The 115,343-nt window shown below is 33.9% G+C and carries 104 protein-coding genes and 3 tRNA genes (2 of these 107 only partly in view); 59 read left to right on the top strand and 48 right to left on the bottom strand.

The window, feature by feature from the left end:
- The 3 genes from ACWA1F_RS18630 to ACWA1F_RS18620 all read left to right on the top strand — a co-directional run.
- Nucleotides 1-1,562, top strand: the 3' portion of a protein-coding gene (locus ACWA1F_RS18630) for a heavy metal translocating P-type ATPase (protein ID WP_456895834.1). The gene continues 967 nt to the left of window position 1, outside the view; the window shows 1,562 of its 2,529 coding nt (coding positions 968-2,529); the start codon falls outside the window, past its left edge; the stop codon is at nt 1,560-1,562.
- A gap of 200 nt (nt 1,563-1,762) precedes the next feature.
- A complete protein-coding gene (locus ACWA1F_RS18625) occupies nt 1,763-4,003 on the top strand; it encodes a multicopper oxidase family protein (protein ID WP_456895832.1) in 2,241 nt (746 codons plus the stop codon).
- A gap of 141 nt (nt 4,004-4,144) precedes the next feature.
- Entirely contained in the window at nt 4,145-4,303 is a 159-nt protein-coding gene (locus tag ACWA1F_RS18620; RefSeq protein ID WP_164515329.1) for a hypothetical protein, read from the top strand.
- Between the two features lie 161 nt (nt 4,304-4,464).
- On the opposite strand, the gene ACWA1F_RS18615 is transcribed toward ACWA1F_RS18620, so the two are convergent.
- Nucleotides 4,465-4,917 (bottom strand): DUF4442 domain-containing protein, encoded by a 453-nt coding sequence (locus tag ACWA1F_RS18615; RefSeq protein WP_456895830.1) that lies wholly within the window; start codon nt 4,915-4,917, stop codon nt 4,465-4,467.
- 254 nt (nt 4,918-5,171) lie between these two features.
- Between ACWA1F_RS18615 and ACWA1F_RS18610 the strand changes: the two genes are divergently transcribed.
- The 5 genes from ACWA1F_RS18610 (at nt 5,172) to ACWA1F_RS18590 (ending at nt 9,608) form a co-directional block, all read left to right on the top strand.
- Nucleotides 5,172-5,627 carry a DUF4870 domain-containing protein gene (locus tag ACWA1F_RS18610; RefSeq protein ID WP_456895829.1) on the top strand — a complete coding sequence of 152 codons (456 nt, stop codon included), beginning with the start codon at nt 5,172-5,174 and terminating at the stop codon, nt 5,625-5,627.
- A 202-nt stretch (nt 5,628-5,829) separates the two neighbouring features.
- Nucleotides 5,830-6,162 carry a PadR family transcriptional regulator gene (locus ACWA1F_RS18605; RefSeq protein WP_008464689.1) on the top strand — a complete coding sequence of 111 codons (333 nt, stop codon included), beginning with the start codon at nt 5,830-5,832 and terminating at the stop codon, nt 6,160-6,162.
- 3 nt (nt 6,163-6,165) lie between these two features.
- Nucleotides 6,166-7,926: a PspC domain-containing protein gene (locus tag ACWA1F_RS18600; protein ID WP_306159202.1), complete on the top strand. Its 1,761-nt coding sequence runs from the start codon at nt 6,166-6,168 to the stop codon at nt 7,924-7,926.
- Nucleotides 7,927-7,929: 3 nt separating this feature from the next.
- Nucleotides 7,930-8,664, top strand: coding sequence for a head GIN domain-containing protein (locus ACWA1F_RS18595; RefSeq protein ID WP_456895826.1), 735 nt, complete (start codon nt 7,930-7,932; stop codon nt 8,662-8,664).
- Between the two features lie 83 nt (nt 8,665-8,747).
- On the top strand, nt 8,748-9,608 hold the full coding sequence (locus tag ACWA1F_RS18590) for a GIN domain-containing protein (protein WP_306159205.1): 861 nt from the start codon (nt 8,748-8,750) through the stop codon (nt 9,606-9,608).
- 104 nt (nt 9,609-9,712) lie between these two features.
- On the opposite strand, the gene trxB is transcribed toward ACWA1F_RS18590, so the two are convergent.
- Nucleotides 9,713-10,660: a thioredoxin-disulfide reductase gene (gene trxB / locus ACWA1F_RS18585; protein WP_306159207.1), complete on the bottom strand. Its 948-nt coding sequence runs from the start codon at nt 10,658-10,660 to the stop codon at nt 9,713-9,715.
- 268 nt (nt 10,661-10,928) lie between these two features.
- Between trxB and ACWA1F_RS18580 the strand changes: the two genes are divergently transcribed.
- A complete protein-coding gene (locus ACWA1F_RS18580; protein WP_456895824.1) occupies nt 10,929-11,948 on the top strand; it encodes a cytochrome-c peroxidase in 1,020 nt (339 codons plus the stop codon).
- Between the two features lie 207 nt (nt 11,949-12,155).
- Nucleotides 12,156-12,230: transfer RNA gene (locus ACWA1F_RS18575), tRNA-Pro, on the top strand.
- A gap of 611 nt (nt 12,231-12,841) precedes the next feature.
- Here ACWA1F_RS18575 and ACWA1F_RS18570 read toward each other — a convergent pair.
- Nucleotides 12,842-15,013, bottom strand: a complete 2,172-nt coding sequence (locus tag ACWA1F_RS18570) for a hypothetical protein (RefSeq protein WP_456895822.1) — start codon at nt 15,011-15,013, stop codon at nt 12,842-12,844.
- 229 nt (nt 15,014-15,242) lie between these two features.
- Here ACWA1F_RS18570 and ACWA1F_RS18565 point away from each other — a divergent pair, with 229 nt between their 5' ends.
- The 7 genes from ACWA1F_RS18565 to ACWA1F_RS18535 all read left to right on the top strand — a co-directional run bounded on the left by ACWA1F_RS18565 (nt 15,243) and on the right by ACWA1F_RS18535 (nt 21,150).
- Complete coding sequence (locus tag ACWA1F_RS18565) at nt 15,243-15,641, top strand: septal ring lytic transglycosylase RlpA family protein (protein ID WP_456895820.1); 399 nt, start codon at nt 15,243-15,245, stop codon at nt 15,639-15,641.
- Between the two features lie 216 nt (nt 15,642-15,857).
- Entirely contained in the window at nt 15,858-16,625 is a 768-nt protein-coding gene (locus ACWA1F_RS18560) for a ParA family protein (protein ID WP_008464569.1), read from the top strand.
- A gap of 5 nt (nt 16,626-16,630) precedes the next feature.
- The gene (locus tag ACWA1F_RS18555) at nt 16,631-17,533 is read left to right on the top strand and encodes a ParB/RepB/Spo0J family partition protein (protein WP_306159215.1); all 903 of its coding nucleotides are present in this window, start codon (nt 16,631-16,633) and stop codon (nt 17,531-17,533) included.
- Nucleotides 17,533-18,093 carry a DUF5683 domain-containing protein gene (locus ACWA1F_RS18550; RefSeq protein WP_306159217.1) on the top strand — a complete coding sequence of 187 codons (561 nt, stop codon included), beginning with the start codon at nt 17,533-17,535 and terminating at the stop codon, nt 18,091-18,093. Before ACWA1F_RS18555 ends, ACWA1F_RS18550 begins: the two co-directional genes overlap by 1 nt.
- Before the next feature lie 39 nt (nt 18,094-18,132).
- Nucleotides 18,133-18,834, top strand: coding sequence for a 4-hydroxy-tetrahydrodipicolinate reductase (gene dapB / locus ACWA1F_RS18545; RefSeq protein ID WP_456895816.1), 702 nt, complete (start codon nt 18,133-18,135; stop codon nt 18,832-18,834).
- Nucleotides 18,835-18,890: 56 nt separating this feature from the next.
- On the top strand, nt 18,891-20,444 hold the full coding sequence (gene lepB / locus ACWA1F_RS18540) for a signal peptidase I (RefSeq protein ID WP_306159220.1): 1,554 nt from the start codon (nt 18,891-18,893) through the stop codon (nt 20,442-20,444).
- Nucleotides 20,445-20,535: 91 nt separating this feature from the next.
- Nucleotides 20,536-21,150, top strand: coding sequence for a WbqC family protein (locus ACWA1F_RS18535; RefSeq protein WP_456895814.1), 615 nt, complete (start codon nt 20,536-20,538; stop codon nt 21,148-21,150).
- Nucleotides 21,151-21,273: 123 nt separating this feature from the next.
- On the opposite strand, the gene ACWA1F_RS18530 is transcribed toward ACWA1F_RS18535, so the two are convergent.
- The 6 genes from ACWA1F_RS18530 to ACWA1F_RS18505 form a co-directional block, all read right to left on the bottom strand.
- On the bottom strand, nt 21,274-22,320 hold the full coding sequence (locus ACWA1F_RS18530) for an endonuclease/exonuclease/phosphatase family protein (protein WP_456895812.1): 1,047 nt from the start codon (nt 22,318-22,320) through the stop codon (nt 21,274-21,276).
- A gap of 17 nt (nt 22,321-22,337) precedes the next feature.
- Nucleotides 22,338-23,201: a rhomboid family intramembrane serine protease gene (locus tag ACWA1F_RS18525; RefSeq protein ID WP_456895810.1), complete on the bottom strand. Its 864-nt coding sequence runs from the start codon at nt 23,199-23,201 to the stop codon at nt 22,338-22,340.
- Nucleotides 23,202-23,243: 42 nt separating this feature from the next.
- Nucleotides 23,244-24,056: a rhomboid family intramembrane serine protease gene (locus ACWA1F_RS18520; protein ID WP_306159237.1), complete on the bottom strand. Its 813-nt coding sequence runs from the start codon at nt 24,054-24,056 to the stop codon at nt 23,244-23,246.
- Nucleotides 24,053-25,993 carry a DNA mismatch repair endonuclease MutL gene (gene mutL, locus ACWA1F_RS18515; protein ID WP_456895807.1) on the bottom strand — a complete coding sequence of 647 codons (1,941 nt, stop codon included), beginning with the start codon at nt 25,991-25,993 and terminating at the stop codon, nt 24,053-24,055. The genes ACWA1F_RS18520 and mutL overlap by 4 nt, the downstream gene beginning before the upstream one ends.
- A gap of 166 nt (nt 25,994-26,159) precedes the next feature.
- A complete protein-coding gene (gene ribH / locus ACWA1F_RS18510; RefSeq protein WP_456895805.1) occupies nt 26,160-26,732 on the bottom strand; it encodes a 6,7-dimethyl-8-ribityllumazine synthase in 573 nt (190 codons plus the stop codon).
- 81 nt (nt 26,733-26,813) lie between these two features.
- Nucleotides 26,814-27,593: a tetratricopeptide repeat protein gene (locus tag ACWA1F_RS18505; RefSeq protein ID WP_306159243.1), complete on the bottom strand. Its 780-nt coding sequence runs from the start codon at nt 27,591-27,593 to the stop codon at nt 26,814-26,816.
- 306 nt (nt 27,594-27,899) lie between these two features.
- Between ACWA1F_RS18505 and recF the strand changes: the two genes are divergently transcribed.
- The 3 genes from recF to ACWA1F_RS18490 all read left to right on the top strand — a co-directional run bounded on the left by recF (nt 27,900) and on the right by ACWA1F_RS18490 (nt 31,158).
- Complete coding sequence (gene recF, locus ACWA1F_RS18500) at nt 27,900-28,979, top strand: DNA replication/repair protein RecF (RefSeq protein WP_456895803.1); 1,080 nt, start codon at nt 27,900-27,902, stop codon at nt 28,977-28,979.
- Nucleotides 28,980-29,356: 377 nt separating this feature from the next.
- Nucleotides 29,357-30,034 (top strand): DUF2461 domain-containing protein, encoded by a 678-nt coding sequence (locus ACWA1F_RS18495; protein WP_456895801.1) that lies wholly within the window; start codon nt 29,357-29,359, stop codon nt 30,032-30,034.
- A gap of 74 nt (nt 30,035-30,108) precedes the next feature.
- Nucleotides 30,109-31,158 carry a glycosyltransferase gene (locus tag ACWA1F_RS18490; protein WP_456895799.1) on the top strand — a complete coding sequence of 350 codons (1,050 nt, stop codon included), beginning with the start codon at nt 30,109-30,111 and terminating at the stop codon, nt 31,156-31,158.
- Nucleotides 31,159-31,173: 15 nt separating this feature from the next.
- On the opposite strand, the gene ACWA1F_RS18485 is transcribed toward ACWA1F_RS18490, so the two are convergent.
- Nucleotides 31,174-31,596 (bottom strand): hypothetical protein, encoded by a 423-nt coding sequence (locus ACWA1F_RS18485; RefSeq protein ID WP_456895797.1) that lies wholly within the window; start codon nt 31,594-31,596, stop codon nt 31,174-31,176.
- A gap of 224 nt (nt 31,597-31,820) precedes the next feature.
- Here ACWA1F_RS18485 and murB point away from each other — a divergent pair, with 224 nt between their 5' ends.
- The 7 genes from murB to ACWA1F_RS18450 all read left to right on the top strand — a co-directional run bounded on the left by murB (nt 31,821) and on the right by ACWA1F_RS18450 (nt 37,582).
- Nucleotides 31,821-32,834: a UDP-N-acetylmuramate dehydrogenase gene (gene murB, locus ACWA1F_RS18480; RefSeq protein ID WP_456895795.1), complete on the top strand. Its 1,014-nt coding sequence runs from the start codon at nt 31,821-31,823 to the stop codon at nt 32,832-32,834.
- 131 nt (nt 32,835-32,965) lie between these two features.
- Nucleotides 32,966-33,580 (top strand): FMN-binding negative transcriptional regulator, encoded by a 615-nt coding sequence (locus ACWA1F_RS18475; protein ID WP_456895793.1) that lies wholly within the window; start codon nt 32,966-32,968, stop codon nt 33,578-33,580.
- A gap of 84 nt (nt 33,581-33,664) precedes the next feature.
- Nucleotides 33,665-34,771 carry a glycosyltransferase gene (locus tag ACWA1F_RS18470; protein ID WP_456895791.1) on the top strand — a complete coding sequence of 369 codons (1,107 nt, stop codon included), beginning with the start codon at nt 33,665-33,667 and terminating at the stop codon, nt 34,769-34,771.
- Nucleotides 34,762-35,313, top strand: coding sequence for an RNA polymerase sigma factor (locus ACWA1F_RS18465; RefSeq protein WP_177212169.1), 552 nt, complete (start codon nt 34,762-34,764; stop codon nt 35,311-35,313). The genes ACWA1F_RS18470 and ACWA1F_RS18465 overlap by 10 nt, the downstream gene beginning before the upstream one ends.
- A gap of 157 nt (nt 35,314-35,470) precedes the next feature.
- A complete protein-coding gene (locus ACWA1F_RS18460) occupies nt 35,471-36,301 on the top strand; it encodes an energy transducer TonB (protein WP_456895788.1) in 831 nt (276 codons plus the stop codon).
- Between the two features lie 102 nt (nt 36,302-36,403).
- On the top strand, nt 36,404-37,138 hold the full coding sequence (locus tag ACWA1F_RS18455; RefSeq protein ID WP_456895786.1) for a DUF4184 family protein: 735 nt from the start codon (nt 36,404-36,406) through the stop codon (nt 37,136-37,138).
- Nucleotides 37,139-37,201: 63 nt separating this feature from the next.
- Entirely contained in the window at nt 37,202-37,582 is a 381-nt protein-coding gene (locus ACWA1F_RS18450; protein WP_008464535.1) for a PH domain-containing protein, read from the top strand.
- Between the two features lie 59 nt (nt 37,583-37,641).
- Here the strand turns inward: ACWA1F_RS18450 and ACWA1F_RS18445 are convergent, their stop codons facing one another.
- Nucleotides 37,642-38,511, bottom strand: coding sequence for a M48 family metalloprotease (locus ACWA1F_RS18445; RefSeq protein WP_306159258.1), 870 nt, complete (start codon nt 38,509-38,511; stop codon nt 37,642-37,644).
- Nucleotides 38,512-38,838: 327 nt separating this feature from the next.
- On the opposite strand from ACWA1F_RS18445, the gene lipA reads away from it, so the two are divergent.
- The 3 genes from lipA (at nt 38,839) to ACWA1F_RS18430 (ending at nt 42,976) form a co-directional block, all read left to right on the top strand.
- Nucleotides 38,839-39,705 (top strand): lipoyl synthase, encoded by an 867-nt coding sequence (lipA, locus tag ACWA1F_RS18440; RefSeq protein ID WP_456895783.1) that lies wholly within the window; start codon nt 38,839-38,841, stop codon nt 39,703-39,705.
- Nucleotides 39,706-39,779: 74 nt separating this feature from the next.
- Nucleotides 39,780-40,778 carry a type I glyceraldehyde-3-phosphate dehydrogenase gene (gap, locus tag ACWA1F_RS18435; RefSeq protein WP_456895781.1) on the top strand — a complete coding sequence of 333 codons (999 nt, stop codon included), beginning with the start codon at nt 39,780-39,782 and terminating at the stop codon, nt 40,776-40,778.
- Between the two features lie 26 nt (nt 40,779-40,804).
- Entirely contained in the window at nt 40,805-42,976 is a 2,172-nt protein-coding gene (locus ACWA1F_RS18430) for a tetratricopeptide repeat-containing hybrid sensor histidine kinase/response regulator (protein ID WP_456895779.1), read from the top strand.
- Between the two features lie 20 nt (nt 42,977-42,996).
- On the opposite strand, the gene lpxK is transcribed toward ACWA1F_RS18430, so the two are convergent.
- From lpxK to ACWA1F_RS18415, 3 genes are read right to left on the bottom strand one after another with little or no spacing between them, the layout of a single operon-like run.
- On the bottom strand, nt 42,997-44,019 hold the full coding sequence (lpxK, locus tag ACWA1F_RS18425) for a tetraacyldisaccharide 4'-kinase (RefSeq protein ID WP_456895777.1): 1,023 nt from the start codon (nt 44,017-44,019) through the stop codon (nt 42,997-42,999).
- Between the two features lie 4 nt (nt 44,020-44,023).
- Nucleotides 44,024-44,305, bottom strand: a complete 282-nt coding sequence (locus ACWA1F_RS18420) for a Txe/YoeB family addiction module toxin (RefSeq protein WP_456895775.1) — start codon at nt 44,303-44,305, stop codon at nt 44,024-44,026.
- Nucleotides 44,281-44,529 carry a DUF2683 family protein gene (locus ACWA1F_RS18415; protein WP_456895773.1) on the bottom strand — a complete coding sequence of 83 codons (249 nt, stop codon included), beginning with the start codon at nt 44,527-44,529 and terminating at the stop codon, nt 44,281-44,283. Before ACWA1F_RS18415 ends, ACWA1F_RS18420 begins: the two co-directional genes overlap by 25 nt.
- Before the next feature lie 201 nt (nt 44,530-44,730).
- Here ACWA1F_RS18415 and ACWA1F_RS18410 point away from each other — a divergent pair, with 201 nt between their 5' ends.
- The 5 genes from ACWA1F_RS18410 (at nt 44,731) to rluF (ending at nt 48,989) form a co-directional block, all read left to right on the top strand.
- Nucleotides 44,731-45,825, top strand: coding sequence for a Nif3-like dinuclear metal center hexameric protein (locus ACWA1F_RS18410; RefSeq protein WP_456895771.1), 1,095 nt, complete (start codon nt 44,731-44,733; stop codon nt 45,823-45,825).
- 3 nt (nt 45,826-45,828) lie between these two features.
- Nucleotides 45,829-46,608, top strand: coding sequence for a zinc ribbon domain-containing protein (locus ACWA1F_RS18405; protein WP_091496387.1), 780 nt, complete (start codon nt 45,829-45,831; stop codon nt 46,606-46,608).
- 159 nt (nt 46,609-46,767) lie between these two features.
- Nucleotides 46,768-47,628 carry an alpha/beta fold hydrolase gene (locus ACWA1F_RS18400; protein WP_456895768.1) on the top strand — a complete coding sequence of 287 codons (861 nt, stop codon included), beginning with the start codon at nt 46,768-46,770 and terminating at the stop codon, nt 47,626-47,628.
- A gap of 78 nt (nt 47,629-47,706) precedes the next feature.
- The gene (locus ACWA1F_RS18395; RefSeq protein ID WP_456895766.1) at nt 47,707-48,054 is read left to right on the top strand and encodes an antibiotic biosynthesis monooxygenase family protein; all 348 of its coding nucleotides are present in this window, start codon (nt 47,707-47,709) and stop codon (nt 48,052-48,054) included.
- Between the two features lie 101 nt (nt 48,055-48,155).
- Complete coding sequence (gene rluF / locus ACWA1F_RS18390) at nt 48,156-48,989, top strand: 23S rRNA pseudouridine(2604) synthase RluF (RefSeq protein ID WP_456895764.1); 834 nt, start codon at nt 48,156-48,158, stop codon at nt 48,987-48,989.
- Nucleotides 48,990-49,034: 45 nt separating this feature from the next.
- Here rluF and ACWA1F_RS18385 read toward each other — a convergent pair whose 3' ends face one another.
- The 11 genes from ACWA1F_RS18385 to ACWA1F_RS18335 all read right to left on the bottom strand — a co-directional run bounded on the left by ACWA1F_RS18385 (nt 49,035) and on the right by ACWA1F_RS18335 (nt 64,452).
- Nucleotides 49,035-50,435 carry a DUF4153 domain-containing protein gene (locus ACWA1F_RS18385; protein ID WP_456895762.1) on the bottom strand — a complete coding sequence of 467 codons (1,401 nt, stop codon included), beginning with the start codon at nt 50,433-50,435 and terminating at the stop codon, nt 49,035-49,037.
- Between the two features lie 59 nt (nt 50,436-50,494).
- The gene (locus ACWA1F_RS18380) at nt 50,495-50,785 is read right to left on the bottom strand and encodes a winged helix-turn-helix domain-containing protein (protein ID WP_057114812.1); all 291 of its coding nucleotides are present in this window, start codon (nt 50,783-50,785) and stop codon (nt 50,495-50,497) included.
- A gap of 4 nt (nt 50,786-50,789) precedes the next feature.
- Entirely contained in the window at nt 50,790-51,404 is a 615-nt protein-coding gene (locus ACWA1F_RS18375; RefSeq protein ID WP_456895760.1) for a hypothetical protein, read from the bottom strand.
- 370 nt (nt 51,405-51,774) lie between these two features.
- Nucleotides 51,775-52,701 (bottom strand): magnesium transporter CorA family protein, encoded by a 927-nt coding sequence (locus ACWA1F_RS18370; RefSeq protein WP_456895758.1) that lies wholly within the window; start codon nt 52,699-52,701, stop codon nt 51,775-51,777.
- A gap of 402 nt (nt 52,702-53,103) precedes the next feature.
- Nucleotides 53,104-53,991, bottom strand: a complete 888-nt coding sequence (locus tag ACWA1F_RS18365) for a bifunctional 5,10-methylenetetrahydrofolate dehydrogenase/5,10-methenyltetrahydrofolate cyclohydrolase (RefSeq protein WP_456895756.1) — start codon at nt 53,989-53,991, stop codon at nt 53,104-53,106.
- Between the two features lie 142 nt (nt 53,992-54,133).
- Nucleotides 54,134-55,495 carry a signal recognition particle protein gene (ffh, locus tag ACWA1F_RS18360; RefSeq protein ID WP_306159288.1) on the bottom strand — a complete coding sequence of 454 codons (1,362 nt, stop codon included), beginning with the start codon at nt 55,493-55,495 and terminating at the stop codon, nt 54,134-54,136.
- Nucleotides 55,496-55,994: 499 nt separating this feature from the next.
- A complete protein-coding gene (locus tag ACWA1F_RS18355; protein WP_456895753.1) occupies nt 55,995-57,677 on the bottom strand; it encodes an MBOAT family O-acyltransferase in 1,683 nt (560 codons plus the stop codon).
- A gap of 1 nt (nt 57,678) precedes the next feature.
- A complete protein-coding gene (locus tag ACWA1F_RS18350) occupies nt 57,679-59,007 on the bottom strand; it encodes a GDSL-type esterase/lipase family protein (protein ID WP_456895751.1) in 1,329 nt (442 codons plus the stop codon).
- Between the two features lie 89 nt (nt 59,008-59,096).
- Entirely contained in the window at nt 59,097-60,575 is a 1,479-nt protein-coding gene (locus ACWA1F_RS18345; RefSeq protein WP_456895749.1) for an SGNH/GDSL hydrolase family protein, read from the bottom strand.
- 277 nt (nt 60,576-60,852) lie between these two features.
- A complete protein-coding gene (locus tag ACWA1F_RS18340) occupies nt 60,853-62,274 on the bottom strand; it encodes an HmuY family protein (protein ID WP_456895747.1) in 1,422 nt (473 codons plus the stop codon).
- 12 nt (nt 62,275-62,286) lie between these two features.
- Nucleotides 62,287-64,452 carry a TonB-dependent receptor plug domain-containing protein gene (locus ACWA1F_RS18335; RefSeq protein ID WP_456895745.1) on the bottom strand — a complete coding sequence of 722 codons (2,166 nt, stop codon included), beginning with the start codon at nt 64,450-64,452 and terminating at the stop codon, nt 62,287-62,289.
- Between the two features lie 105 nt (nt 64,453-64,557).
- Here ACWA1F_RS18335 and ACWA1F_RS18330 point away from each other — a divergent pair, with 105 nt between their 5' ends.
- The gene (locus ACWA1F_RS18330) at nt 64,558-65,460 is read left to right on the top strand and encodes a DUF6607 family protein (RefSeq protein ID WP_306159300.1); all 903 of its coding nucleotides are present in this window, start codon (nt 64,558-64,560) and stop codon (nt 65,458-65,460) included.
- A gap of 128 nt (nt 65,461-65,588) precedes the next feature.
- On the opposite strand, the gene ACWA1F_RS18325 is transcribed toward ACWA1F_RS18330, so the two are convergent.
- The 3 genes from ACWA1F_RS18325 to argS all read right to left on the bottom strand — a co-directional run bounded on the left by ACWA1F_RS18325 (nt 65,589) and on the right by argS (nt 72,445).
- On the bottom strand, nt 65,589-67,061 hold the full coding sequence (locus ACWA1F_RS18325; RefSeq protein WP_456895742.1) for a RagB/SusD family nutrient uptake outer membrane protein: 1,473 nt from the start codon (nt 67,059-67,061) through the stop codon (nt 65,589-65,591).
- Between the two features lie 4 nt (nt 67,062-67,065).
- Nucleotides 67,066-70,233, bottom strand: a complete 3,168-nt coding sequence (locus tag ACWA1F_RS18320; RefSeq protein ID WP_456895740.1) for a SusC/RagA family TonB-linked outer membrane protein — start codon at nt 70,231-70,233, stop codon at nt 67,066-67,068.
- A gap of 433 nt (nt 70,234-70,666) precedes the next feature.
- On the bottom strand, nt 70,667-72,445 hold the full coding sequence (gene argS, locus ACWA1F_RS18315) for an arginine--tRNA ligase (RefSeq protein ID WP_456895738.1): 1,779 nt from the start codon (nt 72,443-72,445) through the stop codon (nt 70,667-70,669).
- A gap of 333 nt (nt 72,446-72,778) precedes the next feature.
- Here argS and ACWA1F_RS18310 point away from each other — a divergent pair, with 333 nt between their 5' ends.
- Nucleotides 72,779-75,199 (top strand): TonB-dependent receptor, encoded by a 2,421-nt coding sequence (locus ACWA1F_RS18310; RefSeq protein ID WP_456895736.1) that lies wholly within the window; start codon nt 72,779-72,781, stop codon nt 75,197-75,199.
- Between the two features lie 89 nt (nt 75,200-75,288).
- On the opposite strand, the gene ACWA1F_RS18305 is transcribed toward ACWA1F_RS18310, so the two are convergent.
- Nucleotides 75,289-75,960 (bottom strand): copper homeostasis protein CutC, encoded by a 672-nt coding sequence (locus tag ACWA1F_RS18305; RefSeq protein WP_456895734.1) that lies wholly within the window; start codon nt 75,958-75,960, stop codon nt 75,289-75,291.
- Nucleotides 75,961-76,096: 136 nt separating this feature from the next.
- Nucleotides 76,097-77,104: a 3-oxoacyl-ACP synthase III family protein gene (locus tag ACWA1F_RS18300; protein WP_095929390.1), complete on the bottom strand. Its 1,008-nt coding sequence runs from the start codon at nt 77,102-77,104 to the stop codon at nt 76,097-76,099.
- A 264-nt stretch (nt 77,105-77,368) separates the two neighbouring features.
- Between ACWA1F_RS18300 and ACWA1F_RS18295 the strand changes: the two genes are divergently transcribed.
- Nucleotides 77,369-79,780, top strand: a complete 2,412-nt coding sequence (locus ACWA1F_RS18295) for an alpha/beta hydrolase family protein (protein WP_456895732.1) — start codon at nt 77,369-77,371, stop codon at nt 79,778-79,780.
- A 100-nt stretch (nt 79,781-79,880) separates the two neighbouring features.
- Here the strand turns inward: ACWA1F_RS18295 and ACWA1F_RS18290 are convergent, their stop codons facing one another.
- From ACWA1F_RS18290 to ACWA1F_RS18280, 3 genes are all read right to left on the bottom strand, one after another.
- Nucleotides 79,881-80,831 (bottom strand): ABC transporter ATP-binding protein, encoded by a 951-nt coding sequence (locus ACWA1F_RS18290; RefSeq protein ID WP_456895730.1) that lies wholly within the window; start codon nt 80,829-80,831, stop codon nt 79,881-79,883.
- 105 nt (nt 80,832-80,936) lie between these two features.
- Complete coding sequence (locus tag ACWA1F_RS18285; RefSeq protein WP_306159340.1) at nt 80,937-81,632, bottom strand: OmpA family protein; 696 nt, start codon at nt 81,630-81,632, stop codon at nt 80,937-80,939.
- Nucleotides 81,633-81,651: 19 nt separating this feature from the next.
- Nucleotides 81,652-82,158: a lipocalin family protein gene (locus ACWA1F_RS18280; RefSeq protein ID WP_306159342.1), complete on the bottom strand. Its 507-nt coding sequence runs from the start codon at nt 82,156-82,158 to the stop codon at nt 81,652-81,654.
- 202 nt (nt 82,159-82,360) lie between these two features.
- Here ACWA1F_RS18280 and htpG point away from each other — a divergent pair, with 202 nt between their 5' ends.
- The 5 genes from htpG to ACWA1F_RS18255 all read left to right on the top strand — a co-directional run bounded on the left by htpG (nt 82,361) and on the right by ACWA1F_RS18255 (nt 89,159).
- Nucleotides 82,361-84,244, top strand: coding sequence for a molecular chaperone HtpG (gene htpG, locus ACWA1F_RS18275; protein ID WP_306159344.1), 1,884 nt, complete (start codon nt 82,361-82,363; stop codon nt 84,242-84,244).
- A gap of 163 nt (nt 84,245-84,407) precedes the next feature.
- Nucleotides 84,408-85,673 carry a patatin-like phospholipase family protein gene (locus ACWA1F_RS18270; protein ID WP_456895727.1) on the top strand — a complete coding sequence of 422 codons (1,266 nt, stop codon included), beginning with the start codon at nt 84,408-84,410 and terminating at the stop codon, nt 85,671-85,673.
- A gap of 148 nt (nt 85,674-85,821) precedes the next feature.
- Complete coding sequence (locus tag ACWA1F_RS18265) at nt 85,822-86,661, top strand: hypothetical protein (RefSeq protein WP_456895725.1); 840 nt, start codon at nt 85,822-85,824, stop codon at nt 86,659-86,661.
- A 131-nt stretch (nt 86,662-86,792) separates the two neighbouring features.
- Nucleotides 86,793-87,563: a DUF4369 domain-containing protein gene (locus ACWA1F_RS18260; protein WP_306159350.1), complete on the top strand. Its 771-nt coding sequence runs from the start codon at nt 86,793-86,795 to the stop codon at nt 87,561-87,563.
- A 339-nt stretch (nt 87,564-87,902) separates the two neighbouring features.
- A complete protein-coding gene (locus ACWA1F_RS18255; protein ID WP_456895722.1) occupies nt 87,903-89,159 on the top strand; it encodes a hydroxymethylglutaryl-CoA reductase in 1,257 nt (418 codons plus the stop codon).
- Between the two features lie 270 nt (nt 89,160-89,429).
- On the opposite strand, the gene ACWA1F_RS18250 is transcribed toward ACWA1F_RS18255, so the two are convergent.
- The 7 genes from ACWA1F_RS18250 to idi form a co-directional block, all read right to left on the bottom strand.
- Nucleotides 89,430-89,503, bottom strand: a tRNA-Thr gene (locus tag ACWA1F_RS18250).
- A 111-nt stretch (nt 89,504-89,614) separates the two neighbouring features.
- Nucleotides 89,615-89,688, bottom strand: a tRNA-Thr gene (locus ACWA1F_RS18245).
- Nucleotides 89,689-89,764: 76 nt separating this feature from the next.
- On the bottom strand, nt 89,765-90,031 hold the full coding sequence (locus ACWA1F_RS18240; RefSeq protein ID WP_125722399.1) for a hypothetical protein: 267 nt from the start codon (nt 90,029-90,031) through the stop codon (nt 89,765-89,767).
- Between the two features lie 57 nt (nt 90,032-90,088).
- Nucleotides 90,089-91,057 carry a type I phosphomannose isomerase catalytic subunit gene (locus ACWA1F_RS18235; RefSeq protein WP_456895720.1) on the bottom strand — a complete coding sequence of 323 codons (969 nt, stop codon included), beginning with the start codon at nt 91,055-91,057 and terminating at the stop codon, nt 90,089-90,091.
- Nucleotides 91,058-91,113: 56 nt separating this feature from the next.
- Nucleotides 91,114-91,572 carry a peroxiredoxin gene (locus tag ACWA1F_RS18230; RefSeq protein WP_456895718.1) on the bottom strand — a complete coding sequence of 153 codons (459 nt, stop codon included), beginning with the start codon at nt 91,570-91,572 and terminating at the stop codon, nt 91,114-91,116.
- Nucleotides 91,573-91,575: 3 nt separating this feature from the next.
- Nucleotides 91,576-91,986: a 6-carboxytetrahydropterin synthase gene (locus ACWA1F_RS18225; protein ID WP_111285162.1), complete on the bottom strand. Its 411-nt coding sequence runs from the start codon at nt 91,984-91,986 to the stop codon at nt 91,576-91,578.
- 21 nt (nt 91,987-92,007) lie between these two features.
- Nucleotides 92,008-92,535 carry an isopentenyl-diphosphate Delta-isomerase gene (gene idi, locus ACWA1F_RS18220; protein WP_177212124.1) on the bottom strand — a complete coding sequence of 176 codons (528 nt, stop codon included), beginning with the start codon at nt 92,533-92,535 and terminating at the stop codon, nt 92,008-92,010.
- A gap of 296 nt (nt 92,536-92,831) precedes the next feature.
- Between idi and msrB the strand changes: the two genes are divergently transcribed.
- The 5 genes from msrB to ACWA1F_RS18195 all read left to right on the top strand — a co-directional run bounded on the left by msrB (nt 92,832) and on the right by ACWA1F_RS18195 (nt 96,507).
- Nucleotides 92,832-93,386, top strand: coding sequence for a peptide-methionine (R)-S-oxide reductase MsrB (gene msrB, locus ACWA1F_RS18215; RefSeq protein ID WP_456895715.1), 555 nt, complete (start codon nt 92,832-92,834; stop codon nt 93,384-93,386).
- A 165-nt stretch (nt 93,387-93,551) separates the two neighbouring features.
- Nucleotides 93,552-94,157, top strand: a complete 606-nt coding sequence (msrA, locus tag ACWA1F_RS18210; RefSeq protein ID WP_456895713.1) for a peptide-methionine (S)-S-oxide reductase MsrA — start codon at nt 93,552-93,554, stop codon at nt 94,155-94,157.
- Nucleotides 94,158-94,328: 171 nt separating this feature from the next.
- On the top strand, nt 94,329-94,781 hold the full coding sequence (locus ACWA1F_RS18205) for a carboxymuconolactone decarboxylase family protein (protein ID WP_456895711.1): 453 nt from the start codon (nt 94,329-94,331) through the stop codon (nt 94,779-94,781).
- 83 nt (nt 94,782-94,864) lie between these two features.
- Complete coding sequence (locus ACWA1F_RS18200) at nt 94,865-95,200, top strand: YciI family protein (RefSeq protein WP_125722392.1); 336 nt, start codon at nt 94,865-94,867, stop codon at nt 95,198-95,200.
- Between the two features lie 62 nt (nt 95,201-95,262).
- Nucleotides 95,263-96,507 (top strand): RNA polymerase sigma factor, encoded by a 1,245-nt coding sequence (locus ACWA1F_RS18195; protein WP_456895872.1) that lies wholly within the window; start codon nt 95,263-95,265, stop codon nt 96,505-96,507.
- A gap of 52 nt (nt 96,508-96,559) precedes the next feature.
- Here the strand turns inward: ACWA1F_RS18195 and ACWA1F_RS18190 are convergent, their stop codons facing one another.
- Entirely contained in the window at nt 96,560-96,997 is a 438-nt protein-coding gene (locus tag ACWA1F_RS18190; RefSeq protein ID WP_456895709.1) for an META domain-containing protein, read from the bottom strand.
- A 260-nt stretch (nt 96,998-97,257) separates the two neighbouring features.
- Between ACWA1F_RS18190 and ACWA1F_RS18185 the strand changes: the two genes are divergently transcribed.
- The 3 genes from ACWA1F_RS18185 (at nt 97,258) to ACWA1F_RS18175 (ending at nt 100,595) form a co-directional block, all read left to right on the top strand.
- The gene (locus ACWA1F_RS18185; RefSeq protein WP_456895707.1) at nt 97,258-98,670 is read left to right on the top strand and encodes an aminopeptidase P N-terminal domain-containing protein; all 1,413 of its coding nucleotides are present in this window, start codon (nt 97,258-97,260) and stop codon (nt 98,668-98,670) included.
- Between the two features lie 281 nt (nt 98,671-98,951).
- Nucleotides 98,952-99,911: a quinone oxidoreductase family protein gene (locus ACWA1F_RS18180; protein ID WP_456895705.1), complete on the top strand. Its 960-nt coding sequence runs from the start codon at nt 98,952-98,954 to the stop codon at nt 99,909-99,911.
- 30 nt (nt 99,912-99,941) lie between these two features.
- On the top strand, nt 99,942-100,595 hold the full coding sequence (locus tag ACWA1F_RS18175) for a hypothetical protein (RefSeq protein WP_306157954.1): 654 nt from the start codon (nt 99,942-99,944) through the stop codon (nt 100,593-100,595).
- Between the two features lie 36 nt (nt 100,596-100,631).
- On the opposite strand, the gene ACWA1F_RS18170 is transcribed toward ACWA1F_RS18175, so the two are convergent.
- From ACWA1F_RS18170 to ACWA1F_RS18160, 3 genes are all read right to left on the bottom strand, one after another.
- Nucleotides 100,632-101,717 carry a DUF6630 family protein gene (locus ACWA1F_RS18170; protein WP_456895703.1) on the bottom strand — a complete coding sequence of 362 codons (1,086 nt, stop codon included), beginning with the start codon at nt 101,715-101,717 and terminating at the stop codon, nt 100,632-100,634.
- 21 nt (nt 101,718-101,738) lie between these two features.
- Complete coding sequence (locus tag ACWA1F_RS18165) at nt 101,739-102,440, bottom strand: SMI1/KNR4 family protein (RefSeq protein WP_456895701.1); 702 nt, start codon at nt 102,438-102,440, stop codon at nt 101,739-101,741.
- A 74-nt stretch (nt 102,441-102,514) separates the two neighbouring features.
- Nucleotides 102,515-104,074 (bottom strand): NAD(P)/FAD-dependent oxidoreductase, encoded by a 1,560-nt coding sequence (locus ACWA1F_RS18160; RefSeq protein WP_456895699.1) that lies wholly within the window; start codon nt 104,072-104,074, stop codon nt 102,515-102,517.
- Nucleotides 104,075-104,432: 358 nt separating this feature from the next.
- Here ACWA1F_RS18160 and ACWA1F_RS18155 point away from each other — a divergent pair, with 358 nt between their 5' ends.
- On the top strand, nt 104,433-104,675 hold the full coding sequence (locus tag ACWA1F_RS18155; protein ID WP_456895697.1) for a hypothetical protein: 243 nt from the start codon (nt 104,433-104,435) through the stop codon (nt 104,673-104,675).
- 99 nt (nt 104,676-104,774) lie between these two features.
- Here ACWA1F_RS18155 and recQ read toward each other — a convergent pair whose 3' ends face one another.
- On the bottom strand, nt 104,775-106,970 hold the full coding sequence (gene recQ, locus ACWA1F_RS18150) for a DNA helicase RecQ (protein ID WP_456895695.1): 2,196 nt from the start codon (nt 106,968-106,970) through the stop codon (nt 104,775-104,777).
- Nucleotides 106,971-107,056: 86 nt separating this feature from the next.
- On the opposite strand from recQ, the gene ACWA1F_RS18145 reads away from it, so the two are divergent.
- From ACWA1F_RS18145 to ACWA1F_RS18125, 5 genes are all read left to right on the top strand, one after another.
- Nucleotides 107,057-108,022, top strand: a complete 966-nt coding sequence (locus tag ACWA1F_RS18145; RefSeq protein WP_456895693.1) for a KpsF/GutQ family sugar-phosphate isomerase — start codon at nt 107,057-107,059, stop codon at nt 108,020-108,022.
- A complete protein-coding gene (gene tatC / locus ACWA1F_RS18140; protein ID WP_306157970.1) occupies nt 108,022-108,837 on the top strand; it encodes a twin-arginine translocase subunit TatC in 816 nt (271 codons plus the stop codon). Before ACWA1F_RS18145 ends, tatC begins: the two co-directional genes overlap by 1 nt.
- Nucleotides 108,830-109,183, top strand: a complete 354-nt coding sequence (locus ACWA1F_RS18135; RefSeq protein ID WP_306157973.1) for a carboxymuconolactone decarboxylase family protein — start codon at nt 108,830-108,832, stop codon at nt 109,181-109,183. The genes tatC and ACWA1F_RS18135 overlap by 8 nt, the downstream gene beginning before the upstream one ends.
- 138 nt (nt 109,184-109,321) lie before the next feature.
- Entirely contained in the window at nt 109,322-110,062 is a 741-nt protein-coding gene (gene lptB, locus ACWA1F_RS18130) for an LPS export ABC transporter ATP-binding protein (protein ID WP_031455966.1), read from the top strand.
- Between the two features lie 94 nt (nt 110,063-110,156).
- Nucleotides 110,157-110,381: a DUF5808 domain-containing protein gene (locus ACWA1F_RS18125; protein WP_456895690.1), complete on the top strand. Its 225-nt coding sequence runs from the start codon at nt 110,157-110,159 to the stop codon at nt 110,379-110,381.
- Between the two features lie 51 nt (nt 110,382-110,432).
- Here ACWA1F_RS18125 and ACWA1F_RS18120 read toward each other — a convergent pair whose 3' ends face one another.
- Together ACWA1F_RS18120 and ACWA1F_RS18115 are read right to left on the bottom strand one after the other, a co-directional pair.
- Nucleotides 110,433-111,287 (bottom strand): glycoside hydrolase family 25 protein, encoded by an 855-nt coding sequence (locus tag ACWA1F_RS18120; RefSeq protein ID WP_456895688.1) that lies wholly within the window; start codon nt 111,285-111,287, stop codon nt 110,433-110,435.
- A gap of 9 nt (nt 111,288-111,296) precedes the next feature.
- Nucleotides 111,297-112,007 carry a CDP-alcohol phosphatidyltransferase family protein gene (locus tag ACWA1F_RS18115; protein WP_456895686.1) on the bottom strand — a complete coding sequence of 237 codons (711 nt, stop codon included), beginning with the start codon at nt 112,005-112,007 and terminating at the stop codon, nt 111,297-111,299.
- 192 nt (nt 112,008-112,199) lie between these two features.
- Here ACWA1F_RS18115 and ACWA1F_RS18110 point away from each other — a divergent pair, with 192 nt between their 5' ends.
- Both ACWA1F_RS18110 and ACWA1F_RS18105 read left to right on the top strand, forming a co-directional pair.
- Complete coding sequence (locus ACWA1F_RS18110) at nt 112,200-113,267, top strand: putative type IX sorting system protein PorV2 (RefSeq protein WP_456895684.1); 1,068 nt, start codon at nt 112,200-112,202, stop codon at nt 113,265-113,267.
- Between the two features lie 35 nt (nt 113,268-113,302).
- Nucleotides 113,303-114,439 carry a lipoprotein N-acyltransferase Lnb domain-containing protein gene (locus ACWA1F_RS18105; protein ID WP_456895682.1) on the top strand — a complete coding sequence of 379 codons (1,137 nt, stop codon included), beginning with the start codon at nt 113,303-113,305 and terminating at the stop codon, nt 114,437-114,439.
- A gap of 2 nt (nt 114,440-114,441) precedes the next feature.
- On the opposite strand, the gene ACWA1F_RS18100 is transcribed toward ACWA1F_RS18105, so the two are convergent.
- Nucleotides 114,442-115,343, bottom strand: partial view of a sugar transferase gene (locus tag ACWA1F_RS18100; protein WP_456895870.1) — the 3' portion only. Its footprint extends 493 nt past the window's final position; the window shows 902 of its 1,395 coding nt (coding positions 494-1,395); its start codon lies beyond the right edge, outside the window; its stop codon occupies nt 114,442-114,444.

The raw sequence follows: 115,343 nt of genomic DNA, 5'->3' as shown, positions 1-115,343 counted from the left end.
AAGAATTATTGAAACTTGCTCCCACCGAAGCGACTTTGGTAGAAAATGGAATTGACAAGACTATTTCTATTCACAACATTAAAAAAGGAGATTTGCTTCGTGTAAAACCCGGAGAAAAAATTCCGGTTGACGGAAAAATAACTTCTGGAGAAAGCAGTATTAACGAATCTATGATTACCGGAGAACCAATTCCTGCAGACAAAAAAACGGGCGATGCTGTAATTTCTGGAACTATAAACGGAACAAAATCTTTTGTGATGATTGCCGAAAAAGTAGGTTCAGAAACGATGCTTTCGCAGATTATTGAAATGATAAATAATGCCAGCAGATCTCGTGCTCCAATTCAGAAATTAGCCGATCGTGTTTCTAAATATTTTGTTCCGACAGTGGTGCTTATTTCTATTTTGACCTTTTTCCTTTGGTCAAAATTTGGTCCAGAACCAGCTTATGTTTATGGATTAATTAATGCGATTGCAGTTTTGATTATCGCTTGCCCTTGCGCCTTAGGACTAGCAACTCCGATGTCGGTTATGGTTGGAGTTGGAAAAGGTGCTCAACAGGGGATTTTAATCAAAAATGCTGAAGCGCTAGAAAACATGAATAAAATTGATGTTTTAATTACCGATAAAACTGGAACTATTACCGAAGGAAAGCCATCTGTCGAAAAAATATTCGCTTCAAATAATGACGAAGATTTACTGCTTCAAAACATTGCTTCTTTAAACCAGCATAGCGAACACCCTTTGGCGCAGGCGGTTGTTAATTTTTCGAAAGCTAAAAATATTTCTACAAAAGAAGTTCAAGGTTTTGAAACTATTGCCGGAAAAGGTGTTTTAGGAACAATCGAAAACAAAAAAATCGCTTTAGGAAATAAAAAGCTGATGGATGAAATTGGTGCTTCTATTTCTGAAGATTTAGAAACTAAAGTTATTGCCGAGCAAAATCTAGGAAAAACGGTTTCTTATATTTCTATTGAAAAAATGGTTTTAGGTTATGTAACGATTACCGATGCAATTAAAGAAAATAGCGTAAGAGCCATAAAAGAATTGATCGCTCAGGGCGTTGAAGTCATTATGCTAACGGGTGATAACAAAAACACAGCAAAAGCCGTTGCCGATCAGTTGCATTTGAGTTCGTTTAAAGCCGATTGTCTTCCAGAAGATAAACTAAAAGAAATAGAACGTCTTCAAGCTGAAGGGAAAATTGTGGCAATGGCGGGCGACGGAATCAATGATGCGCCGGCTTTGGCGCAATCGAACATCGGAATTGCGATGGGGACGGGAACTGACGTAGCGATCGAAAGTGCCAAAATAACTTTGGTAAAAGGCGATTTACACGGAATTGTAAAAGCTAAAAACTTGAGTCACGCTGTAATGTCAAATATCAAACAAAATTTATTCTTTGCCTTTATTTATAATACGCTGGGCGTACCAATTGCAGCGGGAATTTTATATCCGTTTTTCGGAATTCTGCTTTCGCCAATGTTGGCTTCGGTTGCCATGAGTTTGAGTTCTGTTTCTGTAATTGTTAATGCTTTAAGATTGCGAAATCTAAAATTATAGGTAGGGGCGAAATTATTTAAACACATAGAAACATAGTTTTGTATGGTGTATAAAGGCGTTTCACTTGCATCAATACACATAGCGCTATGTGTGGAAACTAGTTTCTTTCATTCTCTTTTTTAAAAATACAAATCTATGTTTCTATGTGTTAAAATTAAACTACGTTCAATTTCGCGCAAAAAACAAACTAATAATCTGATATGAAAATCAAATATATTCTTCTTTTATTTCTAATCGCTTTTCAGTTAAAGGCACAAAAAGTCGTGCGTTACGATTTGCACGTTCGAGATACAATTGTCAATTTTTCGGGGAAAGAAAAACGTGCCATTGCTGTAAACGGTCAAATTCCGATGCCGACTTTGACTTTTACCGAAGGCGATATTGCAGAAATTTACGTGCACAACGATCTAGAAAACGAAGACACCGCAATGCACTGGCACGGATTATTTCTTCCGAATAAAGAAGACGGCGTTCCGTATTTAACGCAAATGCCAATTAAACCGGGAACGACACACAAATATACTTTTCCGATAATTCAGAATGGAACCTATTGGTATCACAGCCATTCGGGACTTCAGGAGCAGATCGGTTTGTACGGACTTTTCATTATTAATAAAAAGAAAGACGATTCGACAATTCGAAAAGGAATTGACGATTTGCCGACAATTCCAGTTATTCTGAGCGAATGGTCCGATTTGAAACCTGAGAATATTCAGCGAATGCTGCATAATGCCAACGATTGGTTTGCGATCAAAAAAGGAACAACGCAAAGTTATGCCGAAGCTATTAAACAAGGAGCTTTTTCTACAAAAGTGACTAACGAATGGAAGCGAATGAACGCTATGGATGTGAGCGATGTTTATTATGAAAAGTTCCTGATAAATGGCAAAAACGAGTTGCAGTTTTCTGATTTAAAACCAGGTTCAAAAGTCCGTTTGCGAATTGCCAACGGAGGTGCTTCGAGTTATTTCTGGCTTACGTATGGCGGAGGAAAAATTACCGTTGTAGCCAGCGATGGAAATGATGTCGAACCCGTAGAAGTTGATCGTTTGATTATTGCCGTTTCTGAAACGTATGATGTTGTAGTCACGATTCCAGAAGATAATAAAGCTTTTGCTTTTTTGGCTACAGCCGAAGACAGAACAGGATCTGCTTCTTTATTTTTAGGAAATGGCGAAAAACAACCTGTTCATCATCTTTCGAAATTAAAATATTTTGAAGGCATGAAAATGATGAACGACATGATGAAAATGAATGGCGAAATGAACGATATGGGCATGAATATGTCTTTGAATAAAATGGACATGAACGCTGTAATGTATCCTGAAATTTCAGGTGAAGATGAAGATTCAAAACCTGCAATAGATCATTCTAATCATAATATGGAAGGAATGAAAATGGAAAGTGACAGTACGGAAACTGCGGAAATTGTGACTTTGAATTATGATATGCTGAAATCACCTTTTAAAACCAATCTTCCAAAAGATGCTCCCGTAAAAGAATTGCGTTTCGAATTGTCTGGAAATATGAACCGTTATGTTTGGAGTCTGGACAATAAAGTAGTTTCTGAAACCGATAAAATCTTAATTAAAAAAGGAGAAATTGTTCGCATTACCTTATATAATGGTTCTATGATGCGCCATCCAATGCATTTGCACGGACATGATTTTAGGGTTTTAAACGAACATGGAGATTATTCTCCTCTAAAAAATGTTCTGGATATTATGCCAATGGAAACCGACACCATTGAATTTGAAGCCAATGCAGATGGCGACTGGTTTTTTCATTGCCATATCCTGTATCACATGATGGCAGGAATGGGAAGGATTTTTAGTTACGAAAATTCAGCTCCAAATCCGTTGATTCATCATCCCGAAATGGCTTTTAAAATGCTGAAAATGGACGATCGAATGTTTCATTTTATGGCCGAGAATGATTTTGCAACCAACGGAAATGATGGTGAAGCCATGTTCAGCAACACACGCTGGAGCATCGGCACGGAATGGCGTTTGGGTTACAACGACAAACATGGTTATGAAACGGAAACGCATATTGGACGTTACATTGGAAAAAATCAATGGCTGATGCCTTTCATCGGTTTTGACTGGCGTTATCGAAAAATGGGAATGGACGAACAGGAACAGAATATTTTCGGACAGAAAAACACCAAAGACAATCGTTCTGTTTTTAGTGCCGGACTTGAATATACTTTGCCAATGTTGATAAAAGCACAGGTCGAAGTGTATACAGATGGAAATGTACGCCTACAATTTGAACGAAAAGATATTCCGCTTTCCAGACGTTTAAGAATGAATTTAATGTGGAATACGGATAAAGAATATATGGCGGGATTGAAATATGTAGTTGGCAGAAACTTCGGAATCACGACGCATTATGACAGCGACATGGGAATTGGATTTGGAGTGAACTTAAATTATTGATTTTTTTTTTTGAACCATATAAGTTATTTAAGTTCATCTTAAAGTTTACAAAAACATTAACAATTTGTAAGAATCAGCTATAAGAATTCCTGCTATATTTGATTCATCAAAAATAAAATCTAAACCATCAAAAAACGAACAATGACAAAAGTAATTACAGCTTTAACTGTCGCTCTATTTTCAATTGGAGTAACAGCGCAAGAAACGAAACCTGCAACAAAAGAAAAAGCAAAAAAAGAATCTTGCTGCAAAAAGACAACTGAAAAAAAAGATAAAAAATCTTGTTGTACTAAGAAATAAACGAAATTCAATTTCAACAGAAAGACCTCGCAAAAAACGAGGTCTTTTTTATTTCAGCCACAACTCGAGCGATAGCGAACTGGCGAAGCAATTAACGAATTATTCTATTAAAGGTAAAGTTTAAGAAAATAAAATTCGTGAATTCGTGGCTATCAAAAAATCTATTTCACGCGAATACTCCATTCAAAATCCATTTCAGAAACTTGAACTCCTTCTTCATTTGTTCCTATAGATTTCATCCAGAACGTCTGCCCTTCTCCAGTTTCTATGGTTTTCTTAATAGCATCGGCAATTAAATGTCCGTCTTTGCAGACAAATGTAATTCTTCCTGTTGCTTTTTTAGTAAAGTTTCCTTTGTTGTTGGCTACTAACATAGAGATTTTTTTGCCACTTTGCTGAATCTGCGAAATCACCAATGCTCCAGTTGTCAGCTCTGCCGCCAATGCCTGAACTGCAAAATACATCGAGTTAAACGGATTCTGATTGATCCATCTGTGTTTTACTGTTACTGTACAGCTGCTATCGTTTATATCTTTTACACGAACTCCGCAAAAGTATGCTGAAGGCAATTTGAATAAGACGAATTTATTAAGTTTTGATACCGAAAGTGCCATAGAATATATTTTTTATGTAAAAATACAAAAAAACTATGCATGCACAATAAATTCTTTTAACAGGAATGGAAAGCCTTTAAAAACGGCACTTCCGAATGATTTTCAGCAATTTAAAAGATAATTCACAATCTTATATTTGTTAAATTTTTGTTAATAATTAGTACTATGCAAAACAAGATACTGTTTTTTAGACATATATTTGCATAAGAAATTACTATATACTTTTAATCATGGAACAATCAACACCACTCATCATGGAAAAAACATCAGAAAAGAATACAGCAGCCTTTACTCATTTGAGTACTTTAAGCCAATATATAATTCCGTTTGGGAACTATATTTTTCCGCTAATCATTTGGACGAACTATAAAGACAAATCTGAATTTGCAGATCATCACGGAAAACAGGCTTTAAATTTTCAGTTAAGCATTTTGCTTTACTCTTTGATTTTAGCACTTATTGCTATTCCGATTTTCATAACTGTCTTTTTACAGAATCTTCCAATAGAAGCTGTTTTTAATGACGACGATTATGTAATTAGAAACTTTAACTTTCAGGCAAACATTGGAATGTTAAGTGTAGGAATTACAGCTGTTATCCTTTTCGGATTATTAAAATTTGTTGAATTCTTTTTAGTGATTTATGCTTCTATAAAAGCTTCAAACGGAGAATTATACAAATATCCGCTTACGATTCCTTTTATAAAGTAATTAGACGGTAAAGATTAAAAGTTCTTATACATACGGGAGTTTAGCCCTGATAGAAGTGGAAATCCTTTTGTGTCTCGTTTCTTTAACGAGACACAAAAGATTGAAACGGATAGCAGGAAATAGCTCCAAAAAATCAATCATCAATCAAATCATCATCAATCAAAAAACGAATTGTTCAATCAAAAAAAAACAAAATGAAATTATGAACATTGAAAACACAAAAGCACAGATGCGCAAAGGTGTTCTTGAGTTTTGCATCTTATCAGTTCTAAAAGAAAAAGATGCTTATACCTCTGAAATATTAGACACTTTAAAAAACGCAAAATTACTAGTTGTAGAAGGAACCGTTTACCCGTTGTTAACGAGACTGAAAAATGACGGTTTGCTAAATTACCGCTGGGAAGAATCGACCTCTGGGCCACCTCGAAAATATTATGGATTAACCGAGATAGGACAAACATTTTTAAACGAACTTAGCGGCACTTGGACAGAATTATCCGACGCCGTAAATCTAATCACCAATCAAAATCAATAAGTCATGAACAAAACAGTAAATATTAACTTAGGCGGGATGTTTTTTCACATCGATGAAGATGCATACTTAAAATTGACACGCTACTTTGACGCTATAAAACGATCACTTAACAACTCATCTGGTCAGGATGAAATTATTAAAGACATCGAAATGCGTGTTTCTGAATTGTTGACAGAAAAACAAAAAAGCGAAAAACATGTTGTTGGACTGAAAGATGTTGACGAAGTGATTGCGGTAATGGGACAGCCAGAAGATTACCGAATTGAAGATGAGGAAACGGCTCAATCTTTTAATAATTATGCAAGAAAACACAAAAAATTATACCGCGATAAAGAAAAAGGTATGATTGGCGGTGTGGCGACAGGTTTAGGACATTATTTTGGAATTGACGCTGTTTGGATCAAAATCGTATTCTTAATATTCGTTTTTGCAGGTTTTGGAACTGGAATTTTAGCTTACTTCGTTCTTTGGATTGTAACTCCTGAAGCAGTTACGACTTCAGAAAAATTAGAAATGACTGGAGAGCCTGTAACAATTTCAAACATCGAAAAAAAAGTTCGCGAAGAAATTGACTCACTTTCTGATAAATTTAAAAATGCAGATTATGACAAAATGGGAAACCAGGTAAAGTCGGGAGCTGGGAGAATAAGTAGTTCATTTGGAGACTTTGTGATGACGGTTTTTAAAATCTTTGCTAAATTTTTAGGAGTGATTCTAATTATATCTGGGATTTCAACTTTAATCATGCTTTTGATTGGAGTGTTTACTTTAGGAACTAACATTTTTATTGATTTCCCTTGGCAAAATTTTATTGAAGCTGGAAACTTTACAGAATATCCGCTTTGGTCGTTTGGATTATTAATGTTCTTTGCCGTTGGAATTCCGTTTTTCTTCCTGACACTTTTAGGATTTAAATTGTTATCTCCAAACTTAAAATCAATCGGAAATATTACAAAATATACGCTTTTGGCTCTTTGGATTATTTCTATCGCGATTCTTACAAGTATCGGAATTAAACAGGCAACTGAAATTTCATACGACAATAAGATAGTAGAGAAAAAAGTTTTTGCCATCAAACCGGCTGATACTTTGTACATCAAGTTTAAGTACAATGATTATTACACAAAAAGTTTGAACCATTACAGAGAATTTGAATTTGTACAGGACTCTGCAAACAACGAATTGATTTATTCTAATGACGTGCGTTTACACGTATTGCGCACAGATGAATCGGCTCCATTTATCCAGATCGAAAAAAGTGCAAGAGGCAACTCTTTTACAAATGCAAAGAAAAGAGCAGAAAAAATTAATTATAAGTTTCAAATTAACGGAAATCATTTAATTTTGGATAACTATTTTCTGACAGATGTAAAAAATAAATTCAGAGGTCAAGAAGTTGATGTTTATCTTTATGTACCAGAAGGGCAATTGATTAAACCAGATTCTTCTGTTAGAGATTACTATAATTCAGACGATAATTTCTTTGAATTAAATTATAATGGAGATTACAATTATAAAGTTATCGGGTCTAAAGTAAGATGTTTGAACTGCCCTGCTGATGAGGACAATGACAACAATTACGAGAATAACTATGAAAATGATTACGAGAATATTAATGAAGACGTTAATGAAGCTGCCGTTGAAGCTGCAGACACGATAAAAGAAGTTTCGGTTAAAATTAACGGAAAAGAAGTTATAAACGGTAAAAAAACTAAAGGAAGACTAACTACAGATAAAAACGGAGTGATAATCAAAACTAACTAAACCATGATAAAAATAATCATCCATATTACGAAATTTATAATTATAACTATTACTGCTTTATTGTTTGCTTCATGTAATTTTAACATGAATGCAATTGAAGGAAGCGGAAATGTTACAACTGAAAAAAGAACCGTTGACGGAGAGTTTAAAAATATCTCTGTAAGCAATGCCATCGATTTGGTCATTGAGCAGTCTGACGCAACAGAAATTACTGTTGAGGCCGATGATAATCTTCAAAAAGAAATCGTTACTAGAGTAGAAAATGGAACGCTTATTATTGAATGCAAATACAGCTCTTTCCGCAACATTACATCAAAAACAGTAACGGTAAAAATGCCTGCTGTTCATAAAATAGAAGCTTCGAGTGCGTCAACTGTTGAAACTAATGGTACAATTCAAAGTGAAGATATTACTTTGGACGTTTCAAGCGCAGCATCGATGGATGTTAATATCGAATCTGACAGAATTGCAATTGATGCCGGAAGCGGAAGTTCTGTAGATATTATAGGTAAAGCGCTAAGTCTTAGTACTTCAGCGTCAAGCGGAGGAAGTATAGATGCCGAAAAACTTATGGCAAATGAAGTTCATGCTGATGCTTCTAGCGGAGGAACTGTTTCTGTACGTCCAATCTTAAGCTTAAAAGCAGATGCTTCTAGCGGAGGAAATATCAACTACAGCGGTAATCCAAAAACGGTTGAAAAATCGGCAACTTCTGGAGGAAGCGTAAGCAAAAGCTAAAAGTGCAACTGTTAAATATAAAAGAAATCATTCACCGAAAGTGGATGATTTTTTTATATTTGTCAAAATCAAATCTAGAATTAATGAAAAAAAGTACAGCGCTGCTCTTATTATTATTTGTTACAACTTTCACTTTTGCACAAAAAAGAGAAAAAATTAAAGGTTCAAAAATTGTAACGACCTCGATAAAAGAAGTTGGAAGTTTTGACGCTCTTGAAGTCGATGATAATCTGGAAGTTTATTTGGAGCAAGGAGAAAAAAACGAAATTAAAATTGAAGCCGATGATAATCTTCATGACATTATCGGAATGGATTTAAGAGAAAAAACGCTTCGTTTATACACTAATAAAGAATCTACTATTTTCAAGAAGTTAGCTGTAAAAGTAACGTATACTAAATCTTTAAATAAGGTCATTACAAAAAATGAAGCTATAGTTTATGCCATTCAAGAATTGCAATTGGATGATATCACAATGAATTGTCTTGATTTTTCTAAATTATTTTTAAACGTAAATTCAAAGAGATTCTCCCTAATTGCCGATGATAAAACTAAAACAGAATTAAACTTAAAAGCTGAAGATGGAAATTTGCAATTGAGCAAAAATGCTTCAGTTAAAACATTAGTTTCTGCTATAAAATTCAAATGCGATTTATACCAGAGATCAACTGCTGCAATTGAAGGTATTGCTGAAAAAGCTACAATTAGGCTAGACAATAATTCTATTTTCACCGGAGTAAAATTTACTTTGAAAGATGCGAATATTACTGCTGAAGGTTCTTCTGTTGCGAGCATTTTAGCAGAAAACACTATCACAATTGCAGCTGGAGACAAGTCTGAAATTTCACTATCTGGTGATCCAAAAATAGAACTTACACGTTTTAGCGAAGAGGCAAAACTGATAAAAAAACCAGGCGCGCCAAAACCAAAAACATCAACATTGTAAACTTATAAATTGTTTAGAGTTTAAAAATATAACAAAAAAGTCCCTTCCGAAAGAAAGGGACTTTTATATTTATAGCAAGTTCAGATTAGCTTGAAACAAAAAATTTATTCCTTTGAAGCTAAATATCTTTCAGCATCTAGTGCAGCCATACATCCTGTACCTGCAGCAGTAATTGCTTGACGGTAAACATGATCTGCAGCATCACCCGCAACAAAAACACCTTCTACATTAGTTTTAGATGTCCCTGGAGTATTTACGATGTAACCTGTTTCGTCTAGTGTAATATAATCTTTAAAGATATCTGTGTTTGGTTTGTGTCCAATTGCTACGAAGAAACCAGTTGCTGGAATTTCTATAACTTCTCCAGTAGTTTTGTTTAATGCTTTAATAGCATGAACTACATTATTATCTCCAAGAACTTCCACAGTATCGTGATTCATTAAGATTTCGATATTTTCTGTTTTACGAACACGCTCTTCCATAATTTTAGAAGCTCTAAATTTCTCGCTTCTAACTAGCATGGTTACTTTTTTGCAAAGTTTAGACAAGTAATGTGCTTCTTCGCAAGCAGAATCTCCTGCACCAACAATTACAACATCTTGATTTCTGTAGAAGAATCCGTCGCAAACCGCACAAGCAGAAACTCCACCACCCATATTTAGGTAATGTTGTTCTGATGGCAATCCTAAATATTTAGCCGAAGCACCTGTAGAAATAATTACAGTTTCGCAGTGCAATTCGATAGAATCGTTAATCCAAACTTTATGAACACCTCCAGAAAAATCAACTTTTGTTGCCCATCCGTCACGAATATCTGCACCAAAACGTTTTGCTTGTTCTTGTAACTGAATCATCATTTCCGGTCCTGTTACTCCATCAACATAACCTGGAAAATTTTCAACCTCATTAGTAGTCGTCAATTGACCGCCAGGCTGCATTCCTTGATATAATACTGGATTCATATTAGCTCTGGCTGCATAAATAGCCGCAGTATATCCGGCAGGACCAGAACCTATAATAAGGCATTTAATTTTTTCGATTGTATTTGACATAGTTATGTTTTCATTAATAATTGATGGTGCAAAAGTAAGTTTTTATTGTTGGAAAAAAGAACTCGGCTAATCAGTTTTTGTTATTCTCAAATAACAAATAATGAATATGTCAAGCTTATGTCTGCGCATTATTGCTTTCGCAAATTAAAAATTTAAACAATTGTAATCGTTATTCGCCAGAAACAAGGAATACATGATAAAAATCATTTCCTAAAAATAGGTTTTACCCTACATTGTTCCGATAAAAAAAAACTTAACTAAAATCGAAATGAAAAAAGTAATTTTACTGCTTGCAGGTTTGTCATTGACTTCGTGCAAGAAAGAATCGGGTGAATTCGATGTCGTAAAAACTCCAGAAACTCCTAAATCAGAATTGTTAGCGAAAGCTTCTACTTTCTTTAAATCTGTTTCAGCATTATCTGAAGAAAACATATCGCAGGAAAAATTTGATTTGGGAAAAAAACTTTATTACGATAAAGCATTGTCAAAAAATGGAACAATCAGCTGTAATTCCTGTCACAATCTTGCCACTTATGGAGTTGACAACAAATCTTTGTCTGAAGGAGACACAAAACAATTGGGAGACCGTAACTCGCCTACCGTAATTTATGCTTCGCTGCATTCTATGCAATTTTGGGATGGCCGTGCCAAAAATGTAGAAGAACAAGCCAAAGGACCTTTACTAAACCCTGTAGAACACAGTATTCCAGACGCTGCATTTTTAGAGAAAAAACTAAGAGCAATGCCAGAATATCAAGCTCTGTTTAAAAAGGTATATCCAAAAGATAAGGAACCTATTACTTTTGATAATCTAGCCAATGCAATTGGTGCTTTTGAACGCAAACTTAATCCGAAAAGTAAATTTGACGATTATTTGGATGGAAATGAATCGGCTATAAATGATCAGGAAAAAAAGGGATTGAAATCTTTTATCGATAACAATTGCATTACTTGTCACAGCGGTGTTGCACTTGGCGGACAGATGTTTCAGAAATTTGGAGTTTACGGAGATTATGCAAAACTTACCGGCAGCAAAAAAGTCGACAACGGTCTTTTTGACCTTACGAAAAAAGAAAGTGATAAGTTTCTTTTTAAAGTTCCTGGCTTGCGAAATGTAGAAAAAACGGCACCTTATTTTCATGATGGTTCCGTTTCATCATTGAATGAAGCCATAAAAATGATGGGGAAATTACAGCTTAACAAAGATATTTCTGATGAGGATGCTAAAAACATGGCTGCTTTCTTAAAAACATTGACTGCCGATGTTGATGCAAAGTACAAAGAGTAAAATGATATTTTTATTGCCTTCTTATTCTAAATGAAGAGTTTAAAAATATTCACAGTAAAAACCTTTCTGTGTTTTCAGAAAGGTTTTTTTTTGTATTAAAAAACTATTTTAAAATAAGTTCCATTTATTTTCATTTTTCCCTTTTTCAAATCAAATTTATTTATATCTTTGCATCCGCTTTCGGGCACTACAACAAATATACATCTTCGGGGTGTAGCGTAGCCCGGTTATCGCGCCTGCTTTGGGAGCAGGAGGCCGCAGGTTCGAATCCTGCCACCCCGACAAAAGCCGAACAGAAATGTTCGGCTTTTTTGTTTCATACATGCGCTCTAATGATTGAAACAGAATAAATAGCATTAGCCACGAATTCACGAATTTTACTTTTAAAATACTTTAGCTAATATTATTCGAATTAATTCGAATAAATAATCGTAAAGATTTGAAAAAAATAATTCGTGAATTCGTGGCAAAAAAACCCTGAAAACGCGGCGTAAAAAGGGATCTTCAAGATCTGAATTTTGAATATCAATTGTAGCGTAACCCGATTGTCGCGTCCCGCCTTAAAGCGGGAAGGCCGCAGGTTCTCCCGAAAGCTTTCGGGACTGCCACCCCGACAAAAGCCGAACAGAAATTTTCGGCTTTTTTGTCTTTCATACATTGCGTTTAAATCGTGAAACCATTGGCTACATTCTAAACAAAGCCGAAACAAAATAAATAGCGTTAGCCACGAATTCACGAATTTTACTTTTAAATACTTTAGCTAATATTATTCGAATTAATTCGAATAAATAATCGTAAAGATTTGAAAAAAAATAATTCGTGAATTCGTGGCGAAAAAAAACTCCGAAAACTAACCGCTTTCAGAGTTTTATTTTTTTATATAATCTGTATAATTATTCTATACTTTTAATATAAGAAGGATAAGATTCCTTACTTGGCAACACAAATTCTTCATCAAAAGGCTGAATGCCATCTCCATTATTATACAATGCTACTCGTTTGGCACCAGTTGCCGTACTCCCGCCTGTTCCATTTATAACATTTTGAATATTTCCAGGACCTGCAAAACGAGTAATGCACATTTTCTCCAACTTCACATTTGGACTGTTTGGCACTTCAAAACCGTTTTTCTTATTTACATTTCCATCTGTCCCTGTAAAAACAGCATAAGATCCCATTCCTATTGTATGATGTTCTTTTACCGAATTCGCTACTTTAAATGCCGCGTAACCATCAACTCTTCCGCCCTGACTACTCCAGCTCGCCTGATTCGGAGCATCGTAAGGCGGTTCGTTTTGAAAGAAAAAAGTTCTGCCTCGCTCTCCAAGCCATACTACTTCATATTCCTGAAAGTGTTCTACAAACAAAGCGTAAAGTGTAACATCATTTCCTGTAACGATAAGTCCGTTTTTGCATCTGTCTCTCAACCAGCGCGCATCTCCGCCTTTTTGCGAACCATGATCAGCACGCCACAGCCAGAAATGATCTCCTACCACATTATTACTATTGATCTGCATCGAGGCCTGTATCTGAATATTTTTTGACTGCACTCCGCCTACTCGACACGTAATATCACTTAGTAAAATAGGATCTTTAGCATGATCGGCATTCGCACCTTCGTTACCAATTCTAACCTGATACGTTGTACTATTAAAAGAATCCATCAAAAGTCCAGCAATGATAATACCGTCTTTATCATCAGCATAAATACATCCCCACGTATTTTTCTCCGTCGGTTCTAGCGTCACCGAAGCAATGCCTGCTCCTAGAAGAATTGCATCTTTTCTGTTTACCTGAATCGGAGCATTTAAGGCATAATGTCCCGGAGTGAAAAATATATTTTTACCCGCTTTCAACGCGGCGTTTATTTCTACATCGGTATCTCCTTCTTTAGTAACATACCAACTCGTAATCAAATCTTGAATTTTTCCTTGCCCCATATCTTTTGCAGACCAAGAAACTCCAACTCTGTCCTTTTGCCAAGCCGGAACAAATACTTTATATTCTCCATCTTTATCAATAAAAAGAAAAGGTTTTTCTCTAATAATAGGTGTAGTCGAAATTGGAGAATTACTATCATCTGCTTGCGGCGGATTTACACAACCCTGCCAAACCATATTATACGAGCCTCCCATCGCTCCAGAGCCTGAAGGAAAAACGGTATTTCTGGTATACCATTGCTGCTGTCCGCCCCAATTTGGCCTTGATGTAGTGTAGTGCGAATCGGCAATAAAACCACCACTACCCCAAAAATTCGTGTTTCCTATATCCGAAATATATTTCGAAGTGCTTTCAATAAGCAATCTTCTCGCACTTGTTGACTGAGAAACCGTCCACGAAAAATCGCGCATTATTTCTACATTTTCTACCGAACGCCAAAAAGTACAAGTTGCATTTGCTCCGCCAGAAAGGTGAGGTCTAGTAAATATCGCTCCCAATTTAACATCAGACGGCACTTTTCCTAAACCTCCAATATGAGAATAAAATCCTAATTCTATTGCATTTGCTTCTGCTGACGATGCAGAACCAGAGCCACCGACATCATACGTTTCGCCATTAACATTTGGTTTAAAATAATAAGCCTGACGTTTTGTTGTCCATTCACCATTTGCACCGCCTAAACCAATACTGCTAAATTGAGAATTAATTTCATTTCGTGCTGTTTCGACCTTTTCATGTTTTCTGTCATAGAAATACATATTGTCTCCAAAAATCTGATTTTCGAGCGAAATGACTATAGTTATGTCGTTACGAGTAATTTTATAATAGTTCTCATATTTATCTGTATTGGGCTTATTGTCTGTAAATGTCAATTTAGAAGTTGACCCAACCGATACAAAATTTGATGCCAATCGACTTCCTCCTCTTGTAATGACATAATTTCCTGTAGAGCCAAAAGCCGACCATGATAATGTTATAGAATGTTTCTTTTTGCTGTAAACAATTTTACGTTCTATTTTTTTATTTCCCTCTATTTTTTCATCTGTAGAATAAGGCGAAACAAAACTGCATAAAAACAGCATAGACGCAAATAGTGTAAATAATGAGATTGTTTTTTTACTCATAAGAATGTTGCTTTTTGTGGTTTGATAGTTTGTAATTATTGTAGTTTTTAGGGATCACAAAATAGCAATAATCTGTAAGCTGAAAGTCCGTTTTTGCTCTCAATTTTCTCATCAAAAACACTACAAAATCTAGAAATTTTGCCTTTTTATACCATAAATAAACCTTATTGCACCTATCTGTTTTTCGTTAATCACTTTTTTTTGTCCATAAATAGAAAGAGAAAATGAAATGAAAAAAATTACACTATTTATAATCTTGGCGTTTTCTGTCCTTGCTATCGCACAGCAAAAAAATATCATTTTTATTAACTCCATTGCCAGAGAAATTGTGCTGCATAAGAAAAATGTCCACGCGTCTTATTATCATGATAAATTTAACGGAAGGAAAACAGCGAGCGGCAGAAAATTTAACAACAACGATCTCACCGCAGCGCATAAGAAATTTCCTTTTGGCACCTTATTAAGAGTAACAAACGAAGCCAACAAAAAATTTGCAATTGTAGAAGTTACAGACCGGGGTCCATTTATTAAAGGAAGAGAAATTGATCTTAGCAAGAGAGCCTTTATGAAAATTGCTTCCAATAAAAAAAGCGGTTTGGTTTATGTCACTATTGAGATTTTGAAATAATTCTTTTTCTGGCTAAATTTTGATTCCTGCATTTTTAAGTAAGAACAAAGACTAAATTATCTTCAAATTTTATTGACAATTCTATTCATATCTAAAATAATTTTCTGCCAAACACCCATGAAACCCCGATTAATCAAACTTTCACAAATGTTAACAAAATAGATTTTCAGAAACCATAAATAATTGTATTTTTACGGTTCAAAATTCAGAAAATAAATGGGCAAAATCATTGCTATTGCTAATCAAAAAGGAGGCGTTGGAAAGACTACTACATCTGTAAATCTTGCTGCCTCATTAGGTGTTTTAGAAAAAAAAGTATTGTTGATCGACGCTGATCCACAGGCCAATGCTACATCTGGTCTTGGAATTGATGTAGAAACAGTTGAAACTGGAACCTACCAAATACTTGAGCATACTGTAACACCAAAAGAAGCCGTTTTAAAATGTACAGCTCCAAACGTAGATGTGATCCCAGCTCACATTGACCTTGTTGCTATCGAAATTGAATTGGTTGACAAAGAAAACCGCGAATACATGCTTAAAAAAGCATTGGAAGAGGCAAAAGAAGAATATGATTATATCATTATCGACTGCGCGCCTTCTCTAGGTTTGTTAACCTTGAATGCTTTAACAGCTGCAGATTCTGTAGTTATTCCTATTCAATGTGAATATTTTGCACTTGAAGGATTAGGAAAATTATTGAACACTATTAAGAGTATTCAAAAAATACACAACCCAGATCTTGACATTGAAGGTTTATTATTAACAATGTACGATTCAAGATTACGTTTATCAAATCAGGTTGTAGAAGAGGTTCAAAAACACTTTAACGATATGGTTTTTGACACTGTAATTCAGCGAAATGTAAAATTAAGTGAGGCTCCGAGTTTTGGAGAAAGTATCATTAATTATGATGCAACAAGCAAAGGTGCCGTAAACTATATTCATTTAGCACAAGAAATTATAAAGAAAAACAGTAAATAGTTTTTATGACAAAAGTAATTAAAAAACAAGCCTTAGGAAGAGGATTATCTGCCTTATTAAAAGATCCTGAAAACGACATTAAATCAGTAGAAGATAAAAATGCTGACAAGGTTGTTGGAAACATCATTGAGCTTGAAATAAGTGCGATTGAAATAAATCCGTTTCAGCCTAGAAGCAATTTTAATGAAGAATCATTACGCGAATTAGCCACTTCTATTAAAGAACTTGGTGTAATTCAACCTATTACTGTTCGTAAATTAGATTTTAATAAATACCAGTTAATCTCTGGAGAGCGTCGTCTTCGTGCATCTAAATTAGTAGGTCTGACTCATGTTCCTGCTTATATTCGTATTGCAAACGACAACGAATCTTTGGTTATGGCTTTGGTTGAAAACATCCAGCGTCATGACTTAGATCCAATTGAGATTGCCTTATCATACCAACGTTTAATCGACGAAATTCAATTAACTCAAGAACAAATGAGTGAAAGAGTGGGTAAAAAACGTTCGACAATTGCCAACTATTTACGTCTTTTAAAATTAGATCCGATTATCCAGACTGGTATTCGTGATGGTTTTATTAGCATGGGACACGGTAGAGCAATTATCAACATTGAAGATTTAGACGTTCAGACTGATATTTATCAAAAAATTGTAAGCCAAAATTTATCTGTTCGCGAAACAGAAGCTTTGGTTAAAAATTATCACGAAGGTTTACAGCCAAAAGCAGACGGAAAACCGAAAGCAGAGTCTGCGTTTGTGGTAAGAGAAACACAGAAAAATACTTTCAACGATTATTTTGGTTCGAAAGTTGATATAAAAGTCGCTGGTAACGGAAAAGGAAAAATTACAATTCCATTTAATTCTGAAGCCGACTTTAACAGAATTATAAAATTAATAAACGGATAGTGAATAAGATTGTCCCCATTGGTCTGTTGTTCTTTCTAACAGGAACCGTTTCTCTTTTTGCCCAGGTAAAAAAAGACACGGTTTTGGTCGTAAAAGACACTACTGCATTACAAGAAATAGACCCGCTTACACCAGCAAAAGCCGCTTTTTATTCGGCTATTTTACCTGGTTTAGGTCAAGCATACAACAAAAAGTACTGGAAAATTCCATTGGTCTACGGAGCAATCGGAACCAGTTTATATTTCTACATAGACAATAACAAAAAATACCACGATTATCGTGACGCCTACAAACGAAGATTGGAAGGCTACAACGATGACAACTACCAATTTTTGGACGACGACCGACTTATTGCGGGACAGAAATTCTACCAGAGAAATAGAGATTTATCTGCTTTATTTGTTGTCGGATTTTATGTCTTGAATATAATCGATGCCAATGTTGACGCCGCTTTGATACAGTTTAACGTTAACGAAAGGCTTTCAATGCGTCCAGAAATTTATCCAGCCGATGTAACATTTAAACCAAATGTCGGACTAACTTTTAACTATAAGTTTTAATAGATTAATTTCTATTTAAAAAATCAAAAACAAATCATAATGAAAATTGCGCTTTTAGGATACGGAAAAATGGGTAAAGTAATCGAAAGAATTGCTTTAGAAAGAGGTCACGAAATAGTTTTAAAGAAAGATGAATTTAACACCTATGACGGACTTGCAACAGCCGATGTTGCGATCGATTTCAGCGTTCCATCAGCAGCCGTTAGCAATATTTCTGCATCTTTTAATGCTAATGTACCTGTAGTATCAGGAACAACTGGATGGCTAGAACATTATGACGAGATGATTGCGCTTTGCAATGAGAAAAAAGGAGGATTCATTTCCAGTTCAAATTTCAGCTTAGGAGTAAATATTTTCTTCGGACTAAATGAATATTTAGCTAAAATCATGAAGCAATTCGATTCTTATAAAGTTTCGATGGAAGAAATTCACCACATTCACAAATTGGACGCTCCAAGCGGAACAGCAATTTCTTTGGCTCAGGGTGTAATTGAAAACAGCAATTACAAAAACTGGACTTTAGATGACGCTAAAGCAAACGAGATTCGTATTGAAGCAAAAAGAATTGGAGAAGTACCTGGAACTCACACTGTAAATTACGATTCTGCAATTGACAGCATCGAAATCAAACATACTGCTCATAACCGCGAAGGATTTGCTCTTGGTGCCGTTATTGCAGCAGAATGGCTAGCAGGAAAGCAGGGAATTTTCTCTATGAAAGACGTTTTAAACTTACAATAAATCGACTAAAATTCTGGATGTCTAAATCTTGAATTTAAAACTTAAAATACAATATTATGTCACTATACTCTTGGTTCGTATTTTTCTTAGCAGTACAAATTATCCATTTCTTAGGAACTTGGAAATTATATCAAGCAGCTGGAAGAAAAAGCTGGGAAGCTGCTGTTCCGGTTTACAATTCTATCGTATTAATGAAAATTATTGGCCGTCCGACGTGGTGGACCATTTTGCTTTTTATTCCGATTATCAACTTGATCATGTTTCCTGTTGTTTGGGTAGAAACCTTAAGAACATTTGGCAAAAGATCTACTTTAGACACTATTCTTGGTCTTTTTACTTTAGGATTTTACATTTACTATGTAAACTACACCCAAAAGTTAGAGTATCGTAAAGATCGCAGCTTAACTCCTGAAAATAAAACAGCAGACACTATCAGCTCTTTATTGTTTGCTATTATTGTTGCTACTTTAGTGCATACTTATGTAGTACAGCCTTATACCATTCCAACATCATCTTTAGAAAAATCTTTATTGATTGGTGATTTCTTATTTGTGAGCAAATTAAACTACGGTCCTAGAGTTCCAATGACAACAGTTGCATTGCCAATGGTTCATGACTCTATTCCATTAACAAAAAGCAAATCATATTTAAGCTGGCCACAATTACCTTATTTGAGACTTCCAGCTATCCAGAAAATAAAACGTTGCGATATTGTCGTCTTTAACTGGCCTGTCGATACGGTTCATTATTTCTTCGAACCTAAAGGAAGACCGGGCGTTATTAAACCAATAGACAAAAAATCAAATTACGTAAAAAGATGTGTGGGTATTCCTGGAGACAGTTTAGCTATTAAAGATGGCTTTGTTTTCATTAACGGAAAAAAATTAGTTTTACCAGAAAGAGCTAAACCGCAATATTCTTACGCTGTAGCATTAGACGGAAAAACACCGATTGACTTTGAAACTATTTTCAAAGAATTAGATATTACAGATCCTGCAGGTTTCAGAACCGAAAAAAGAGATACACTTTACTTAGGCGCTTTAACAGAAGCTGGAGCTGAAAGATTTAAAAACACTCCTGGAGTTACTGCAGTAATACGTAAAATTGATACACAGGATGACGATAGAATTTTCCCGCATATCAATAAATGGAGCCAAGACAATATGGGGCCTATTTACATTCCAGAAGCTGGAAAAACAGTTGCATTAACAAACGAATCACTTCCTTTTTATAAAGAAATCATCACAAATTATGAAGGAAATACGTTAGAGTTACAAGGTTCTAAATTCTTGATTAACGGAAAACCAACCACTACATACACTTTCAAACAAAACTATTACTGGATGATGGGAGACAACCGTCATAACTCAGAAGATAGCCGTTACTGGGGTTATGTTCCAGAAAATCATATCGTAGGGAAACCAGTATTCATTTGGATGAGCTGGGACACTAACGGAAAAGGCATCAATAAAATTCGCTGGAACCGAGTATTTACAACTGTAGATGGCGAAGGTCAGCCTCACTCTTACTTTAAATATTTCTTAATACTTCTTGCTATTTATTTCGTAGGAGATTTTATCTGGAAAAAAAGAAGAGAGAATAAAGCATAAAAAATAATGTTATTTTTGTTTCAGGTTTCACGTTTCAAGTTCGCATAGAACCTGAAATCTGAAACCTGAAACTTTTTAAACACAAATACTCATGAATTCCTTAATACTGCCAACTTATTTCCCATCTATCAGTCATTTTGCTGTAATAGCGCAATCTGAAAGTATTACTTTTGAAATGGAAGATAATTTTCAGAAACAGACCAATAGAAACAGAACGTATATCTATAGTCCAAACGGAATTCAATTATTAAATATTCCCGTTAAGCATTCTAAAGAAGCGCATCAAAAGACTAAAGACATTTTGATCGAAAATGAATTTGATTGGCAGAAACAGCATTTTAAATCGCTTGAGGCAGCTTATAGAAGTTCTCCATTCTTCGAGTACTTTGAAGATGATATTGCTCCTATTTTCGAAAAAAAACACCAATTTTTAATGGATTTAAATTTCGAAGTTTTGGATGTTGTTACTAAATGCCTTCGAATGAAATTTGATTTTGGAAAAACGACTGAATATTTTCACGAAGTGGCTGATTTTACCGATTTCAGATATTTAGCAAATGGTAAAAAAGACGCCAATTCTTTTGAGAAATACACTCAAGTCTTTGATGACAAACATGGCTTTATCAACAATTTAAGTGTTTTAGATTTACTTTTTAACGAAGGTAAATTTGCAATGGATTATTTAAAAACGCAAAAAATAGTATAATCCAATCTTCATTTTTAGGAATTTAAAGATTGGTATTTGGAATTTGGAATTTGGAATTTGCGATTTGGAATTTGCGATTTGGAATTTGCGATTTGGAATTTTAAAATTTAGATTTTTAGCTTTTTATTCCATCGAAAGCCTTGTCATAATCGGATAGTGATCTGAATTTTCAAAATCAGAAAAGCTTTCAAATTGTTTTACTTTCATTTTACTGTCTGTAAAAATGAAGTCAATTCTTGCTGGATAATATTTGAATTTATAAGTAGCTCCAAAACCTTCTCCCGCTTCTTCAAAAGCATCTTTTTGCTTTCCTTTAATACTTCGGTATACATACGAAAACGGACTGTTATTCATATCTCCGCATATAATAAACGGAGTTTTACACTGCTTAATATTTTCTTTAAAAATTTCAGCCTGTTCTTGCTGCTGCTTGAATCCTTTACTTATTCTAGCATAGATACGTTGCGATTTCTTTTGGTTTACATTATCAATATCATCAGAAATCTCACTCACATCGGGAGATATTTTAATAGACTGCAAGTGCATATTATAAACACGAATAACATCTTTTCCGCGCTTTATATCAGCATATACTACATTATTATCCGACTTTGGAAAAATAATTTTACCCTCATTTATTATAGGAAATTTTGAAAAAATAGCCTGCCCTGTTTTAATCTTTTTACCGTCAATAAAAATATAACGATGCGGATATACTTTTAAATCTAAATGTGCAGAATTAGAATATTCTTGAATACATAAAATATCCGGATCTTTTTCGTCAATAAATCCTTTAATATTTTCTGGAATATCATCACGGTCCAGCCATTTAAAAACATTAAAAAGTCGGACATTATAACTCATTACAGAAAAGTCTTTTTCGTCTTTGACATATTCTTTAGCAGAAAATTTATAAAATTTACTGATGAATGTAATTCCTGTCAGCAAAACCAAACCAGACAAAATGAGGCGTTTTTTAAACTGAATTCCCCAATAGACAAAAAACAATACGTTTGCCACAAAAAATGCTGGCATAAACAGCGTAAGCACCGATAAAAGCGGAAAACTTTTAGGTGCTAAGAAAGGTAAAACATAAACGCTAAATGTAAGCACAGTCAGCACTATGTTCAAAAAGAACATTATTTTATTAAACCAAGAAAGGTTTTTCATATTTATTTCCTACAAGTTTATTTTCCAGCTTTAAATAAAAACTCTTTTTCTTCTTTTGTCAGACAATCGTATCCCGACTGGCTTATTTTGTCTAAAATTTCATCAATCTGCTGTTGCGTTTTATCTTTCGTAACAATTCTTGATGTCGTTTTTTCTGTAGGTTTTTTGTAATTTTTATGAACTTTTGTGAATGGGGTCTTAGGAGATTTTCTAAAAAGATTTACAAAGAAATCTAATGTTTTAGAAACAATGATACTTAAATCAGTACCGTTTTGAAGCAGTTTTATATAAATAAATCCAAAAAATGCTCCCGCTAAATGCGAAATATGTCCGCCCATATTTCCGAGACGAAACTGCATTAAATCTAAAATTATAATAACCGCTGTGATATGCCAAAGCTTTACATTTCCGAACAGAAACAAACGAACGTTCATCAAAGGAGAATAGGTCGTTGCTGCCACCAAAATAGCCATTATAGCAGCAGATGCGCCAACAATTGAACCGCTTATATTAGAAAAATAAAAACTCAGAGCAAAAGCTACTCCAGCAAAAAGAGCACTTAAAAGATATAATCCTAAATATTGCTTTTGGGTGAAATAGGTTAAAAATAAAGTGCTGGCAAAATTAAGCACCATCATATTGAACAACAGATGAAAAAATCCGTCGTGAAAAAAAGCGTACGTTAAAAAAGTCCAAGGCTTAAACATAAAAACCTGAGGATCTGATGACAATGCCAGCCAACTTGGAAAAGCAAACTGACCATTTGAATAATTATAGAAGAAAATAAGCGAGACAATAAAACAGGCAATATTCCAGTACATCACTCGCATGGCAATACCGCCCAATCTATACTGCAATTTTAAATCATCAAGAATATTCATAGAAACTCTTTTGTTTTAGAATTTGTACTTTAAAGTTAAAAATTAATTCCAACGGTTGTTATTAAACTGATTTTTTTTCCAGTATAACATCATTAAAAAACCTGCAATTGCACCACCAACGTGTGCAAAATGCGCAATTCCAGTTCCTCCGCTTCCAAATAAAGAACTTCCTTTAAAACCTAAAAATAAGTCAATAGCTAAAATTCCAGGAACAAAATATTTTGCCTTAATTGGAACAGGAATAAACAACAATGCCAATCCTGCGTTTGGAAACATAAATGCAAAAGCGGTTAACAAACCATATATTGCACCAGAAGCCCCTAAAACAGGCGATTGCATAATAGAACTCGCTTGCGCTAATGAATTGAATTGCTCTTGCGTGCAATGTGCTTTGTTTAAAATAGTCGCTATTTCTCCTTGAATCATTTTTCCGTTGGCATCAAATAACGCTGAATAGTCTGCATTCAAGATCATATGCATTTCAGCTTTTGACAAATTCAAATCAGATACCGAACTTAATAGCGACTGAATCTGAAAATAATTTACTCCCGTATGAAGCAATGCTGCTCCAAGTCCGCAAGAAATATAAAAAAACAAGAATTTTTTTCCACCCCAGAAATGTTCCAATGCCGAACCAAAACTGTACAAAGCAAACATATTAAACAAAATATGCGCAAAGTTTGGCAGTGGCGCGTGCATAAACATATGCGTAATAATCTGCCAGATTCTGAAATGATCACTTTCAGGATAATACAGCATCAAATAGTCATATGAAATTGGAACTATCTGAGATCCAATAAAGAATATTATATTTATAATTAGCAGTTGTTTAACTACTGGAGTCATATTCATCATAAAGCAAACTTTTTATCTATATCTTCAACACGCATCGTGATGAAGGTAGGTTTTTGAAAAGGTGAAATATTCGGATCTTTACAAGCAAACAAACCGTTTACTAAGTTATCTTGCTCTTTTTCGGTTAAATAAGATCCTGTTTTAACCGCTAAACTTTTGGCCATTGATTTGGCAATTGTATCATTCTGACTGTAACTGTTTGCCGGAATTCCGTCCTGCAAATCGCTCAGCAATTGTTCTATAACTTGAGAGACTTCACTTTCTGTAATATTTACTGGAATCCCAGAAATGACAACATGATCTGTTTTACTTTCATCAAAAACAAATCCGGTTGTTGCTAATGAAGGTTTTAATTCTTCAATCAATTTCATTTCGCTTGACGAATAAAACAAATCTAATGGAAACAGCAATTGCTGGCTAGAAGCTTGATTTACGGTCATATTCAGCAAAAATTGTTCGTACAAAATACGCTGATGTGCACGCTGCTGATCAACAATTATCATTCCTGATTTAATAGGCGAAACAATATATTTCTTATGAATCTGATACGTTTTCTGAGTTGCTTGTTCTACTTCTTCATCATCAAATAAAGAAGAGGTTACTTCCTCGTTTTCGAATGTAAATGGAGAACTTTCTATGCTTTCTGGATTTTCGACATCTAGACCAACATATAAACTTTCCCAGCTTGCAGTTGGTTCTACTCTTTTAGAATAACCCGAATAAGATGATCCAGAAGAGGAAGATCCTGATGAAGACGAAAATGATGAACCCGAACTATATCCCGATGATCCAGAACCAGCTTTACTATAATGCTGATTCGTTTTATCATCTGTAAAAGGATTAAAAGTTCCGTCTACCTGAATAGTTGGCACTTCTGCTTCAACATCTTTGTAATGATAGGGCGTATCTAAATTGGCATCTCTATCAAAATCTAAAACTGGAGCTACATTAAATTGCCCTAAACTATGCTTGATAGAGGCTCTTAAAATAGCATATAAAGCCTGTTCGTCATCAAATTTAATTTCTGTTTTGGTTGGATGTATGTTGATATCAATTGTATTTGGCGGAACTTGCAGATACAAGAAATAACTTGGCTGAGAACCATCTTTCAGCAATCCGTCGTAAGCAGACATTACCGCATGATGAAGAAAACTGCTTTTTATAAATCGATCGTTTACAAAAAAGAATTGTTCTCCCCTATTTTTCTTAGCAAATTCAGGCTTGCATACAAAACCTTGAACATTTATAATTTCTGTGTCCTCGTTTACCGGAACTAATTTTTCATTTGTTTTTCCAGACATAATACCAACAATTCTCTGGCGGTATCCTGCTGACGGAAGATTATACATCTCGCTGCCGTTATGGTAAAAACTAAAATGAATGTTAGGATGCGCCAACGCTACACGCTGAAACTCATCCATAACATGTCGAAATTCAACCGTATCTGACTTTAAGAAATTACGGCGAGCGGGAATATTAAAAAATAAGTTTTTAACCGCAAATGAAGTTCCTTTTGGTAAAACCGCCACTTCTTGCGAAACAAATTTACTTCCTTCAATTACAATATGCGTACCTAACTCATCCTGATCCTGTTTGGTTTTCATTTCCATGTGAGCAATTGCCGCAATAGAAGCCAAAGCCTCTCCGCGGAATCCTTTTGTTCCCAACGAAAACAAATCTTCTGCCTGACGGATTTTGGAAGTAGCATGACGGGCAAAACACAAACGCGCATCGGTAACGGTCATTCCAACACCATTATCGATAACTTGAACTAGCGATTTACCAGCATCTTTTATAATTAATTTAATATCAGTTGCTTTGGCATCAACAGCATTTTCTAACAATTCTTTTACGACTGAAGCTGGTCTTTGAACCACCTCTCCAGCAGCAATTTGGTTAGCAACGTGATCAGGAAGCAATTGAATAATACTCGACATTAAGCAAAAATAATTTTAAAGTTTAGATTCGGTTTTTATAAACCAAGAAGTACAAATTTAGTGAATTTTGGTTGGCTTTTAGAATAAGAATAATCATAAAAAAAACAAAAAAACCTATACCGTTATTACACAGTATAGGTTTTAATCTTATTAAAACAAATGTGTCTTATTCGTTTTCTATTTTTCTTGGAGAATCTTCAATTTGAAGCGCTCCTGAAGACAATAATGGCTGATTAAAAACATGTGCTATTGAAGCCTGCTGGCGAATGTACGCCATTTTGATTGCTGCAATTGCTGCTTCTGTTCCTTTGTTTCCATGAACTCCCCCGCTTCTGTCAATTGACTGCTGCATATTATTATCTGTTAAAACACAGAAAATAACTGGGATATCAGTTTGCACATTTAGATCTTTAATTCCTTGTGTCACACCTTCACAAACAAAGTCGAAGTGTTTTGTTTCTCCTTGAATTACGCATCCAATTACGATAACGGCATCAACATTTTGTGTCTGAAGCATTTTTTTAGCTCCGTAAATCAGCTCAAAACTTCCTGGAACATTCCAACGGATAATTTGCTGAGCAGGAACATCACAATCAACTAAAGCATCAAAAGCGCCATTATAAAGTCCTTCTGTTATAGTATCATTCCATTCAGAAACAACAATCCCAAACCGAAAGTCTTTCGCGTTTGGGATTGTGTTTTTATCGTATTCTGATAGATTTTTATTTTCAGTAGCCATCTGTTATATTTTAGATTTTTGATTTTTGATTCTAGATTATTAATTACAAATCTACAATCTTAAATCTAAAGTCTAAAATTTTTATTGCGCTAATCCGATCAAAGCATCAACTTGTGCTGCTTCTGGAGTACTGTCGTAATTATCTTTAATGTCATTGAAATATTTCAATGCATCTTCTTTTTGTCCTAAAGCTAAAGCAGTTTTTCCTGCTTTTAACAAGAAACGAGGCGTTGTAAAATCGTTTTTGTTAGACTCAGCAGCTTTTACATAAAAATCTAAAGCTTCTTTTTGCTGATTTTTTTGAGAGTAAGCATCTCCTGTAGCACCTTTTGCTAAAGCAGTTAAAACTACATCTTCAGATTTGAATTCACCTAAATATTTAATTGCCTCATCAAATTTACCAGTATTTAAGTAAGCAATACCAGCATAGTAATTTGCTAAGTTTCCAGCATCTGTTCCAGAATATTCGTCAGCGATTTTGATAAATCCGAATTTACCTTCAGAACCATTTAATGATAATTTGAATAATGAATCGCTAGAAACACCGTTTACTGCTTTTTCGAAGTTTTGCTGAGCAACAAACATTTCACTTGCAGCTTCTTCTTGTTTAGGAGTAGCAATAAATTTTTGGTAAGCCAAATATCCAATTGTAGCAACTGCAATACCAGCAACTAAACCAATAATGATTTTTTGATTTTTAGCCACCCAATCCTCAGTTTTTGAAGCCGTTTCATCTAATTTTGAGAAAACTCCAGCTGTTGTGCTATCTTTTTCATCAATAACTACTTGTTGCTCTTCAGTAACCTCTTTAACTTCCTTTTCTTTTGGTGTCTTATATCCTCTTTTATTGTAAGTTGCCATTTAAAATTTATTTAGTGAACGGCAAAAATAAAATTTTTATTGAAATTGACGTAAAAAATTTCAATTTTATCACTATTTTAAAAGAAATATTTTGCAATTGCTTTTTTGCTTCCGCGAAAGCGTAAAAAACAAATCAACTCAAAACCACGGCATACCCATTTACAACAGCACTTTTGGGATAATTGTAGCACTAAATTACAATCCTCTTTTTGTATGTAAGAAACGGAAGATTTTGAATTGAATTTCTAAAACTATTAAACTTCTTTAAGAATCTTCCTTTTTGTACCTTTGTGCTTTCTTTCAAAAATGCATTTAAACAAAATCTCTTTATTTAATTACAAAAACTTTTCTGAAGCAAATTTTGATTTCGACATCAAAATCAACTGTTTTGTGGGTAAAAATGGCATTGGAAAAACCAATGTGCTTGATGCCATTTACCATTTGGCTTATGGAAAAAGTTATTTTAATCCTCTTGCTGTTCAAAACATCAAACACGGCGAAGAATTTTTTGTGATTGATGCCGAACTAGAAAAAAATGAGAGAACCGAACAGATTGTTTGCAGTTTAAAAAAAGGCCAGAAAAAAGTTTTAAAACGAAACGGAAAACCTTACGATAAATTCTCAGATCATATCGGATTTATTCCGCTAGTTATTATTTCGCCGGCAGATCGCGATTTGATTATTGAAGGAAGCGAAACACGCCGTAAATTTATGGACAGTGTGATTTCGCAGTTAGACTCCACTTATCTGCACGAATTAATACAATATCAAAAGGTAATTACACAGCGAAATGCGCTTTTAAAATATTTTGCTCTGAATCATGTTTTTGACAACGACACCTTATCTATATATAATGAGCAGCTGCAAGGTTACGGAAAATCGATTTTTGAAAAGCGAAAAGATTTTCTTGAGCAGTTTATACCTATATTTAATAAACATCATCACGAAATAACAGGTTCTGAAGAAAGTGTGCAGCTGGTTTACGAAAGTCATTTGTTCGAAAAAGATCTTCTGACGCTTTTACAGGAAAATATCAATAAAGATCGAGCGCTTCACTACACAACTGTTGGAACTCATAAAGATGATTTGTCTTTTGAAATTGATTCGCATCCGATAAAAAAATTCGGATCTCAGGGGCAGCAGAAATCTTTTCTGATTGCTTTAAAACTGGCTCAATTTGAATTCCTCAAAAAACAAAGCGGTGTAAAACCAATTCTTTTGTTTGATGATATTTTTGACAAACTGGACGAAACACGTGTTGCCAAAATCATAGAAATGGTAAACAGCGAAACGTTTGGACAGCTTTTTATTTCTGACACTCATCCAGAAAGAACCGAAGCAATTGTAAAATCGACGCATCAGAGTTATAAGATATTTAATCTATAAAGCTTTTGTTTGCCACGAATTACACGAATTTACGCTAATTAACTTTACGCATTTTATTTTAGCCACAGATTGAGAGGTTTTACCACAAATTACACAGATTTTCACAAATTATTTTTTGGCTCAGAATAGAGGATTGTAATGATTAAAAATCTGTGCGCATCTATGAATCTGTAGATACACTGGTTAGAAATTAATTTGCGAAAATCTGTGTAATTTGCGGTTAAAATCTTTGCGACAACATTTTAGCCACAGATTGAAAGGGATAAAATTTGTGTTAATTTGTGAAATTCGTGGCAAAAAACAATTCGTGGCAAACTTTCTTTTAAGAAATCAGTAAATTAGCAAAAAACATTAACTGCAATAAACAATCAAGAAATATGCTAACGAAAGAATCATTGCAATTTTTAGACGATTTAAAAAAGAACAATAATCGTGAATGGTTTCAAGAAAATAAAAAGAGATACGAGGTTTTTAAGAAAGACTACCATCAATTGGTAAGTGATTTTTTAGATGCCATGAAACCGCTTGATCCTTCATTGGAATTGCTTGAAGTTAAAAACTGTACTTTCAGAATTAATCGCGATATCCGTTTTTCTAAAGACAAATCACCTTACAAGGCGCATTTGGGCGTTTGGATGTCAGCGGGTGCAAAAGGCGCAAATCGTTCTGGTTATTACGTTCACATCGAAAAAGGCGCGAGTTTTATTGCTGGAGGATTTTATTCGCCTGAAGCGGAAGATTTAAAGAAAGTCCGTAAAGAAATTGCTTTTTTCTACGATGATTTACAAGAAATTCTAAATGATAAAAATTTCAAAAAGGAATTCGGAAATTTAGACATAAACGAAAACAATTCGCTTAAAAGCATGCCACGCGGTTACGAAAAAGACCATCCGGCAATTGAGTTTTTAAAACTAAAAAGCTTTACAGCAACTCAAAAATATGATATTTCTGAAGTTACACAGAAAGACTTCGTTTCCAAAATGAGTAAAAAGCTAATCGCTTTGAAACCATTAAACGAATTCATCAACCGCGCTTTGGAAACTGACGAATTTTAGAGATAAAAAAAATCGCCACAAATTCACGAATTATTCAAAATTAATTCGTGAATTCGCAGCGAAAAACTTTTATAATGAAAAGGAAAATACTTTTTCTTGGAGAATCTTATCGCGCCGATGCTATAACCTGGATGAAAGGTTTAAAGGAATTTGGCGATTTTGAAATCATAACTTGGGAACTTCAAACTTCAAATAATCATAGATTCAAGCGTATTTTAGAGTACTTCTCTGCTCCTCTTTCTATTCGAAAAATCATTAAAAAAGAAAAACCAGATATGGTAATTGCAGAAAGAACGACCAGTTACGGTTTTCTTGCAGCATTATCAGGATCCAAAACCATTGCAATTGCACAGCAAGGCCGAACCGATTTATGGCCTGAAAATTCTGTTTTATATCCTTTTAAAAAATTCATTCAGAAATATGCTTTCAAAAAAGCACATTTAATTCACGCTTGGGGTCCAGTAATGGCAATTCATATGAAAGCAACTGGCGTAGATATGAACAAAGTTTTAGTTCTCCCTAAAGGAATTGATCTATCTCTTTTTAGTCCTTCGACTAATAATTCAAATAAAATTGAAGCAATTGTAACGCGTTCGCTTCAACCAGAATACCGACACGATTCTATTTTAAAATCTTTCGGAATTTTAAATCAGAAAGGAATTGACTTCTCACTGACAATTGTCGGCGATGGAAATAGATTGCAGTTTTTGAAAAATTTAGCAACAGAACTTCAAATCGAAAATAAAGTGATTTTTACAGGAAGGATTCCGAATACTGAACTTCCAAAATTATTGCAACAATCTAATATTTACATCAGCATGCCGATTACAGAAGGCGTTTCTGCTTCTTTGTTCGAGGCTATGGCTTGCAATTGTTTTCCCATAGTTTCTGATATTCCAGGAAATCAAAGCTGGATTACACATCGTGAAAACGGACAGTTGATTGAAATTGATAATATCGAAATGTTAGCTGAAGAATTGATTTGGTCTTTCGAAAATCCTGAATTACGAAATGAAGCCATTATTCAAAATAGAAAATTTGTGGAGGAAAATGCTAATTATGATATTAATATGAAGGTTATCTCAGAGAAATATCATGGATTATTGAACTCTCGAAACCATTAAAAAACTTTAGTTTTATTATTCTGAATCAACCAAAGAAACTTTTTTGTCATCATCCAAAACTCCGTTACTCGGAATTAATCGAATTGTTTCCTCTTCTTTATGAATGTAAAAGACACCTAAATCTTTAATAACATCTTCTTTACTCAAATTTTTCATCTTGCAAGTTAATCCAACAAAATGAGCATCTTTTACAATTAAATGTACATGATTAGTATCAACTTGCACATACGTTCCAGAAGTAAAAACGAAACAATCATTAAGACATTTTACTGGCGCACCACAAAAAAATGTACCATCTGACTTAAATGTTAAACTACGACCGTAATTAGCTTCTTTCTCTTTTGTCAAAGAATATTCTGCAACATCTGTATACCCAATTATATCTTTTGTTTTCCATTCTCCTACTATATTACTTTGCGCAAAAGAAGATATTGACAAAAATATATTTAGAATAAGAAAAAATACTAGTCTGTTTCTACTAATTGATTTTGACATAATTACACTATTACATTTAATTCAAACTTACAAAAAATGGTTACTCAATTTATAAAAAAACAAGCAAAGTTTCTGTCCTAAAAAAAGCTTTACAAACTTTACATCTTCGAGGTCAAACCAAAAATTATAATTCATACTTTTGAACTATATTAAAAAGCCTTTTATTTATGGAAATCCAATCCAATTTTTCTTTAAAAAAATATAATACTTTCGGCATTGAAGCCAGTGCAAAACAATTCGTTGCCGTTCATTCTATTGCTGAACTAAAGACAATTTTACAAGAAAACAAAAACGAGAAAAAATTTATTTTGGGTGGCGGAAGCAATATGCTTTTAACGAAAGACATTGACGCTCTCGTTATTCATATTGATTTAAAAGGTAAAAAAATCATAAAAGAAGACGACAATTTTGTTTGGGTCGAAAGTCAGGCTGGAGAAACTTGGCATGATTTCGTTCTTTGGACCATCGACAATAATTTTGGAGGATTAGAAAATATGTCTCTAATTCCTGGAAATGTTGGCACAACTCCAGTGCAGAATATTGGCGCTTACGGAACTGAAATAAAAGACACTTTTGTTTCTTGCGAAGCCATGAATATTGCAACCCAGGAAATGAAAACTTTCGATAATGCAGCATGTAATTTTGGCTATCGCGAAAGTATTTTCAAACATGAAGTAAAAGACCAATATATTATTACTTCGGTTATATTTAAACTGACCAAACGCAATCATAAAATCAATACTTCTTACGGAGATATTTTGGCAGAATTGGCCAAAAACAATATTACAGAACCAACTTTAAAAGATGTCAGCAATGCTGTAATTGCTATTAGACAAAGTAAATTACCAGATCCGAAAGAGTTAGGAAACAGCGGAAGTTTCTTCAAAAATCCGATTTTGTTAAAATCTGATTTTGAAAAAATCCATCAGAAATTCCCAGAAATGAAGTTTTATGAAGTTTCTGAAACTGAAGTTAAAGTTCCTGCAGGCTGGCTGATTGAACAAGCTGGTTTTAAAGGAAAACGTTTTGGCGATGCTGGAGTTCATAAAAACCAAGCTTTGGTTTTAGTGAATTACGGGAACGCAACGGGACAGGAAATTTTAGCTGTTTCGAAAGAAGTTCAGAAAACCGTTTTTGAAAAATTTGGAATCCAAATTGAAGCGGAAGTGAATGTAATTTAAAACACGAATTTCACTAATTTTCACGAATTAACTTTTTTGTCAGGCTGAGCGGAGTCGAAGCCCTTATGAAAAACATTTTTCCCGAAGACTTGGAATCGCTCAATGTGACAAATTGCATAAACAACAAGAATATGTACACTCCAGACTTATACAAAAACGAAAATCAAGAAGAAATTAGAGCTTTTTTAAAAGAAAATAGTTTTGGAATCTTGATAAATCAGACAAACGGGAAATTGACCGCTACACATATTCCGATAGAATTGGAATTGAATGCTGATGGAAAAGAAGTTTTGCAAGGACATATTTCAAAACTGAATCCGCAAGCTGAAGGTTTTAAGGAAAATGATCAAGTTTTGGCTGTTTTTACTGGTCCGCATAGTTATATTTCTTCTTCTTGGTACGATCATGAAAATGTTCCAACGTGGAATTATATAGCCGTACATGTTTACGGAAAAATCAAGATCGTAGATTACGAAACTTCTGTAGAGCAACTGAAAAAGCTTGTAGATAAATACGAAGTAAATTCTGCAAACCCAGTTCGTGTTGAAGATTTATCTCAAAAAACAATGCGTGAAGCGCGAGGAATCTTTGGCTTTGAAATCGAAATTGAAGAAATTCAGGCAACCAAAAAACTATCGCAAAACCGCGACGATCATAATTATACAAACATAATTTCGGAACTAGAAAAAACCGAAAACCCTCAGTCTATTGCTGTTGCAAAAGAAATGTCAAAATGCCGAAAGTAAATCGGTTTTGGCTATTGAATTTAGCGAATTGATAAGTACATTTGCAGTCGCAGAACGTGAAATTAATAGAACCTAATAAATCAGATGCTTATATACATATTTTACTTTTTTATTGCTATTGTTGTAGTTCAACTTTTTTATTATCTCGGAATTTTTGGAAAATTTGCTTTTGCCAAACCGCAGCATGTAAAACCTAAAAATCTTCCAGTTTCTGTAATTGTATGCGCAAAAAATGAAGAAGAGAATGTTAAAAAATTCATTCCGCTTTTGGCACAGCAAGATTACCCTGATTTTGAAATTGTTTTAATTGACGACGCTTCTAGCGATGAAACTCTTGAAGTTTTTGAAGAATTTGAAAAAGAATTTTCTAATATCCGTTTGGTGAAAGTGGAGAATAATGAAGCTTTTTGGGGAAATAAAAAATACGCTTTAACGCTTGGAATAAAAGCCGCAAAGAAAGATTATTTATTATTTACAGATGCAGACTGTTTTCCAAATTCGAAAGACTGGATCACATCCATGACTTCGCAATTTACTATGAACAAAACAATCGTTTTGGGCTATGGGGGTTACGAAAAAGTAGAGCGTTCATTCCTAAACAAAGTTATTCGCTTTGAAACTGTCCTTACTGCAATGCAATATTTTTCATGGGCAAAAATCGGACTTCCGTATATGGGAGTCGGCAGAAATCTTGCCTATAAAAAAGAAGAGTTTTTTAATGTAAATGGTTTTATAGATCATATTCAGATTCGCTCTGGCGATGACGATTTGTTTATTAATCAGGCTGCGAATAAAGAAAATACTACCATCTCTTATACACCTGAAAGTTTTACGTATTCAAAACCTAAAACAACTTACAAAGAATGGTTTACTCAGAAAAGAAGACACATTTCGACTGCAGAGCATTACAAGTTTTTTGACAAAATGCAGTTAGGATTATTCTTCATGTCACAATTATTTTTCTTTTTATTAGTTATTATTCTATTAGCATTCCAATTTCAATGGATTGCAGTATTAGCCATTTTAGCAACACGCTATACTGTTGTATGGACAGTAATTGGATGTTCGGCAGGAAAATTAAAAGAAAAAGATATTAAAATTTGGTTTCCAGTTGTTGAGATAGCGCTTATATTAACGCAAATTAATATCTTTATAACTAATATCTTTTCAAAACCGGTATATTGGAAATAAATTCTAAAATAGAAAAAGCAAAAAAAGGCGATCAGATCGCCTTTACTTTTTTATTAGATCATTATTGGAATGAGGTGTATGCTTTTATGCTCAAACGTACCGAAAATGAAACCACTGCAGAAGATATTACTATTGAAACTTTCTCTAAGGCTTTTGACAAAATAGCCTCTTATAATCCAGAATTTCAGTTTAATACCTGGCTCATAGCGATTGCAAAAAATGTCTATATTGATTTACTTCGAAAAAAGAAAACCAATCTTTTTATAGAAATCACAGACAACGAAGACCAGCAGGCATACAACATCGCCGACCCTACTCCCTCTGCAGAAGATGCTTTAATTAAAGAACAGAATCTTTCTCGTCTGCTCTTATGCATCAAAGAACTTAAACCCCACTACCAAGAAGTAATTCAGCTTCGTTATTTTCAAGAAATGTCTTATCAGGAAATTGCGGCTAAGATTGATGAGCCTTTAAGCAGCGTTAAAGTCAAGCTTTTACGTGCTAAAAAATTATTGGCAGAAATTATCGAACGTAACAGATAATTTATTATCTTTAAATAAAGAATAAATTATTATCACTTTTATTCTTAAAATAAACAGATTTCCACAACACTAAAACTACAACTTTTACGTTGTTAGCTCAAACCTAAACCTTTTCTGCGTATGATTTAAAGTTACTTAACCTTAAAACCCAAAAATTATGTCTAAATTAAGTATTTATGAAAACAAGTGGACCGATCTTGTTTTCGAGAACAAAAACAAAGAGTACGGCGCATATCAATTACGTCAAGAGAATTCTAAAAATTCTGTAACAGCTCTCTTTATGGGTTTATTGTTATTAACGGCTATCGGAAGTGCATCTGCACTCATTAGCAAATTTAATTCGTCAGTAATTGAACCTGAGCCAGAGCCAATGATTTACGAACCGCCAACGATTGTAAACATTGACCCTACTGTTGTGCCACCGCCACCAGCGCCACCTGCACCAGTAGTAGAACAAACTGCCGCAAGTCAAACAGATGCGACTCAGTTGATTAATCCTGTGGTAACAAAACCAGAAGAAGCTGTCGACAAAATAGCGCCTAATACAGAAAATGTGCCTGCTGTAGACAATGCTTCTGGAACAGGAACAGCAACTAATGCAATGCCTACAACTGGAGGCGGAGGAGGAAATGGAGACGCAGCTTCGGTTGCACCACCAACTAACGATCCTGTTTCTGTTGCAGTTTTGGATAAACTTCCAGAATTTCCAGGCGGAATTGCTCAGTTTTACAAATATGTGGGAAACAATTTCCGCAGACCAGAGCTTGATGCAGAAAAAACATTAAGAGTGTATGTTTCGTTTGTAGTTGAAAAAGATGGATCGCTTACTGACATTATGGTTAAAAATGATCCTGGTTTCGGAATGGGAAAAGAAGCTGTTAGAGTTTTAAAATCATTAAAAACAAAATGGACTCCTGGAATTCTTAACGGACAAGCTGTAAGAACAGCATACAATCTTCCGATTACAATTAAAACAGAGGTTGAATAAAAAATAGATATTTTGAAAAGTGAAAAAGCAGAACTTTAGGTTCTGCTTTTTTGTTTATTTTTAATTCCGAATAAAACATAACAACTCAAAAAATTAGCTTTAATGCCTTTTACTTTTTCGCATCCTGCCATAATTCTTCCGTTGAGATATTTACCAAAATCATGGTTTTCTCTTACAGCATTAATAATTGGAAGCTTAACTCCGGATTTTGAATATTTTCTGCGAATGAAAGTTAAAAGCGATTATAGCCATACCCTAAGCGGGATTTTTTGGTTTGATTTGCCTCTTGCGCTTCTATTGACTTTTCTTTTTCATAATTTAACTCGAAATCTCCTGTTTCAAAATCTTCCGTCTTTTATAAAAAACAGAATTCTGATTTATACAGATTTTGACTGGAATGCTTATTTTAAGAAAAACTGGATTGTCGTTTTAATTTCTCTGCTAATCGGAATATCTTCTCATATTTTCTGGGATGGTTTTACCCATAAACATGGTTATTTTGTAGATCAAATTGATGGTTTGAAAAATACCGTTTCGGTTTTTGGAACAGAAATCCCATTCTGGAAAATAGCCCAGCATTTAAGCACTTTAATTGGAAGCATCATTTTATTGATAGCATTCTTTAAACTTCCAATAAAATCCAATTCTGCAACTTCCAATAAAATATATTGGAGTGCTGTAATTTTATTTGCCACTGCAATTCTATTTATGAGATTTATAATAAATCCGAAAGCTTTAAACATTGGCAATCTAGTTGTCTCTTTTATAGCATCTTTTTTAATTGCAATAACTATAATTCCGCTAATAATTAAATTCAAATCGGCTCAAAAAAATTAACAAAATCAACTACATTTACTGCTTCAAAAACGGATTTTATTTTAACGAATTAAAAACAAAATAATGGGAATATTTTCAGCTATTCTTGGCAATGCAGGTTCTGTAAGTCAGGAAGATTTAATTAAAAAATATGGACAGCTTTTGACAGCAAATGAAGAAATCGAAATGGGTTTTAAACTTATTCGTGACACTTTCATTTTCACAAACAAAAGATTGATTTTGGTTGATGTGCAAGGAATTACTGGAAGCAAAACAGAATACAAATCTATTGCTTACAAAAACATTACAAGATTCAGTGTAGAAACTGCTGGAACTTTTGATCTAGATGCTGAATTAAAAATCTGGATTTCGAGCGAACAGCAACCAAGCATCGTAAAACAATTCAACAAATCGGTTAATGTTTATGAAGTGCAAAAGATTCTTGCTTTTCATGTATTAGGATAAAAAAATAACCCCGTCAAATCATAAAATCTGACGGGGTTTATAATTTTAAGAAACAACTTTTATTTCTTTTTTGTTGTTGTTTTCTTTGTAGTTGTAGCTTTTTTAGTTGTAGTTACAGGAACAGTATTTACAATTTTCTGCTGCACATACGGTTTATACAAACCATCTTTTTCTGCTCTTTTTTTCGCGTCATCTGCCCTTTTCTTAGAATCAGGGTGAGAACTCATCATTTGGTCAATAAATGAAGCTTCAGATCCTTCGCTCATTTTGGCTAAAATTCTAAAAGCAGATTCTTCAGCATTCACATCATAGCCGTTTTTCTTCATGAAATTATAAGCAAATAAATCGGCTTCCGATTCTTGTTTACGGCTGTATTTACTATCAATAATAGCGCTTCCGATTTTTCCAAGCTGGCTGTCTGTAACTGTTGCCACAGTCGCCGATTGAGAAGCTACTCCGTCCATTAAAGCTTCTTTCTGGTAAGCCGCGCGAATAGCGTCTCTGGAATCGTTATTGGCTACGTGTCCAATCTCGTGACCGATTACAGCAATTAATTCGTTATCATCCATAATATCCATTAATCCAGAATATACTCGAACGCTTCCGTCTGCCGTTGCAAAAGCATTTACTTCTTTCAATTTATAAACTTTATAATTTAAAGTAAATCCATCTCCAGATGCATGTTTCCCAAAAACACGGTTTAATCGTATCGCATAACCATCTGTTGGGCCAGCAATTTCGTGCTCTGCATCCAATTTATCTACCGCTTCTTTAGACAGTTTTGCTGCATCGGCATTACTAAAAGTAAAACCGCTAACCCCTTTCTGAACTGCCCCAATTGCTTTATCTCCAAAATTAATTTGTGCATTTGTTTTTGTAGAACCAAAAACTGCCAATAAAACTCCTAATACAATAAATTTCTTTTTCATTTTTACTTTTATTAATTTAATAACAAATATACTACAAAAACATCTTCCTATTTCTATGAGAAATCTAGTTTTTTTAACATTTAAAGGTAGAAATTTTAAAGTACTAAAACACAACTCATTGCTATAATTATGCTCAAAATAAATATTCATAAAAAGAAAACACTTATACAGCAACAAATAATGTTTTTAACACAAACATTTAACTATTTTATTACACATAATTAAAGCGCACATCTACTCATTTTTAGCACCTAATTGCTAAATTAAACCTTAAACAAATCTTCAAATAAACAACATTCCGTATCTTTGTACTTTGAACATTGATATATGGAAACAGTCGCTGAAAATATACCTACCACAAAACCAAAGTGGTTAAAAGTAAAATTACCTATCGGACAAAAATATACTGAACTTAGAGGTTTAGTTGATAAATATAGTTTAAATACCATTTGTACCTCTGGAAGCTGCCCAAATATGGGAGAATGCTGGGGTGAAGGAACAGCGACTTTTATGATTTTAGGAAACGTTTGTACCCGTTCGTGCGGTTTCTGCGGTGTAAAAACTGGAAGACCAGAAACGGTGGATTGGGACGAACCTGAAAAAGTAGCTCGTTCTATTAAAATCATGAATATCAAACATGCTGTTATTACAAGTGTTGACAGAGACGATATTAAAGACGGCGGTTCTATTATTTGGATGGAAACCGTGAGAGCTATTAGAAGAATGAATCCTCAAACTACTCTAGAAACTTTGATTCCAGACTTTCAAGGAATTGAAAGAAATTTAGATCGTATTGTAGAAGCAAATCCTGAAGTGGTTTCTCACAATATGGAAACCGTACGACGTTTGACTCGTGAAGTTCGTATCCAAGCTAAATATGACAGAAGTTTAGAAGTGCTTCGTTATCTAAAAGAAAAAGGAATTAACAGAACAAAATCTGGAATTATGCTTGGGCTTGGAGAAACTGAAGAAGAAGTTTTCCAGACTATGACCGATTTAAGAAATGCAAATGTTGACGTGGTTACAATTGGGCAATATTTGCAACCAAGTAAAAAACATCTTCCTGTAAAAGAATTTATCACACCTGAACAATTTGCCAGATATGAAAAATTTGGTCTTGAATTAGGTTTTAGACACGTAGAAAGCGGGCCTCTTGTTCGTTCATCTTACAAAGCACAAAAACATATTTTATAAAAAAGTTTAATTGTTTGATCGTTTAATTGTAAAACCGATTAAACGATTAAACAGTTCAACGAATAAAGAAAAAATTGAAAACAAGAATTGCTATTAATGGATTTGGAAGAATTGGACGAAATTTATTCCGATTGCTTTTAAATCACCCTGAAATTGAAGTCGTTGCTATAAATGACATTGCAGATAACAAAACCATGTCTCATTTAATAAAATATGACAGTATTCACGGTGTTTTGCCTGCGCAAGTAAGTCATGACGAAAATAGTATTATTGTAGACGGAAAGCATTTTTTCTTTTTTCACGAAAAAAACATTTCAAACATAGATTGGAAATCGCATTCGATTGATATCGTAATCGAATCGACTGGCAAGTACAAAACGCATGAAGAATTAAATGCGCATTTAGAAGCTGGAGCAAAAAAAGTTATCCTTTCAGCCCCATCTGAAGTTGACACTATAAAAACAGTCGTTCTTGGTGTAAACGAACATATTTTGGAAGGTACCGAAGACATCGTTTCGAATGCAAGCTGTACGACAAATAACGCCGCTCCGATGATTAAAATTATTGAAGAATTGTGCGGAATTGAACAGGCTTACATTACAACTATACATTCTTTCACGACAGACCAAAGTCTTCATGACCAGCCACATAAGGATTTACGCCGTGCGAGAGGTGCCAGCCAGTCAATTGTTCCAACAACTACTGGTGCAGCTAAGGCATTAACAAAAATTTTTCCTAAATTGCACAATAAAATGGGTGGTTGTGGCATAAGAGTCCCAGTTCCAGACGGTTCATTAACAGACATAACCTTCAATGTAAAACGTGCTGTAAGCATTGAAGAAATAAATAAAGCATTCGAACAAGCCTCAAAAACAAATTTAAAAGGAATATTAGATTATACCGAAGATCCGATTGTTTCGGTTGATGTAATTGGCAACACACATTCTTGTTTATTTGATGCTCAGCTAACTTCAGTTATCGATAAAATGGTAAAAGTAGTAGGCTGGTACGATAACGAAATTGGCTATTCATCAAGATTGATCGATTTAATTTTACTAATAAGAGAAAAATAAGGTTCATTGTAAATGCATTGCCATACATGAAATACTATCTTTTTATTGTTGTTTGTTTTTTTAACTCGTTTTTGTATTCTCAAGCTAAAAAGAATACGGATAGCGTGAGCTATTATAACAAGCTTGCCAATTTAAACCTTAACAATAAAAAGTTCAATCAGGCGGTATATTACACTGAAAAGTCGATTAATTTTTGCGAAGAAAATGGCAAGAAAGAAAATCTAGCCAATCAGACTTTTAAGCTTGGTAAAATTTATTACAATCAAGGAAAATTTGAAGATGCTTTAAAAAACTTCCACAAAACAGTTTCTTTATTCGACACCATAAAACCCAGCTGTACAAAAGCTTTAGCCTTGCATTATATTGGCGTGACCAATACTGCCAAAGGCGATTACAAAACAGCAACCGTTTACTACACCAAAGCGAAGGATTTATTAAAGGAGCTGAATATCAATGATAATGCGGAAGTTTTAGATTACCAAAAAGCTTTGGCTTTTATGTCTAATAAAGATCTCAAATTAGCAGCAAAAACCTTCAAAGCAATAACAAAAAAACCTGATAATCCTACAATCACAAAAACCAAAGTAGATGCCTATTATCAGCTTGGCTTGATTGAAGGACAGCTTAAAAGAAATGATTCTGCTATAATATATTTTGACAAAGCTTTAGAATACAATTCTAAAATCAATGACTTGCCAAAGAAATCTAAAATCGTTTTAGCGATAAGCCAATACTACAAACAAAACAAAAATTATGATCTAGCGTATTCTTATTTAGACGAACATTATCAGCTGGAAAACTATCTTTTAAAATTAAAAAACGCTAAAGTTGATTTGGACGAATTCGAAAAATTCAAAAAAAATCAATCTTTAAATAATACTATTAAAAAAGAAAACGAAGAGAAATTTCAGCTCAAAACCTATCGGTATTCTAAGTTAGTGAGTATACTGGCAATTGCTTTAATTTCGATTTTATCACTGTTGAGTTTGGCTTTATACAAAAACAACATTATTAGAAACCAGAATAATTTACTGCTCCGGGAAAAAAATAAAGAATTGATTCTGGCTAAAAATAAAGCAGAAAAAGCATCAAAAGCGCGATCTGAATTTTTGTCGACTGTGAGCCATGAACTCCGGACGCCGTTGAATGCCATTAACGGAATTACACACATCCTTCTCGAAGATAAGCCGAAGAAAAAGCAATTAAAATATTTAGAGTCTCTGAAATTCTCCGGTAACTATTTAACTACTTTTATCAATGAAATTTTAGAAATTAATAAAATAGATTCGACTAAAGTTGAAGTTGAAAATATCAGTTTCAATTTGAAAGAACTGCTTTTTAATATTCAAAGTTCATTAAAAGAATTGGCAACCGCCAACAAAAACTACTTCAATTTAGAAATAGACAAAGCGATTCCTGATAATTTAATTGGAGATCCTACTAAATTGTCTCAGATTATACTGAACTTAATCAACAATGCTTTAAAATTTACGCAAAACGGACACGTAAATGTTATTGCAAAATTGTATTCGCAAGAAGGTGAAGAAGCAACTGTATATTTTGAAATCGTAGATACTGGAATTGGAATACCAGAAGACAAACTTCAATCAGTTTTCGAAAGCTTTTCTCAAGGTTCTATCGAAGTAAATAGAAAATACGGTGGAACTGGCCTTGGTTTGACTATTGTAAAAAAATTGATAGAGCTTTTAGGAGGCGAAATAAAATTAAAAAGTGAAGTAGGCAAAGGTTCTACCTTTACCTTCAAATTAAATTTTAAAATCAACAACGAACCATTGGAAGTAATCGAAGAAGTAAAACCATATAACGACAACCAATTGAAAAACAAATCTATTTTATTGATTGAGGACAACAAAATCAATCAAATGATTACTCGTAAAATGTTGGAAAACAAAAACATTACGTGCGAGATTGTTGATAATGGAGAAGATGCTGTCGAACTTTTGAAAATCAAGCGATTCGACATGATTTTAATGGACGTTCATCTTCCTGGAATTAACGGAACAACGGCTACTAAATTGATTCGCGAATTTGATAAAGCGACTCCTATTATTGCTTTGACAGCTATTTCACTTGATGAAAACCGAGATATGCTTTTATCTTTCGGAATGGATGATGTGATTACAAAACCATTTGTTCCAGACGATTTCTACACTACTATTGCTAAGTTTTTCAACTAAGCTTCTAAGATGCTAAGATACTAAGGCTCTAAGTTTTTCTTTACGTATTCTAAAATCGTTGCGTCAAAATCTAGCTGATGGTTGATAAAAGAGCTTTTTATTGGCAGATAATACAATTGATCCACCAACTCAGAATCTTTTAAGCGCACATAATCTTTTTCTGTAGTAATTATTTTTCTTCCGTTTGCTTTATTTCTAATGGCATCCAAATCTGCATCAGAAAAATGATGATGGTCTGGAAAAGTAAGACATTCATCGCTTTCATTTTTTAAATAATCAAAAAATGGTTTCGGTTTTGCAATTCCAGCTAAAAGGAGTTTTGATTCTGATTTGATTTCGCTCACTGCAATTTTTTCGTTTTTGCCGAAAACAACCAAATCATAATCTATAAAAGTAAAAAAGACTTGTTGTCTGGCATTTAACTTCAATTTTGATTTAATTTCAGCCTGTTCTTCTTCTGTTAAAATTTTAGGGCATTTGGTAACAACCACAATATTGGCTCTTTCTGCTCCACTCCTACTTTCACGTAAATTTCCTGTTGGCAGCATAAAATCATCTGCATATAAATCCCCATAAGAAGTCAATAAGATATAAAAACCCGCTTTTACTTTTCTGTGCTGGTAGGCATCGTCCAACAGAATAATTTCAGGCTTTTCATTTTGCGAAAGCAATTGCTGAATTCCGTTTGTACGATTGGCATCAACTGCCACCATTACATTTGGGAATTTTTGATAAAACTGAAAAGGTTCATCACCAAGAATTTCGGCATTAGCATTTTCATCAGCCAAAACAAAACCCTCAGATTTTCTTTTGTAACCTCGGCTTAAGGTGGCGATTTTATATTTATCAGATAATAATCGAATAAGATATTCAATTTGCGGCGTTTTCCCAGTTCCTCCAACGCTTAGATTTCCAACCGCAATAACTGGAAAATCAAATGAAGTTGATTTTAAAATTCCTTTATCAAAAAGAATATTACGAATTGTAGTAATGAATCCGTATAAAACGGCGAATGGGAAAAGTATGTAGCGGAGTAATTTCATAAAATTATTTATCTGAATAATGACCCATTGCAGAGATTACAAATACAGTTACAACTTCATCATCTACACGATAAATTAGTCGATCCTTTTGATTAATTCGTCTCGACCATAATCCTGAATATTCATGTTTTAAAGGCTCTGGATTCCCAAAACCTTCATACGGGTTTTCTGTAAGATCTATTAAAATTTTAGCAATATTTTTAATCGAGATTTTATTTCCTGATTTTTTATGCTTCTCGATGTCTTGGTTGGCCATTTTAGTTACTTCAACCCTAAACTTCCCCATATATCATCTGGATTAAGTGTTGTAGTTTCGCCATTTTTAATATTTTCTTCTGCTTTTCTTACTTTCTCAACAAATTCAGCGCTATATACGACTTCTTCCTCATTAACCTGATTATAATTGTCTTCGACAATTTCAATACCTTCAACTCCTTTAAAAAAAGCTTCAAACATAGCCATAAAAGCTTTGCCTGTTTTTGTACGCTCATTTATTTTTATTGTAGCCATGACTTTTAATTTAGAACTACAAATATACGAAAAGTAACACGAGTAACATTGTGTTACCAATGTTACTCGTGTTATTCTATAAAAACGCCATCTAGGATTTTAAATTGACCTGATTATTCGTTATTTTGTTAAACTTATCAAGGTTTCTAAATTTTCTAATAAAGACTTGAAACGTTAAACCTTAAACTTGAAACAAAAAAAATGAAAATAAAAGAAATTATCTCGGTTCTTGAAGAAATGGCTCCTTTGGCTTATGCCGAAGATTTTGATAATGTCGGACTCTTAGTAGGAAATTCTGAAACCGAAAGTACGGGCGTTTTAGTCTGCCACGACGCTTTGGAAAATGTAATTGACGAAGCTGTTTCTAAAAACTGCAATTTGGTGGTTTGCTTCCATCCTATTTTATTTTCCGGAATTAAAAAAATCACAGGTAAAAATTATGTGGAACGTACTATTTTAAAAGCCATAAAAAATGACATTGCTATTTATGCCGTTCATACCGCGCTTGACAATCATTCGCAAGGCGTAAATAAAATTTTCTGCGATGCTTTAGGATTAATCAATACTAAAGTTTTGGTTCCGAAAAATAATTTCATTCAAAAATTAGTCACTTTTACCGTTCCAGATAATGCAGATAAAGTTCGAAATGCAATGTTTGAAGCTGGAGCCGGTACAATCGGAAATTACGATAACTGCAGTTTTAATACGAAAGGATTTTTTACTTTTCAGGGAAATGAAGACAGCAATCCGGTAATTGGCGAAAAAGGGAAACTGCATACGGGAGAAGAAATTAAGATTGAAGTGGTGTTTGAAAAACATCTTCAATCTCGAATTTTAAAAGCTCTTTTTGCGAATCATATTTACGAAGAAGTAGCTTATGAAATCTACGATTTGAAAAATGCGCATCAGAATATTGGTTTAGGAATGATTGGAGAATTTGAAAATGAAATGGATGAAAAAGAATTTCTTCATTTTGTTAAAGAAAAAATGATTTCTGACGGAATTCGTCATTCTGAATTTTTAGGCAAAAAAATCAAGAAAGTTGCCGTTTTGGGCGGTTCAGGAAGTTTTGCTATAAAAAATGCAATTCAGGCTGGAGCCGACGCTTTTTTGACTGCCGATTTGAAGTACCACCAGTTTTATGAAGCTGAAAATAAGCTACTTTTGGCCGATATTGGTCATTTTGAGAGTGAACGCTATACAAAAAATTATATTGTTGATTATCTTCGAAAAAAAATTCTTAATTTTGCAATCATTTTATCGGAAGAAAATACAAATCCAGTTAAGTACTTATAGAATATGACGAATACGAAAGAATTAAGTGTTGAGGACAAGTTAAGAGCAATATACGATTTACAGCTTATTGACTCTAGAATTGACGAAATCAGAAACGTTAGAGGAGAACTTCCTTTAGAGGTTGAAGATTTGGAAGATGAAGTTGCAGGTTTGAGCACTCGTTCAGAGAAACTGAAAGGTGAACTTGAAGTGATTGAAGAGCAAATCAAAGCAAAGAAAATTGCTATTGAGGAGCATAAAGAGGTTATCAAGAAGTACACAAAACAACAAGAATCTGTTCGTAACAACAGAGAATTTAATTCTTTGACAAAAGAAGTTGAATTTCAAGAATTAGAAATTCAATTGGCTGAAAAGCAAATCAAAGAAATGAAAGCTTCTATCGAGCACAAAAAAGAAGTTATTTCTAACTTAAAAGAAAAACTTGATGCTAAGAGCTCTCATTTAAAACATAAAAAATCTGAATTGGATGCTATTATGGCTGAAACTCAGAAAGAAGAAACTTTCTTAACAGAGAAATCTGCTGAGTATGCTGCACAAATCGAAGACAGATTATTAGCTGCTTACAACAGAATCAGAAGCAGTGTTCGTAATGGTTTAGCTGTAGTTTCTATCGAAAGAGGAGCTTCTGCTGGATCTTTCTTTACAATTCCACCACAAACTCAGGTTGAAATTGCTTCAAGAAAGAAAATCATCACTGATGAGCACTCTGGAAGAATCTTAGTTGACACTCAGTTAGCTGAAGAAGAAAAAGAAAAAATGGAACAATTGTTCGCAAAATTCTAAATATCAAGTCCCGATTTAATCGGGACTTTTTTTTTGCCACAAATTGCACAAATTTTCACTAATTATATTTTTTTTCGATTAGAATGCGAATAAAAAATTCGTGTTAATTTGTGCAATTCGTGGCAGACCTTTTTTTACCTTTAGAAAAAAAATTACGTTTTGGGAATTAAAAAAGGAATCCGTTTCATTACATTAAAATCTGTTGGAACTTATATTAACTTTCTGAGTTATGTGCGTCCGCAAAAAGCTGTTGAACTTTCGTATGCCCTTTTCAGCCAGCCTCGAATTGGCCGATTACAAAAAGAAAAGCTTCCTAAAGTTTTAAAAAATACCGAAACAGAAATTTTCCACCATAATGAACATCATTTTCAAACCTATATCTGGAAAGGAAATGAAACCAAAATTCTTTTAGTTCACGGTTGGGAAAGTAATTCGTCACGCTGGAAAAAAACTTTACCGCATCTTCAAAAATCAGGAAGCACAATCATAGCGCTAGACGCACCTGCACACGGACAAAGCAGCGGAAAAGAATTTAATGTTCCTCTTTATGCAGAATTCATCAATAAAGCAGTAGAAAAATATCAGCCTGAAATTATTATCGGACATTCAATTGGCGGTGCAGCCTGCGTTTATCATCAATATTTATTTCCGAATACGAGCATCAATAAAATGGTGATTTTAGGCGCTCCATCTGAACTAAAAACTCTGATTGATAATTATATTTCCATGTTGAGTCTGAACACCAAAATGTTTTCGCTTTTAGAAAGCAAATTCATGGACCGATTCAATTTTAAACTGGAAGATTTTTCGGGACAGAAATTTGCTTCTCAATTTAATGTATCTGGATTTATCGCTCACGATACTTCTGATAAAATTGTGGCTTTCGCCGAAGGGCAAAAAATCGCCAGCAATTGGAAAAACAGCCAGTTTGTAGAAACAAGCGGCTTGGGTCACGGAATGCATGATGACGAATTGTATGGCAAAGTGATTGAGTTTCTTTTTTCTGAAGGGACAAAGTAACAGAGTGACAAAGACACAAAGTTTTTCTGCATTTAATTCAACTTATAACTCATAATTTATAATTCATAATTCCAAAAGATGATCGCCGTAATTTTTGAAGTCATTCCGAACGAAGGGAAAAAAGAAGAATATCTGGATATTGCAGCCAGTCTAAAACCGGAGTTGAGTCATATCGACGGATTTATTTCCATAGAAAGATTCCAAAGTTTGGCTGATCCTGGAAAGATTCTTTCTTTGTCGTTTTGGCGAGATGAAGAAAGCATTCAGCAATGGAGAAATCTTGAAATGCATCGCCATGCACAGGCAAAAGGCAGAAATGAAATTTTTAAAGATTACCATTTGCGAATTGCAACCGTAGTTCGCGATTACGGAATGTTTGAAAGAAAAGAAACTCCCGAGGACAGTTCTAAATATCATACTTCTTAAAGACACTAAGATTCTGAGCTGCTAAGGCTCTAAGTTTTTCAAAAAAAATCTAAAATCGAAAATCTGAAGTCTAAAATTTAAATTTTGTCTATTTTTGCAGTATGGAAGAAAATTTAAAACGTCTTAATAAATTTATCGGAGAAACGGGTTACTGCTCGCGTCGTGAAGCCGATAAATTGATTGAAGAAGGACGAGTGACAATAAATGGTGCTGTGGCCGAAATGGGAACTAAAGTTTCGCCAGATGATGAAGTACGTATAAATGGTAAATTGATCATTGAAAAAAACGAAAAAATGATTTATCTAGCATTCAATAAACCTGTCGGAATTGAATGTACTACCAATCTTGAAGTCAAAAACAATATTGTTGATTATATCAATTATCCTAAACGTATTTTCCCGATCGGAAGGTTGGACAAAGCCAGTGAAGGATTGATTTTTATGACGAATGACGGCGATATTGTCAACAAAATTCTTCGCGCGAGAAACAATCATGAAAAAGAATATACGGTTACGGTAAACAAACCGATTACAGAACGTTTTATTCAGCGAATGGGAAATGGAGTTCCGATTCTGGATACGGTTACTAAAAAGTGTAAAGTAGAACAGATTAGCAAATTCACTTTTAAAATTATTCTAACGCAGGGATTAAACCGCCAAATTAGAAGAATGTCTGAATATTTGGGTTACGAAGTTACAGCGCTTAAACGTATCCGAATTATTAATATTTCTTTGGATGTTCCTGTTGGCCGTTACAGAGAATTAACAGACGATGAAATCAAAGAACTGAACCAGCTGATTGAGCCTTCTAGTAAAACGGAAGAAGCAAGTTTTCCTAAAGTTGAAGCTCCAACTTCTACTTCCACTCCTACCCGAAGAAAAGCATTTATTTCAAAACATGATCCTCGATTTAAAAAAAGAGGCGATAATAAATAAGTAGAAATCCCATTCAAATAAATGAATGGGATTCTTGTTTTAAGACTATTTCTGTTTATCCAAAAACTCATAATACAAAGCTTTAGATAAAAACTTTTCGTTCTGATAATTTGAAATTAATTTTTCTCTCATTTCTTCATTATATCCTCCACTCAAATTATTCTTTAGAAAATATGCTCTTCGAGCATCATCATTAAAGTTCAAGTCGCTTAAAAAAGTTGGCTCCAGACCTTTGTTTACAGAAATATTATAATTAGTCACTAAATTTCCCCAATTTACATAACTGCACAAAAGAACTGTTCCGTAGAAATACCAAACCATTTGATTGACTAAATACGCATTTGTTTTTTGCTTTTTTATTTTTAAAAAAGTATAAACCAGTCCGATAAGCGAAAGAATTAGAAATGCGTAAACACCCAAACGTTTATAGGTTAAACCAAAAGAAGAAATATATTCTGAGTTTTTTACGAATGTACTTACTATCAAAATTCCGTTTAGAAAGATCCAGATTTTAGCCAGCGTTTTAAGAAGATTTGCTTTCGCATCGAAATTAAACCCTCCTTTGAAATAAAATAAGATTACCCCCACTGCCATCAAAATTGAAAAAATAACTGAATTTACTCTTTCGTGTGTTGCAGCGCTCAATTCAGACATTTTTACGGCTGTGTCTTTTATTTCAAAAAACTGCTCGTAATTATACGTTCCGATGAAAACTAAAAGCATAATATTTAAAAGAACCAAGGTGATCTCGCCACTTTTTCGTTCGAAGTCAAGATCTAAAAATGAAAAGGTATTTTGATTTTTGACTTCTGAAATATTAGTGAATTCATTATTCAATTTTGGATTGTATTGATAACAGACATCTGGAACCCAATAATTCCAAAAACTGAACGAAATATAAAAGCCTAAAATGCACATTGCGATTAGCTGCGGCATATTGATATCCAATTCATAATCGGTAAACAATGAAGAGAAATGGTCGCTTCCGAAAGAATAGACAATAAAGAACAATCCGAGAAAAATTACTGGAATAAGGACAAAGGCTACGAGTTTTTTAGCAAAATCATTATGGATTTTTCGCTCTGGAAGCCATTGGCTAAACATGAAAATTCTCCCTATAGAAGTAAATCCATTTAAGATTATTAATGGAAATACCTGAATTGTTTTGAGTTCGCCATCTTGCGTTTTGAATTGTAAAAACAGTATTGATAACGCTAAAGCAAAAAATGAAGCTGCGTCTCCATACCACGCAAAGGCGAAACAAGACAATATAGAGGTCATTACAAGCACAAGATGTGATCGTTCTACAAACTTTTCCTGAAAGAAATAACTAATTAATAGCGTCAGTAAAACGCCAAAAATAGAAAGATTGATTCCAACAGATTCGTTGTAAAAAAGCAGGATAAAAACTGCTGTACAAGCAAAGATAATTTGATGTTTTTTCATGATTACTATTTTTAAAAGTACTTTGTAATTCAAAGTTTTTGGGTAAAAAATTTTAGTTTTTAAGATTTCATTAATTTTTCTAGATATGATAAATGCTCTTTAAAAGCAGCGCGCCCTAAATCGGTAACCTGGTAAGATGTTTTTGGCTTTTTGCCCACAAACTCTTTTTTTACTTCTATATAACCTGCTTTTTCAAGCGCTGAGGAATGACTCGCTAAATTACCATCGGTGATATTCAAAAGCGTTTTCATCTCGGTAAAATCTACCCAGTCGTTAACCATCAGAACGGACATTATACCCAGTCTGACACGGCTTTCAAAATCTTTATTTAGTTTATCAATAATTCCCATTGGGTTATTTGTATTTTTTGAACATCACTAATCCGTACACGATATGCAGGATTCCGAATCCTAAAATCCAGAAAATCAATCCATATCCTATATAAAAAAGTGCAATACATCCTAAAATCAGTTCCGAAAAACCAAGATATTTAATGTCTGAAAATGTATATTTTTCTGCGTTTAAAACAGCTAGTCCGTAAAATATTAAAGTTGATGGCGCGACTAAACCAAAATAGCCGTGGTGCATCATTGCCAAGCAGAATATTCCGCCAGCAAAAAGCGGCACTGCTAGATTGAACAGCATTTTTTTTGTTGCTGATGTCCAGATTGGCAAATTGTATTTTCGGCTTTTTCTAATGGTGAAAAAGATTCCAAATGCAAATGCAAATACTAAAATTGTGATTCCGATCCAGAATAATTCTGAAACTAAATTGGTTGTGTACAATCTATGTTCATCATTTAGATAATCCATGCCGTTTGCTTTGAACAGCTGGTAAACATAGATTCCGCCAATTAAAGCCGAAAGACCAGCGAAAACTCCTGAAAGTCCGCTTAATGATATAAATCTTGAAGAGCGCTCCATCATGGAACGAATATGTGCTAAATCTTCTTGGTGCTTTTGATTCATAATTAAAGTACTTTGCAGTACAAAGTTATTATTTATTTTGAATTGGCAAATAAAAAAGTGAAAATATTTTTAATTCCTGCAAGGTTTCCAAAACCTTGTAGGTCTAAAAGTTTAGCAAACTATTTTTTCATTATAGTCTTTACTTATACCTACAAGGTTTTGGAAACCTTGCAGGAATGCTACGTCTGACCGCGTGAGGGATAGGAGCTAGCTACCGAAGTAGCGCGGATAGCCCGACCCCGATGTGTTGAGAGGGCGTATACAGACAAAGTATGTTTGCCCTCTCGACGCATCGGGGTCACGCCCAAATAATAAAAACGAAAAAGTCCATTCATCAAGAACGGACTTTTAAATTATTTTTAGTTTGTATTCAAAACCATTTTCTGCGTTTGAACAGCATAACGCCACCAACAGAAAGAATAATGGAAACGAAAAGCAGAATCCAGATTCCGTATTTGCTTTCTTCCAAGCCGTTTGGGACGTTCATTCCGTATAAACTGGCGATTAGTGTTGGAATCATTAAAATGATGGAAATCGAGGTCATTTGCTTCATAATATTATTCATATTATTGGAGATTACAGAGGCGTACGCGTCCATCATTCCGGTTAAGATGTTGCTGTAAATATTGGCGGTATCTTGTGCCTGATTCAATTCGATTTCTACGTCTTCTAGCAATTCTGGATCATAACTGGCTTTGTGTGCTTTTAGATTCTTGATTCTTTGGAATAAAACGTCGTTGGCTTTTAATGAAGTGATGAAGAATACGAAACATTTTTCGATTTGAAGCAAGGCTTGCAATTCTTCATTTTTGATTGATTTTTCTAAATTATCTTCGGCCAATTTAATTTTTTGGTTGATCTGTTTTAGGTATTTCAAATACCAAACGCTTGAAGACAAAAGAAGTCTTAGAACTAAATTGAAATTGTCTTCGATTTCGATGTTTTTGCGTCTTGAATATTGCACAAAATCGGCTATGATTTCTGTTTTGTAAAAACTGATGGTGACGCAGATATCGTCTTTAAAAATTACTCCGAGCGGTGCGGTTTGAAAAGGGAGTTTGACATCGCTACTTTTTATTGGGATGCGCATGATGATAAGCGTCCAGCCGTGTTCGATTTCGATACGTGGTCTTTCGTCAATATCTTCGATGTCGTTGTAAAATGCTTCGGGAATCTGAAGTTCTTCTAATAGATATTTTTTTTCTGTTTCTGTAGGTGATTCGATGTGAATCCAGCAATTTGAAATCCATTTTTGAATTTCTACCAATCCGTTGTTGTTTGTGTAAAAGGCTTTCATTTCTAGTAACTACGTGTTTATTGCAGCACCTTGAAATTTCAATTGCTGCTTTTAATTAAATACTAACGAATAATAATCGTCCATTGTGGAGAAGTGTTTTTTAAAGTGTTGCAAAAGTATCCTTTATTTTTAGAAGGAAAAAGTTTAAAGTATTAATAATATATTAAAACCATGCGTTTAAAATTTCTAACACATAGAATCATAGATAAATTAGATCCGTAAAGGCGTTTCACTTGCATTAATTCACATAGCTATGTGTGAGGAAACTAGTTTCCTTTTTAATCTCTTTTTTTTTCACAAATAAAATCTATGTTTCTATGTGTTAAAATACTATTCGGCTTCTAAAACAAAAAAGCCTGTTCAACTGAACAGGCTCCCTAAATATATCTTAACGCAAACAAATTATTTGTTTCTTGCGCTTCTCATTTTTCTTGCTAAAAGAGTATTTTTCAAAAGCATGGCAATGGTCATTGGCCCTACTCCACCTGGAACTGGCGTAATGAATGCTGCTTTCTTGCTTACACCGTCAAAATCAACGTCACCTTTGATCACATATCCTTTTGGGTTTGATGCGTCATCTACACGAGTGATTCCAACGTCGATAACCGTTACTCCGTCTTTTACCATATCTGCTTTTAAGAATTCCGGAACTCCTAAAGCAGTGATAATGATATCGGCATTTTTAGTAAATTCTGCTAAGTTTTTAGTACGGCTGTGAGTCAAAGTTACCGTTGAATCTCCAGGATTTCCTTTACGGCTCATTAAAATACTCATCGGACGGCCTACGATATGGCTTCTTCCGATAACAACGGTATGTTTTCCTGCAGTTTCTACTTTGTAACGCTCTAACAACTCCATAATTCCGAATGGTGTTGCCGGAATAAAACTTTCCATTTCAAGAGCCATTCTACCAAAGTTCGTTGGGTGGAAACCATCAACGTCTTTATCTGGATCGATTGCTAATAAAATTTTCTGCTCGTCGATGTGTTTTGGCAAAGGCAACTGAACGATGTATCCATCAAGATTATCATCTTCATTTAATTCTTTAATTTTTGCCAAAAGTTCCTCTTCTGTAATTGTTTCTGGTAAAGAAACCAAAGTTGAATCAAATCCGATTTCTTGGCATGATTTTACTTTACTTCCTACATAAGTTAAACTTGCTCCATTATTTCCAACTAAAACCGCTGCTAAATGAGGTACTTTTCCTCCTGCATCTTTTATAGATTGAACTTCTACTGCAATTTCGTTTTTAATGTCGTTAGATGTTTTTTTACCGTCTAGTAACTGCATGTTGTTTTGTTTGTTGTTTGTTGTTTGCTGTCCTTTTTATTTTCAGGTTTTGTTTTAAAAACATTCCCTTTTTATTATTGAAAAAAGTTTCAAATTTCTGTCTCATAACTTGAAACCCGAAACTTGAAACTTTTATTATTTTTTATTTTGGCATTCCCGGCATTCCACCTGGCATTCCTTTCATACCGCCCATCATTTTCATCAGATTTTTTCCGCCTGGCCCCTGCATCATCTTCATCATCTTGCTCATTTGGTCAAACTGCTTCATCAGTTGGTTTACCTGCTCGACTTTAGTTCCCGAACCTTTTGCGATTCTGGCTTTTCTTTTTACGTCGATTAAGGCTGGTTTACTTCTTTCTGCGGGTGTCATCGAGTAGATAATGGCTTCGATATGTTTGAAAGCATCATCTTCGATCTCTACATCTTTCATGGCTTTAGAAGCACCTGGTATCATTCCAACCAAGTCTTTCATATTACCCATTTTTTTCACTTGCTGAATCTGCGTTAAGAAATCATCAAAACCAAATTCGTTTTTAGCGATTTTCTTTTGAAGTTTTCTTGCTTCTTCTTCGTCAAATTGTTCTTGAGCTCTTTCAACAAGAGACACAACGTCTCCCATTCCTAAGATACGCTCTGCCATACGTTCTGGATAGAAAACATCAATTGCTTCCATTTTTTCTCCAGTACCAACAAATTTAATTGGTTTGTTTACAATCGTTTTGATCGAAAGAGCAGCTCCACCACGAGTATCACCATCTAACTTCGTTAAGATAACTCCATCAAAGTTTAAGATATCGTTGAAAGCTTTTGCTGTGTTTACAGCGTCTTGTCCTGTCATAGAGTCGACAACGAACAATGTTTCTTGTGGCTCAATTGCTTTGTGTACACGTGCAATTTCGTCCATCATTTCCTGATCTACCGCTAAACGTCCTGCTGTATCGACGATCACAACATTGAATCCGTTTGCTTTGGCGTGTTTAATTGCGTTTTGTGCAATTTCTACAGGATTTTTATTTTCTGGCTCTGAGTAAACCTCAACACCTATTTGATCTCCAACAACATGTAACTGATTGATCGCCGCTGGACGGTAGATATCACACGCTACAAGAAGTGGTTTTTTATTTTTCTTTGTTTTTAAGAAGTTCGCTAGTTTTCCTGAGAAAGTCGTTTTACCAGAACCTTGAAGTCCAGACATCAAGATTACTGTCGGATTTCCTGAAAGGTTTACTCCAGCAACATCTCCACCCATTAATTCGGTAAGTTCGTCTTTTACTAACTTCACCAATAATTGTCCTGGCTGAAGTGTAGTTAATACATCCTGACCAATTGCTTTTTCTTTTACTTTGGCTGTAAAATCTTTGGCAATTTTAAAGTTAACGTCGGCGTCTAATAAGGCACGACGAACTTCTTTTAAGGTATCGGCTACGTTTACTTCTGTAATTTTACCGTGTCCTTTTAATATATGGAACGCTTTATCTAACTTATCACTTAAATTATCAAACATATCATTTTCTTTATATGAAGTGCAAAGATAATCTAATTAGATATTTCAGGCAATTTTTATTTTAAGGTTCAAAGTCACAAAGTGACAGAGTTACAAAGGCTCAAGGTGCAAAGTTTTTTAGCCACGAATTACACTGATTTCTCGAATTTTTTCTCCCGCAGATTAAGCTGATTTATTTTTTAATATAAAAATTGAAAATCTACAAAATAGATATTACGAGACAAATCTGCATTATCTGCGTGAAACAAAAAACTTCTCTAAAATAAAAATCGCGCAAAGGCGCAGAGGCGCAAAGTTTATTTCACGCAGATTTAAAATGATCAAAACAGATGATGTAAATTTCTATTTTAAAAATCAAAATTAAATCTGCTAAAATCTGTGAAATCTGCGTGAAACAAAAAAAGCTTCGCGTCTTAGCGCCTTCGTGGCATACCCCAAAAAAAAGGCGCAAAAGAAAAAACCTTTGCGCCTTTGTAACTATGTCACTTTGTAACTCTGACTAAAATTGGAAGTAAATAAACGGTTGTGAACCAGCAACTGCTGTTGCGTAAACTATCCAGTAAACGAATCCTAAGATTATTGCTTTTACTAATAATGGTGTTTTGTCGAAAACAGATTTCATTCCGTTTGTGAAAGTTTCTGGTAAGAAATGCCAAACGTAACCGAAAAGCATTAATCCGAAAACATTTTTATAACCTAATACAATTGTTTTCCAAAGTTCTGGTTCGAATGTTAACTGGCCAATATTGTTAATTACTTGCAATGCTGTTTCGAAATCTCTAGCGCGGAAAAAGATCCAACAGAAAACCACAAAATGGAATGTGATTACGATAGAGAAAAATCTCCATAGGAAATTCGGACTTTTATCTTTTTTAGACGGAAAGAATTCCATAAAAATTTTGTGAACCGCCAAAGCTAATCCGTGCAATGCTCCCCAAACTATAAACTGCGCTCCTGCTCCATGCCACAAACCGCCCAAAAGCATTGTCGTAAACAAGTTGAAGTTGGTCACTAATGTTTGTTTGATTTTGCTTGAAAGTAAAAATGACAAGCAGAAAATCAAAATACTGCTTCCTGCAATGATAAGCGGAATTATACTTTCATTGTAACAAGACATTCCCCAAAGCAATAATCCGAAGAAAAATAAACTTGGGAATAAATATCCTGCGAAAGAACCTGTTCTATTTCCTCCTATCGAAATGTATAAGAAGTCTTTTAACCAAGTCGAAAGTGAAATATGCCATCTTCTCCAGAAATCGGTAATCGAAGTCGATTTGTATGGAGTTCTAAAGTTGGCTGGCAATTTAAATCCTAATAATAATGCAATACCAATTGCCATATCTGAATATCCAGAGAAATCGCAATAGATTTGAATCGCATATCCGTAAGAAGCCATTAGGTTTTCAAATGATGTATAACTCAGCGGCGTATCAAAAACACGATCTACAAAGTTTACTGATATGTAATTTGAAATTACCGTCTTTTTAATTAAACCTCCAATAATCAAAAATAAAGCATTGTTTACATCTTGTTTCGTTAGGTTTAATTTCTGATAAATCTGCGGAAGAAAATCTTTTGCACGTACAATTGGCCCAGCGACTAACTGCGGGAAAAATGACACGAAAAATAAATATTCGATATAATTTTTGGTCGGTTTGATTTCTTCACGATAAATCTCAATAATATAACTCATCGATTGAAAAGTGTAAAATGAAATTCCAACAGGCAAGAAAACATTATGAAGGGCGAAATTTCCACTAAACATATCATTGTATGTCACAATCAGGAAATTCATGTATTTGAAATAACCTAAAAGCGCTAAATTCAAAATCACACTTATAACCAAATATAATTTCTTTACGCCGTCTCTACTTTCTTTATAAATAATCTGGCTCAAGCCGTAATCTACTACCGATGAAAGCAATAACAGTAAAAAGTAAATTCCGCTTGACTTATAATAAAAGAAAAGCGAGAAGAGAATAACATACGTTAATCTCAAATAAAATGTTTTGCGTAAAAAACCATACACAAAATAGAAAACCAGAAATAAACCTAAGAATAAACCGGTATTGAATAAAAGTTTTTCGTCGGGATCGTAAACAAACCAACTCTTAACTTGTTCTATTGTAATTGCACCAAAGTTTTGAATAAACCAATTATTAATGCTCTCTATTGTTGTCAATTTACTTCTTTAATTTAAAATTATCGTATGATCTTAAAAATGCCTGAGCAAACAAATTTCCTTGTTTCTCATATCCTTTTTTGGAATAATGAACCCAGTCTGGGCCAATTAATCCCTGTACCTTTAATTGTTTGATTCCGCTCATTCCGCCAAACTCATTGTATAAATCCCAAACAGCAAGATCATCTTTTTGGGCTATATCAATAATTTGTCTTGCATAATTATCAACATAGGTATTTGGTTTTCTTCTTAGCAAAGATGGCGGCGGCGTCATTACAATTATCGGTGCCTCTATTTTCTGTGCTCTTATCTTACTAATAAATTCTCGCAATTCACTAATATACTTTTCTGTATCTAAATGATCGTAGCTCTCATTTGTTCCTAACGAAAAAACCAGTAAATCTGGATGCAGGGATTTCAATTGTTCAAAAAATAATGGGTATTTATTATAGTCTGAATATTTCGCTCCGTTTACTCCAATTCCGCTGTAAATAACGCCTGGAGCATCTTTTTCTAAAACAATTCCGTTAAGCTCGTAATCTTTTGCTTCTTTATTCGGAATCAAGAAAATTCGGCTCAAAGCATTCTCCGAATTATAATAATGCGAATAGGAATCTGACTCTATCTCCAACGGAACAAATTCAGACATTGAAACAGTTTTCGCTCTTGTTTCGTTTGTTGCTATTTTTAACGTTCTTCCCGCTCGGATATTATTCGATTTTAAGCGGTTGTCTCTTTTAATTTCAGCAATCGAAACATTGTATTTATCTGCTATTGTACCCAGAACTTCACCTTTTTTAATTTTGTGTGTTATAACCCTTCGTTCTGTAGTCTGAATAGAATTGATTTTTGATGAAACCGCCAAATCAAACATATTCTGGTTCTGAGGCGTAATAATTTTTATGGTATTGAATTTATACGAAGGATCTTTTACATTCATCTCTACTACAAATCCGCCTGTATCTCTCCAAAGTCCAATTCCGCTTAACCCCACCGGACTATTTTTAACTGGGTAAATATTTCTATAACTTTCCCAAGATCTGTTGGATTTAAAACGCTCGTTGTACGATCCGTTTGTTCTGGCCAATTGATACGGAAATACTAAACCGCGTCCTGCATTACCAAATTTCTGCTGAAGCTTCTTTCTGATTTCATTGGTCATTAAATCACCCTGAATATGCGAATCTCCAATATGTACAATATTGATTTTTTGATTTTTTTGGTCTTCGTTTTTTTCCAGTTTCTTAAAAAAATCACTTAACGCTTTTACATTATAAATCTGTCCGTCAGAAGGCGCATCAATTACTGCAGAATCTGTTTTTTGAATCATACTTTTTTGTATTGGATGTACGGCTGTTTTTGGAGGCTTTTCATTTGTTGTAAAAAAGAGACAACAAAAGAAAAAAATAAGTTTATTTATCATACGCTATCTTTTGTTACCGAAACGGAATCGGGTCTGGCTTTCCTTACTGGTTTTGGCTTAGTCCCTTCAGCATCTCTTTTTTGTCTGAGTGCTTTATATTCTTCGTAACCTTTATTTAATTGTCCGTAAAGCAAATTACCAATTGCTTTTGCACCGCGCTGGTTAAAGTGCGTGTAATCTTTATTTGCTTTTGCAGGAGCTTCATCGACCCACTTAATCATAGAGCCATCTCCTCCCATCAAAGTATATAAATTTACAAAACCTGCCTGCGTTTCAAGCGCGTAATGTTTTTGTGCTTTCATTAATGGTACAACAGCAGAATCGGTTTTCATTTCTAAATCATATTTTGTCGATTTATCAGCTGTAGAAACAATCAAAATTGAAACTCCAGGGAAAGATTCTTTGATTTTATTTACGGTCTTCGTCATTCCTTTTTCATACCAAGAATAATTTTTTGTTCCGTAATTTAAAACGTTTGTTCCGTAGTGCAGAATAATCAAATCGTATTTTAAATTGTTATTAAAAGCTCTCATGACATCGGCATCGAACATCGAAATTGGAAGTCCTGAATTTCCTCTCTGCGAGAAATTATCGACGTGAACTCCTGATCCGTTATCAAAATTAAATCCGTAAATCGGAATAGAATCTGCTTGTACGAAATTTGCTTTAAAGGCTTTTAAACTTCCAGATGAAACTTTCAGCGTGTTTACTAGATTATTTGGAGAGAGACTTTTCTTTAGAGTATCTTTTCCTATAATGAAATTTACTTTTCCAGCTTTAGACGAACGTCCATAAAATAAAGTGGCATTGTCTAAAGAAGTAGAATATTTGTTACGCCCAGCTTCATACTGTACCCAAGTTAAATTGGATTTGTCATTTGCAAAAAACACGTGTCCGTTAACTCCAAACGGGCTAGTTGGTCTTTTTACATTTAAATAAGACTGCGTTTTCCAGTTTTTAGAATAAGTTGATTTTACAGAACCTCTCGAAGCAGCAGATTCTGAAGTAATAGGAACGAAACCAACGCCATTTCCACCAAAACGTTCCTGATAATTCGTACGAACGTCTTGCACGATTAAATCTCCATCGGTCATAGAATCTCCATAATAGGCAATTCTAACTTTGCTCTGAGGATTTTTTTCTAGCTGATACAATTTCTCATAGAAAGAAATCAGGTATTGATATCCTTTGTAGTTTTCGAATGTTTCGGCAGGAAACTCGATTCCTTCCGTTTCGTCAAAAACAATTTTCTGCTGATTCAGTTCTCGTTCGCTTTTGGCAATACTGTCTTCGTCCAAAGAAAGAGAATCTTCGGCAACCGACTCCAAAAGCAGACTGTCTATTAATATATTTTTAGAATCTAACTTACTCTCAGAAAATATTTTGTCTGGAAGGATTTGTTTAAACCCAATAAAAGCAACCAGCGCTAAAGCAACGATCGCAAAAGACTGAAAAAAATAAGATTTTGTATTCACTTAATAATTATAAAAATATGAGGGACTGCATTCAAAAATTAAACCAATTAAATAATTGTTAACTTATTGCAGAAAATTTTGTGCAAAGATAGAATAACATTTTGTTTCTATTTCATTTTAACAGGAAAGTAAAACAAAAAAAAGAGGTTAGAAAATCTAACCTCTTAAATCAAAAAAAAATAAAAAAAACAAAGCTAATGATTAACTAAATTTTGAATGCAAAGCATTTATTTTAGAATGAAATAATCTTTATATTTTTTAGATTTTTCATTTTAGATTATTTTAAGATAGCGTATTGGAAAGTTGGGTAACCTCTTTCACCAGCTGCATTTACACCAGCAGTAAATCTCACTTTATAAACATTTCCTGCAGGATCTTTAACCACAAAGAAACGATCTGTTCTTGCATTAAAGCTAGAAATTGGATTACCATTTGCATCTGTTACTCCTGTTGCTACAGTTCCTCTCCAGTTAGAACCAATATTTCTTTGATCGTCTGTAAATTTAGTATTGTCTACATTTGCTAAAGTGAAAGCATCGTAAGTAAAAGCAGTTGTAAGAACTTGATAAGCTTTTGCTCCACCTTTAACATTATTCAAAATAAAGTCTGCAAAATTATAAGGAACTAAACCTCCTCCAAAATTAGTTGTATTAGTAAAACTTGTAAAACTGATATCCCATTGTGCTTTCTGAGGCTCAACATTTACTGTTTTCTTATCTAATAAACTTAAGAATGTAAAGTTATATGCTGTGTTTTTAGCAACAGTAATTTCATTATGAGTAGTAGCGCCGATTTCTGCGTATTGCACTTTATAATCATTTCCGCTTCTTAAAATTCTAACTTTTCTCCATCCTCGAGAAGTCCCATTTGCAGTACCTTCATTTCCTGTGTCTGGTTTAGTCGTAGCTGGATTACTTCCCATATTTATCAAATAAACTTTATTTTCACTGTCTGTTGCCGAAATCGCGGCAATAGTAGTTTTAGTAATATCTCCAGCTGGATCATCTACTTGAGTTATACTACCAGATCCTTGATTGAAAATCATAGATGCATCTTCCACCTGAACTTCATCAATATTTGTACTAGTGGTTTGTTTAGCAGACATTTTTACAGTATGGTTTATTATAACTCTAAAATCTGTTCCAGAATAGAATCCTAAATCCCAAGAAACTCTAGGAACAGCAGTCATTTTTCCGCTACTTAAGTCAACAAAAACTTGATTTGGCTGTGTTGGTCCTCCAACTTCTGGAGCCAAAGCATTTCCTAAAGAAGCAGTTTCGTTAAAGTTTACTTGGATTGATTTATTTTCAGCAATTACAGCATTAATACTTGCGCTACTGATAGTGAAAACTACATTTTTCACTTCACCTTCTATCGCTTCTTTTAATTTCTTAAAAGTAAAAGTTACAGAAGAAACACCTTTTTCGAAAGGAACAATTACTTTACCTGCAGCAATTCCAGGTGTTGTACTGTAATCTGTACCAGCCACAACTGCCGTTTCAGTATATGCTAAAGTTACAGATCCTGCTGATGCAGTTGGAGATGCAAATTTAATTTCGATCGGAGTTGTTTCCGCTGATAAGTTTAACGATGTAGATGCAAAAGCCACAACGTTTGCCTGAGCTACTTCATCATCGCTGCTACAAGCCGCAATAGCAAGTAGAACAAAAGATAGTATTAGAATAAAGTTCTTTTTCATGGTATTGATTTATTAATTAAAATTTAGATTATACGAAAGTTTTAAAAAGTATGATCGGCCGTAACCCAACATCATATCGGAGCTTGTACCTCCACCGTGAGCACCTCCAGATGCATCGCCTCCACCTCCATTTTGTACAGATTGCAGATTAGTAACATCAAAAATGTTTCTGGCTCCAACGGTAACTTCAAATTGATTTTTAAAGAATGATTTACGGATAGAAGCATCCATCCAGCTGTAAGGTTCTAGCGTACTCAAAAAGAATCCTGCGTTTCCATCAGTTCCAGTTCCTGCAACGTATTGCTGCTGCTGTCCATTGTATTTATAAAAAACTGCCAATAAAGTATTCCATTTAGGAATGTTATACGAGATACTCGAATTCAATCTTAGCGAATAGAAAAACTTATCATCAGACACTAGATTTTGCGCAGCCAAATCAAGCTTTCTAGAAATTCCAACTACTGCAGCACCCAACATTACATTCCAATTTTTATAGGTGTACTGCTCCACTGTCGAAATATTCCACATTTTGTATTTGTTAATATTAACATACTTATAATTCCAAGAAGGTACTACTTGAGTTACAACCATATCAATTCTATCATCAACATCTAAATAAGTAACCGCTAAGTTATTTGCAATCTGAGCTCCAGAATCAAAAGTGCAAGCTCTTTTAAAACTTACTTCATAAGAAGTACTGTTTTCAGGAATTAAATCTGGATTTCCTTGCATATTATGATTAGAATCAACAAAATAAGTATACAGTTCATCAAAATTTGGAGTACGGTAAGACTTGCCTAAAGAAGCTCTTGCTTCTAGTCCTTTATCAAAAAGATATCTTAAACCCAGTGAACTTGCATACTGATTTTCGAAAGCAGTCTGAAATGAAAATCGAAGTCCTGGACGAATAGAAAATTTATCACTTACGCCTATTTCAGCAACCGAATAAATATCATAATTCTCTAATCTTTTTCTAATATCTTGCCCTACTTGATTGTCGTCTCTAAAAGCTCCAACCGATGAATCATAAAATCCATTTTCATTGGTAATTTCGTATCCAAGCTGAAAATCGACTTTTTTATTATCGAAGAAATTGCTAAGCGTTCCTGTAGAATAAAACACTTCTTTTGATTGGTAAGTCTTTCTATTGTTATCAACTTCCTGCTTAGTATCCAAATGATAAACGAAATTTTCTAAATCACGCTCCTGTTTTTGCTGAGAAACTGATACATTATATTTAAGTTTTGAGAAAAGATTTCCATTAGCATTTAAATGGTGATAGTAACGATTCGTAATGTATCTTTTATCTCTAGAATAATAAGTGTCTGCAAATGGATAATTATCTTGAATATTTATCAATGGATTGTAATAATGTACATCTTCTCCATAATAATCGAATTTGTAAAAAATTCTAAAAGCGTCCTTTTGATAACCAAGAATTGCATTTCCTACCAATTGCTCTTTCGGAAGCTGTGTATATCCTCTTAATCCATCATTAACAGCATAATCTTTTCCTTGTCTATTGTCATAGTAGCCAGACATTGCGTTACGATTTCCTCCTATGTTGACAAACCAGTTTTCGTTAAAATTATAGCCAATTTTAGCCGATTGTATATGGCGACCTTTATCAAAAAAAGCAAATTCTTTTCCAACTGTTTCTTCCTGCAAAGTTGCACCAATCTGCCATTTGTAACTACCTGCTTTTTTGGTAATAATATTTAAGACACCTGTTACTGCATTTGCTCCATGAGTTACTCCCATTGATCCTTCAATAATTTCGATTCTTTCCACATCATCCAGATTTACCTGCGTTAAATCAACATTGGTTCCCATTCCTGTATCACTTACTAAAGGTATATTATCAACCAAAATCTTAAAATACTGAGAATCTAATCCAAACATCGAAACTTTTGAACGTCCGTCATCACCGTTTGATGTAACAGTAATATTTAAATACTGATTTAAAACATCTGCTAAATTATTTGCTGCTAATTGCTTTATGTTTTCTTTTGAAATCACACGAACATTAAAAACTGATTTCTTAATCGATTGTGGCTCTAATTGCCCTGTTACAACGACTTCAGACAATTTTTCCTTTGATGTAATACTATCTTTCTGTTGAGCAATAGAATAGTTACAAAAAAGCAATATAGCAAAAAGGGTAATTTTAATTTTCATTATTTTTATTCAATCTTAATAATCGGTGCAAATATATGATTATTTTTAATTGTTCTAAATTAAATTTATATATTTGCGAAAAATTTAAAAACAAAACAATAAGTTATGATTTCAAAAAGCCTTTTTATGTCAGCCGCTTTGGCTTTAACATGTAGTCTTGGATTCAGTCAGGACAAGAAACAACAAGACATTAAGTCAATTAAATCGATGTGTGGTTGTTACGAGGTAAAGTTTAATTTCACAGAAACTTTCTCTTATCCAAAAGATACTCTTACTTACAAACCTTCTGAAACTAAACACGAATCTGCTTTAGAATGGGTAGAATTATTAGAAGATACTCCAAACAAAATTGTAATGCAGCACTTATTGATTGTAAGTGATGATATGATTATCAAACACTGGAGACAAGATTGGCTATACGAAAACACAGACTTATATTCTTTTGACAAAGGAACTTCTTGGAAATACAAAAAATTAGATAAAAAAGCCGTTAAAGGTCAATGGACTCAAAAAGTATATCAGGTAGATGACAGTCCTCGTTACGAAGGTTCTTCTACATGGGTACATGTTGACGGAAAAGATTATTGGGAAAATGTTGCAGATGCACCGCTTCCAAGAAGAGAGCAGACAAAACGTAACGATTACAATGTTTTGAAAAGAAGAAACATTCACGAAATCACTGCTACAGGATGGAACCACGAACAAGACAACGACAAATTAGTTCGTGACGATGCTGGAAAAGATGTATTGTTAGCTCAAGAAAAAGGATTTGACGTTTACACTAAAGTTCCAGACATTAAATGTCAGGCTGCTCAAAAATGGTGGGTTGCAAACAATGCTTTATGGAAAAATGTTCGTGACAAATGGCAAACTTTATTTGACAGACATAAAGACTTAAACTTAGAGGCTAAAGTAGATAGAAAAGCACTTTACTCTTTATTATTTGATTTAAAACCAGATACTGCAAAAGCAGAAACAGATAAAATCATTGACAAATTTGTTAAGTAATTAGAATTAGTTGTTATAAAAAAGCCGGAAGTTTTGAGACTTCCGGCTTTTTTTTTGGCATTTTAGCAACGTTTATTTTATATGTGTTAGATTTAAACTTCTTATTCTTTTAGGCTTATTATAAAAGTTTACAATTCATTTTGAATAACCAAAGGATTTGCATCAATTTCAACTTTTGGAATCAACCATTGCCATCTTTTATCTGAAGGCGCTACAGCAACCACTCCATTTGTAATTCCTAAATCATGATTTGAATTAGTTCTATCCAATGGGGAATTAGTTCTTTTTAAATCATAAAATCTAAAGCCTTCTCCCCACAATTCAATTCTTCTTTGAAGTAAAATTTCATCAACTAGAGCCTGCCCTGAATTTGTAGATAAGGTGTAAGAAGGGTTTCTTGTTTTTTCAAATTCAAAAAGCACAGTAGCTGCATCTGCATTTCCTAATCTTGCTTTTGATTCTGCTTCTATTAAATACATTTCAGCAACACGCATATATGGCACATCGCATCTGCTGTCTCCTGCACTTACGGCTAAAAATTTCTGGCTGGTATAAGGAAACTTAGCAAAATTTGAAGGCAATCCCAACGCTGTATGCTTTCCTGTTTTGTCAAATATTGTAGAACGAACATCAGTAGAAGGAATCAAATCATACAATTTGCTATTGATTGCCTTTGGACAAGAGCGAATAACCGTTGAACTGAAATTTCTAGACATATAAGCACCAAAATTTGCAAAATATGCTGTTTGAACTTCATTAATATGACTTCCCCACATCCATTCTCTATTATTATAATCATTAAAACCTAGGCCATATTCTGCCACTGGCATTAGAGTCTTTCCTGTTCTAGCTTTATTGGCATAATCAGCCGCAATTGACCAATTTCCTTGAGTCAAAGCTACTCTAGCTTTTAAACCTTGTGCTACTGCCAAATCCAAATGCGAATTATTTGGTTTTGTATAACCCGCTAATAAAACATTTGCTTCGTCCAAATCTTTGTTAATTTGAGCATATACTTCTTCAACAGTTGAACGCGGAAATTTATCATTCCCTACAGTTAAGATAATTGGCACACCAAGTTGAGAATTTACACTACCACTTTCATATCTTTTACCAAACAACTGCACCAATTGATAATTGCAAAATGCTCTGTAAAGTAAAGCTTGTCCTTTTACAACTTTCTTATCATCATCAGACCCAATTGCTGAATCAGTCGCATTTATTATTGTATTGGCATTTCTAATGATTCTATAATAGGTTCTATAAGCAAAACGAATTTCTGCAGAATTCTCATTGTTCATTGCGCTCCAATTATATATTGTCAAAAACCATCCATTTGTAATTGGAAAAACAACATCATCACCAGCAATATCGGTTTGTTCCATAAGACCTCCCAAGCCTCCCTGACTCTGATCTTCATAACTAATATATAAAGATCGATGAATCCCATTCAAAAGAGTCATTAAATCAGTAGTTGTATTTGTTGCTCCCTCATAGTCCACAAATTCGGTTGGCTTTTTATCTAAAAAATCGTCAGAACAAGAGCCTAAAAAAGTTAAGACTATAAATGCGAATAGTAATTTTATATAATTTGATTTCATAATATTAAAAATTTAAATTCAGTCCTAATGAAATTACTCTCGATGGTATATATCTATTTTGAGTCGTTCCATTGAAAGTTTGAGTTGGATCCATTCCTTGACGTTTTGTAAACAGCATTAAATTTTCACCGTTGATATATATTGAAGCATTATCAATTTCGAATTTTGATATAAACTCCGAAGGCATTTTATAAGATAAATTAACTTGTCTTAACGATAAATAATCAGAACCTATTAACCATCTGTCAGAAGCCGCGCTTGATGGTGTATTTCTATTAACATCCAATCGAGGAACATCAGTTATATCGCCAGGATTTTGCCATCTTCTAAAGATATCCGTACTTAAAGCAGATCCATAATTATTTCCCGTATGCATTAAAACTGAATAATTAGTATCGTACATTTTGCCTCCTATTTGATACGCGCATACAACATCCAATTGAAGTCCTTTATATTTAAATGTATTTCCAAAACTTCCAAATAAATCTGGAATAGCCGAACCTGCATAATGGTACAATGCTTTATTTTGATCTGTAGTAACATTTACACCATTTACAACTCTCATTGAAACATCGCTTGCATTTACAAATTTTGGATCCGCTACAAATAGCGCATATCCGTCTGAAGGATCTACACCATACCAGTCTCTTAACCAATAATCATATATTGAATGATCTACTGACAGTTTTTTAGTCCCATCAATAATTTCTCCTTGAGGAAGTTTTGTAATTTTATTATTAATTGTTGACGCATTAATATTCAGGCTCCAAGAAAAATCATTTGTTTTAACGATGACACCATCTAATGAAATTTCAAATCCTTTATTGACCATAGAACCAATATTTTCCACTCTATTATCTAAACCAGATGACAATGGATTAGGCACAGAAAAAATCAACCCGTCAGTATTTCTATTATAATACTCGACACTCCCTTTTAATCTGTTTTTGAACAAACCAAACTCTATTGCAAGATCCTTTTGAGTATTTACCTCCCATTTTAAATCGGTTGCAGCCGCCGCATAAGTTATAATACCGCCCTCACTTCCATTATCATTACCTAAACTATAAGTAGGCTGGCTGACATAATAATTTAAGCCATTAATTTTTGAACCAGCATCATTCGTATTGCCAATTATATGAGAGTCATTTCCAACTTGCCCAATTGAGGCTCTTACTTTTAAATCACTAATCCAAGAATAATCTTTTAAAAAATTTTCTTTAGAAAGTACCCACGCTCCACCTAAAGACCAGAAATTACCCCAACGATTATCTTTAGCAAATTTTGAAGATCCATCTCTTCTTAATGATGCTGAAAAAATATACTTACTCATATAATCATAACCTGCTCTTGAAAAGTATGATTCTGTTGCATAATTTCTTGTAAAAGAAGTTAAACCAGTAGTTGTTGCATAATTGACAAACTCTATGATATCTGGAGCCACTTGACCTGTTTTACTACTGCTGGTCCAGTTTGTTTCATAATCGAAACTTTCATGTCCTAATAATATATTGAATGAATGTTCTCCAATTTTCTTCGAATAATTCAATAATTGATTGTATGTAATTCCTGTTAGGATTTTATCTTCTTTTGCCATCAATCCAGTTGGTGCTCCGTCTCCAATTTCAGTATTATAGGAATAGGTTCTATTTCTATATGTTTTGTCGATAGATGCATTTGTTGTAAATTTTAAATCCTTAGTAAATGAAATTTCAAAAAAAGTTCTAGCCGAAAGAGCTAATCCTTTTACGACATCGGTATCATTTAAAGTTTCGTAAACAACATTACGTCCATTTGACGCTCCTGATCCACGAACAGTAGAATAAACGCGATTACCATTAACATCTAAAACATAATCGCCATTTGATGTATGATCGAAAACAGGATAAATTGGCCCCATTGTTCTTATTGTTCTAAATGGATTCTTAAATGAGCTTGTATTTTCGACTCCATCAGTTCCTAATTTTGAATTGGTTAAAGTTCCCGATATGTTTACGCCTGTTTTAAACCATTCTTTTAAACTTGTATTTAGGTTTAATCTTCCCGTTGTTCTTTCGAAGCCAGATTTTTGTATGTATCCTTCTTCATCCAAATAGCCTAATGATGCAAAATAGTTGGATCTTTCAGATTTTCCTTGATAAGAAAAATCTACGTTCTTACGAACTCCCGCTCTTTCCAATTGTTTAGCCCAATCAAGATCTTGAGGATATAACAACTTTGCGTCAGGATTTAATTTTCCGTCTGTTCCAACGATACTCCCGCTTGGAACATTAAATGGGTTTGTAACTAAAACGATTGGAACTCTAGAAGATGCATATGCATTTGCTGCATCAATTTCTGTTTGATTACCCATCGGACGACTATTTCTAATAGCTTCCCATTCTAATGGATAATAATCTAGGGCATTTACTCTTTTATAATCTTTAATAGATCGGGAGGTCATTCCTGTACTTAAATTAAGTGAGAATTTATCCTTTTGTGATTTCCCTGATTTTGTAGTAATAATAATTACTCCATTTGCTGCTTTTGAGCCATATAAAGATGTAGAAGAAGCATCTTTTAAAACGCTTAAACTTTCAATATCGCTTGAATTTAAATTACTGATGTCGCCAGCATAAGGAACACCATCTACAATGTATAAAGGAGTATTTGATCCATTAATCGAGCTAAAACCTCTAATTCTAATTTCGGGAGCAGCACCTGGTTGTCCCGCAGAACTTTGAATTTGAACTCCTGATGTTGAACCTTCCAAAACAGACAATGCATTTGTCAAAGGTCTATTTTCAAGTTGTTCAGATTTTATCTGAGTAGCTGATCCGACATAAGAAGTCTTTTTTGCCGTCCCATATGCGACAACCACAACCTCATCTAATTCTTTTCCGTCTTCTTGCATTTTAGCATTTAGAACAGAACCAGAGCCAACAGTTAAACTAACATCTTTGAATCCCATGTAAGAAAAGGTTAAAACATCACCAGTTTTTGCTGTTATGATATATTTACCATCCAAATCCGATTGAACTCCATTTTTGGTGCCTTTAATAATTACGTTTACACCCGGAATTGGTCCGTTTGCATCTGAAACCACTCCCGTAACTTTTTTCTCCTGAGCAATGCTAGACTGCAAAATCAGAATAAAAAAAAGCATCATAAATCCTTTTAATTTTTGTTTCATTATTTTTTGTTTTTTAATTACGGGGCGAACTTAAAAAATTAAAATAATTTTAACAAGTATTAATTTACTTTTAACTAAATAAAATATACAATTAATATTACAAATAAAATTTAGAAGACTTAAAAGAGAAGGCACTGCGTTTAAAAATGAAACCAGTAAACCGTGAGGTTTAAGAATAAAAACCATCTATAATAGACGGTTTTTCTTTTATTCTGTATCATTTTTCAACTAAGAGATTACTAATTCAAAATAGTTAAAAATGAACAGTAGAACTGACTTAAAAATCTATCACCTATTATCGTAATTCTTACAAAAGCCGGTGCAAAATTACTTTCAAATTATAGTGTAAAAAGGGTCTTCGAGCCAAAAAAACAATAAAAAAAGCCAATAGTCATTAAACTATTGGCTTTACTTTCTCTGATATTTTAAACTCTTACATTCTCTCAGGAACTTCAATTCCTAACAATTGCAATGCAGATTTAATTACTTCGGCAACTTTTTGAGAAAGTTGCACTCTGAATATTTTTTTAGTTAAATCAACTTCACCTAAAATATGTACTGACTGATAAAAAGAGTTATATTCTTTTACTAGATCATAAGTATAATTTGCAATTAATGCCGGACTATGATTTTGAGCTGCATTTTGAATTATTTCTGGGAAAAGCTCGGTTTGTTTTAGCAATTCTTTTTCTTTTTCGTGCAATTCATCAATTTCAATTTTAGTATCAAAATCAAAATCTGCTTTACGAATTATCGATCTAATTCTAGCATATGTATATTGAATAAATGGCCCCGTATTTCCTGCAAAATCCACAGACTCTTCTGGATTGAACAAAATACGTTTTTTAGGATCGACTTTTAAAATGTAATATTTCAAAGCTCCTAAACCAATCGTTTTGTACAGTTTTGCTTTTTCTTCATCAGAATAGCTATCCAATTTCCCTAAATCTTCAGAAATTTTTTGCGCTGTATCGGTCATGTCTTGCATCAAATCGTCGGCATCTACAACTGTTCCTTCACGGCTTTTCATTTTTCCAGAAGGTAAGTCCACCATTCCGTATGATAAATGATATAGACTTGAAGCCCAGTCAAAACCTAATTTTTTCAAGATTAAGAATAATACTTTAAAGTGATAATCTTGTTCATTCCCAACCGTGTAAACCATTCCTCCAACATCTGGCATATCTTTTACACGCTGAATTGCTGTTCCGATATCTTGTGTCATATAAACTGCAGTACCGTCAGAACGCAAAACAATTTTACGGTCTAAACCTTCGTCAGTCAAATCAATCCAAACAGAACCGTCTGGATCTTTTTCAAAAACGCCTTTATCTAAACCTACTTGCACAACATCTTTACCTAATAAATAAGTGTTGCTTTCGTAGTAATATTTATCAAAATTGACTCCAAGATTAGTATAAGTTGTAGCAAAACCTTCATAAACCCATTCGTTCATTTTTTTCCAAAGGGCAATTACTTTTTCGTCGCCAGCTTCCCATTTCTTAAGCATATCTTGTGCTTCGATAATGATTGGCGCTTGCTTTTTTGCTTCTTCTTCTGTTTTGCCAGTTTCGATTAAACCATTAATTTCACTCTTGTAAGCTTTATCAAACTCTACATAATATTTACCAACCAGTTTATCTCCTTTTAAACCAGAAGTTTCAGGAGTTTCTCCGTGTCCGAATTTCTCCCAAGCCAGCATCGATTTACAGATATGTATTCCTCTATCGTTGATAATTTGAGTTTTGTATACTTTTTTACCAGAAGCTTTTAAAATCTCTGCAACAGAATATCCTAACAAATTGTTACGAACGTGCCCTAAGTGCAAAGGTTTATTGGTGTTTGGAGAAGAATATTCTACCATTACCGCTTTTTCAGCAGGGTTTGGTTCAACAAATCCAAACGGTATTTGGTCTTTTATTCCGTTAAAGAAATTCACATAGTAGCTATCTGAAATTACAATATTCAAGAAACCAGAAACTACATTAAAGCGAGCTACTTCAGAAACATTTTCAACGAGATAGTTTCCAATTTTATTTCCCAGTTCGGCCGGATTACTTTTAATCACTTTCAATAAAGGAAAAATTACCATTGTAATATCGCCTTCAAACTCTTTTCTAGTAGTTTGAAACTCGATTTTATCAACAGTAACATCAAATAATGCTTGTATTGCTTTTTGTATAGAAGGTGTAAGAATTTGTTGTAATGACATGTAAACTTATTTTAAAGTGAGCAAAGATACTGCTTATTCATCAATTAGAGAAAATCAAAAACATATTAAATTCAAGAAAAGAGTTTCAATTTGATAAAAAAGGGTATTTTTTAATTGTTAAAATTATCAAAAAATCAAAAGCCTAATCTCTTACAAAACAGCCAATGAGAAAAAATTTATTCTTTTTTCTAGAATTTCTTGTAACATATCAAATACAATCGAGTCTTACTTAGTGACTTCAATTTTTATTGAGGTCAAGAAAAAACAAAAAAAAGAAAAACTAACAAAACAAAATCATCATCAATCAAATCAAAAATAATCAGTAAAAAAATCATGAAATTAAAATTCTTTCTGTTTGCGTTATTGGGGATAATCGCAACTGCACAGGCCCAGAATACGGGAAGTATTTCTGGAAAAATTACAGAAAAGTCAAACAATGCGCCGATTTCTTATGCTACTGTTTCACTTAAAGAAAATGGAAAAGTAATTACCGGAGTAAATACAGACGATAATGGAGACTTTTCTTTTAAAAATGTTGCTTTAAAAAGTTATACGATCGAAATTCAATATATTGGATTTAGAAAATATATTGGATCTGTTCTTTTAAGCGAAAACAAAAAAACTGCAACTGTAAATGTTTCTCTAGAAGAAGAAGCAACGCAGTTAAAAGGGGTAAACGTTATTGCAGAACGTTCGACAATTGAACAAAAAATTGATAGAAAGGTAGTAAACGTTGGAAAAGATTTAACAACCGCAGGAGCTTCAGCATCGGATATTATGAATAATATTCCTTCTGTGAATGTGGATCAGGATGGAAAACTTTCGCTTCGCGGAAATGACAATGTTCGTGTTCTTATTGACGGTCGCCCTTCTAATATTGATCCTGCTCAATTGTTGAAACAGATTCCGTCAACTTCTATCAAAAAAATTGAGCTGATTACCAATCCAAGTGCGAAGTATAATCCAGAAGGAATGTCTGGAATTATCAACATCATTTTGCATAAAAATGCTAATACTGGTTTTAACGGAACGTATAGCGGCGGTATTACTTTTGGTAAAACAGCAAAATACAATCAGTCTTTAGATTTAAACTATAAAACTGGTAAAGTAAATTTCTTTGGAAACGTAGGACAGAATTTTGGAAAGTATCAGAATGATGGATTTATCCAAAGATTCGATCAAGATATCACTCAAAATATTGATGTTTTGAATGACAACGAATCGTATTTATACAAAATTGGTATGGATTATTTAATTGACGACCATAACACTTTATCTATTTATACGAACCAAAACAGATCTGACGGTGAAGGTTTTGTAGATACTGACATTGACTATAATAATGTAGCAAATTCTGATATTTCTAATATTTTCCAAAAATCAAAATATTGGGGACCAGATCGAGTTGGAACTTATAATTTGGCATACAAACACATTTTCAAAAAAGAAGGACATACTTTAGATTTTGAAGCCAATTATAGTGATAACAAAGAAACGCAACATGCTTCTTTTGATACTCAAACGACCAATACTGACAACACCTCTTCAGATGTTGCATACAATGATTTCTTAGAAGGAACTAGAAAATTAAGCACTATAAACGTTGATTATGTTAATCCGTTAAACGAAAAAACGACTCTTGAAGCTGGAGCAGAAGCAAGAATCACGAGAACAGGCAACGATTACACAACAGGAAACCCATTACTTCCTGTTGCAGACCAAACTTCTCATTATACGTACGACACCGATATTTATTCTGCTTATGTAACATTTGGACAAAAATTCAAAAAGTTCAGCTATCAATTAGGTGCGCGTTTTGAAAGCTATAAAGTTCAAGCCAACTTAAATTATGGCCAGACTAAATTTGATGATGATTATATTACCTTATATCCATCTGCTTATTTAACGTATAATTTGAATGAGAAAAACACTTTACAATTCAGTTACAGCCGTCGTGTAGACCGTCCGAGTTTAGAGCAGACAAAACCTATTCGTGAATTTGCCACTCCGTTGGTTACTTCTTTAGGAAATCCAGAATTAAGACCTCAGTTTACAAACTCTGTTGAAGTAAATTATACTAAAACTCTTGAAAAAGGAAGTTTTACAGCTGGTGTTTTTGTGAGAAGCATCAACGATCAAATCAGCAGAATTTTATATCCTGATCCAGCAGATCCTAATAAAGAAAAACAGATTATGACGTTTACCAACTACGATCATAATACTGCTTACGGATTTGAACTTTCATTCAATTATAAAATTACAAAATGGTGGGATATCCAGCCGTCTATTGATTTCTCAAGTATTAATCAGCAAGGTATTGTGTTCTTATACGATCCTGCAACTAATACAAGTAATCCGATCGATCGCAAAATTACTGTTGCTGCTTTCAACGGACGTATGAACTCTAACTTTAAAGTAAATAAACGTTTAAGTTTCTTAGCTTTCGGATTCTATAGAGGGGCTACAGACGGACTTCAGAACAATAGCCACGAAATGTATAAAATGGATATAGGTACACGTTATACATTGCTAGACAATAAAATGAATTTAAGTGTTCGTTTTAATGATGTCTTCAACACTATGAAATATGCTTTTGATACTATGTATCCTTATCCGCAAGCGGGTCAGTTTAAATGGGAAAGCCAAACGGTATATGTTGGTTTGACTTACAACTTTGGAGGCGGAAAAATCAAAAATTTACAGCGTAAACAAAGAGACGATAACACTAATAAAGGTGGCGGCGGAATGTTTTAATACCGCTTTTATTAGCAGATTTTAATAGTTCTTGTAGAAAAGAAAAATCCTGAAGTATGCCAACTTCAGGATTTTTTATTTTTATGCGATTATAAAAAATTACGTAATTCTTTTATTTCTTCTGGGTTTGCCGTTTCCGAATCGTCTGTAATTGCTGATGAATGGTAAAACGTCAAATCTAATTTTTCTTGAAGTAATTTGATATTCGAAGATCGCAGACCTCCGCCCGGCATAATTTCTATTCGATCTCCCGCTAATTCCTGAAGTCTTGCTAAAGCTGAAATTCCTTCTTCGACATTTACTCCTTGCCCTGAAGTTAGAATCGTTTTGAAGCCGCAATCGATGATTGACTCAAGCGATTTTTCCGGATTTTTAACTACATCAAAAGCGCGATGAAATGTACAAGAAAGCGGATGCGCTAAATGCACTAATTCTTTATTCTGCTTTTTATTTATTTTTCCATCATCTTTTAAGATTCCGAAAACAAAACCGTCAACACCTAATTTTTTATATTGCTTGATATCTTGTTTCATTTCTGTAAGCTCTTCGTCAGAATAAACAAAATCTCCACCTCGAGGTCTAATAATGACATGCATTTTTATGTTTAGGCTTTCACGAACTTTTACTACCAAAATTGAGTTTGGTGTTGTTCCTCCCAATTTCATATTTTCACAAAGTTCAATTCTGTCCGCGCCATTTGCTTGAGCAATTAATGCCGATTCATAATTAAAACAAGCGATTTCTAATTGATTTTTTTTCATTTTTATTGAAATAAGTTTATTCTCAGAGACCTGACAGGTTTTAGAAACCTGTCAGGTCTACACCGCAATTTATAAAAAAAAACCTGCTCCAAATAAGAAGCAGGTTAAAAAAAACATATAATGTAAGATGATTATTTTACCATTTAATAATAGCACTTGCCCAAGTGAATCCGCTACCGAAAGCTGCTAAAACAACTGTATCTCCAGATTTGATTTTCCCTTGTTCCCAAGCTTCAGTTAAAGCAATCGGAATAGACGCTGCTGTCGTGTTTCCGTATTTCTGAATATTGTTATGAACTTGGTCGTCTGTTAATTTGAATTTATTTTGAATGAATTGCGAAATTCTCAAATTCGCTTGATGCGGAATTAGCATGTCGATATCTGAAACCTGAAGACCATTTGCTTCCAAGCCTTCATTGATTACTTCAGCAAAACGAACTACAGCATTTTTAAACACAAATTGTCCGTTCATATAAGGATAGTAACTTTCATCATTCGGATCATTATCAGCAATAATATCTGTCACCCAACGAGCTCCCATTCCTGGCGCTTGTAAAGCCAATTCTTCTGCGTGTTCTCCTTCTGAATGCAAATGTGTAGATAAAATTCCTTTCGTCAAATCTTCTTCACGGCTTAAAACTGCAGCCCCTGCTCCATCTCCGAAAATTACAGAAACTCCACGTCCGCGAGTTGTCATGTCCAATCCAGTAGAATGAACCTCAGAACCAATAACCAAAATATTTTTATACATTCCAGTTTTAATATATTGGTCTGCAACAGAAATTGCGTAAACAAAACCAGAACATTGGTTTCTAACATCTAATGCTCCAACTGTTCTTAAACCTAAATCTCTTTGAACCAAAACACCTGGTCCTGGAAAATAATAATCTGGACTTAATGTAGCAAAAACTACAAAATCAATATCTTCTTTGGCAACGCCAGAGCGCTCGATTGCAATTTTAGCTGCTTTTACTCCCATTGAAGTAGTAGTGTCTTCTCCACGGATAATGTGTCTTCTTTCCTGAATTCCTGTTCTTTCCTGAATCCATTCATCATTAGTATCCATTATCTTAGACAAATCATCGTTAGTCACCACATTTGAAGGCACATAATATCCTAAACCAGCTATTTTTGAATGATACATAATCTATTATTATTTATTAAAAAATTGGATTGCAAATTTACGCATACTTTAAAATATACGTACACAAAATACTATTTTTTTCGTTATTAGCAATTTAATATATTTTAATTCTACGGTGACTTATCATCATTTACTTCTCGAAAAGGCAATTTTAAGACGCAAACATTGAAAAAAATTAAAAATCAGGCTCAAGATGTAACAAGACAAAACTATCTTAGACAAACATTTTGAATACCAATTTTACAAACCCATAAAATTCAAACTATGAAATTAAAGGTTACACTGTTTTTATTTTTAAATATAAGCTTTTTCTCTTTCGCACAAGAGAATCTAACTTATCAAAAACCTTCAAAATCTATTTTAGATTTGGCAGATTACCAAAGAGCTCCTTCCGTATCTATGGATACAAAAAAAGAAAATATGCTCTTAATGTATCGCAATACTTACAAAACGTTAGACGATTTAAATCAAGACGAGGTTCGTTTGGCAGGTTTAAGAATTAATCCCGTTACTAATATTTCGAGTACAGTAACGTATCTGACAAATCTTAAACTGAGAAAAATAAGCGGTAAAGAAGAAATCCAAGTTAAAGGATTGCCTGATAATCCGAAAATATCAAACATTCTTTGGTCGCCAAATGACAAAAAAATACTATTCTCAAATACTACCAATTCTGGTGTTGAACTTTGGGTTTTAGATGTGGCTACAGCACAAGCTACAAAACTTACAGAGGCCAGAGTAAATGCCAATCTTGGAAATCCGTTTAGCTGGTTTTTAGATAGCGAAACCATCTTAGTAAAAATGCTTCCTAAAGACAGACAGCCTCTTCTAGATTCTAAAAAAGATCTGCCTAGTGGTCCAATTATTTCAAACACTTCGGGAGAAAAATCTCAAAACAGAACCTATCCTGATATGCTGAAAAACAAAAATGACGAAGTTAATTTTGAAAACTGCATCACTTCTGAATTATACAAAGTAAAATTAAACGGCGATGCTTCATTATATAAAGCAGCTGCTATGTATTTTGGAGAAAAAATCTCACCAGACGGCAATTACATTATGCTGACTACAATTCAAAAACCGTTTTCTTATGTAGTGCCTTTATATAGATTTCCGTCTAAAACTATTGTTTACGATTTAAGCGGAAGAGAAATTAAAACAGTAAACGATGTTCCTCTAAACGAAATTATGCCAAAAGGTTTTATGGCTGTTCGCAAAGGAAAAAGAGAAATGGCTTGGAGAAATGACAAACCTGCAACATTGTCTTATGTTGTAGCTTTAGATGAAGGAGATCCTGCAAATAAAGTTGATTTTAGAGATGAGATTTTTCTTTGGGATGCACCTTTTGACAAAGAAGCGACATCTTTAGCAAAAACACCACAGCGTTTTAGTGATATTATTTGGGGGAATGACGATTTAGCTATTCTTTCAGAAGAATGGTACGACACTAGAAACACTAAAACATTTTTAATAAATCCTTCAAATCCAAGTCAGCAGCCGAAACTGATTACAGATAGAAATTCGCAAGATGTTTATTCAGATCCTGGAGTTTTCGAAACCAAAAAAAATGCTTACAATAAATATGTTTTAGCAATCGAAAAAAACAATCTTTACAGAATTGGCGAAGGTTATACTAAAACTGGGCAATTCCCTTTTGTGGATGAATTCAATCTGGAAACTTTAAAATCTAAACGCATTTATACGTCTTCTTATAAAGACAAAAAAGAAGATATTTTAGAAATTGAAGATTTTAAAACCGGAAAAGTCTTGGTTCAGATACAATCTAAAACAGAATATCCGAATTACTATTTCAGAAATATCAAAAAACAAAACAGCTTAACACAAGTCACTGATTTCAAAAATCCATTTGAGAGCATTAAAAATGTAAGCAAAGAAGTTATCAAGTACAAACGTAAAGACGGATTGGAACTTTCAGGAACTTTATACCTTCCTGCTGGTTATGATAAAACGAAAAAAGAAAAATTGCCACTATTGATCTGGGCTTATCCCGCAGAATACAAAGACAGAAACAGTGCTTCGCAATCGACTCAAAATTCCAACGAATTTACATTTCCTTATTATGGCTCATTTGTGTACTGGGTTACAAAAGGATATGTGGTTTTAGACGATGCCGCATTTCCAATTATTGGAGAAGGAACTACAGAACCAAACGACAACTTTGTTTCGCAATTAGTTGATAATGCAGCAGCGGCGATTGATGCTGTTGACGCTTTAGGCTATATTAATCGCAAAAAAGTGGCTGTTGGAGGACATTCGTATGGAGCATTTATGACGGCTAACTTATTAACGCATTCCAATCTTTTTGCCTGTGGAATTGCAAGAAGTGGCGCTTACAACAGAACTTTAACCCCATTCGGATTCCAATCTGAACAAAGAAATTACTGGGAAGCTCCAGAAGTCTACAATACCATGTCGCCTTTTATGAATGCAGAGAAAATGAAAACTCCAATATTACTAGTTCACGGAGAAGCAGATAACAATCCTGGAACTTTTACTTTGCAGACAGAGCGTTATTTTCAAGCATTAAAAGGTTTAGGAGCGCCAGCAAGAATGGTTATTCTGCCAAAAGAATCGCATAGTTATGTTGCCAAAGAAAACATTCTTCATTTGCTTTGGGAACAAGATCAATTTTTAGAAAAATATCTGAAAAATTAATTTTATTTTCAAAAGCAAACCCGACAAGTTTCAAAAACCTGTCGGGTTTATTATTTAATGCCAGCAATTATCTTAATTATCTAATTGGCACATTTTCTAATTATAGATAATTCAAAGCCAGAAATACTTCTTGCTCAAGCGGTAAATCTATTTCACTTTCAAAGAAAATTAATTGCCTTTTATAAACGGTTTCAATTAAATAATGGCTTCCTCTAAAATAAGTTCTTCTAATTTTAACCATTAATCGGGATTCTGAAACCATTTTAAATTGATGAGGATAAACCAAAGTTTTATGGGTTTCGTCTTGATAGTCTAATAATAAATGCGTCGGAATTTCATTTACCTCTCCAAACAAAGAAGCCACATATTTTATTTTTGGATCTTCATATATTTTATTCGGATCATCTTTTACCAATACTTCCCCATTTCTCATTACAATAGCTTGGTCTGCAAAAGATAATGCATCTGTGCTGTCATGGGTTGCAATAATACACGTAATCCCTTTTTGTTTTAAGTAACGGAACAAATTACGACGCAGTGCATTTTTTCTGAAAGCATCAATTTGACTGAATGGCTCGTCTAATAAAATCACTTCTGGTTCTAAAGCCAAAACTCTTACCAAAGCCACTCTCTGCTGCTGTCCTCCACTCAAGAATTTGGTCTTAACATTAGAAAACTGGTCCATTTCTACCATTTCTAGCAGTTCCTGAACACGAAGTTTTTTCATGTTGGCAAAACCATTCGATAGAAACTTACCAACATTTTCAGCAACCGTTTCATAAGGAGACAAATCAAAATCCTGCGCCAAATATTTCATATAAGGCATTCCTGGAATCAAATTAAATTTTGGTCCCAAAACTGGTTTGTTCTCATAAAAAATCTTTCCCTCGTCCAGATCGTAAAGTCCATATATAAGCTTCAGTAGCGTACTTTTTCCGCAGCCACTCTCACCAATAATGGCAATATTCTGGCCTTTTTCAATAGAAAAAGAGATGTTTTTTATAACTGGGGTTTCGGTGTACGTAAAAGATATATTTTGTATGTCGAGCATGAGTTGTAATATGAAACGTCAAATTTACGATGTTTAATTTCTAAAGTCAAAAAAAAGCTGCTTCAATTATGAAACAGCTTTTTTTATATTTTATTTTATCTGAAATTATTTTCCAGCTTCTGCTTTTGCGTCATTTACCATTTTGTCGTTTGCAGTAATTGAGAATTCTACACGACGGTTTTGCGCTCTACCTTCTGGCGTATCATTTGTTGCAATTGGATCTGCAATTCCTAAACCTGAAGTTTTGAAACGGCTAGATTTTAATCCTTTTGAAACTAAATAAGCTTGCACAGAAGCAGCTCTTTGTCCTGAAAGTGTTAAGTTATATTCTGGCTTTCCAGTATTATCTGTGTAACCAAAAATTTGAATATCAGTATCTCCATACTCATTAAATACAGGAACTAATTTATCTAAATTAGCTTTTGCTTGAGAAGTCAAAGTTGACTTATTAGTATCAAAACGCACTGCATTTTCATTTAATGTCAAGTGAATTCCTTCTCCAACTCTTTCTACAGACGCACCTGGTAAAGCCTGATCAATTTCACGAGCTTGTTTATCCATTTTGTTTCCGATCAAAGCTCCTGTACCACCACCAACAGCAGCTCCAATTGCAGCTCCTAAAGCAGCGTTTCCGCCTCGTCCGATATTGTTTCCTAAAACTGCACCAATCACACCACCTGCAACAGCACCAATTCCGGCTCCTTTTTGCGTATTATTTGCGTTTTTTACTGAATCACAGCTAGTAAAAAAACTAGCTATAACCATTAAACTGCTTAAACCTAAAACCGTTATCTTTCTCATTTTTTATCTCTTTAAAATATTAATTAGCTCTTTGAAATTGGTAAACCACATCTTTTACCTGACCTCCAACATTGATATTATCAATTAATTGAAATGAAGATTCTGTAACACTGCCTACTTTAAGCAAATAACCATCTCTTACTTTCTTAGCTTTTTCTCCAGCATCCAAAATTTTAAGTATAAACATCCCTTGATCATTTATACTCCATACAATTGGAGAAGAGAAAGAGGTACAGCTTGGCGATGTTAAAGCCATTGTTCCTTTGTTATTGTTTGAAATAAAGCTCCAAGTACTACCAATAAAGCATTTTGAATCAGCTAAATCAAAAGAATTTACTTTGATATAATCAGAACCTGGGTAAGAAACATTAGTAAGGACCCAGTTTCCTTTAAAAGCTACTTGAGTTTTTCTATCAAGCTTATTTGATAGTGTCGTTGCTTCTGAAGACGAAGCTGCTGTTGACGAAGCTGATTTACACGCAAAAAACATAGCGGCAATCAAGCATATAAAAATACTCTTCTTCATTTTGTACAATTTTTTTAGATTAATACTTGCCTTTTTAACAATTATTGTACCACAAATATACGATTCGTCGGGATATTATCAGTTTTAGAATCTATTTATTTTCTTTCAAAATTAACATTTCCGCCATTTTGTCACCCAAAAAACAATTGGTATTCTATTTGAATAAGTGAAAATCATCAAATTAAATCAAAAATTAAAAAATATGGCAACAGGTAAAATTAATGTTTCAGTAGAAAACATTTTTCCCTTAATTAAAAAGTTCTTATACAGCGACCACGAAATTTTCTTGCGCGAGCTTGTTTCTAATGGTACTGATGCTACTTTAAAATTAAAACATCTTATCAGTATTGGCGAGGCTAAAGTAGAATACGGAAACCCAATTATTGAGGTGAAAGTGGACAAAGAAGGCAAAAAAATCCACATCATCGATCAAGGTTTGGGTATGACTGCTGATGAAGTTGAAAAATACATCAACCAAGTAGCATTTTCTGGTGCTGAGGAATTTTTGGACAAATACAAAGATTCTGCGAAAGATTCTGGTATTATCGGACATTTTGGTCTTGGTTTCTACTCTGCTTTTATGGTAGCTGAGAAAGTTGAAATCATAACAAAATCATACAAAGATGAGCCAGCTGCACATTGGACATGCGACGGAAGTCCAGAATTCACTTTGGAGCCTGCTGACAAAACTTCACGCGGAACTGAAATTATCCTTCACATTGCAGAAGATTCTCTTGAGTTCTTAGACGATTCTAAAATCAGCGGTTTATTGAATAAGTATAATAAGTTTATGCCTATTCCGATTAAATTTGGAACAAGAACAGAAACGCTTCCAAAACCAGAAGACGCTCCAGAAGATTACGTTAATGAAACTGTTGAAACTGACAACATCATCAACAACCCTAATCCAGCTTGGACTAAACAGCCTTCTGAATTATCTGATGAAGATTACAAAAACTTCTACAGAGAATTGTATCCAATGCAATTTGAAGAGCCGTTATTCAACATTCATTTAAATGTAGATTATCCGTTTAACTTAACTGGTATTTTGTATTTCCCAAAATTGGGTTCAGACATGCAGATCCAAAAAGATAAAATTCAGTTGTACCAAAACCAAGTTTACGTTACCGATAACGTAGAAGGAATCGTACCTGAATTCTTGACAATGTTAAAAGGTGTAATCGATTCTCCAGATATTCCGTTAAACGTTTCTCGTTCTGGTTTACAGGCAGATGGAGCAGTTAAAAAAATCTCAAACTACATTACTCGTAAAGTAGCAGATAAATTAAAAGCTTTATTTAACGAAAACCGTGCAGATTTTGAAGCAAAATGGAACGATATTAAAATCGTTTTAGAGTACGGAATGCTTTCTGAAGATAAATTCTACGAAAAAGCGGGCGCATTTGTTTTATACCCAACTGTAGATGACAAATACTACACTTTAGAAGAATTAAAAGAAAACTTAAAAGAAAACCAAACTGACAAAGACGGTAAATTAGTTGTTCTTTATGCTGGAAACAAAGACGCACAGCACTCTTATATTGAATCAGCAAAAGAGAAAGGTTACGAAGTATTGCTTTTAGATTCTCCGATTATCTCGCATTTAATTCAGAAAATCGAAAATGATAACAGCGACCTAACTTTTGTACGTGTTGACTCTGATCATATTGACAACTTAATCAAAAAAGAAGAAAATGCTATTTCTAAATTATCTGAAGACGAAAAAGCAGCTTTAAAAACTTCTTTGGAAGCTTATATTCCAAAAGCATACTCTGTTCAATTGGAAGCTATGGATTCTCAGGCAGCTCCATTCATTATTACGCAACCAGAATTTATGCGTAGAATGAAAGAAATGAGCCAGACTGGCGGCGGCGGAATGTTCGGAATGGGCAATATGCCAGAAATGTACAACTTAGTTGTTAATACTAATTCTGATTTGGCTTCAAGCATTTTAAATACTGAAGACAAAACACACCAAGAGCATTTAGTAAAACAAGCTTTAGATTTAGCTAAATTATCTCAAAACCTATTGAAAGGTGAAGCACTTACTGCTTTCGTAAAAAGAAGTTTTGAAATGATTAAATAAGCATTCTAAAATAAATTTTTAAAATCCTGCAAATTAAGTTTTGCAGGATTTTTTTTGCCCTAAAATTACCCGTTAAAAAAGGGTCATTCTCCCCTTTTCTCAAAAAAATCATTTCTATAATTTTGACTACCAACAGATTAAATCAACCTAAATTCTAGAAATCATGGATAAAAGAAAGTTTACAGAAAATGGAGAAATTCTAGCAATTATAAAGGATTTAAAAACCCAGATTAAAAACAAAAAATTCTCTGATATCATAGACAACAATAATTGCCAATATGTCGATCTTGTACAAGAAGGCGGCGGCGTTCTCGGAATTGCCTTGGTTGGCTATGTTTATGTTCTGGAAAAAATGGGAATTCGTTTTTTAAGCCTTGCCGGAACCTCAGCCGGAAGTATTAACACCATGCTGATGGCGGCCGCGGGAACTTGCGATATCGAAAAATCGGAATGGATATTAGATTGTCTTTGCAATAAAAATTTATACGATTTTGTGGATGGCGATCACGATGCCCGCGAATTTATTGATGCCTTGCTGAGTGATGCGGGAAATCTGAAATTAATAATGAAAGGCTGTCAGGTAGTCGATAATTTCAAAGATGATTTAGGATTAAATCCTGGAAATAATTTCCATCAATGGATGACCAATCTACTTTCGCAAAAAGGAATAAAAAATTATGCCGATTTAAAAGCTTTAAGAGAAAAAGGAATTTCAGATAAAAACAAATTATATCGAATAAATCGCTTAAATCAAGGTGATAAAGAAGAATATACCCGTGTAGATCATTGGAGTCAAATGGCCATAATTACCGCAGACATCACTACCGAAAGCAAAATTATTTTCCCACAAATGATTGATTTGTTTTACTCCAATCCAGATGTTCAGAATCCAGCCGATTTTGTTCGCGCTTCGATGTCGATTCCGTTGTTTTTTACACCTTTTAAAATTAAAAATATTCCAACCGGAGTCGATTCTTGGAACAAATGGAATGATGCAACTTGCCTTAGAACATCTGTTCCGTCAGAAGTGATGTTTATGGACGGCGGAATAATCTCAAATTTCCCGATAGACATTTTTCATGAAAACATGAATGTTCCCGCTTCTCCAACTTTCGGAATTAAATTGGGCTACGATAAAAACGAAATCAATAAAAATGAAAAATTTTCCAATTTAATAAGTTCGCTGTTTGACACTGCGCGCTATGGATACGATTCTGAATTTCTCCAAAAAAATCCAGATTTTAAAAATTTAATCGGGTACATCGACACTGGAAGCCACAATTGGCTGAACTTCAATCTGACAGACGATGCAAAAATTGATCTTTTTATAAGAGGCGCCCAAAATGCAGCCGATTTCTTAAACAGGTTTAATTGGGAAGAATATAAAAAAATCAGAAAAGCAAAAAGCAATTACTACAAATCAGTTTAAAGTCATTTCTTAACAGTTTTGCACATAATTTTTACTTCAAAAATTCGTTATAATATCCTGTAAATACCACTACAGGATTTTTTAATTGTAATTCGTTTTTTTATTACATTTGACTGCCTTATTAATCTAATCCAAAACAAATACCACTATGAAAAAAACGGCCTTTTTACTGACAACTATTTGTGCTACAGCACTTTTATACGTTTCGTGTTCGAGCGACAATAACGAACCGACAGTTACAACAGACCTAACAACTATTGGAGCTTCAGTTGCGGTTGACACTTCTAACGAAATGGATCTTAACACCAGTCTTTTGATTAGCACAGCTACCTCAACTACTGGAAAAACCACAGAAACGTCACCACCTCCCGGCATTTGCGCAACAATTACAATTACTACTCCAAATGGAAGCGAATATCCGAAAGTATTTTTAGCAGATTTCGGAACAGCGGGATGCAAAGACGCAAACAACCTTACAAGAAAAGGACAATTGAAAGTAACGCTTTCTGGAGCAATTACTGCAACAGGAAGCAAAATGACCATTGAAAGAATTAACTACTCTATAAACGGTATCAAATTAGAAGGAACTATTGAATACACCAATACGACAACTACTGAAACTATACCGCAGTGGACTAGAAAAGTAACCAACGGTAAATTAACCGATTTACAAGGAGGCGTTTATACTAATTCTGGAACGTATACTACTAAACAAACTGCAGGTGTAGATACTCCTTTTGTTTTATCTGATAATGTTTATGAGATAACAGAAGGCACGCATACGGTAACAGCAACAGCTGGCGGAACACTTACTTTGACAGTAAAAGAGCCGTTAATTAAAAAATATTCTTGCCTTTTTATTTCTAAAGGACAGCTGAAAGTTCAAGGCGGTATTTTAAACGGCGTAATAGATTATGGAAATAACGACTGCGATGCACTTTACACTTATACCCACGAAAATGGCACTTCATTCAATTTGACAATGTAAGACCTTTTCCTGCAATGATTTCAAATCCCAATTTAGAAATAGATTGGGATTTATTTTTTTATAAAAATAAAACATCCACCTCTTTACATTTAAACTATTTTCTTTATTTTGCACCAAAATCTCAAAAACCAATGAAAAAAACATTAATTGCTTTTGTTACTCTTGCAGTCTTAGCATCTTGCAGCAAAAAAGAAACTGCTGCTGATAATTTACACATTACAGGAAACATTAAAGGTTTAAAAACCGGAACATTATATATCCAACGTTTTGTTGACACTTCTCTTGTTGCAATCGACAGTATTAAAATTGATGGAAATGCAGCTTTTGAAAGAGACATCAAATTAGAATCTCCAGAAATGCTTTACTTATTTCTAGACCGAGGCGTAAGTAATTCTTTAGACAATAACATTTTGTTTTTTGCTGAACCAGGAAACATCAATATCGAAACCAACTTAGATAATTTCATTTCGAGCGCAAAAATTACAGGCTCAAAAAATCAGGAATTATACGAGCAGTATCAAAAAGTAAATTCTCGTTTTATTGACGAAAACCTGTCAATGGTTGAAGCAAGATTTAAAGCTTTAAAAAGACAAGATCAAAAAGCGATTGACAGCATTGAAGCCAAACAGCAATCAAACATCAAAAGAAAATATTTATACGCTACAAACTTTGCTATAAACAATAAAGATCATGAAGTAGCGCCTTATATTGCTTTAGCTGAGATTTACGATATCAATATCAAATTTTTGGATACAATTCAAAAATCGATGACTCCAAAAGTAGCAAAATCACTTTACGGAAAGAAACTAACAAAATATGTTGCTGAAATTAAGAAAGAAGAACAAAAGGCTCCTGTAGCTAAAACTGAAACTGAAGCCGCAACAACTGAAACAGAAAAATAATTTACTTCATTATAGCAAAAAATGCCCTGAAAAATTCAGGGCATTTTTTTTATCGAAGAAACTAACAAAATATGCTACCTAAATTAGCAAAGAAAAGCGACAAAATAAACATAAAACAATAAAAATCAACAAGTTAAATTTTAAAATTTACACTTTTTGACCTTTTGATCAATCCTGTTTTTTAAAAGAACAGGATTTTTTTTATGTCTTTTTTTCAGCATTGTTTTTAATTATCATAAATAACTGACAATTAAATAATTAACTGTTAAATTGTCAGAATTTACATAAATACAATTTCAATTTGTAATACCTTAGCTTCAAATTTCAAAAACTATATTTATGGAAAATTTAACCAGCAACATCAGTCGACCTAAGTATGATTACATAGATTCGTCAGTTTTTCACAAATTAGAATCTTATAATCCAAAACATTCTCAAGCAGAAAAAATTCCCGACCAAGACCCCTACACTTCAAATGGTCAGAAATTGCGTCTGAATTTTATTCGCAGCCAATTAAATTTAGACCTCGATTTTCTCTCTGGAGAAAAAGTTTTTACAAATAACGAAAGCTTAAAAGGCAATATCGAAAATTACATCGGCATGAGCCAGATTCCTACCGGAATTATTGGTCCGCTTGTAATAAACGGAAGCGTTGCCCAAGGCCCTTTTTACGTCCCTCTCGCCACAACCGAAGGCGCATTGCTTGCATCTTATAACAGAGGTGCGAAAGCCTGCAGGGAATCTGGACCAATAACAGTTGTTACGCTTCAAGAAGGCGTACAAAGAACTCCTACTTTCAAATTTAAAACTGTAATTGAATTGGGCAAATTTGTTTCTTGGGTATTAGACCACACCGAAACATTTTCAGCATTAACCAGAGAAACTAGCAATTATGCCATTTTAAATGACGTAGGCATCAATATCGAAGGAAATATTCTGATTTTAAAATTTGAATTTACTTCTGGTGATGCTTCTGGCCAAAATATGGTAACAATCTGCTCAGATAGAATATGCAAGTATATTCTCGAACACTGTCCAATAAAACCTGTATTCTGGACTATTGAAGGCAATTTTTCTGGAGATAAAAAAATCAGCCCTTTAAACACAAGAGTTCGCGGAAGAAAAGTTACTGCCGAAATAGTAATAAAAAATGAGGTCGTTAAATCGGTTTTAAAGACCACTCCGGCCTTATTATACGAACAATGGAAAATATGCGTTTCTGGAGCCAAAAAAGCGGGCGTAGTCGGCGGCGGCATGCATCCTTCTAATGGACTTGCAGCTTTATTTATTGCCTGCGGACAAGATGTTGCCTGTACAGGTGAAGCTTCTGTCGCAGTTACCAGAATGGAAATCACCGAAAACAATGATATTTATTTTGCTATCACCATGTCTAACATGATTGTTGGAACAGTTGGCGGCGGAACATCATTTCCTACGCAAAGAGAGTGTCTCGAACTATTAGGTTGTTATGGCGCTGGAAAAAGTGGCAAACTTGCCGAAATTGCAATTGCATTATGTTTAACAGGTGAACTTTCTATTTTTGCCGCAATGTCTTCGGGACAATTTACTGCGGCACATCAGAAATTGGGGAGATAAATATTTAAAATTCCAATTTTTAAATTGCTTCGCCTGTTCGCTGTCGCTCGAGTCCAAATCCCATTCTTAAACACATTAAATTTAAAATCTCAAATTCCAAATTCCAATTTACGACATGAATTGGAGTTTGGAATTTTTATTTTAGCACATAATCTTATCAGATTTAAGTTTACGGATTCCAATAATCATTTGGAATTTGGAATTTCCTAAAATTTGAAGTTTATTTTTTTGACCAAAAAAAAAACCACCACATTTCTGTGATGGTTTTTGAGCCGATAGAGGGACTCGAACCCACGACCTGCTGATTACAAATCAGCTGCTCTAGCCAGCTGAGCTACATCGGCCTATTTTGCGAGTGCAAAGATAGAAATGTTTTTTAATATTCCAAAAAAAATTTCGCACCACTCTCTATTTAAACAAAAAAACCATTCGCCGATGCGAATGGTTTCCGTTTGAGCCGATAGAGGGACTCGAACCCACGACCTGCTGATTACAAATCAGCTGCTCTAGCCAGCTGAGCTACATCGGCCTCATTACGGGTGCAAATATAAAGCGGATTTTCAATTCTCCAAAATAAAATTGCACTTTTTTACACTTTTTTTCGCTTATAGTGCGTTGATTTTTTCAATCAATTGATTAGCAGTTTGTTCTAATTCAACATTGATTTGTTTGAAGTGTGCTTTTTTATTTTCAACGTTTTTAGCGTTCACTTTTGTAATCAAAGTATCGAATGCAGCAATAGCTTCATCGACTAAAGCATTCGTTTCTGGAGTTGGATTTCCTGTTGTTGACATCTCAAACAAATAAACTGCTTCAATAATATCTCCTAATACGAAGTTGATGTCTTTCTTTAAATTCTTAACGTTTGCCATTTTTCTTATTATTTTAATTTGCGTCTGCAAAAGTACATATTATCTTTAAATTTAATGCTAAGAAATGTAAATTTCTAAAATTGAAGCGTTTCCGATCAAATTAAATGCATTTATTGCAGCTGGAACCAAAATGGTATCTCCTTTTTTGTAAGCTTGCTTGAATCCGTCGTATTCAATTTCGAAATTGCCTTCAATACACATATATACTGTAAACGTTTCTCCTGTTTTAGCCACTTCTAATTTATTTTCTAACGGAAGGAAATTAGTTGTAAAATAAGGACAATCTACTATTGTATTTGATGTATTAGTTTTTGTCTCGTATTTTTTCTGCGTATCTACTTTATTGTAGTTAATCGCATCCAATGCAAGATCTACGTGCAATTCTCTTTTATTTCCTTGCGCGTCTACACGGTCAAAATCGTATAATCTATACGTAATATCAGAAGTCTGCTGAATTTCGGCAACAACCAAACCTGCACCAATAGCATGAACTGTTCCTGTTTCTAAAAAGAAAACATCTCCAGGTTTCGCTTTTACATCGTCTAAAATTGAAACTAAAGTATTGTCATGTAAGTGTTTTAAATATTCTTCTTTATTTGAATCTTCTTTAAAACCCACAATAATTCTAGCGTCTGCATCGGCTTGGGTTACGTACCACATTTCGGTTTTCCCGAATGAATTATGACGCTCTTTTGCTAATTTATCATTTGGGTGAACTTGAATAGAAAGATCTTCTCTTGCATCAAGATATTTAAAAAGAAGCGGAAATTGTTTTCCAAATCTTTCATAAACTTTAGTCCCTAAAATAGCATCTGGTGTTTCCTCAATCAAATCCATTAAAGATTTTCCTTTAAGAACTCCATTTGCCACCACACTTACATCTCCTTGTACAGTAGATAATTCCCAGCTTTCGCCAGTTATATTAGAAACGATTGGTTTGTTCAGAATTGTTTTTAGTTTTTCTCCTCCCCAGATTCTTTCTTTCAAAATCGGTTCAAATTGCAAAGGGTATAAATTTTGGCTCATGTTTTTAGGCTAATATATTTGTTTAATTAATTCTTTTCTAATCCTATTTTGGTAATTTATGATACTAATTCTTGAACAATTTCTAAGGCTTTCGGAATATGTTTTGCCGCGTTTGCACTGTCAAATATCGAAATCACCAAACCATTTTTATCAATTATATAAGTAACGCGTCCAGGCAAAAGTCCTAGCAGACTATTGCGGACACCAAAAAGTTTTCTCAATCTTTTATCTTGATCAGAAAGCAAAATAAAAGGTAATTTATGTTTAGCAGCAAATTTATGATGTGACTTTACACTATCGCTGCTAATACCAATTACCTCAGCTCCCAAATCCTTAAAATCTTCGTATTGGTCCCGAAAACTGCAAGCTTCAGTAGTACAGCCAGGCGTATTATCTTTTGGATAAAAATAAATCACCAAGGGCTTTCTTCCTAAAACGCTTTGGCTTTCAAAAAGTTCTCCGTTGTTGTCTTTCGCAGTAAAATTCGGAACTATATCTCCTATTTTTAATGACATTTTTTATTCTCCTTTATAAGTTACAAAATTTCGGTCCGTTTCGTTCAGCACAACTTCAAGATCAAAGTCAGTGTGAATGCGTTGTCTAATTTTATTCCATATCACAACCGCAATATTTTCTGCAGTCGGATTCAAATCTGCAAATTCTGGAACATCCAGATTCAGATTTTTGTGATCAAACGGAATTTCTACTTCTTCACGTATAATATCCGCTAATACTTTCACATCTAAAACAAAACCAGTTTCGGGGTCAATCTTTCCTGTAACACTTACTGTTAAACCATAATTATGACCATGAAAGTTAGGATTGTTGCATTTTCCAAAAACGGCATCGTTTTTCTCAAATGACCAATCCTTTCGATGTAGTCGATGTGCAGCATTAAAATGTGCTTTTCTTGATATGGTTACTCTCATTTATGCTTCTGGTTAGTTTGGCTATAATTTATGGTCTTCAAGATAATGATCAAATTCATCAAAAATTATCTTAAACCATACGGTATAAATTTCGGGCTGTTTTTCAATATCTGCTTTAACATCTTCAATACTCATCCATTTCCAGTCTTCTACTTCATCTGGATTTATATTGGGTTCATCATTATAATAACCAATCATCACATGATCCAATTCATGCTCTGTCAAGCCGTTATCAAAAGGAGCTTTATAAATAAAATGAAACAGCTCTTTCAATTCTGCTTTAAAACCCATTTCTTCAAACAAACGTCGGCTTCCAGCTTCAATATTGGTTTCACCTTCACGCTGATGACTGCAGCAAGTGTTTGTCCAAAGCAGCGGAGAATGATATTTATGATGAGCACGCTGCTGCAGCATAATTTCGTTTTTACTATTTAAAATAAAAACCGAAAAGGCACGGTGCAAAAGCGCTTTTTCATGTGCTTCTAATTTTGGCATCAAGCCAATCTGTTCATCGTTTTGATTAACTAGTATTACGTTTTCTTCTGTCATAAGGCTTCTTAAGCAAACAAAAATACGAAAAAAGAAATGGCTTAAAAACGCTAATTACGATTGTCAAAAGCCAAGCTCAAGACCCAATTTCTATTTTGCTGATTTACAACATTCTAATTTTATGCTAAAAATTAAAAGCTGTTAAAATTAAGACATAAAAACTACATTGTACTCTTTTACGTAACTAATAAAAAGTTAAAACACACTTAAAAAAATCTCAATAATAACTCAGACTGTAATTTGAAGGTAAATCTCGACGTATCTTTGAAATTCAGACTAATAGCACCCAAAAATTTATGAAATCTAAAAATCTAATTTTCAGCCTTTGTTTTTTGATTCCGCTTTTTATTTTTCAAGCTTGCGGACAAAATACCAAAAAGCAATCTGCAAAAACTGTCGTTATGGAAAACAAAATAAGCAAACCCGGAAATCCTTATTACTCTAATACCGATACCACAAAATTGAATGTCAGCGACGCTGAATGGAAAAAGGTTTTACCAGCAGATGTTTATGCCGTAATGCGTGAGGCCGACACCGAAAGGCCTTTTACCGGAAAATATTGGAATACTGACGAAAAAGGGACTTACTACTGCGCTTCATGCGGAAACTTACTTTTTAGATCGACAGCTAAATTCTCTAGCAGCTGCGGATGGCCAAGTTTTTTTGAACAGGAAAACAAAAAAAGTATTGTTTTTAAAGAAGATAATTCGATTGGAATGGAAAGAATCGAAACACTTTGCGGTCGTTGCGGCGGACATTTAGGACACATTTTTGACGATGGCCCAGAACCAACGGGAAAACGTTACTGCATGAACTCGATTGCTCTTGATTTTATTCCTGATTCTAAATAAATATTTAAACACATAGAAACATAAATTTTCAAGCTTCAAAAAGAAATTAGAGAAAGAAACTAGTTTTTCACACATAGATAAACTATGTGAATTTAGTCAAGTGAAACGCCTTTATCAAGATTCCAAAAAGCATATTTCTATGTGTTAAAACAAAAAAATCCCATTATGAAAAATATACTTCTAATATTCTTTTTTGCGCTTTCGCTGAATGGATTTTCGCAAAGCAAAAAATCAAACCTAGAAAGCATTACCCTTGGCGGAGGCTGCTATTGGTGCGTTGAAGCTGTTTACGAACAACTTGACGGCGTAAAATCTGTGGTTTCTGGGTTTTCGGGCGGTAAAGTTGCCAATCCGACTTACGAAGAAGTTTGCACGGGAACAACCGGTCATGCCGAAGTGGTTCAGATTACGTATGACAAAACTGTGACAGATATTAACGAAATCTTTAAAGTGTTTTTTACCGTTCACGATCCGACAACTTTAAACCGTCAGGGCGCAGATGTTGGAACACAATATCGTTCGGTAATTTTCTACAAAAACGAAGAACAAAAAAAGGCCGCGCAAAGCATTATTGCCGAACTCAATAAAGCAAAAGTTTACAACAGCCCAATTGTGACAAAAGTGGAACCTTTTAAAGCTTTTTATAAAGCCGAAGATTACCACCAGAATTATTATTCGAATAATAAAAATCAGCCGTATTGTAAAATGGTGATTCAGCCGAAACTCGAAAAATTCGAAAAGGTTTTTAAAGACAAACTGAAAAAGAAATAACAAATACTAAAGCATTATTGTAAACCGTCCACAAAAAATGGACGGTTTTTTTATTTGCTAAAGGCTTATAAACATTGAGATTTTAAAAATATTTTATTTTTTTTCAGATTTTTTGTCCAATCCTGAAAATTCGATTGTTATTAGGGTATAAACAATTAAAAATTATACATCATGGAAGCTAGATTAAATTTATTCGAACAAGGTCAAAAAGCAGTTAGTACATTATTTGGAATCTCTGGTTATTTGAAAAAAGCAACAATCGAAAAATCTTTAATGGAATTGGTCGATTTTAGAATTTCACAAATTAACAATTGTGCATACTGCTTAGACATGCATTCAAAAGAAGCTTTAGCAGCTGGAGAAACTACACAACGTTTATTAGGATTAAGCGCTTGGAGAGAAACGCCTTATTTTACGCAAAGAGAAAGAGTCGCTCTTGCGTACACAGAGGCAGTAAATGCTTGCGACGTTCCAGACGAAATCTATAATATCGCAAAAGCTGAATTTACAGAACAAGAATTAATAGATCTTACTCTTGCTGTTGCGGCAATCAATGCTTGGAATCGTCTTAATATTGCTTTTGCTAATACTCCTGGAACTTACAGAGTGGGTCAGTTTGGATAATGATAATTAGTTTTTATTTTCTAAAAACAATTAACTTTATACAACTTAAAAAGAAAATTAATCTTTTATAAAAACATATCGAAATGAATGAATTTTTATTGATTTTCAGAAGAGATTTTATAACAAAAGAAGAACAGCCCTCTCCAGAAGAACTGCAGCAGCACTTACAGCAATGGCAAAACTGGTTCGGAAGTCTTGCGGCTCAGGATAAACTGGCGAGACCTTTACAACGCTGGGACGGCCAAGGAAAACTCGTAAACTCGAAAGGAGTTACAAACGGACCTTTTGTTGAAATTAAAGAATCTATAGGGGGACTAATTATAATTAAAGCCAAAGATTATGACGAAGCTGCCGAAATTGCGCAAGGATGTCCAGTTCTGAATTTTGGCGGAAATGTCGAAATCAGAATGGCCGTTTAACTTTGAAGAATTAAATATCAAAAATGCCTTTGTATCTTTACTTAGGCATTTTGCTTTATAATATGGAGAACAAAGAACTTATCCCTAATTTATTTAGAACAGAATATCAAAAAATAGTTTCGGTACTCTGCAGCTTATTTGGCATTCAGCATATCGAAATTGCCGAAGATATTGTTAGCGATACTTTTCTTTCCGCTGCTGAAACTTGGTCGATAAAAGGAACTCCCGAAAATCCGACCGCTTGGCTGTATACGGTTGCCAAAAACAAAACTAAAAATTACCTAAAAAGAAATACGGTTTTTGAAACCAAAATAGCTGGTGAAATCAAACACAATGCCTCGCTCCAAAATCCCGAAATTGACATCGATTTATCGGATCAAAATATTGCCGACAGTCAGCTCGCGATGATTTTTACGGTTTGTAATCCCAGTAATTCAGAAGAAGCTCAAATTGCTTTGGCTCTAAATTTATTGTGCGGTTTTGGAATTAGCGAAATCGCCGATGCTTTTTTATCTAATAAAGAAGTAATCTACAAAAGAATCAACCGCGCCAAAGAAAAGCTGAAAGAAGAAAATATCAAGATTAAAAATCCGAATCTTTCTGAAATACAAGATCGAATGCCTGCGGTTTTAAAAACGATTTATCTGCTGTTTTCTGAAGGCTATTATTCTACTTCTCAAAATACAACTTTACGAAAAGATTTCTGTACCGAAGCCATGCGCCTTACCTATTTGCTAATTCAAAATCAAAATACAAATCTCCCGCAAACCAATGCTTTAATGGCCTTAATGTGTTTTCATTCTTCAAGATTTGAGGCAAGAACTGGCTTAAACGGAGAAATTATTTTGTACGAAGACCAAAACGAAACACTTTGGAATCAAGAATTGATAGACAAAGGAACTTATTTTTTAAGTAAATCATCAACTGGAAATACGCTTTCAAAATATCATTTGGAAGCCGGAATTGCTTACTGGCACACGAACAAAAATGATACCGCTGAAAAATGGCAGAACATTCTCGAATTGTACAACAATCTAATTATTTTAGAATATTCTCCAATTGTGGCTTTAAACAGAACGTATGCTTTATCTAAAGTAGAAGGCAATGAAGAAGCCATTCGCGAAGCCGAAAAATTAAACCTTACCGATAATCATTTTTACTATTCTTTACTCGGAAATCTTTATTTTTCAATTGACTCCAAAAAAGCATTAAAACATTTTGAAAATGCTTTAAATCTTGCCAAAACCATTTCAGACAAAGCTATCATTAGCAAAAACATTGAAAAATTAAATAATCTTACCGCATAAAAAAAGCAGATGAAAAGAATCATCTGCTTTTGTTTTTATATCTATTTTCAAACTATTGTTTAGCCACTTTTTTGAATCTCATCATTGGCACATCGCCTTGAATTAAATTAAGTTTTCCGTCTTTATCAATAGAATAGCTTGTAATTTTTGACATTTGTTTTACAAACTGCTGTTCTCCTCCACCTTCACAAAACATCATTGTAGTTGGACCTGGTTCTCCAAAAGTTAGAGATTTACCGCTCAAAGTGTATGGCGCACTGTAACCGTTGCATCCGTTATTGCCATAAACTTTTGTTTCTTTCTGATCAAAAGTAATTTGCGGCTTTTTATTCGGATATAATCCTTCAAAAGCAATTCTTGGTCCCGAAATGTATTCTAACTCCCAAGTTGTGTCAAATAAATTGCCTGCGTTTCCAGCAGTTTTTGACGATTTACATGAAGCAAAAAATATTGCTAAAATTGAAAGAACTGCAAGTGTGTACTTTTTCATAAAAATATATTTTTTAAAGATTTATAATTTGTTTTTTGAAGATTAAAATAATTTTATAAAAATTCTTTACTCAATATTCATGCCTAGTTAGAGATTTTTAACAATTTAAATTCTATATAAAACTGTTATTTCTGTCTCTAAATTACTATATTTTCTTTAAACTTTTATAAATCAAAGATTTAATTTCAATTAGATGATTTCTTTTTTTTTGTAATTTGCATCAATCAAAAAACCAAAATCATCAATAAAAAACCCAAAAAATGAAACAATTCCTATTTTTGCTTTTATTTGCATTGACCGCGCCGTTTGTTCATTCGCAAGAAAACCTTCCAACAGATTATCTCACAAAAGAATTTCATCAAGGACGCCGTGAAGCATTTAGAGCTTTAATGCCTGCAAATTCTGTTGCTGTTGTTTTTTCCTATCCAGAAAGAGTATTTTCTAGAGACATGGATTACATTTATCATGCAAATCCAGATATGTATTATTTATCAGGATACAAAGAACCAGATGCGGTATTACTGATTTTTAAAGAAGCACAAGGAACTGAAAAATACAACGAAGTTCTTTTTGTAAGAGAAAGAAATGCTAACCGCGAAATGTGGACAGGAAGACGTTTGGGAATTGAAGGCGCAAAAGCTAAACTTGGTTTTACAACGGTTTACAACGGAAAAGATTTTAATGCGTTTGGCATTGACTTTTCAAAATTCAGTACAATTATTTATGACAGAATTCCAACAGATGTTGCAGAAAATAATAGTCCAGACAATTTATTTGCATTGATAAAATCATTTAAAGCCAAAGCTGGAATTACTCAAGCAAACGAAGCTTCAACAGATTTATTTGACAAAATAACCAGTTCGCTTCGTGAAATAAAAACTCCCGAAGAACTTGTTTTGATGCGCAAAACAGTAAAACTTTCTTGTGTGGCTCACAACGAAGTGATGAAAGCGGTTGGCCCAGACATGAGCGAAAATGAAGCTGACGGAATTCACACTTACATTCACAAACATTATGGTGCAGAAGCCGAAGGTTACGCTCCAATTGTAGGCGTTGGTGCAAACGGATGCATATTGCATTATTGGGAAAACAACGCCACAAAAATGGACAATCAATTATTATTAATGGATGTTGGATCTGAGTATCACGGCTATTCTGCCGACGTTACCAGAACAATTCCAGCAAACGGAAAATTTACCGAGGAGCAAAAAGCCATTTATCAAATTGTTTATGATGCGCAGGAAGCTGTTTTTAAAATCTGTAAAGCAGGAACTCCTCTTGTCGCTCTAAATGAAGTTGCGAAAGATGTTATTGCAAAAGGTTTGATTAAATTAGGAATTATTACAGATCCAAAAGATGTAAAGTTATATTATCCGCACACCTGCTCCCATTTTCTTGGACTCGATGTTCATGACAAAGGAACTTATAATGGCCCGAACACTCTTATAAAAGAAAACATGATTCTTACAGTGGAGCCCGGAATTTATATTCCGGCAAACAGTAAATGCGATAAAAAATGGTGGAATATCGGGGTTCGTATTGAAGATGATATTTTAATGCTTAAAGATTCTTATGAAAACCTTTCTATAGATTCTCCTAGAAAATGGCAGGATATTGAAGCTTTAGCTAAACAAAAAAGCACTTTTAATGATATGAAGTTTCCTAAAATATAGTTTTTTTTTTGCCACGACTCGAGCGACAGCGAATAGGCGAAGCAATTTCACGAATTCCCGCTAATTTTTTCTCAAATAGTCTACAAAAATAATTCGTGAGAATTAGTGAAATTGCTTCGCCTATTCGCTGTCGCTCGAGTCGTGGCAAACTTTATTTTTACAGATTTTAAAAATCATTTTAATCCTTTTAATCTGTGGCATATAATTTTAATCAAGCCTCAATATTTTGAGGCTTTTTCTTTTGATTTTTTACCGAACTTTACATTCTAAAATTATTTAAAATGAAAGCACTTACTTTTTCCACTTTTGGAAATTCTGATGTTTTAGAATATATAGAAATCCCAAATCCCGTTTTAAAAAGCGACGAAATTTTAATCGAGATGAAAGCCATAGGACTGAATTTTGCTGATGTTTACAGACGTAAGGGAAATTATCATTTAAAAGGAAATCCGCCTTTTATTGCAGGTTATGAAGGCGCAGGAATTGTTGTTGATGCAAATAATCACTCCGAATATAAAGTCGGAGATCGTGTGGCTTTTGCCGATGCTCCGTTTGCCAATGCAGAATTGGTAGCGGTTAATGTAAACCACATTATTCGATTGTCTGAAAGCATTTCTTTTGAAACCGCAGCTTCTGTTTTACTTCAAGGTTTAACGGCACATTATTTAGCTACAGACAGTCACAAAACTGCAAAAGGAGAAACTGTTTTAATACACGCAGTTGCTGGAGGAGTTGGACAAATACTTACTCAGATTAGCAAGCTTTTGGGTGCAACTGTTATTGGATTAACCTCATCACCCGAAAAAGCGAAAATCGGATTCGAACAAGGTACTGATCATGTTTTTCTTTATAATGACGATTGGAAATCGGAAGTTTTTAAAGTTGTTCCTAATGGTGTTGATGCAGTTTACGACAGTATCGGAAGCACTTTAAAAGACAGCTTTGAAGTGACTAAAGAATGCGGACAAGTGGTTTTCTTCGGAATGGCGGGCGGCGATCCTGAACCTGTAGACCCAAGAATGCTAATGGACGGTTCTAAAACTTTAACTGGAGGCGATTTGTGGAGTTATTTGAATTCTAAAGAAGAAAGAATTAAAAGAGCAACGCAATTATTCAGTTGGATCACAGAAGGAAAAATCAAACTTTCAGAACCGACTTCTTTCAAATTATCAGAAGGAAAACTGGCACACGACTTTTTAGAAAGCAGAAAAAGCACAGGAAAAATTATTTTAATTCCTTAGATTTGAAACCAAAAATTAATCTTTTCTCTAATGATGAATAAACCAAAAAACTATTTTTTATTACTTATTTTTTGCCTAATCTTTTGTTCTGCTCAATCACAAAAACTGACCTGTACAATTTATTTTGACGATAATACTTCTGTTACTGGTCTGGGAAAAATAAAAAGTGACAATTTTATTAAATTCAAATTAAACGAAGATGCAAAAAGTACCGATTATGATCCGATGATAATTGATAAAATAGTTATCGAAAAAGATGGTGTTTCTCAAGTTTTCAAATACAAAAAAGAGATCGATGGGTTTCATAAATGGCTAAAAGTTCTCATTGAAGGGAATGTTTCTTTATACAAATATGATAATTCAGGTCTTATCTTCGTTCCTTCGATGACTCCCACTGGCTTCGGAACTAATGGTTTTGGAGGAACTAATATGTATTCAAGCTCAATTGAAGAATATTATGTTGCACACGGAGAAGAATTTGAAGTCATTTCTATTAGCACTATCGGTGGCTTTGGCAAAAACTTTAAAAAAGTAGCTTCTAAATTCTTTGAAGATTGTCCGATTCTTGTAGAAAAGATCAATAATAAAGAATATAAAAAAGATAAAGTTTACGATGTTGTAAAATTTTATAATACAAATTGCAATACTGAAAATGCTGCTACAACAAGTGAAATCAAAAACTAAAAAAGAAACCCATTATGTTTAATAATGGGTTTCTTTTTATAACTGATTTACTTCTATTTTCGTCAATTCTGATAATTCTAAGATTCTTTCTACTTCATCTTTGTTGGCGACAAAAAACAAATAATTATCTCCGTACGTGTCGTATGTCATTAATTCAAGATCGTGTTTTTCTAATGCCGATTGAATGTATGGAAACAAATCATGACTATACGTTTCTTCGGGATAATCGAAAGTAAAATCTTCTCCAATTAATTCCGAAATAAAGTATACTGCATCTTCAGGATCAAATTTCCAGTCGCTGTTCCAAGCATCGATACTTTCAAAAAAAGCAAAATGACCTTCAACAATATTGTGATACTCTTTGGCTTCTTTCTGGTAGTTTTTAAAAAGCTTTTTAGCTTCTTTTTTCAGTTCTTTATCTTCAATATTTCCTCTTGAAACCAATTTTATAAATTCCTGAAAAGTTTTTTCTGTCGCTTCTTCACTCGTTAATAAATCTTCATTTGAAGGAAGTTCAACCGTTTTAGGAATTTCAATATTTAAATATTGGCAGATTCCTTGCAAAACCAATTTAAAATCTCGAACTCCGATTGCTTCACTTTCATTCTTCGGATTATTTACATCTATAACCTCACTTTCCAGTAATCCTTGGGTATAATCAAAGAAATGTCTTCCGGAATACAACATTTTAAAATCGTTTATTTCTAAACTATTCGTACAGCAAAAAAAGATTACAAAGTTTTTTATAGAACGTTTAAAGAACTTTTTTTCTTCTGGAGTTGGCTCACAATAAAACTGAATATGTATAAAATCATACTCCAAACCTTCTTGCATCATTTCATCAGAAAGAGTCGCAATATTCATTTTTTTATAAAGTTCATTCAAAACTTCATAAGCATTATTAAAGCCTGCTTTTTTAATTTCTGCATTTCCTTCTTCATGATCCAACGAACCCGGAAAGTAATATAAATTCACCATGACATCTTCTTGAATTCCTTTCATTTTAAATTCAAGACTCGACTGCTCATTATATAAATAAGAGTAAATAGGATCAATAACATCAAAAGAAATTATCGATTTCGGGTCGTTGTTTCTATTAAATAAATTGGAGAAAAAGCTCATGAGAAATATTTTATATTAAAACTAATCGATAGAATATTTAAAACTTTGATTCATTTTATCAAAGGGAATTACCTCATTGACAATCGATTCCAGTTCGTGATCTGTCAATAATCCTCTCGCCGATTCTACTATTTTTGGTGAAACATTGATTTCATAATCGACAATATCTCGTTTTAGAATAGCTGATAAAATTTGATTTTGCCGATCAGTAAGATATTTTTTATGTGATTTAAATACCGATTCGATATCACTTCTAAATTCTTCATCTGTCAGTTGATTGTACACGTCTTGTTTAGACATATCGATCAACAAAACTTTAAAGATAAAATCTTGAAGATTTTTTGCCAGATAATTCACTTCATTCATGTCGTGCCAAACAAACACGATTGGCACGTCCCCATTATTTTCTTCGTTTAAGAAAAAACAATAATGGTCGCCACCTCCACTTTTAGCAAACGGAATAAATTTAAATTCTGGATTAATATTTCGATAATCTTCGGGATCTTGAAGCTCTTCGATTTCTTCTGCAACAGATTTTAAATTCAGCGATTCAAAATCATACGAATGCAAAAGCAAAGGCGGATTGTCTTTTAAAGTAGGATAGACATCTGTATACCAATTTGGGCCATATTCTCCAACATCTAGCATACCATCGGCATCTAATTGCTTGTATAGAAAAGGGTATTCAAATTTGTATTTTTTTTCGATTTCTTGTATGGTCATCTTTGGGGGAATATTCTATTAAAATCAGAATACTAAGATAACAATCTTTACCAGACCAAAAAACCCGAAGCCAATTATTTCAAGGATTCCGCGATCATTAAGGCACATTTTTCACCATCAATTGCAGCAGAAATAATTCCGCCCGCATAACCTGCACCCTCTCCGCAAGGATATAAACCTTTGATTTGCAAATGCTCTAAAGTCATCGGATCTCTCGGAATTCTTACTGGCGACGATGTTCTGCTTTCTGGCGCATGCAGAATTGCTTCATTTGTTAAATAACCGCGCATTGATTTTCCAAAATCCTGAAATCCCTGACGCATAATCTGAGTTAAAAACCCTGGAAAAACCTGCCCTAATTCAACCGAAGTCGTTCCCGGAACATAAGAAGTTTTTGGAATATCTGCTGAAACTTTGCTTTTTGTAAAATCGATCATTCGCTGAGCTGGAACTTTTTGAGTCTCTCCCGCCAAATGCCAAGCTTTTTGTTCGATGCTTTTTTGAAATTCCATTCCAGCCAAAGCGCCGAATTTAGCAAAAGGTTTAAAATCTTCCAGTTTCAATTCGACCACAATTCCAGAATTTGCTGTTGACTGATCTCGCTTTGAAGGCGACCAACCGTTGGTAACCACTTCTCCCGGACTTGTAGCACAAGGCGCAATTACACCTCCCGGGCACATACAGAATGAGTACATTCCACGGCCGTTAACTTGTTTTACGATTGAATAGGGTGCTGGTGGCAAATGCTCTCCACGGAAATCACAGCTATATTGAATGCTGTCAATTAATTCCTGAGCATGTTCTGCACGAACTCCCAAAGCAAAAGGTTTTGCTTCTATTAAAATTTTCTTTTTATCTAATAATTCAAAAATATCACGCGCCGAATGTCCAGTTGCCAAGATCAATTTGTTGGCGTGAATTTTATCTCCGTTCTGCGTTACGATTCCCTCAACTTCGTTATTCTTAACTAAAATATCATCGACACGAGTTTCGAATAAAACTTGACCGCCAAACTCTCTAATCTTATTTCTGATGTCTTCAATAATTTTAGGAAGTTTGTTTGTCCCGATATGCGGATGCGCTTCTACCAAAATATCTTCTGAGGCTCCAAAAGCCACTAAAAGCTCTAAAATTCTCGTAACGTCTCCACGTTTTTTAGAACGCGTATATAACTTTCCGTCAGAGTACGTTCCTGCCCCTCCTTCGCCAAAACAATAATTCGAATCTTCGTTTACAATATGCTCACGATTGATTGCTTTTAAATCACGTCGGCGGCCGCGAACGTCTTTTCCACGTTCTAAAACAATCGGTTTTAAACCTAATTCAATTAATTGCAAAGCGGCAAAAAGTCCGGCTGGACCTGCTCCAACTACAATTACTTCTTGCGCATTGGAAACATCCTTATATATAGGCAGATCAATTTTAGTTTCTTGGAAAGGTTCGCCTTTTACATAAATAAGAACTTTCAAATTGATTTTAATCGCTTTCTGACGTGCGTCGATAGAGCGTTTTAAAATCGAAACATGCTGAATTTCTTGTACCGAAACTTTGATTTGCTTAGACAAATGGTCTTTTAGCAATGATTCGTTTGCAGCAATTTCTGGTGTAACTTGAAGTAAAAGTTCTTTAGGCATTTTTGTGTTTTTATTCTATTAGCTTTTCTTTCTATGAAAAGAACATGCAAAAGTACTATTTTGAAATGAGATTTTATATTTAGTGTAAAATTTGCACGCAGATTTTATCGTTTTAAAATCATTGCTGTTTATTTTTTAGCCACAGATTATTTGGATTAAAAAGATTTCTTTTAGACAAAGCATATCGTAGAGACGCACCACAGTGCGTCTACACAACGGACATCCACAATACGTTAGACGCACTACAGTGCTTCTCTACAGAAAAAACCTTAGAACCTTAGCATCTCAGAACCTTAGAACCTTTAAAAAAAAATACTTTGTACCTTTGTCTCTTTGAACCTTTGCACCTTTAAAAAAAATGTCTAGAAAAATAAAATTAATCTGGGATTTCCGCGGACCTGCTTCTGCTAAAACTGCCGAACATCATGAAATTCATTTGAAAGAATATATAGCTATTGAAAAACTGCCTTTAAATATAACTGGCTTTTCAATTGTAAACGATATGCACGCAACAGCCTTTATGGTTGTCGAAGAACAAAATATGATTCAGGTAAGAGATGCTTTGAAACCGCATCGAGGGGAAGTTTATAGTGGTCAGTAATCAGTTTTTTAGTGTTCAGTAAAACTCACAAATAAAATAGTCAGTTTTTTAGTTTGCAGAGAATACTGAACACTAAAAAACTGACCACTGAATACTTTATTAATTTGCGACCTCGCTAATAAACTTAATACGCATTAAACGCAATTCGTCAATATCGTAATCGCCATCAAATTCTTTAAGAGCATCTTCTATTTTATCCGATTCTGATTCCATGAAGTAATCGTGAATTTCTTCCTGTTGATCGTCATCCAAAATATCGTCTAGCCAATATTTGATGTTTAATTTTGTTCCAGAATATACGATCTGTTCCATTTCTTTGATCAGCGCATCCATCGTTAGTCCTTTCGCGGAAGCGATATCACTTAACGGAAGTTTTCTATCAATATTCTGAATAATATATAATTTGTTGGCAGAATTTACTCCCGTAGATTTTACTACTAAATCGTCTGGGCGAATAATATCGTTGTCCTCAACATAACGGCTGATTAAAGCCACAAATTCACTTCCGTATTTTTTAGCCTTTCCTTCACCAACACCATGAATGTTATATAATTCTTGTATGGTTATCGGATATTTTAAAGCCATATCTTCAATAGAAGGATCTTGGAAAACTACGAATGGTGGAACTCCTAATTTCTTCGCTACCTTTTTACGAAGTTCGCGTAGCATTCCTGTTAAGACTTCGTCTGCAGTTCCAGAAGATTTTCCTCCAGTTACAATTGTTTCGTCGTCTGCTTCTGTGTATTCATGATCTTCAGACATCATAAACGACACTGGATTTTTGATAAAATCTAAACCTTCCTGTGTAATTTTAATCACACCGTAAGTTTCAATATCTTTTGACAATAGTCCAGTTACTAAAACCTGTCTTAACAATGCCATCCAATATTTCTCGTCGTGATCAGATCCTGAACCAAAATAAGGCTGCGTATCGGTTTTATGCGCTTTAATAACCGCATTGATACGGCCAATTAAAGTAAAAACAATTTCTTTTGATTTGTAGATATGTTTAGTATCGCGAACAATTTCAAGTAGTTTGACCACTTGTTCTTTCGCTTCCACTTTATGTTTCGGATTACGAACGTTATCGTCCATATCGGCACCTTCTCCATTTTCGCTGTCAAATTCTTCACCAAAATAATGCAGCAAGAATTTTCTACGCGACATCGAGGTTTCGGCGTAAGCCACAACTTCCTGTAAAAGCGCGAAACCAATTTCTTGTTCAGCAACTGGTTTTCCAGACATAAATTTCTCCAGCTTTTCTACATCCTTATAAGAGTAGTAAGCCAAGCAATGTCCTTCTCCACCATCACGTCCTGCGCGACCCGTTTCCTGGTAATAACTTTCTAGTGATTTTGGAATATCATGGTGAATTACAAATCGAACGTCTGGTTTATCAATTCCCATTCCGAATGCGATGGTTGCCACCACCACATCTACGTCTTCCATCAAGAACATATCCTGATGTTTGGCGCGAGTTTTAGCATCTAAACCTGCATGATACGGAACAGCACTGATTCCGTTTACTTGTAAAACTTCGGCAATCGATTCTACTTTTTTCCGGCTTAAGCAGTAAATAATTCCAGATTTGCCTTTATGCTGTTTGATAAATCGAATAATATCCGACTCAATGTTTTTTGTTTTTGTTCGAACTTCATAATATAAGTTCGGTCTGTTGAATGAGGCCTTAAAAGTATTGGCATCAGCCATGTCAAGGTTTTTCAGGATGTCTTCCTGAACTTTTGGGGTTGCTGTCGCGGTAAGACCAATAATTGGCACTTTCCCAAGCTGCTTAATTATGTTTCTCAGATTTCTGTACTCTGGCCTAAAGTCATGTCCCCATTCTGAGATACAGTGTGCTTCATCAATGGCAACAAAAGAAATTGGAACACTTTGTAAAAAAGCCACATATTCTTCTTTTGTCAATGATTCTGGGGCGACATACAAAAGTTTGGTCAATCCAGAAGTGATATCTTTCTTGACCTGAGCAATTTCCGTTTTAGTTAGAGAGGAATTTAATACATGTGCAATTCCATTTTCAGACGAAAGGCTTCGAATTGCGTCAACCTGATTTTTCATCAAAGCAATTAAAGGAGAAACAACTATTGCTGTTCCTTCTTGAATTAAAGCCGGTAATTGGTAACAAAGAGACTTTCCACCACCGGTCGGCATAATTACGAATGTATTGGTTTTACCTAAAATACTCGTAATGACTTGCTCCTGCAAGCCTTTAAATTGGCTAAAGCCGAAATACTTCTTTAATTCTTTATGTATTTCAATTTCATTTGAATTCATTCTCTATATTAACTGTATTTTGTATAAATTTGCAACACATAAAGATACAACTTTCTTTTATACATACAAATTTTAAATATTCTGTTTTGATCACAAAAGAAAATATATTGGCGATTGCCAAGAAAACAATACTCTCTGAAAGTGAAGCAATTACAAAACTAATTGATTTTTTGGACGAAAATTTTTACGAAGCTGTCCAACACATATACAAAACTAAAGGCCGTTTAATCGTAACTGGGATAGGAAAAAGCGCCATCATTGCGCAAAAAATGGTTGCCACTTTTAATTCAACCGGAACTCCTTCTATGTTTTTGCATGCGGCTGAAGCAATCCATGGCGATTTAGGAATGATACAAAATGATGATGTCATTATCTGTATTTCTAAAAGTGGAAACAGCCCTGAAATTAAAGTTCTGGTTCCTTTGTTAAAAAGATTCGGAAACACTTTAATCGCTATTACAGGAAATGTAACTTCTTTTTTAGCAAAAGGCTCAGATTACGTTTTAAACACTACCGTTACAGTAGAAGCATGCCCGATTAATCTAGCGCCAACAAACAGCACTACAGCGCAACTTGTTATGGGAGACGCTCTTGCAGTCTGTTTAATGGAAATGCGTGATTTTAAACCTGAAGATTTTGCAGTTTATCACCCAGGTGGCGCATTAGGAAAAAAACTTTTGCTACGCGTAAAAGATATGATCGAGCATTCCTTAAAACCAAGCGTTACACCAGAAACTTCAATTAAAAAAGCAATTTTTGAAATTTCAGAAAAAAGATTAGGTGTAACTGCAGTAATTGAAGACAATAAAATTGTTGGAATTATTACGGATGGAGACATCAGAAGAATGCTTAACGACAGAGATTCTATCGCTGACTTAACAGCAAGAGATATTATGTCTAAAAATCCAAAAGTAGTTTCGTCTGAAACTATGGCGGTTGACGCATTAAATATTTTAGAAGATTTTTCCATTACACAACTTATCGTTGCAGACAATGGAGAATACAAAGGAGTTTTACATTTACATGACATTTTAAAAGAAGGAATAGTATAATGGCAAAGAAAAATCTTGGCGAGATGTCATTTTTGGATCATCTTGAAGAATTAAGATGGTTATTGGTTAGAAGCACAATTGCAATTATCATAATGGGAATTGTGACGTATTTTTTTAGTGATTATTTATTTGACGAAATAATACTGGCACCGACAAAACCTTCATTTTTTACTTATGTATGGTTTTGCGATTTATCTCATCAATTGGGATTTGCTGACAGCATTTGTATTACCGAATTGAATTTTATAATTCAGAACACAGAAATGGAAGGCCAGGTCAATATCTTTGTTTGGATGTGTCTTTTGGTCGGTTTTATCACAAGTTTTCCTTATATTCTTTATGAGGTATGGAAATTTATAAGTCCAGCGTTGTATGAGAAAGAGCGTAAAAATGCAAAGCTATTTATCTTCTCTTCTTCAATGCTTTTCTTTTTAGGAGTTATATTCGGTTACTTTGTCGTGATTCCGATGTCGGTGAACTTCGTCGCTACTTTCTCTGTGAGTAAAATGGTTGTAAATCAGTTTACCATTGAGTCTTACATGGGAATGGTTAAAACGAGCGTTCTAGCAAGTGGATTATTCTTTGAGCTTCCGATCATCATTTATTTCTTAACTAAATTAGGACTTGTAACTCCTGAATTTTTAAGAAAATATTGGAAATATGCCGTTGTAATTATTTTAATTGTTGCAGCTATCGTAACACCTCCAGATGTTGTAAGTCAAACTATTGTTGCAATTCCAATGCTTATTATTTACGAAGTAAGTATTCTGATTTCGAAAATTGTTTATAGAAATAAATTAAAAGAAAATGTCTGATATAGTTCAAGAATTTAACGACTATCGTTCTAAAATGAACGAAAAACTGCTTGCTGATAATAACAAAATTGTAAAGCGAATTTTTAATCTTGACACCAATGCTTATGCTGAAGGCGCTCTTGATGTAAAAACAAAAGAACTTTTAGGTCTTGTTGCTTCTACCGTTTTAAGATGTGACGACTGTGTAAAATACCATTTAGAAACCAGCTATAAAGAAGGTGTTTCTAAAGAAGAAATGATGGAAGCAATGGGAATCGCAACTCTTGTTGGCGGAACAATTGTAATTCCTCATTTAAGAAGAGCTTACGAATTCTGGGAAGCTCTTGAAGAACAGGCTGGTAATTAGATAATTTGATAATTAGTCAATTAGATAATTCAACATGTTATGTTAATTGATTTAATGGATTAATTTATTTTATCTTATTTTGCCAAAGAGATAAGCAATTATCTCATTATCAAATTGACACATTATCTAATTAAACAAATGAAGCTAAGAGCCGATAATTTAATAAAAACATACAAAGGACGAAGTGTTGTAAAAGGAATTTCCGTTGAAGTAAATCAAGGAGAAATCGTAGGGCTTTTGGGGCCAAATGGAGCTGGAAAAACAACGTCTTTTTACATGATTGTAGGATTGGTAAAACCAAATCAAGGAAACATTTATCTTGACGATTTGAATATTACCGATTACCCAATGTACAAACGTGCACAGCAAGGAATTGGTTATTTGGCACAAGAAGCTTCTGTTTTCAGAAAATTAAGTATCGAAGACAATATTCTAAGCGTTTTACAATTGACTAAACTTTCTAAAGAAGCGCAAATTGCTAAAATGGAAAGCTTAATTGAAGAATTCAGCTTAGAGCATATTCGCACCAACCGAGGCGATTTACTTTCTGGAGGTGAGCGTCGTCGTACAGAAATTGCACGCGCACTGGCAACCGATCCAAAGTTTATTTTATTGGATGAGCCTTTTGCTGGAGTTGACCCTGTTGCGGTTGAGGATATTCAAAGAATTGTAGCGCAATTAAAAAATAAAAATATCGGAATCTTAATTACCGACCACAACGTTCAGGAAACATTAGCCATCACTGATAAAACATATTTAATGTTCGAGGGAGGAATTCTTAAAGCAGGAATTCCAGAAGAATTGGTAGAAGACGAAATGGTTCGTCGCGTTTACCTTGGACAAAACTTCGAGCTTCGTAAGAAGAAATTGGAGTTTTGATTTTAGTGAGCAGTGGTCAGTTTTTTAGAGTTCAGTCGTACTGATTACTTAAAAACTGACCACTGAATACTTTTTTTCAAAGTAATTTAAAAAGATGAAAACAGAAAAACCAACTCAAGAAGATTACGACAACTGGCACAAAGATCCAAAGAATTGGTATTTTTTCAACTCCATTTATTACAATCCAAAAGATGACAGATTACTTCCTCCAAAAAAGATAAAATGGATGGGATGGACAGTCAATTTTGCAAATCCTTACTCGGTTTTAATCCTTATTGCAATTCTCGCATTAATTCCGCTATCTCAACTTTTAAAATAATATCCTTAGTATCAGTTTAAAACTGAACACTAAAAATCTGAGCACTGAACACTATTCTACTGTAATAAAATGCAATTGCTCTAAATCTCCATTGTAAATATTAACGTCAACTCGGTGTTCAATTCCTGGTAAAGAAGCTTTTTCTGTAAACTGCCAAAACAGCCAGTCGTCTTCAATTTTTTCTCTGTAGAAATTATAATTGGCGATCCAGAAAAGATAATCGCTAAATTCTTCTTTTAGAAAATCGGTATAATATCTTTCTCCCGAATAAATAATTGGGCGAACTTGATAATGTTTTTCTACTTTATTCAGCCAGCGTTTTAATCCCACTTTCAAACTATCTAGGGACTGATTTTTAGGCAATTTTTCGATATCTAAAACTGGTGGTAAATCTCCTTTTTGCAATTTCACTGTTTTGATAAAAAGGTCGGCTTGTTCGATAGAATTTTCGTTTGGTCGATAATAGTGATAAGCACCGCGCATGATTTTATTCTCTTTCGCACCCTCCCAATTTCTCTTGAATTGCCTGTCAACACGGTCATTTCCTGCAGTGGCACGGATAAAAACAAATTGAACTGGGTATTTTTCATCCAAAATTTCAACTTCTTCCCAATCGACTTTTCCTTGAAATTCAGAAACATCAATTCCGATTACTTTTCCTTTATGATTTTCGAGAACTCGAATATTTCGCACATCCGAAAGATGTTTATCAACCTCATCTTCTTCCAGAACTTTTTCTGTTTTAAAACCTAAATAATAGGCAAGTCCTTTGCGATAATGATAAATTATCCCAATGAATAGAAGTCCGAAAAAAATCAATAAAAGTGAACGAAAAACTTTGCTCAAGAAAGATCTCCCAGCGGGTTTTCTTGAGTATGTTTTACGATAAGTCGTTTTTCTTGCCATTCAACAAAATTACTTTTTCAGAAACAGATTATTGATAATAGACAATAGCACATAAAAAGCAATAATCAACGGAATTGCAATATATTGAAGCAAAACAATCATCAATACAGAAATAATCAAAAACACAATTTGAAGCGCGTTTTCTTTATAACTAAATTTTTTAATTTTTAAAGAAAACAGCGGAATCTCAGCATTCAAAATATAAGCACTGCATACTGTTATTATCAATAAAACCCATTGATTAGTTAAAATTTCCAAAATCATCAAAGAATCTGAAAACGAAATAACCAAAGGAAGACTTAAAATAAATAAGGCGTTTGCTGGTGTTGGAAGTCCGATAAAAGAATCTGTCTGGCGTGTATCGATATTAAAATTAGCCAAACGATAACAAGATCCTAAAGTGATGATAAATCCTAAAAACGGAATTGCCGGATGAGTCCCTAGTTCGTGCGCGCTATTGGTAAACATGCTGTACATTACATATCCAGGAGTTACTCCACTTGTCACCATATCTGCCAAAGAATCCAATTGCAAACCAAGCGGACTTGAAACTTTAAATAATCTAGCAAAAAAGCCATCGAAGAAATCAAAAAAGATTCCTAAGCAAACCATATAAAAAGCCATTAGATAATTATTTTCGGAAACATAAACAATTGCAACGCAACCGCAAAAAAGATTAATTAATGTAATTAGGTTTGGAATGTGCTTTTTAATATTCATAGCTTTATTTTTTGATAATGGCAGAGAACAAATTTAGCATAATAACTGGATGCAAAACGAGTTTTTTAGAGAGTTTTTTATTTCTAAATACGACTTTGGGAATATTTAGGCAAAGGAACTTATTAGATGAGTAAAATATTATATTTTTGGTAAAAATTTAAAAACAGGCCTCGATCTGCAAAAACATATACGTTGAAGAAATATTTAGTGTTTTTATTCTTTTGGAGTTGTACTTTTCAGTATGCACAAACCGTTCGAAAATATTCGAATGAATTTATGAATATTGGAGTCGATGCCGCTGCTCTCGGAATGGCAAGTGCCGTAACTGCTTCTACCACTGATGTAAATTCTGTTTACTGGAATCCGGCAGGTTTAACTAATCTGGAAGATCATCAGATTGCTTTAATGCACGCCAGTTATTTTGCCAATATTGCCCAATACGATTACATAGGTTACGCAAGTCCGATTGACGATAGAAGTGCTTGGGGAATTTCGATGATTCGTTTTGGAGTAGACGATATTATGGACACCACGCAATTAATCGATAGTCAAGGAAATATTGATTATAATAGAATCAGATTGTTTTCTACTGCAGATTATGGTTTTACTTTTTCTTATGCGAGAGAACTTCCTATAGAAGGATTTCAATATGGTGTTAATGCAAAAGTGATTCGAAGGGTAATTGGAAAATTTGCCAATTCGTGGGGATTTGGATTTGATGTCGGACTTCAGTTTGAAAGAAACAACTGGAAATTCGGTTTAATGCTTCGCGATATTACCACAACTTACAACGTTTGGAATATTGATGAAGAAGAATATGCTAAAATTGCCAATGCAATTCCAGGAGAAAATAATGAGTTGCCAGAAAGTACAGAAATAACATTGCCAAAAGCACAATTAGGAGTTTCAAAAAGATTTGACTTTCATAATGAATGCAGTCTTGTAACTTCTGCAAATTTAAATATGCGTTTTGAGCAGACGAATGATATTATTTCATCAAAAGTAGTAAGTATAGACCCAGCTCTAGGGTTTGAATTTGGCTATACCGATTTGGTCTTCGTACGCGCAGGTGCAGGGAATTTCCAAAATGTAACGCAATTGGACAATACCGAAAAAGTAAATTTTCAGCCTAATATTGGTTTAGGCTTTAGATATAAAGGCATACAAATTGATTACGCTCTAACCGATTTAGGAAATCAAAGCACAGCATTGTATTCTAATATTTTTTCCTTGAAAGTAGATTTAGGTATCTTTAGATAATAATTTAAAACCATAAAACATCAAAATTTTAAATCATGAAAACTGTCATGTTCAAAAAAGCACTTTTTACTTTATTATTCTTATCCAGTTTTATTGGTTTTAGCCAAAGCCTAGCTTTATCTAAAGATGCTAAAGTAAGTATTTTGACCTGCGGATTGGGAAACGAAACGTATTCTTATTTTGGGCATACGGGAATTAGAGTTTTAGATCCAGGAAACAATTTTGATGTTGTTTACAATTATGGAACTTTTGATTTTAGAACGCCTAATTTCGTAATGAAATTTGCAAAAGGAGATTTGCAATATTTTGCAACTGTGCATTCTTATGCCGATTTTTTCAACGAATATACCTATGAGAAGAGAAGCATCTATGAGCAGGAATTATTGATTTCTCAAGATTTAAAGCAAAAAATTTTCGATAAATTAAACGCTGTTTTAGATTCTGAAGAGCGTTATTACACTTATAAATTCATTGATAAAAACTGCACCTCTATGGTCGTTGATGTCGTGAATAAAACTTTAGGCGGAAATGTGATTGTAAAAAAAGACGATACAGACAAAACTTATCGTTCTATTCTCTTCCCTTACTTTGACGGTCATTTCTATGATCAGTTGGGAACCAGTATTATTTTTGGAACAAAAGTCGATCAAATGGGAACAAGAATTTTTCTTCCATTTGAATTGAAAAATAGTTTAGACAAAACTACTTTTCAAAATAAACCATTGGCAGCAAAAAGCAAAACACTATTAGAGTTCACAAAAGAAACACCAAAATCTTGGTGGAACAACATTTACACGTATATCTTCATCTTGCTTTTTGTAATCTTTGCAAGAAACAAAACAGTAGATAAAATCTATTTTTCGATTCTATCATTAATTGGAATATTCTTCGTTATTATGGGATTTTACTCTTTTCACCAAGAACTGGCAATGAATTATAATGTTCTATTATTTAGTCCGCTTTTATTGGTTTTAGTTTTGTTCTCCATTTTCAAAAACAAATTATGGACTTATAGATTTTCGTTAATCAACTTTGTACTTTTAGTAATTTACTTTTTGTTTTTGATTAACAAAGCACATTTCTTTATCACGTTGCCATTAATCATTACAAGCGGAGTAGTTCTGGTACGAACAGCAATCCGTAACAAAAGACCAATCCCGATTATAATCTAAAATTACTGACCTCTGTAAAACAGAACTGTCGTAATAGTTTTGAAGGTAATACTTAAATCGAGAAAAACACTTCTGTGCTTGATATAGTACAAATCATATTGAAGTTTAATCAAACTTTCGTCGATTGATTCTCCGTATGAATAATTGACCTGTGCCCAACCTGTAAGTCCAGGCTTAATTACATGGCGTGTTTCATAAAAAGGCATTACAGCAGCAATTTCTTCAACAAAAAAAGGACGCTCAGGTCTTGGACCAATTACAGCCATATCTCCTTTTAAAATATTGATGAATTGTGGAAGTTCGTCAATTCTAGTTTTTCTCATGAATTTACCAAAAGGCGTAACTCTTTTATCATTATGAACAGCAAAAACAGCCCCATTGGTTTCTGAATTTTCTGTCATGGTTCTAAACTTATAAATTTCGAAAACCACTCCGTTTTTACCAACTCTTTCCTGCGTATAAAATAGGCTACCTTTATTGGCAAAGATGTTACAAATAAAAATTATCGGGGCGAAAACTAGAGAAACTAAAAGACCTAAAACAGAAAAGACGATTTCAATCAGTCGAGTAAAAAACAAATAGAGTTTGTTATTATTGCTTCTACTAAAAGGGAAAAACCTATAAAAGTCTCTTTCTATATAATGAACAGGAATTCGCTGTGTTTTGCTCTCGTAAACCTGACTATATTCTCTAATAATATTTCCTTTTTCTAGCAAATGAAGCAACTGTTGGTACAAATCTGAAGTAATACCATCTGTTTTTTGCGATGCAATAATAATCTCCGAGACATTGTGTGTAGAAACAAAATGCTCTAGATCTTCCTTCTTTATTTCTTTCACATAATGAAAATCTAAATTTTCTTCTGCAATAGAGTCGGAGTTTACAAAACCAATAATTTTATAGT

The organism is Flavobacterium erigeronis (genome assembly GCF_054075165.1).
The sequence above is the reverse complement of the archived record's forward strand: the minus strand, read 5'-3'. Positions and strand labels throughout refer to the sequence as shown.

Excerpts from the sequence above, each read along its gene's own strand:
- ACWA1F_RS18625 (WP_456895832.1), top strand. The coding sequence starts at position 1,763 with ATGAAAATCAAATATATTCTTCTTTTATTTCTAATCGCTTTTCAGTTA.
- ACWA1F_RS18620 (WP_164515329.1), top strand. The coding sequence starts at position 4,145 with ATGACAAAAGTAATTACAGCTTTAACTGTCGCTCTATTTTCAATTGGA.
- ACWA1F_RS18615 (WP_456895830.1), bottom strand. The coding sequence starts at position 4,917 with ATGGCACTTTCGGTATCAAAACTTAATAAATTCGTCTTATTCAAATTG.
- ACWA1F_RS18610 (WP_456895829.1), top strand. The coding sequence starts at position 5,172 with ATGGAAAAAACATCAGAAAAGAATACAGCAGCCTTTACTCATTTGAGT.
- ACWA1F_RS18605 (WP_008464689.1), top strand. The coding sequence starts at position 5,830 with ATGAACATTGAAAACACAAAAGCACAGATGCGCAAAGGTGTTCTTGAG.
- ACWA1F_RS18600 (WP_306159202.1), top strand. The coding sequence starts at position 6,166 with ATGAACAAAACAGTAAATATTAACTTAGGCGGGATGTTTTTTCACATC.
- ACWA1F_RS18595 (WP_456895826.1), top strand. The coding sequence starts at position 7,930 with ATGATAAAAATAATCATCCATATTACGAAATTTATAATTATAACTATT.
- ACWA1F_RS18590 (WP_306159205.1), top strand. The coding sequence starts at position 8,748 with ATGAAAAAAAGTACAGCGCTGCTCTTATTATTATTTGTTACAACTTTC.
- trxB (WP_306159207.1), bottom strand. The coding sequence starts at position 10,660 with ATGTCAAATACAATCGAAAAAATTAAATGCCTTATTATAGGTTCTGGT.
- ACWA1F_RS18580 (WP_456895824.1), top strand. The coding sequence starts at position 10,929 with ATGAAAAAAGTAATTTTACTGCTTGCAGGTTTGTCATTGACTTCGTGC.
- ACWA1F_RS18570 (WP_456895822.1), bottom strand. The coding sequence starts at position 15,013 with ATGAGTAAAAAAACAATCTCATTATTTACACTATTTGCGTCTATGCTG.
- ACWA1F_RS18565 (WP_456895820.1), top strand. The coding sequence starts at position 15,243 with ATGAAAAAAATTACACTATTTATAATCTTGGCGTTTTCTGTCCTTGCT.
- ACWA1F_RS18560 (WP_008464569.1), top strand. The coding sequence starts at position 15,858 with ATGGGCAAAATCATTGCTATTGCTAATCAAAAAGGAGGCGTTGGAAAG.
- ACWA1F_RS18555 (WP_306159215.1), top strand. The coding sequence starts at position 16,631 with ATGACAAAAGTAATTAAAAAACAAGCCTTAGGAAGAGGATTATCTGCC.
- dapB (WP_456895816.1), top strand. The coding sequence starts at position 18,133 with ATGAAAATTGCGCTTTTAGGATACGGAAAAATGGGTAAAGTAATCGAA.
- lepB (WP_306159220.1), top strand. The coding sequence starts at position 18,891 with ATGTCACTATACTCTTGGTTCGTATTTTTCTTAGCAGTACAAATTATC.
- ACWA1F_RS18535 (WP_456895814.1), top strand. The coding sequence starts at position 20,536 with ATGAATTCCTTAATACTGCCAACTTATTTCCCATCTATCAGTCATTTT.
- ACWA1F_RS18530 (WP_456895812.1), bottom strand. The coding sequence starts at position 22,320 with ATGAAAAACCTTTCTTGGTTTAATAAAATAATGTTCTTTTTGAACATA.
- ACWA1F_RS18525 (WP_456895810.1), bottom strand. The coding sequence starts at position 23,201 with ATGAATATTCTTGATGATTTAAAATTGCAGTATAGATTGGGCGGTATT.
- ACWA1F_RS18520 (WP_306159237.1), bottom strand. The coding sequence starts at position 24,056 with ATGATGAATATGACTCCAGTAGTTAAACAACTGCTAATTATAAATATA.
- mutL (WP_456895807.1), bottom strand. The coding sequence starts at position 25,993 with ATGTCGAGTATTATTCAATTGCTTCCTGATCACGTTGCTAACCAAATT.
- ribH (WP_456895805.1), bottom strand. The coding sequence starts at position 26,732 with ATGGCTACTGAAAATAAAAATCTATCAGAATACGATAAAAACACAATC.
- ACWA1F_RS18505 (WP_306159243.1), bottom strand. The coding sequence starts at position 27,593 with ATGGCAACTTACAATAAAAGAGGATATAAGACACCAAAAGAAAAGGAA.
- recF (WP_456895803.1), top strand. The coding sequence starts at position 27,900 with ATGCATTTAAACAAAATCTCTTTATTTAATTACAAAAACTTTTCTGAA.
- ACWA1F_RS18495 (WP_456895801.1), top strand. The coding sequence starts at position 29,357 with ATGCTAACGAAAGAATCATTGCAATTTTTAGACGATTTAAAAAAGAAC.
- ACWA1F_RS18490 (WP_456895799.1), top strand. The coding sequence starts at position 30,109 with ATGAAAAGGAAAATACTTTTTCTTGGAGAATCTTATCGCGCCGATGCT.
- murB (WP_456895795.1), top strand. The coding sequence starts at position 31,821 with ATGGAAATCCAATCCAATTTTTCTTTAAAAAAATATAATACTTTCGGC.
- ACWA1F_RS18475 (WP_456895793.1), top strand. The coding sequence starts at position 32,966 with ATGTACACTCCAGACTTATACAAAAACGAAAATCAAGAAGAAATTAGA.
- ACWA1F_RS18470 (WP_456895791.1), top strand. The coding sequence starts at position 33,665 with ATGCTTATATACATATTTTACTTTTTTATTGCTATTGTTGTAGTTCAA.
- ACWA1F_RS18460 (WP_456895788.1), top strand. The coding sequence starts at position 35,471 with ATGTCTAAATTAAGTATTTATGAAAACAAGTGGACCGATCTTGTTTTC.
- ACWA1F_RS18455 (WP_456895786.1), top strand. The coding sequence starts at position 36,404 with ATGCCTTTTACTTTTTCGCATCCTGCCATAATTCTTCCGTTGAGATAT.
- ACWA1F_RS18450 (WP_008464535.1), top strand. The coding sequence starts at position 37,202 with ATGGGAATATTTTCAGCTATTCTTGGCAATGCAGGTTCTGTAAGTCAG.
- ACWA1F_RS18445 (WP_306159258.1), bottom strand. The coding sequence starts at position 38,511 with ATGAAAAAGAAATTTATTGTATTAGGAGTTTTATTGGCAGTTTTTGGT.
- lipA (WP_456895783.1), top strand. The coding sequence starts at position 38,839 with ATGGAAACAGTCGCTGAAAATATACCTACCACAAAACCAAAGTGGTTA.
- ACWA1F_RS18430 (WP_456895779.1), top strand. The coding sequence starts at position 40,805 with ATGAAATACTATCTTTTTATTGTTGTTTGTTTTTTTAACTCGTTTTTG.
- lpxK (WP_456895777.1), bottom strand. The coding sequence starts at position 44,019 with ATGAAATTACTCCGCTACATACTTTTCCCATTCGCCGTTTTATACGGA.
- ACWA1F_RS18420 (WP_456895775.1), bottom strand. The coding sequence starts at position 44,305 with ATGGGGAAGTTTAGGGTTGAAGTAACTAAAATGGCCAACCAAGACATC.
- ACWA1F_RS18415 (WP_456895773.1), bottom strand. The coding sequence starts at position 44,529 with ATGGCTACAATAAAAATAAATGAGCGTACAAAAACAGGCAAAGCTTTT.
- ACWA1F_RS18410 (WP_456895771.1), top strand. The coding sequence starts at position 44,731 with ATGAAAATAAAAGAAATTATCTCGGTTCTTGAAGAAATGGCTCCTTTG.
- ACWA1F_RS18405 (WP_091496387.1), top strand. The coding sequence starts at position 45,829 with ATGACGAATACGAAAGAATTAAGTGTTGAGGACAAGTTAAGAGCAATA.
- ACWA1F_RS18395 (WP_456895766.1), top strand. The coding sequence starts at position 47,707 with ATGATCGCCGTAATTTTTGAAGTCATTCCGAACGAAGGGAAAAAAGAA.
- rluF (WP_456895764.1), top strand. The coding sequence starts at position 48,156 with ATGGAAGAAAATTTAAAACGTCTTAATAAATTTATCGGAGAAACGGGT.
- ACWA1F_RS18385 (WP_456895762.1), bottom strand. The coding sequence starts at position 50,435 with ATGAAAAAACATCAAATTATCTTTGCTTGTACAGCAGTTTTTATCCTG.
- ACWA1F_RS18380 (WP_057114812.1), bottom strand. The coding sequence starts at position 50,785 with ATGGGAATTATTGATAAACTAAATAAAGATTTTGAAAGCCGTGTCAGA.
- ACWA1F_RS18375 (WP_456895760.1), bottom strand. The coding sequence starts at position 51,404 with ATGAATCAAAAGCACCAAGAAGATTTAGCACATATTCGTTCCATGATG.
- ACWA1F_RS18370 (WP_456895758.1), bottom strand. The coding sequence starts at position 52,701 with ATGAAAGCCTTTTACACAAACAACAACGGATTGGTAGAAATTCAAAAA.
- ACWA1F_RS18365 (WP_456895756.1), bottom strand. The coding sequence starts at position 53,991 with ATGCAGTTACTAGACGGTAAAAAAACATCTAACGACATTAAAAACGAA.
- ffh (WP_306159288.1), bottom strand. The coding sequence starts at position 55,495 with ATGTTTGATAATTTAAGTGATAAGTTAGATAAAGCGTTCCATATATTA.
- ACWA1F_RS18350 (WP_456895751.1), bottom strand. The coding sequence starts at position 59,007 with ATGATTCAAAAAACAGATTCTGCAGTAATTGATGCGCCTTCTGACGGA.
- ACWA1F_RS18340 (WP_456895747.1), bottom strand. The coding sequence starts at position 62,274 with ATGAAAAAGAACTTTATTCTAATACTATCTTTTGTTCTACTTGCTATT.
- ACWA1F_RS18335 (WP_456895745.1), bottom strand. The coding sequence starts at position 64,452 with ATGAAAATTAAAATTACCCTTTTTGCTATATTGCTTTTTTGTAACTAT.
- ACWA1F_RS18330 (WP_306159300.1), top strand. The coding sequence starts at position 64,558 with ATGATTTCAAAAAGCCTTTTTATGTCAGCCGCTTTGGCTTTAACATGT.
- ACWA1F_RS18325 (WP_456895742.1), bottom strand. The coding sequence starts at position 67,061 with ATGAAATCAAATTATATAAAATTACTATTCGCATTTATAGTCTTAACT.
- ACWA1F_RS18320 (WP_456895740.1), bottom strand. The coding sequence starts at position 70,233 with ATGAAACAAAAATTAAAAGGATTTATGATGCTTTTTTTTATTCTGATT.
- argS (WP_456895738.1), bottom strand. The coding sequence starts at position 72,445 with ATGTCATTACAACAAATTCTTACACCTTCTATACAAAAAGCAATACAA.
- ACWA1F_RS18310 (WP_456895736.1), top strand. The coding sequence starts at position 72,779 with ATGAAATTAAAATTCTTTCTGTTTGCGTTATTGGGGATAATCGCAACT.
- ACWA1F_RS18305 (WP_456895734.1), bottom strand. The coding sequence starts at position 75,960 with ATGAAAAAAAATCAATTAGAAATCGCTTGTTTTAATTATGAATCGGCA.
- ACWA1F_RS18300 (WP_095929390.1), bottom strand. The coding sequence starts at position 77,104 with ATGTATCATTCAAAAATAGCTGGTTTAGGATATTATGTGCCTTCAAAT.
- ACWA1F_RS18295 (WP_456895732.1), top strand. The coding sequence starts at position 77,369 with ATGAAATTAAAGGTTACACTGTTTTTATTTTTAAATATAAGCTTTTTC.
- ACWA1F_RS18290 (WP_456895730.1), bottom strand. The coding sequence starts at position 80,831 with ATGCTCGACATACAAAATATATCTTTTACGTACACCGAAACCCCAGTT.
- ACWA1F_RS18285 (WP_306159340.1), bottom strand. The coding sequence starts at position 81,632 with ATGAGAAAGATAACGGTTTTAGGTTTAAGCAGTTTAATGGTTATAGCT.
- ACWA1F_RS18280 (WP_306159342.1), bottom strand. The coding sequence starts at position 82,158 with ATGAAGAAGAGTATTTTTATATGCTTGATTGCCGCTATGTTTTTTGCG.
- htpG (WP_306159344.1), top strand. The coding sequence starts at position 82,361 with ATGGCAACAGGTAAAATTAATGTTTCAGTAGAAAACATTTTTCCCTTA.
- ACWA1F_RS18270 (WP_456895727.1), top strand. The coding sequence starts at position 84,408 with ATGGATAAAAGAAAGTTTACAGAAAATGGAGAAATTCTAGCAATTATA.
- ACWA1F_RS18265 (WP_456895725.1), top strand. The coding sequence starts at position 85,822 with ATGAAAAAAACGGCCTTTTTACTGACAACTATTTGTGCTACAGCACTT.
- ACWA1F_RS18260 (WP_306159350.1), top strand. The coding sequence starts at position 86,793 with ATGAAAAAAACATTAATTGCTTTTGTTACTCTTGCAGTCTTAGCATCT.
- ACWA1F_RS18255 (WP_456895722.1), top strand. The coding sequence starts at position 87,903 with ATGGAAAATTTAACCAGCAACATCAGTCGACCTAAGTATGATTACATA.
- ACWA1F_RS18240 (WP_125722399.1), bottom strand. The coding sequence starts at position 90,031 with ATGGCAAACGTTAAGAATTTAAAGAAAGACATCAACTTCGTATTAGGA.
- ACWA1F_RS18235 (WP_456895720.1), bottom strand. The coding sequence starts at position 91,057 with ATGAGCCAAAATTTATACCCTTTGCAATTTGAACCGATTTTGAAAGAA.
- ACWA1F_RS18230 (WP_456895718.1), bottom strand. The coding sequence starts at position 91,572 with ATGTCATTAAAAATAGGAGATATAGTTCCGAATTTTACTGCGAAAGAC.
- ACWA1F_RS18225 (WP_111285162.1), bottom strand. The coding sequence starts at position 91,986 with ATGAGAGTAACCATATCAAGAAAAGCACATTTTAATGCTGCACATCGA.
- idi (WP_177212124.1), bottom strand. The coding sequence starts at position 92,535 with ATGACAGAAGAAAACGTAATACTAGTTAATCAAAACGATGAACAGATT.
- msrB (WP_456895715.1), top strand. The coding sequence starts at position 92,832 with ATGAAATCTAAAAATCTAATTTTCAGCCTTTGTTTTTTGATTCCGCTT.
- msrA (WP_456895713.1), top strand. The coding sequence starts at position 93,552 with ATGAAAAATATACTTCTAATATTCTTTTTTGCGCTTTCGCTGAATGGA.
- ACWA1F_RS18205 (WP_456895711.1), top strand. The coding sequence starts at position 94,329 with ATGGAAGCTAGATTAAATTTATTCGAACAAGGTCAAAAAGCAGTTAGT.
- ACWA1F_RS18200 (WP_125722392.1), top strand. The coding sequence starts at position 94,865 with ATGAATGAATTTTTATTGATTTTCAGAAGAGATTTTATAACAAAAGAA.
- ACWA1F_RS18195 (WP_456895872.1), top strand. The coding sequence starts at position 95,263 with ATGGAGAACAAAGAACTTATCCCTAATTTATTTAGAACAGAATATCAA.
- ACWA1F_RS18190 (WP_456895709.1), bottom strand. The coding sequence starts at position 96,997 with ATGAAAAAGTACACACTTGCAGTTCTTTCAATTTTAGCAATATTTTTT.
- ACWA1F_RS18185 (WP_456895707.1), top strand. The coding sequence starts at position 97,258 with ATGAAACAATTCCTATTTTTGCTTTTATTTGCATTGACCGCGCCGTTT.
- ACWA1F_RS18180 (WP_456895705.1), top strand. The coding sequence starts at position 98,952 with ATGAAAGCACTTACTTTTTCCACTTTTGGAAATTCTGATGTTTTAGAA.
- ACWA1F_RS18175 (WP_306157954.1), top strand. The coding sequence starts at position 99,942 with ATGATGAATAAACCAAAAAACTATTTTTTATTACTTATTTTTTGCCTA.
- ACWA1F_RS18170 (WP_456895703.1), bottom strand. The coding sequence starts at position 101,717 with ATGAGCTTTTTCTCCAATTTATTTAATAGAAACAACGACCCGAAATCG.
- ACWA1F_RS18165 (WP_456895701.1), bottom strand. The coding sequence starts at position 102,440 with ATGACCATACAAGAAATCGAAAAAAAATACAAATTTGAATACCCTTTT.
- ACWA1F_RS18160 (WP_456895699.1), bottom strand. The coding sequence starts at position 104,074 with ATGCCTAAAGAACTTTTACTTCAAGTTACACCAGAAATTGCTGCAAAC.
- ACWA1F_RS18155 (WP_456895697.1), top strand. The coding sequence starts at position 104,433 with ATGTCTAGAAAAATAAAATTAATCTGGGATTTCCGCGGACCTGCTTCT.
- recQ (WP_456895695.1), bottom strand. The coding sequence starts at position 106,970 with ATGAATTCAAATGAAATTGAAATACATAAAGAATTAAAGAAGTATTTC.
- tatC (WP_306157970.1), top strand. The coding sequence starts at position 108,022 with ATGGCAAAGAAAAATCTTGGCGAGATGTCATTTTTGGATCATCTTGAA.
- ACWA1F_RS18135 (WP_306157973.1), top strand. The coding sequence starts at position 108,830 with ATGTCTGATATAGTTCAAGAATTTAACGACTATCGTTCTAAAATGAAC.
- lptB (WP_031455966.1), top strand. The coding sequence starts at position 109,322 with ATGAAGCTAAGAGCCGATAATTTAATAAAAACATACAAAGGACGAAGT.
- ACWA1F_RS18125 (WP_456895690.1), top strand. The coding sequence starts at position 110,157 with ATGAAAACAGAAAAACCAACTCAAGAAGATTACGACAACTGGCACAAA.
- ACWA1F_RS18120 (WP_456895688.1), bottom strand. The coding sequence starts at position 111,287 with ATGGCAAGAAAAACGACTTATCGTAAAACATACTCAAGAAAACCCGCT.
- ACWA1F_RS18115 (WP_456895686.1), bottom strand. The coding sequence starts at position 112,007 with ATGAATATTAAAAAGCACATTCCAAACCTAATTACATTAATTAATCTT.
- ACWA1F_RS18105 (WP_456895682.1), top strand. The coding sequence starts at position 113,303 with ATGAAAACTGTCATGTTCAAAAAAGCACTTTTTACTTTATTATTCTTA.